Below are 110,760 nucleotides of genomic sequence, written 5' to 3' on the forward strand. Positions count from 1 at the left end.
CCTGCCCGAGCGTGACCTGATACTCGGGGTGCTGACCGCGCTCGTGGGCGCGCCGCTCTTCCTGCATCTCATCTACCGGACGCGAAGGGAGATGGGATGAGCCTGCTGTCGCTGTCGGATCTCTCGGTGCGGCTGCGCGGGCGCGACGTGCTGGCGGGCGTCACCCTCGACATCGGCCCCGGAGAGGTCGTGGGGCTGATCGGCCCCAACGGCGCGGGCAAGACGACGCTGATGCGCGCGGCGCTCGGCCTGCTGCCCGCCCGCGGCCACAGCAGCCTTGCCGCCTTGCCGCCGCGCGCCCGCGCCCGGGCCGCGGCCTGGATGCCCCAGGCGCGCGAGATCGCCTGGCCCGTCAGCGTGGAGACGCTGGTGATGCTCGGCCGGATCCCCCACATGGCCGGTGGCCAGCGCCCGTCGGAGGGCGACATCGCGGCGGTGGAGCGGGCGCTTGCCGCCATGGGCCTCGGGTCGTTCCGCCACCGCACCGCCACGCGGCTGTCGGGCGGCGAGCAGGCGCGCGCGCTGATCGCCCGGGCGCTTGCCCAGGATACGCCCCTCATCGTGGCCGACGAGCCCATCGCGGGGCTCGATCCCGCGCACCAGATCTCCACCATGAAAAGCTTCGCGCGGATCGCGGAAGACGGGCGCGCGGCGCTCGTGTCGATCCACGATCTGGGTCTGGCCGCGCGCCACTGCACCCGGCTCGTGCTGCTCGACGGCGGGCAGGTAGCCGCGGACGGGCCGCCCGGCGAAGTGCTGACACCTGCCCGCCTTGCCGAGGTGTTCCATGTGCGCGGCTTCTTCGAGACCACGGCGGCGGGCCCGGTCTTCCAGGCGCTCGACGTGATCGGCTAGGGACCGCAGCTTTCAGCCGCCCGCGACGCCCGCCTCCGCGAAGGTCGCCATCCCGTCATGGCAGGCCAGCGCCGCGCGGACCACCCCGAGCGCCAGCGCCGCGCCCGAGCCCTCGCCCAGCGCCATGTCGAAGTCGAGCACCGGGCGCCGGCCCATCGCGTCGAGAAGGCGGCGGTGCCCCGGTTCCCGGCTGACATGACCCGCGAGGCAGTGATCGAGCGCGCCGGGCGCCGCCGCGGGAAGCGGGGCCGTGGCGGCGGGGCAGATGAACCCGTCCAGCAGCACGGGAATCCGCCGCGCGCGCGCCTCCAGCACCGCCCCGCAGATCGCCGCCTGTTCGCGCCCGCCGATCCGGGCGAGCCAGTGCAGGCCCCTTGTTCCCGCGTGGCGGGCGAGCCCTGCCTCGACCGCCGCGAGGTTCCGCGCCCGCACGGCATCGTCCGCACCGGTGCCGGCACCCACCCAGCCTTCCGCCGGGCCGCCGAAGACGGCCGCGGCAAGCGCCGCCGCGACGGTGGAATTGCCGATGCCCATCTCGCCCAGCACGAGGATGTCCGCATCCGGATCGACCGCCGCCGCGCCTTGGCGCATGGCGTCGAGCGTCTCGTCCTCGCCCATCGCCGGGCCTTGGGTGAAATCGCCGGTCGGGCGGTCGAGGTCGAGCGCCACCACGGCGAGCGCCGCCCCCGTGACCCGGCAGATCTGGTTGATCGCCGCGCCCCCCGCCTGGAAATTGGCGACCATCTGGGCCGTTACCGCCTGGGGGAAGGGATTGACGCCCTGCGCGCAGATCCCGTGATTGCCCGCGAAGACGAGCGCCTGCGCCGTCTCGAGCCGGGGGCGCGGATCGCCACGCCAGCCCGCGACGAAGACCGCGATCTCTTCCAGCCGGCCGAGCGAGCCGGGCGGCTTCGTCAGGCTGGCCTGACGGGCGGCGGCGGCGCGGGCCGCCGCGTCGTCGAAGCCGGGCAGCGCGCCGGCATGGGCGGCCAGATCGTCCAGCCGCGCGGGATCAGGGATCGCGGTCATTGGGTTTCAGCCTCAGGGGGCAGCCCGCGACGGAGAGCCAGACTTCGTCCGCCTCGGCCGCGACCCGCTGGTTGAGCCAGCCCGCCGCGTCGCGGAATTGCCGCGCGAGCGCGTTCTCCGGCACGATCCCGGCGCCCACCTCGTTGGTCACCAGCACGACCGGCGCGCGCTGCCGCGCGAGGGTATCGGCCAGCGCCTCGGCCTCGGCGCGCCAGTCGCGCCCGCCGAGGACGAGATTGCTGAGCCAGAGCGTCAGGCAATCCACGAGGCGCGGCCCGGCGCCGTCGCTGTTGTCGAGCGCGGCCGCCAGCGCCAACGGCGCCTCGAGCGTGCGCCAGCCGTCCCCGCGCCCGGCGCGATGGGCGGCGATTCGGTCCGCCATCTCGGCGTCGCGCGCCTCGGCGGTGGCGATGTAGACGGGACCCCGCCCGAGGCGAAGCGCCAGCCTTTCGGCCAGGCCGGTCTTGCCGGACCGCGCGCCACCTGTCACGAGAATCTTCGTCGCCATGCCAGGGCAGAAAGCAGAGCCGCGCGGCGAAGGGAAGAGCCGCTTTGCCGGACGGTCGGCGCGGGGCGTTCAGCCGGGCGCGTCCTGCGCCCGCGCCCAATCATGACGGGCGCGCCGCGGCTCCTGTCCCCAGACCATCCAGAGGAGCGCGCCCTGGAGGTAGAGCGCGACCCCCCCGAGACCGAGCCACGCGGCCCGCGAGGCGAGGCTTTCGCGCGGCATGTCGAGCAGCAGGTTGATCGCCGTGTCACCGAGGATCACGACCAGTATCCCCGTCAGCAAAACCTTGTGCAGCATAAGCAAAACAGTTTTCACCGTTACTCTCCTTGTTCACTCGTGATGCCACGGGTCTGGACGACAGGGCGCGAACTGGTTTGGCGGAAAGCTGATATTAGTGAGTCATTGACCGCGAAGAGTCCTGCCAGCACGCGAAAACGGAAAATTAAGCAAGCCCGCGAAACAATCCACGAGCCGCGCCTTTTGCCGCGCCGCGCCTGGTGCCGCGCACGCGAGGAGGCGGCCGAAAGCCGCGGCCGGCCCGTGCATGATCGGGTCCCGCCCAGTTCGGTGGCATTCGTTCAGCCGAAGTGCCGGATAGGCGCCGACATGACGCCGGAGAGGCTCGTGGCCGAAGACGCGACCCCGTTCGCGCCGGATTCGGCCGAGCGGTTGCACGCGACCAGAATTCCTGTATGACGCGCGCAACCCGCCCGGGTCGGCCGTGCGCCACGACCCCTTGCCGGAGCATCGCCGACGATCCCGGGCGCGCCGACACAGCGCGTCACCACGACCCGCCAACGGGGTGACCATGAACGCGCTCTACGCTTACCGTGACCAGTGGATCGGGAACATCCGCGGCGACATCCTCGCCGGCCTCGTCGTCGCACTGGCGCTCATCCCCGAGGCGATCGCATTCTCGATCATCGCGGGCTTGGATCCCAAGGTGGGGCTTTACGCCTCCTTCTCGATCGCGGTGATCGTCGCGATCACGGGCGGCCGGCCGGGCATGATCTCCGCGGCGACGGCGGCGACCGCCGTGCTGATGGTCACGCTGGTGAAGGAGCACGGGCTGCAATACCTACTGGCCGCGACCGTGCTCGCGGGGCTCATCCAGATCGCCGCCGGGCTCGCGCGGCTGGGGCAGCTCATGCGCTTCGTCTCGCGCTCGGTCATCACGGGCTTTGTCAACGCGCTCGCCATCCTGATCTTCCTCGCGCAGATCCCGGAACTCACCGGCGTGACGTGGGTGACCTACGCCATGGTGGCCGCCGGCCTCGCCATCATCTACCTCTTCCCGATGCTGACCACGGCGCTGCCCTCGCCGCTGGTGACCATCGTCGTGCTGACGGCGGCGGCGATGGCCCTGGGGCTCGACGTGCGCACGGTGGGCGACATGGGCGATCTGCCCGACACGCTGCCCGTCTTCCTGATCCCCGACATCCCGCTGAGCCTCGAGACGTTGCAGATCATCCTGCCCTATTCGCTGGCGGTCGCCGCGGTCGGGCTGCTGGAAAGCCTGATGACGCAGACCATCGTCGACGACCTGACCGACACCGCAAGCGACCGGAACCAGGAATGCATCGGTCAGGGCGTCGCCAACACCGCCACCGGCTTCATCGGCGGCATGGCCGGCTGCGCGATGATCGGCCAGTCGATCATCAACGTGAAATCGGGCGGTCGCGGGCGGCTTTCGACCTTCACGGCCGGCGCGGTGCTGCTGTTCATGATCGTCGCGCTCGGCGATGTGGTGGCCCGGATCCCGATGCCGGCGCTGGTGGCGATCATGATCATGGTCTCGATCGGCACGTTCTCATGGTCGTCGATCAGGAACCTGCGCGATCATCCGCGCTCGTCCTCGGTCGTGATGCTCGCCACCGTGGTGGTGACGGTCTACACCCACAACCTCGCCATCGGGGTTCTGGTGGGCGTGCTGCTGTCGGGCATTTTCTTCGCCGGCAAGATCGCCCAGATCTTCCGCGTCACCTCCGAGATCTCGCCGGACGGGCGCGCGCGCACCTATGTCGTCGAGGGGCAGCTCTTCTACGCCTCGGTCGAGGATTTCATGGCCTCGTTCGATTTCCGGGAGGCGCTGGAACGGGTCACCATCGATGTCAGCCGCGCCCATATCTGGGACATCTCGTCGGTGGCCGCGCTGGACATGGCCGTGCTCAAGTTCCGGCGCGAGGGCGCCGAGGTCGAGATCGTCGGCATGAACCAGGCGTCCGAAACCATCGTCGACCGGCTCGCCATGCACGACAAGCCGGGCGCGATGGACAAGCTGATGGGGCATTGAGGGGAAGCGCATGACCGCAGTTCTGATGGCGCTGGTCGACGGGTCGGCCTATTCCGAGAGCGTCTGCCGCCACGCCGCGTGGATCGCGTCGCGCACCGGCGCGCAGGTCAAGCTCTACCACGTGCTCGACCCGCGCCGCGCGCGCAGCAAGCGCGACCTCTCCGGCTCGATCAGGCTGGGGGCGCGTTCGAACCTGCTCGAAAAGCTCACCGCGCTCGACGAGCAGCACGCGAAACTCGCCCAGGCGCAGGGCCGCGCGATCCTCGAGGACGCGAAGGCGCTGGTCGAGGCCGAGGGCGTCGGCGACGCGGTCACGCGCCTGCGCCACGACGACATCGTCGATACGGTCGTGGCCAAGGAGGGCGCGGTCGACATGATCCTGATCGGCAAGCGCGGCGAGGCGGCGGGCCTCGAGAAGACGCATCTCGGCTCGAATTTCGAGCGGATCGTCCGCGCCAGCCAGAAGCCCGTCTTCGTCGCCAACCGCGCCTTCCGCCCTATCAAGCGGGTGCTGATCGCCTATGACGGCGGCGTGTCTGCGATGAAGGCGGTGGATCACGTCGCGCGCGATCCCCTGTTCACCGGGCTCGACGTGGTGGTGGCCACCGTGGGCGCGGACAACGAGGAAATGCGCCGCGCGCTGGCCAGCGCGCGGGCCACGCTCGACGCGGGCGGCCATGTGGCCGAGACGCGCGTGCTGGACGGCCAGCCCGGCAAGGCGCTGGGCGAATTCGTGGACGGCGAGGGCATCGACCTGCTGGTGATGGGCGCCTACGGCCACTCCCGGATCCGGACCCTCGTCATCGGTTCGACCACGACCGAAATGATCCGCTCGTGCAAGGTGCCGGTGGTGCTGATGCGCTGAGCGCCGCCGAGGCGCGGTAGCGCCACGCGGCGCCGCGGCGGTTCCGGGACGCGAGGATCGAGCGGCAAGGCCCCGACAGCCGCCGCGGGCGCGCGAAAGGTGGCACCCCGCGGTTTTGAAGGCGCCATGGCGGCGCGGCGGCACAGGGCCGAAGGATCCTCTCGCCCTCAAAGCCCGCCATGCGCGGGCCGCGGCCCCGGCGTCCGATGGCACGCAGCGGCAATTCCCCATCCCGGATTTTCCGGTTATTTCAAGCCATGGACATCGTTCTCGTCACCACGATCATCGCGTCGCTGTTCCTCGTCATCGGCATGGCGGAGCCGCTGGCCGCGCGGCTGCGCCTGCCTTACAGCGTGATCCTCGCCGTGCTCGGCGTGCTGATCGGGGCCGGCGCGACCTTTTTCCTGCGCACCGAACTCACCGATGCGTTGAACCCGGTGGCCGAGGCGATCCTCGGCCTGCCGATCCGGTCGAATGTCTTTCTCTACGTCTTCCTGCCCACGCTGCTCTTCCAGGCCACGCTGGGGATGAACCTGCGCCGGATGCTGGACGACTGGGTGCCCATCCTCGTGCTTGCCGTGGTCGCGGTGGTCGTGGCGACGCTGAGCGTGGGGTACGCGCTGTCGTGGACGAGCACGCTGCCGCTCGCGGCGTGCCTGCTGATCGGGGCGATCGTGTCCACGACGGATCCTTCCGCGGTGGTGTCGATCTTCCGCTCGATCTCGGCGCCGCGGCGGCTCGCGCGGATCATCGAGGGGGAAAGCCTGCTCAACGACGCCGCCGCGATCGCTCTCTTCGGCCTGTTCATGGGCTTCGTGATGCTGGGCGTGCCCGATCCCAGCCTGCGCGACGCGCTCGCCCGATTTCCGATGCTGATCCTGGGCGGCGTGCTGACGGGCTGGCTGGCGGCGCGCGTCGCGGGGTGGGTGATGGCGCTCTTCAGCCGCCATGAACTCGCGCAGATCTCGATCTCCGTCTCGCTGCCCTATCTCGCCTATATCGGCGCGGAACAGAGCATCGGCGCCTCGGGCGTCATCGCGGTCGTCGCGGCGGGGCTGACGCTGAACCTGGCCGGGCCGGGCCGCCTGCCGCCGCAGGCGTGGGCGAACCTGCGCGAGGTCTGGGACCTGCTCGCGCACTGGGCGGGGGCGCTGATCTTCATTCTCGCCGCGCTGCTGATCCCGCGCCTGCTGGAAGAGGTCCGCGTCGAGGACTTCGTCCTGATCGGGGTGGTGATCCTTGCCGCCATCGCGGCGCGGGCGGTCATCCTTTTCGTGCTGCTGCCGGCGCTCACCCTGCTGCGCCTTTCGCCGCAGGTCGAGCGTCCTTACCGGGCCGCGATCCTCTGGGGCGGCTTGCGAGGCGCGGTGACACTGGCCCTCGCCCTCGCCGTGACCGAAAGCTTCCGCGTCCCGGTGGAGGTGAAGCGTGTGGTGGGCATCCTCGCCACGGGCTTCACGCTCTTCACGCTGATCGTGCAGGGCACCACGCTGCGCGCCGTGATCGCCCGGCTCGGCCTCGATCGCCTGTCGCCCATCGACGAGGCGCTGTCGCGGCAGGTCGTGGCCGTCGCGCTTCAGACCGTCCGCGAGGACGTGGCGCGCACCACCGACAATTACGACCTCACCCGCAAGATCGTGCGCTCGGAGGCCAAGCGATTCGGCGACAGGCTGGACCAGGCGGTGAAGATGGCGGAGGCCAGCGCCGACATCCTCGACCGCGACCGCATCACGCTGGGACTGATCGCGCTGGCCGGGTTCGAACGCGACACGATCCTCGCGCGGGTGCGCGAGCGCACGATCTCCGCCCGCATGGCCGACCAGCTTCTGTCGGATGCGGAAAGGCTGATCGAGAACGCCCGCTCGGGCGGGCGCAGCGGCTATCAGCGCGCGGCGCGCCGCAGCATCGCCTACGGGCGCGCGTTCCGCGCGGCGGTGGTGCTCAACAGCCGGCTGGACGTGTCCTGGCCCTTGGCCCGCATGACGGCCGACCGGTTCGAGGCGCTGCTGGCGCAGCGCCTCATCCTGCGCGACCTCGGGGCCTTCATCGACGGCCGCATCCGGCGCATCCACGGACGGCGGGTCGCGGAACTGCTGCACGAGTTGCTGTCGCGGCGGATCGAGGCCGTGGAGACGGCGCTGGAAGGGCTGCGCCTGCAATACCCCGGCTATGCCGAAAAGCTGGAACGGCGTTTCATCCGGCGCACCGCGCTTCGCCTCGAGGAACGGGAATACACCGCCATGCGCGAGGACGGGCTGATCGGCGCCGAGGTCTTCACCGCGCTGATGCAGGGGCTCACGCTGCGGCGCACGGCGGCGGAGGAACGACCGCGCCTCGACATCGCGTTGCAGCGCTCGGAGCTTTTCAGGCAGTTTCCGCTTTTCGCCGATCTCGACGACGCGGGCCTGCGCCGGCTCGGGCGCGCGCTGAAGACGCGCTACGTGAATGCGGGCGAGACGATCATCCACAAGGACAGCGCCGCCAAGAGCGTGTTCTTCATCGCGTCGGGCGCCGTGGAACTCGAAAGCGCGGGCCAGACCTGGCGGCTGGGCCGGGGCGAGATGTTCGGGCAGATGGCGATCCTGATGAACAAGGCGCGCCGTGCCGAGGTGCGGGCCATCGCACCGTCGACGCTTCTGGTCCTCGACGAGGAACGCTTCCGGCGCCTGCTGTCCCGCAGCACCGCCTTGCAGGACGCGGTGCGGGCAAGCGCGGAAAAGCGCGGGATCGCGCCCGACGCACTTTTCTCGGAACATTCGCGGTCGCGGGCGACCTGACGGACTTTCGCCGCGGCCTCTGGTGGTGGCGTTCCTGACGCTTGCCTTCCCGATCACCCGGAGCCCGCCGGATCGCGTCCCGTTCTCACCCGATCCGGCGACGTGTCGACAGCCCGTCACGGATCGCCTATCCGGAGGGCATGGGCAGTTTCGAACGCTACCTCTCTCTCTGGATCGCGCTGGCGATGGTCGCCGGGATCGCCATCGGCAGCACGGTCCCGGCGCTGGTCGAGGCCATCGCGGCGGCCGAGCTGGCCCGCGTGAACCTGGTCGTCGCCGTGCTGATCTGGGCGATGGTCTATCCGATGATGGTCGGCGTCGATCCGGGCAGCCTGAAGGACGTGCTGAAGCAGCCGCGGGGCCTTGCCATCACGCTTGCCGTCAACTGGCTGGTCAAGCCCTTCACGATGGCCGCGCTGGCGGTGCTGTTCTTCGAGGTCGTGTTCGCGGACCTGATCGCGCCCGCGGACGCGGAGCAATACATCGCCGGGCTGATCCTCCTCGGCGCCGCGCCCTGCACGGCGATGGTCTTCGTCTGGTCGCAGCTCACGCGGGGCGACGAAGGCTACACGCTTCTTCAGGTGAGCGTGAACGACATCGTGATGGTCTTCGCCTTCGCGCCGATCGTCGCCGTGCTGCTGGGTGTCACCGACATCGAGGTGCCGTGGGAGACGCTGGTGCTGTCGGTGATCCTGTTCGTCGCATTGCCGCTCGCGGCGGGCATCTGGACGCGCGCGCGCCTGGGCAGCGCCGCGCGGATCGAGGCGTTCCGCGACCGCATCAAGCCCTGGTCCATCCTGGGCCTGATCATGACGGTGGTGATCCTTTTCGGGCTGCAGGGCCAGGTGATCCTCGACCGCCCGCAGGTCATCGCGCTGATCGCGACACCGATCCTGATCCAGTCCTACGGCATCTTCGCGCTGGCCTATGCCGCCGCCTGGGCGCTGCGCGTGCCACACCGGATCGCGGCGCCCTGCGCGTTGATCGGCACATCGAACTTCTTCGAGCTGGCCGTCGCCGTGGCGATCAGCCTTTTCGGCCTGAACTCCGGCGCGGCGCTGGCCACGGTGGTCGGCGTGCTGGTCGAGGTGCCGGTGATGCTGTCGCTCGTCGCCTTCGCCAACCGCACGCGCGCCCGCTTCGCCTGAGCCACGTCGAAAAAGAACTCGACAAAACCGGAATCGTGGTTATATTTGCCGCCATGACCACGACAAGCCCCACCGCCCGCGCGCTCGCCGCCCTTGGCCACGATGCCCGGCTCTCCATCTTCCGCCTGCTCGTGAAAGCGGGGGACGAAGGGCTGCGCGTCGGCGATATCGGCGCGCATCTCGGGCTCGCGCCCTCGACGCTCGCACATCATCTTTCGACGCTGGTCGATGCCGGGCTCGTGGTGCAGGAAAAACGCGGCCGCGAAGTCTTCAACCGGGTCGACTACCCGGCGATGCACGAGGTGCTGGCGTTTCTCACCTCGGAATGCTGTGCCGGCGTGACCATGCAGCCCGCGGAGGGCGCGGCATGACACGCCCACACGGTTTTTTGTCGTCGAAAACAACCAATATCCCGGAGAAATGGACATGACCGACACGACCCTTCCCGCACCGGGGCTGCGCTCCGCGATCGGAACGATCTGGCGCGCGCAGCGTGTCTGGCTGGCCTCGGCCCTGATCCTCACGGTGCTGGCCATCCTCGACCCCGGGCAGGCAGCCGACAGCGCGGCCTTCGCGGGCGGGGCGCTTCTGCGCACGGCGCCCTATCTCGTCCTGTCCATCGCCATCGCCGCGTGGGCGGGCGCCACGGGCGCGGACAACCTGATCGCGCGCGCCTTCACGGGCGCGCCGCTTCTGATGATCGGGCTCGGCGCGCTGGCGGGGGGGATCTCTCCCTTCTGCTCCTGCGGGGTGATCCCGCTGATCGCTGCGCTCCTGGCGATGGGCGTGCCGCTTTCGGCGGTGATGGCCTTCTGGCTGGCCTCTCCGATCATGGACCCGTCGATGTTCGTGCTGACCGTGGGCGTGCTCGACCTCGACTTCGCGGTCGCCAAGACCGTGGCCGCGATCGGGCTCGGCGTCTTCGGCGGGATCGTCGTGCATCTTCTGGCGCGCGGCGGGGCGCTTTCGAACCCGCTGCGCGAGGGCGTGGGCGACGGCGGCTGCGGCGGCTCGAGCGTGCGCGCGCCGAAACCCGTGGCGTGGCGCTTCTGGGAGGAGCGCGAGCGCCGGGCGAAATTCGGCAAGACCGCGCTCAACACGACGCTGTTCCTCGCCAAGTGGCTGACGCTCGCCTTCCTTCTCGAAAGCCTGATGCTCGCCTGGATCCCCGCGGAGACGGTGACGGCGGCGCTTGGCGGAGACGGCTTCATGCCGATCGTGACGGCGACCTTCGTGGGCGTTCCGGCCTACCTGAACGGCTACGCCGCGCTTCCGCTGGTGGGCGGGCTGATCGAGCAGGGCATGGCGCCCGGCGCGGGCATGGCCTTTCTCGTGGCGGGGGGCGTGACCTCGATACCGGCGGCGATGGCGGTCTGGGCGCTGGCCCGGCCGCCCGTCTTCGCCCTCTACATCGCGCTTTCGCTCACCGGCGCCTTCGCCTCGGGCGTCCTGTTCCAGCTCTGGACGCTCGCATGAAACGGCTGACCGTCACGGTGGAAGAGCCCGCCTGCGCGCTTGTGCTCGCGCCGGTCGGGATCGCGACCCCCCACGACGCAGTGACGGCCCTCGACGTCACGGGGGGCCGTATCGAACGGGTGCTGGGCGAACCCGAACTGGGGCTTGGCGCGGCGCTTCTCCGGCCTGCCGGCGGTCCGCTCGTTCTGGACTACGCGGTGGCGCCCGCGCCGGCCGGGCAACCTTACCCCGAGGCCGCGTTCCGCCCGCGCGCCAACCGTTTCACCGCCGCGGCGGCGGAGCTTGCCGACGCCAGCCGCGGGATCGCCGCGCGGGCGGGCGGCGGCCACGTCGGCATCGCGGCGCTGGTCGCGGAGGCCGAGGCGCGCTTCGACTACGCGCATCCCGAGACCCGCTTCAACGACGGCACGGACGCCGTGCCCTACCTGTCCTGCGGGACGACGCCCGGCTCCTGCGTGGACATCAACACCTATCTCGTCGCGAGCCTGCGCGCGGCCGGCTACGAGGCCGCCTATGTCTACGGCCACTTCTTCCCGGCCGATCGCGGCGGCGTCACCCATGACATGCATTGCTGGGTCGTCACGCGCCATGACGGGGAGGTCCTGGAATGGGACATCGCGCATCACATGAAGGCCGGGCTTGGACCCACGCGGGCCGCGCTCGATCCCCGGCCCGGCCGCCGCGTGGCGCTTGGACATTCCATGGGCCAGAGCTACGACGACCCCCGGATCCCGCCCATGCTGAAACTGCTGTCCGAGCCGCTGGCCCTGCACGACGGCGCCGTGCGGCGCTTGTCGCTCTCCGTGCGGCTGGCCGATGCCCGGGCGCCGGGCGGGGCGCCGGCGGAAGGGCCTCTTGCCGGCGTCAGATGATGGCGTGCCGCATCCGGGCGGAGACCCATTCGCTGACCACCACGGTGCCGAGGATCAGGATCAGGATGACCGAGACCTGGCTCCAGGCGAGCGTGTTGAGCGAGGCCTGAAGCTTCAGCCCGATGCCGCCCGCGCCCACCAGCCCCAGGATCGTGCTTTCGCGGATGTTGATGTCCCAGCGAAAGACCGAGATCCCCCAGAAGGCGGGCATGATCTGCGGCACGATGCCGTAGTTGAGGACCTGCGCGCCGCTCGCGCCGGTGGCCTCGATCGCCTCGATCTGGCGGGCGTCGGTCTCCTCGATGGCCTCGTAGAGCAGCTTGCCGATGAAGCCGATGGAGCGCAGCGCGATGGCGACGATGCCGGCCAGCAGCCCGGGCCCGATGATCGCCACGAGCAGCAGCGCCCAGATCAGCGAGTTGATCGAGCGCGACGCCACGATGACGAATAGCGCGAGGGGCCGCAGGATCGTCGCGGAGGGCGTCGTGTTGCGGGCCGCGAGGAAGGCGATCGGCACCGCCATGACGACCCCGCCGATGGTGCCCAGCGTGGCGATGTTGATCGTGTCCCAGAGCGGCAGCCAGAGCTCCGACATGTAGGACCACCTGGGCGGCACCATGCGGCCCCCGATATCGGCGGCCTGGCGCGGCGCATCCGCGACGAAGAACCAGATCGTGTCCTTCGTCATCAGTTGCCAGCACCACACGAAGAGCGCCACCAGCGCCAGCCAGCCCGCCCAGAGCAGCAGCCGCGCGCGCGGCGTGCGGAATCTCCAGACCTGGCTGTAATGGGTGATCTCGCTCATTGCAGGAACTTCCGCAGATAGCTCGAGCCGTATTCGGCGACCATGACGATACCGATGATGATGAGCAGGATCGCCCCGGCGCTGTCGTATTCGTAGCGGTCGATGGCGGTGTTGAGCGTGGCGCCGATACCCCCGGCACCGACGATCCCGATCACCGCGCTTTCGCGGAAATTGATGTCGAGGCGGTAGAGCGACAGGCCGATCAGCCGCGGCATCACCTGCGGCTGGATCGCGTAGTTGACCAGCTGAAACCAAGAGGCGCCGGTGGAGCGGATGGCTTCGGCCTGCGCCTCGTCGATTTCCTCGATATCGTCTGCCAGCAGCTTGGCGATGAAGCCGATGGTGGCGAAGCTCAGCGTCAGGAACCCGGCGAAGGGGCCGAAACCGAACATCGCGACGAGGAAGATCGCGATGATCACCTCCTGCAGCGCGCGGCTCACCGCGATGATCGCGCGACAAACGTAGTAGACCGCCGCCGGGGCGAGGTTGCGCGCGGCGCCGATGCCGATCGGCACGGAGATCGCCACGCCGACGACGGTGGACGTCAGCGTCATCGTCAGGCTTTCCACCAGCCCGCGCGAGATGTCGCCCCAGCGGCTGGCGAAATCGGGCTGCAGGAAGCCCATGACGAAGCGCTGCCCGCGTTCCAGACCGACGGCCACGCGTTCCCAGTTGACCTCGACGGTGCCGATGGCGAGGACCAGGTAGGCGACGATGCCGACCTGCAGCGCGATCCGCCAGCGCCGGTCCTTCACGATCTGCGGCGGACGGCGCCAGGTGGCGGGATAGGGCGCGCTCATTGCGCGAGCGCCTCCAGCCGCGCCTTCGCCTCCGCCTCCGCCTCGGCCTGTTCCTCGTCGCCCTGCCGCATCGCGTTCCAGTCTTCCTCGCCGTAGATCCTGGTCAGCGCGCTCTCGGTCAGCTCCGCGGGCGGTCCGTCGAACACCACGCGGCCCGCGCGCAGCCCCACGATCCGCTGCATGAACTGCTGCGCAAGGGGCACGTCGTGGATGTTGACGATGGCCGGCAGGTCGCGTTCGGCGCAGATCTCTGTGAGCAGGCGCATGATCTGGCGGCTGGTCTTGGGGTCGAGGCTGGCGGTTGGCTCGTCCACCAGCAGAAGCTCGGGCTCCTGCGCGAGCGCACGGGCGATGCCGACGCGCTGGCGCTGCCCGCCCGACAGGGCGTCCGCGCGCTTGTCGGCCTGTTCCATCAGCCCGACGCGGTCGAGCAGGCGATAGGCGCGCCGGATGTCGTCGGGCGGATACTTCCGCAGGAAGCTGCGCCAGAACGGCACATAGCCAAGGCGCCCCGACAGGACGTTCTCCATCACGGTCAGCCGCTCCACGAGGGCGTATTCCTGGAAGATCATGCCGATCCTGCGGCGCTGGCGGCGCAGATCGGCCTTGCCCAGCCGGGCCAGATCGACGTCGCCCAGCATGACCTTGCCGGCACTGGGCTCCACCAGGCGGTTGATGCAGCGGATCAGCGTGGACTTGCCGGCCCCGGACGGCCCGATCAGCCCCATGATCTGCCCTTGCGGCACGCGCAGCGTCACGTCGGCGAGCGCGGCGTCGCCTGTCCTGTAGGTCTTGGAAAGCCCCTCGAGGTGCAGCATGTCGGTCCCGCGAAATGCAAGGCGCGGGCGACGCCGGGCCGCCCGCGCCGGAACAGGTCGATCAGATCAGTTGCACTCGTAGACGACGCCGTTGGCCTCGTCGATGGTGCGGATCACGGCCCAGTCGTCCTGGAAGGTGATCTCGATGAACTGGTCCTCGCCGTTGCGGCCGAACTCCTCGGCCAGCGCGGTGCCCTCCCAGTCGAAGCTGAAGAACGCCTCGCGGATCTTTTCCTGAAGCTCGGGGGCGAGGTTGTAGACCGTGCCGTAGCCCGTCGTCGGGAAGGTCTGCGACTGGTAGATGGTCACCAGCTGATCCTCGGAGACCACCTCGCGGTCGATCATCCGGCCCTTGACCGAGTTGGCGATCGAGGCGGCCATGTAGTCCTTGTTGGCGACGCCGAGGATCGAGTTGTCGTGCGCGCCGGAGAAGGCGGGCTCGAAATCCGCGCCGGCCTCCATGCCGAACTCCGCCTTGAGGATCGCGGAGGGCGCCTTGAAGCCCGAGTTCGAGGTTTCCGAGGTAAAGGCGAGCTGATTGCCGCGGATGTCTTCCACGCTCTCGATGCCCGAGCCCGGATAGGTGATGATCTCCATCTCGTAGCCGAAGGAACCGTCCTCGGCCGCCATCATCGCGAAGGGGCGGAAGCCGGCGCAGGCCACGGCGAGCGGATTCGACCCGGTGTTGAAGCCCGCCACATGCAGACGGCCGGCGCGCATCGCCTCGATCTGCGCGGCGTTGGACTGCACGGGGAAGAACTGGACCTGCTTGCCCGTCACCTCGGCCATGTGCTCGAGGAAGCCGGCCCACACCTCGGCATAGACGGCCGGATCCTCGACCGGCGTGTAGGCGAAGATCAGCGTGTCGGGGTCGATCCACTCCGACGGATCCTCGGGGATGTCGGCAATGAGATCACCGTCGTTGTCGACGTAGCGGTCGCCGAGCTTGAACTCGGCATGCGCGGGAAAGGCCAGCGCGAGCGCTGCGACGGCGGACAGTGTAGCGAAGGTTTTCATGAGTCTCCCCCATATCCTGCGGTTCGGGTGGGGCCTAACGCCCGTAGATGACAGGCGCATGACATCGCGCGCCATCGGGCGCCCGCGCCCGGCCTGACCTTGCGGCAGGGCCGGCCGTGCGCGCCTCCCCCCGGCGCAAGGGGCCGCCTGCCCGCCCCGACCTCCGGCGCTGCGGAGCCCGCGTGTCGCCGGGCGGGCGCCGATTGGCAGCCGCCGGGAGTTCGACTAGGTTCCGTTGCGGGCACACCCCGGCGAGGCCGTCCCGAACCCGGGGTCCGGGAGGCGAACGCTGGCGCGAAAGGCGGGGCACGTCATGGACGAGACAACGGACAGGGCCGCGGCCGGCCCCGGGACGGGCCGCGCGCGCGAGGTCTTCGTGGTGTTCCTGAAGCTGGGCCTGACCTCTTTCGGCGGGCCGATCGCGCATCTGGGCTATTTCCGGGACGAGCTGGTCACGCGGCGGCGCTGGCTTTCCGATCGGGATTATGCCGATCTCGTCGCGCTCTGCCAGTTCCTGCCGGGCCCGGCGTCGAGCCAGGTAGGCTTCGCGCTGGGACTGACGCGGGCCGGCTGGCCGGGGGCGCTCGCGGCCTTCACCGCCTTCACGCTGCCGTCGGCTCTGGCGCTTCTCGCCTTCGCGATGACGGCCGCGTCGATCTCCGGGCCCGTGGGCACCGGCGCGCTCGACGGGCTGAAGATCGTCGCCGTGGCCATCGTCGCGCAGGCCGTCTGGGGCATGGGCCGGACGCTCTGCCCGGATCGCGCGCGCGCGAGCATCGCGGTCGGCGCCGTCGCCGTGCTGGCCGTCGTGCCGGGCGCCCCGGGCATGGTGGGGGCGATCGCGCTCGGCGCGCTCGCCGGGCTGGCGCTGGGCGCGGGCGACGCGCAGCCGGCCGGTGGCCGTGTCGCCATGCCGGTGGGCCGGAGACAGGCCGGGCTTGCACTGGCGGCATTTGCCGGTCTTCTGCTCCTCCTGCCGCTGATCGCGGGCCAGTCCAAGGCGCTGGCCCTCATCGACGGCTTCTACCGCTCGGGCGCGCTGGTGTTCGGCGGCGGCCACGTCGTGCTGCCCCTCCTGCAGGCAGAGACCGTCGCGCCCGGCTGGGTCACCGCGGCCGCCTTTCTCGCCGGCTACGGCGCGGCGCAGGCGGTGCCCGGGCCGCTTTTCACCTTCGCCGCGTATCTCGGCGCGGTGCTTGGGCCGGAGCCGAACGGGATGGCCGGCGCGGCGATCGCGCTGGCGGCGATCTTCCTGCCGGGCTTCCTGATCCTCGTGGGCGTGCTGCCGTTCTGGGACCGGTTCCGGAAGATGGCGCGGGCGCAGGCGGCGATGCGCGGCGCGAACGCGGCCGTGGTGGGCATCCTCGGCGCGGCGCTCTACACGCCGGTCTTCACGGGCGCCGTGGGCGACATGCGCGACTTCGCGCTCGCGCTCGCCTGCCTCGTCGCCCTGATCGCGTGGAAGGCACCCCCCTGGGCGGTGGTGCTCTTCGCGGCGGGGGGCGGTGCCGGGCTGGCGCTCGCGGGCTGAGCGAACGCGGCGCCCCGGCGCCTCTGCGCGCCACGTGCACCGGGCAGCCTAGGTGGCGCACGATGCGCGCCGCGTGGGAACCCGGAAAGGTCATCCCTGAAAGCCGGCGAGGCGCGCGGCCACCTCCAGCACGTGCCGGTCGCGGTTTTCGTTGCGGATGTCGGCGGCGCGGAGGCCGCAGCGTGCGGGGCCCGCCATTCGGGAGCCGGCGTATCGGCTTTCGGTGGCCGGCTCACCGCGCCGTGTCCGCCCGGCTCGTCGCGTCCGCCGATGCGGGGACGGTGGATGCGGCTCCGTCGGTCAGCAGAACCCGTGCGGCGCGGAAGAGCACGGCCGGATCCCGGTCGGTGCGCACGACGGGCAGCGGCGGGCTCCGGCCCGTCAGCGCATGGACGGCGGCGCGGGCGCTGCGCACCGAATACTCGACCGTGAAGACGGTATCGAGCGGCTGCTCCACGAACTGTCCCATCAGCGCGAAGTTCTTCGCGCCGGGCGGGCATGTCGCGGGCCGGTCGCCCGAACGCCGCGGCATGAACTGGCTTGTGATGAACGGCATCCGGCAGGGCACGACCCGGGCGCCGTCGAACCAGCCCATCCGATCCGCGCCGAGGCGCAGCTGGCCGGCCAGTTCGGCGAGGATTTCGTCGCCCGTGGCCTCCCACATCGGCTTCGGGACGTAATCCCCGTTCCGGTCCCCGCGCAGTCCGTAGCCCCAGAACACCGTCGTGTCGGGTGGTTGCGCGCGAAAATGCGGCTGGCGGAAGAAGACGAAGGACATGAGCCATCCGCTGTCGCGGATCGTCACGAGCCCGCCCGTGCCGGTTGCGTTTCCTGTCAGTTCCTCGACGAAATCCCGGAACCCCGTCTCGCGCAGGGTGACGGTGAAGGAAGTCCAGGCGGTGCGGCGGTTGTCGGCGCAGAACGCCTCCGGGCGGCCGAACCCGTCATGGCGGGCCGCGAGCGACTTCCAGAGATCCCAGGACAGCGTCGGCGCGGGCTCCAGGGACGGCGCCCGGTCGTTCGAGCCGTATGTCGCGCCGTCCACCATGGAGCCGAGCGTGAGGTAGACGCGGTCCTGCGCTCCGAGCGTCAGCCGCCGGCCATCGGCGAGGTCGATGCGGTCCGCCCGGCGGCCGTCGGCGTCGCCCCGGATCGAGAGATCAGTGACCCGGGCCTCGCGCTCGAAGGCGACGCCGCGCTCTTCCAGCCACGCGACCAGCGGCGAGACCAGGCTGTCATATTGATTGTAGCGCGTCCTCAGAACCCCGGCGATGCGCGTGAGGCCCGGCAGGAGATGGATGAAGCGGCGCATGTAGCGGCGCATTTCGGCCAGCGCGTGCCAGGGCTGGAACGAGAACATGGTGGACCACATGATCCAGAAGTTGCTCTCGAAGAAGTCGCGGTCGAACCAAGACCCGATCGGGCGGCCCGCAAGGCGGCGTTCCGGAACGATCAGCAGGCGGTTGAGCGCGACGATGTCGCCCGCGCCGAGGCCGAGATGCGCCATGTCCGCCTTCTCTCCCACCGCGATCAGCCGGCATCTGGACGCGGCGCGCACCTCCTCGTTGAACGAGAGGATGTCCCGGCTCACGGAGATGTCGGGATCGTCGGCCGACGGGATATCGTCGAAAAGATCGAAGGTGTTCACGAAATTGCGCTCGAACATGCGCCCGCCCCGGGTCAGGTAGTCCTCCGCCACGCCGCCCGAGGCGTCGAGCGCGCCGCCCGGTTGCGGCTGGTCGTCGAAGATGCGGATGGAGGCGCCCGGAACCCCCGCGTCGCGGATCAGAAACGCCGCCGCGGCGAGCGAGGCGATCCCGCCGCCGATCATGTAGTGGGCCACCCGCCCGTCCCTGCCAGCCATGCTCCCGCCCGCGCCCGGTCCCGCCGCCCTCGCCGCGGCGGAAAGCCTCTTCCCCGGGCCCACATTCGCCGCCGTGGCGACCGGCTGTCATTGATCTTCGTCATCGGGGCGTCGTCCTTGACGAGCCCCCCTCTCGCGACCTTCGAGGCCCCGAGGAAGAGAACGCTCCGCCTCCGGCTGCTGGCATGCACAAACGCATGCTCCAGCACGCGCGGCCAGGCATCTACGGCGCGCTTTCCACCGTGCCGGCTCCTCCCCGTCTGCGGGCGCCGTGCCCCGGATGCGGCGAGGCGTCCGCGCAGTGTCTACTTCGTCAGGATGAGCTTGCCCGCCCTGGTGATCCGCAGCGTGTAGATCTGGCCGTCGAGGTCGATCTCCGCGGTCGATCCCCCCGCCATGAGGTCATGGGCGTCGTGGCGCGGCAGATCCGGCCGGGCGGACAGGCTTCCGGCGCAGGAGGCTTCTCCGGATCGACGGTCGCTTTCGACACTCCTTTCCATGGCACGTCGCTCCTGCTTTCTCATGGCGTCACCGGCCCGCGAACTCGAAGGAGAAACTCCGCGGCGCGCCGCGCGGCGGGGCCGGGAAGGGCGCGGCGCGGCGGATGTGGTCGAGCGCCGCGCGGTCGAGGTCGCGCGCGCCGGAGCTTCTCAGGACGCTGACCGCGACGAGCTCGCCGCTCACCCCGATCCGGAAGCCGACCACCGCGACGCCGCGGGCGCGCACGCGCTCCTTCCGGGTGCGCGCGATCTGGCGCAGCACGCGGCCGCCGTAATTCGCGGCCTCGGCGCGGCCGCTTTCCGCCCTCGGGCTGGTCGTGACCGTCGCGGCGCGCGTCGCCTCGGCGTCGCGGGCGCCCTGGGCGTCGCCCCGCCGCGCGCTCCGTTCGGCGTTGCCCGCAGGAGCCGTCGCGGCGGGCGCGCGCGCCTGGGACGGCGCGGGCTCCTGCTGGCGCGGAGGCCGCGGGCGGGGGCGCGGGGTCTCCGCCGAGGCTTGCCGGACACGCACCGGGGCCACGCCGGTGACGCGCTCGGCCACCGGGGCGGACGGCGTGAGAGACGGCTGCCGCGTCGGCTGGGCGCTCTCCTGCGGGCGCGCAGCCGGCGCGGTCGCGGCGATCTCCTGCGGCCGGGCGGCCGGGGCGATCGCGGCGGTCTCCGCCGGGACGGCCGCGGCCCGTCGCGCAGGCGCGGGCGCCTGCTCGGGCTCGGCCGGGGCGGCGGCGAGCTGGCGGGCGACAGGCGCCCTGCCTGCGGGTGCGACGGCTTCGGAGCGATCCGCCTCCGTGGCCTGCGGCGCCGGTGCCGCCTCGGCCGGCGTCTGTTCGGCGGGCGGGGGCGGAGAGGCCGCGCCGCCTGCGGCGAGATCGGCGAAGCTGTCGCCCAGGCGCGCGACCGCGACCGGCGCGCCGCCCCCTGCCATCGCCGCGTCGGGCTCGGGGCGCAGGACGAGGCCCAGCGCGGCGAGATGAAGCGCGGCCGAGACGGCCCCGGCGAGGACGAGCGCCCGTGGCGTCACGGCAGCGCCCTCTCGGTCACGAGGATCACCTCCCCCGCCCCGGCCGCGCGCAGCGCGCCCGCGATGTCCGCCAGGCGGCGGGCGGGGAGCGCGCGGTCGGGCACGAGGCGGGCGGCCGGGGCGGGTGCGCCCGTGTCATCGACGCGCCGGGCGAGGTAGTCTGCGGGCGACACCGGCTGGCCGCGATGCAGCGTCGTGCCGTCGGCGCGGATCACCAGCGCGTCCGGCGGGGCGCTCCGGTCGAGCTCCGCCGCCCGGACGAGCTGCACGTCGCCGTCGAGCGGAGGCGCGAGCGATCCGGCGACCAGGAAGAAGACGAGCATCAGGAAGACCACGTTGATGAGCGCGATCGTGGGCTCCCCCCGCGCGCGGCGATATGTCCGCCTCGCCGCCACGGTCAGCCGAGCACCCGGACGTCGGCGGACGGGACGGATCGGAGCGCGACCAGCAGATCGGTCAGCCGCTGCGCCGTGACCTCCCCTTGCAGGCTGACCAGAACGGCGCGGCCGTCCTCCCCCAGACGATCCCTGACCGCCGCCGCCGCGTGTTCGAGCGCCGTGGCCTCGCCGTTCACGCTGATCGCGTCGGGCGCGAGCCGCACGAAGACCGGAGGCGCGTCTCCCGGCATCGCGCCGCCCGCCGCGGCCGCGAGCGGCAGCTCCCCGAAGCGCGTGAAGGTGGAGGAGAGCATGAAGAAGAGCAGCAGCAGGAAGATCACGTCGATGAGTGGCGTGAGCGACAGCCGACGGCGGCGGAAGCCGGGCGCGCTACGCATGGGCCAGCCCCGCGACGTGAGCCGCGGCCTCCGGCGCGGGGCCCGGGCCGAACCCTGGACGCAGCAGCACCTCCAGCGCCTCGTCCGCGAGAGCGCGCTCCGCGGCCACGCGGGACTCGAGATAGGTGAGGCAGAGCGCCGTGGGCATCGCCACGCCGAGGCCCACCGCGGTGGTCAGCAGCGCCACCCAGATCCCCCCGGCAAGCGCCGAGGGATCGACGGCCGCCCCGGCCGCCTGCAGGGCCTGGAACGCTTCGATCATCCCGAGCACCGTGCCGAAAAGGCCAAGAAGCGGGGCGAGCTGAACGACGGAATCGAGCAGGCGGAACCCGGACTCCAGGCGCGCGAGCCCGGCGTCGATCTCGGCCTGAAGGCGGGAGCGGGCTTGCCCGGCCCCCGCGCCGAGGGCGCGGGCGAGCACGGGAGAAAGGTGGCTCGGGCTTCGCGCCAGGGCGGCCCGCGCGGCGGCTTCCGCGCCTGCGTCCGCCTCGCGGAGCGCGCGGCGGACGGCCTCGTGCCGGCCCACGCCGAGGCCGCGGAACTGCCAGAGCTTGGCCAGCACGACGGCGAGCGCCACGATCGAAACTCCGCCGAGGAGCGCCACCACCGGGCCGCCAAGCGCCACGGCCTCGCGCAGGCCGGCGAGGAGTTCTGCCAGCGCGCTCATCCCGACACCTCGAGATCCGCGCGGCTTTCCAGCCGCAGGCGCTCCATGCAGACGCCCGCCTCGAGGCCCGCGCCCGAACAGTCCTCCGCCGCGTTCACGAGAACCCGCCCGAGCGCCGCGCACTCGGCGCCCGGCAGGTCGAACTGGCGCACCCGGGTCCGTCCCTCCGGCACCGACTGGAAGTCGAAGAGGGACAGCCGCTCCACCACGCCGCCTGCGTCGAAGACCACGGTCTCGAGGACGAGGGCGTCGAGATCGGCGCCCAGCGCGTTGTCCACCACGAAGGTCAGACGGCAGGCGCTCTCCGTCTGCGTCAGCGTGTTGAGCTCCAGCCGGAGCGATCGGTCGGTCTCCCCGTCGCCCGCCGCCGCGGCGCCGGCGACCGCCAGCGAAACAAGCAGGGTCGGGACAAACTGTCGTATCACCAGTCAAACTCCTTCGTGAGCGCGATCTTGAAGGTCCGGCCCGGCGCGTTGTCGAGCTGCAGGTTGGGCCGGTAAGTGGCGTCCGTGACGTTCTCGACGGCGAGGTTCACCGTCATGCCCTCGAGCGGCCCGGAGTCGGGCGTCCAGTCGAGGAAGAGGTCATGGGTGAGATAGCTGTCGCCGTTCGTCTCGGCCGAGGCGGTCGTGATGCTGTTCGCCCAGTTGCCCCGCCACCCGAGGCGCAGGTCGCGTTCCGGCAGCCTGGTGCCCAGCGTGAGCGAGAGGGTGTCCGCGGGCGTGTCGGTCAGCGTCTCGCCGGTGCTCTCGTCCTCCGAACGGACCAGCGAATAGGCGGCGTTCGCGAACCAGCCCTCGGCATCGTAGGCGCCCTCGAGTTCGAGGCCCCAGATCCGCGCGCTGTCGATGTTCGAGAAATAGGGCACCGCCGCCTGTCCGGGCGTCGGCCCCGTCGCGCGCGGCGTCGTGGCGATCAGGTCGCGGATCGAATTGTTGAAGGCCGTCGCCTTGATCTGCAGGCTGTCGCCCTCGTTCAGCACGTCGAACCCTTCGTAGGCGAGGCCGATCTCGACCGTGGTGGCGATCTCGGGGTCGAGGTTGAGGCTCGGCGTGCGCGGGCCGAAGAAGAGGGGCCCGCGCTGCACCTCTCCTTCGCTCGAATAGTGCTCGTCGAGCGTCGGCAAGCGCTCGGTCCGGGCGAGCGATCCGAAGACGGACCACGCGTCGTTCAGCTCGTACATGACGGCGAGCTTCGGCGAAACGGCAAGCTCCTCCGTCGCGCGCGCGCCCGCCGCCTCGGCGGCGGCGCCGGGATCCTGGAACGCCTTTTCCAGCCGAACCCCCGGGATGAGGGTCAGCCGGTCGTTCCAGATGAATTCGCCCTGCGCGTAGATCGCGGCGCGGCTGTCCGTGCCCTGGGGATGGAAGGGCAATGCGCCCAGGGAAGAAGACGCCGTGCGCTCCTGCTGCGAGAGCTGCGTGCCGAAGGTCAGGTAGTTCTCCCACGCGCCGCTGCCGAACTCGATGGTGTTCTCGGCCTTGAGCGAAAGGGTCTCGTAGGCGGCGTCGTTATCGCAAAGGACAAGGAAGATGCCCGGCGCGCAGAGGAAACCGGCGGAGAAGTCGCGCTTCTCCACCTCGGTGTTCGACCACGACAACGTCACGTCGAGGTCGAGCCATGGGTTGCCTGCACCTTGGTGATCCCACGACAGCGTCACCGTGTCGTCGAGGCTGCGGATGTCGGCCGTGCCGAAGCCCGCCACGGCGGGGCCGCCCGTCTGCGCCACAACCGTGTCGGCCAGATCGCCGTCGGTGCGCGACCACGACAGGCGCAGCGACTGGTCGTCGTTCTGCCCGAAGTGGAAGGTGCCCTTCACCAGCCCGGACCAGCGTTCATAGGCGGTGCCGTCCAGCGTGGTGCCGTCGCCGTCTTCCACGTCGTCCGACGTGCCGCGGTTTAGCGCGAAGAGCAACTCGGCGTTCTCGTCGGGCCGCGCGGCGTAGATCAGCCCGCCCCGCCAGGCGTTCCCGTTCGAGCCGTAGCCCGCCCGGAACCTGAGCGCCCCCGTCTCCCCCGGCGCGAGGAAGTCCGAGGCATCCTTAGTGGTGAAGTTGATCACGCCCCCGATGGCCCCGGAGCCGTAGAGCGTGGAGGAGGCGGGCCCGCGCAGGATCTCCACCCGCTTGTAGAGCGCCGGGTCGCCGAAGAAGGACCCGGTGCGATACTGCTCGAAGAACTTCGGCGCACCGTCCACGGTGACAATGATTCGTGACTGGCTCGCCGTCTGTTCGGTGTTGCCGATGCCCCGGATGTTGAACGCCTCGCCCAGAAGGCGGCCGGAGCCGCCGGTCTCGACCCCCGGCACCGTGTCGAAGAGCTCGCCCACGGTCGTCGCCTGTTCGCGGTCGATGTCCTCCTGTTCCAGCACCGTCACCGCCTGCGGCGTATCGATCGCCACCTTCTCCGTGCCGGCGCCGAGAACCAGTCGCCCGAGCGGCGTGAAACCGCCCTCCGTCTCCTGCGCCGAGACCTGCCCCCCGAACCCCGCGGCCAGCGCTGTCGCGGCGGCGCCCCAGAGCAGGCGCACTTTGCCCGTCCTCATCCTTTCCCTTCCTCTTTTCCAGGTGCGGGTCGGGCTGGCGTCGGGCTGGCGTGACCGCGTCGTGCAATTCTGACTTGATGTGTCGGGAATGCAGCTTTACGAATCCCGACAGAAACAGTCAAGAGAAGTCCGCGCCCTCGAGCCGCCGCCAGAGCCCGCCCGGACGACCAGAAAGAGCGGAACCATGAGCGAGACGTCCCTTATGTCCCCCGATGCCATCCTCGCGGCGCGCGCCGAGCGGCCGAAACTGCGCGCCCGCGATCTCGCGGCGGCGCTCGGCGTGCCCGAGGCCGCCCTGGTCGCGGCCGAGACCGGCCGCGCGGCGACCCGGATCGCGGCGCACCCGAACGCGCTGATGCCCGCCGTGACGGAGCTCGGCGAGGTCATGGCGCTCACCCGCAACGAAAGCGCGGTGCACGAGCGGGTGGGCAGCTATCTGGAGTATCATCCCGGCGAGCACGCGACGATGGTGCTCGGCCCCGAGATCGACCTGCGCATGTTCCCCAAGCACTGGGCCCACGCCTTCGCGGTGACCGAGGAGACGGAGGCCGGCGTCCGGCGCAGCCTGCAGGTCTTCGACGCCGCGGGCGACGCTGTGCACAAGGTGCACCTGAAACCCGCCTCGGACGTCGCGGCCTTCGATCGTCTCGTCGCCACGCTCGCCACTGGCGACGAAAACCGCGGCTTCGACGCCGCGCCGCGCACGCCGCCGGAGGGCGCGTGGATCCGCGAGGACAAGATCGACATCCTGCGCAAGGAGTGGGAGCGGATGACCGACACCCACCAGTTCCTGCGCCTCGTCTCGAAGCTCAAGATGAACCGCCTCGGCGCCTACCGCGCGGCCGGCGCGCCCTATGCCGAGCCGCTCGCCCCCGAGGCCGTGTCCGCGATGCTGGAGCGCTCTGCCGCCGAGGGCATCGAGATCATGCTCTTCGTGGGCAATCCGGGCTGCATCCAGATCCACGCCGGGACGATCCACACGCTGACCCCGATGGGACCATGGCAGAACGTCATGGACCCGCGCTTCAACCTGCATCTGCGGGCGGATCACGTCGCCGAGGTCTGGCGCGTGTGGAAACCGACGCGGCGCGGGCCGGCGATCTCGGTCGAAGCCTTCGACGAGGAGGGGCGGCTCATCCTGCAATGCTTCGGCAAGCGCAAGGAAGCCGAGCCCGTGGCCTGGAACGCCATGGTCGCCGAGCTCGCCCCGGCCGAGACCGCGGAGGCGACGGCATGACCATGCGCCCGCTCGGACTCGCCGCCGCGTTCGCCCTTCTCTGTCTCCCGGTCGGCGCCGCTGCGGCGGAGCGCGTCGTTGCGGTGGGCGGCTCGGTCACCGAGCCCGGCTTCGCCCTCGGCGCGGGCGGCCGCCTGGTCGCGCGCGACACGACCTCGACCTGGCCGCCCGACGCGGAAGCCCTGCCCGACGTGGGCTATGTCCGGCGGCTCTCGCCGGAGGGCGTGCTGTCGGTCGCGCCGGATCTCATCCTCGCGGAGGAAGGTGCCGGCCCGCCCGAGACGGTCGAGCTTCTGGCGGCGGCCGAAATCCCGTTCGTCACGATCCCCGACGCCACCGACGCGGAGGGCGTCGCCCGGAAGGTCGAGGCGGTGGGCGCGGCCCTCGGCCTTGACGACAGGGCGGCGGCGCTCGCCGCGTCGATCCGTGCGGACATGCGCGAGATCCGCGAACGCTCCGAAGACATCGGCACGCCGGCGCGCGTGCTCTTCCTGCTCTCGGCCGAGGGCGGACGGCTCATGGCGTCGGGCAGCGGCACGGCGGCCGAGTCCATGATCCGCCTCGCGGGGGGCGAGAACGCGGTCACGGGCTTCGAGGGCTACAAGCCGCTCACCGACGAGGCGGTCCTCGCCGCGGCGCCCGACGTGGTGCTGATGATGGCGGGCCGCGCGGGCCATGGCGGTGCCGGGGTGCTGTCGCACCCGGCCCTCGCCGCCACGCCCGCCGGCCGCGACGGCAGGCTGGTCGAGATGGACGGGCTCTATCTTCTGGGATTCGGCCCGCGCACGGCCGAGGCCGTCGCCGATCTCCACGCCGCGCTCTACCCGAACGGGAACTGAGCCATGGTCGCCATCGCCGAGGGCGCGCCTCCTGCCGCGGGCGACCGCAGCCTGCTGGCGCGGCGCGCCACATGGGGGCTCGTCGCGCTGGCCCTTCTGACGAGCTGGGCGTCGCTCGCCACGGGGGCGGCGGGCGTGTCGCTGACCGACGCCCTGGCCCGCGCCCTCTCGGGCGAGGGCCTGACGTTGCAGGAAAGGATCGTGATCTTCGAGATCCGCCTGCCGCGCCTCATCACGGGGCTGCTGGTGGGCGCGGCGCTCGCGGTCTCCGGCGCGGTGAGGCAGGGGCTCTTCCGCAACCCGCTCGCCGATCCGGGGCTCGTCGGCGTCGGTGCCGGGGCCGGGCTTGGGGCGGTGTCGGCCATCGTGTTGGGGGGCCTGCTGCCGCCGGCGATCGCCGCGGCCACCGGCATCTATACCGTGCCGGTCGCCGCGTTCCTCGGCGGATGGGCCGCGACGATGGTCCTTTACGGCGTCTCGACCCGCGCGGGGCAGACCTCGGTGGCCACGATGCTCCTGGCGGGGATCGCGCTCGGCGCGCTCGCCGGCGCGGCGACGGGCCTTCTGGTCTACGTCGCCGACGACCAGCAGTTGCGCGATCTCACCTTCTGGGGCCTCGGCTCCCTCGCCGGCGCGGCCTGGCCGAAGCTGGCCGTGGCCGCGCCGATCATGCTGGCCGCGATGGCCGGGACGCTCTGGCTCGCACGCGGGCTCAACGGTCTCGCGCTCGGCGAGGCGGCCGCGGCGCACATGGGCGTGCCGGTGCAGCGGATGAAGAACCTCGCCATCCTCTCGGTCGCCGCAGCGACGGGCGCGGCGGTGGCCGTCTCGGGCGGGATCGGGTTCGTGGGCATCGTCGTGCCGCATCTCCTGCGCCTCGCCACGGGGCCGGACCACCGCCGCCTTCTGCCCAACGCGGCGCTTCTGGGCGCGAGCCTGCTGGTGGGCGCCGACATGCTGTCGCGCACGGTCATCGCGCCGGCCGAACTGCCGATCGGGATCATCACCGCGCTTCTGGGCGCGCCGGTCTTCCTCTGGATCCTCCTGCGCCGGCGCGGCGTGCTGGACCTGTGAGGCGCGCATGATCGACGCCTCCCGCCTCACGGTCACGCTGGGCCGCCGCCGGGTTCTCGACGGCCTCGACTTCCGCGCCATGCCCGGCGCGCTGACCGCGATCGTCGGGCCGAACGGCTCGGGCAAGACCACCCTGATGCGCGCGCTCACCGGCGAGATCGCCGCGGAGGGGCGGCTCTTGCTCGAAGGCGAGGACCCGCGAAGGCTTCGCCCTTGGCAGCTGGCGCGGCGGCGCGGGGTCCTCGCGCAGTTCACGCGGCTGGCCTTTCCCTTCACCGTGCTCGAGGTGGTGCGCCTCGGCGCCGAGGCGGGCGGCCAGGCGGGCGCGGGCGCCATCGCGCGCGCCCGCACCGCGCTCGCGCGGGTGGACCTCGCGGGCTACGAGGGCCGGCACTACCAGGAACTCTCGGGCGGCGAGCAGGCCCGCGCCCAGCTCGCCCGCGTGCTCGCCCAGGTCTGGGAGGCGGTGGGCCCCGAGGGCCCCCGTTGGCTGTTCCTCGACGAGCCGGTGGCGAGCCTCGACATCGCGCACCAGCTCCAGGTGATGGAACTCGCCCGCGCTTACGCCCGCGCGGGCGGCGGCGTGATCGCGGTGATGCACGACCTGACGCTGACGGCCATGTTCGCCGATCGCGTCACGCTGCTTCAGGAGGGCCGCGTCGCGGGCGAAGGGGCAGCCGGCGAGGTTCTCCGGCCCGAACTTCTGGAGCAGGTCTACGGCTGCCGTCTCGATGTCGTGGAACTCTCGGACCCTGCCCGCCTGATCGTGACGCCGCGCACCGGCCCGCGCGCGCCTCGTCATGCTCCGGCGGATGGCGGCGAGATCGTCCCGGAGGCCGCGCGCCCGGCGCGTTCGGGGTAACGTCGCGCGCGACGGCATGGCCGCATCGGACCTCCCGCCGCGCGCGCAGGCGGGCGGAACGCGGACGGCATCACCGCACCACGTGCACCGAGCAGCCTGCGTGGCGGACGATGCGCGCCGCGTGGGGGCCCAGAAGGTAATCCCGGAAATCCGGCTTGTGTGCGCCCACCACGATCAGGCTGGCGCCGTCGGTCTCCGCCACGTGAAGGATTTCCTGGTAGGCGTTCCCGGTGGCCACGATGTGGCGGACCTTCTTGTTGGCCTCCGCGCCGAGCGCGGCCTCGGCAAGCGCGTCGAGCCTGCGGCGCACTTCCTGCACCGCCTTGTCGTGATGCGACTTGTCGAAATAGCTGCCGACCACGCTCATGCCGTAATCGGGCACCACCGTGATGACGTCGAGCTGCGCGCCCTCCATCTCCGCGAGGCGCGCCGCCACCTCCAGCACGTGGCGGTCGCGGTTTTCGTTGCTGATGTCGACGGCGCAGAGAACGGGGCCGGTCATGCGGGGACCTCCTGGCGGGTCATGCGCGCGCGCTGCAGAAGCGCCAGGAAGGCGAGCAGCACGAGCGCGGGGATGAACATGAGTTCCTTGGGCATCTGGTCGGCCGGCGCCTTGACGCTGTCGATCGTCATCGGCCGATCGGCGTAGAAATCGAAGTCCAGGAAGGTCTGCGCGTAGGGCGTGCCGAACATCGGCTCCTCGAAGCTCACGCGGCCGTCCTCCAGCGGCACGAGCGCGAGGCCCGCCTCGGCGAGGAGGTCCTCGCCCGGCGCGTCGCGCGCCACCGGCAGGACAAGCGTCGTCTCGGTGATCTCGCCGGTGTCGAAGTCCGGGCCCGAGACGACGATGCGGAGTTCTTCGCCCGGATCGGCCTCCTCGAGCGCCTGCGCGAGATTGGCGGGATCCAGCATGCGGAAGGGCGGCTGGATGCGGTCCATGAAGAAATCCGGACGGAAGAGCGCGAAGGCGATGAGGATCAGCGCCACGCTTTCATGGATGCGGTTCTTCGTGAGGAACCAGCCCATGGTGCCCGCCGTGAAGACGAGGATGGCGACCGTGGCGACGATCGCCGTCACGATTCCCTGCACGAGGGTCACGTCGATCAGAAGAAGATCGGTGTTGAAGATGAAGAAGAAGGGCAACGCCACGGTGCGGAGCGAGTAGAAGAAGGCGGTGAAGCCGGTGCGGATCGCGTCCCCGCCCGACACGGCGGCCGCCGCGAAGCTCGCCAGCCCCACGGGCGGCGTCACGTCCGCCATGATCCCGAAGTAGAAGACGAAGAGATGCACCGCGATCAGCGGCACGATGAGCCCCGACTGCGCGCCGAGCTCCACCACCACGCCCGCCATGAGCGAGCTTACCACGATGTAGTTGGCGGTGGTGGGCAGCCCCATGCCGAGCACGAGCGACAGAAGCGCCACCATCACCAGCATCAGCACGAGATTGCCGCCCGAAAGGAACTCCACCAGCTCGGACATCACCTGCCCCACGCCGGTGAGCGTCACGGTCCCCACGATGACGCCCGCCGTCGCGGTGGCGAGGCCGATGCCGATCATGTTGCGCGCGCCGTCGATGAGCCCCTGGAGAAGGTCCAGCACGCCCCACTTCAGGCGGTCGGCCAGATCGCTTTCACCGCGGAACACCGCCTTGAGAGGGCGCTGCGTCAGCAGGATGACGAAGAGGAGCATGGTCGCCCAGAAGGCCGAAAGCCCCGGCGATTTCTGCTCGATCATCAGGAAATAGACGAGCACGACGATGGGCAGCAGGTAATAGAGGCCCGACTTGTAGATCTCGCCCACGACCGGCAGCCGCACGTCCTCCGAATTCGGATCGTCGGGCTCGAGGTCGGGGCTCTGGGCGGCGAGCCACAGAAGCGCCAGGTAGGCGAGGAACAGAAGGGCCGACAGGACCCAGCCCGCGCCCTCGGGCACGAGAGCGGTGATCCAGCGCACCGGGAATTGCACGCCGTAGCAGAGCGCCGCGAACCCGGCGAAGAACGCGGCCATGCCGCCGATCGTGCGCCCGAGCGAGACCACCCGGTCGCCGAGCGTGGGCATGTTCTGCTTCACCGCCTCCAGATGCACGATGTAGACGAGCGCGATGTAGCTGATCGCCGCGGGCAGGAAGGCGTGGGTTATCACCTCCACGTAGGAGATGCCCACGTATTCCACCATCAGGAAGGCCGCGGCGCCCATGACGGGCGGCATGATCTGGCCGTTCACGGAACTCGCGACCTCGACCGCGCCGGCCTTCTCGCTGGTGAAGCCCACGCGCTTCATCAGCGGGATGGTGAAGGTGCCGGTGGTGACCACGTTGGCGATGGACGAGCCGGAGATGAGCCCGGTGGCCGCAGATCCCACGACCGCGGCCTTGGCCGGCCCGCCGCGCAGGTGGCCCAGCGCGCCGAAGGCCATCTTGATGAAGTAGTTGCCCGCGCCCGCCTTCTCCAGCAGCGCGCCGAAGAGCACGAAGAGGAACACGAACTTCGTGGAGACGCCGAGCGCGATGCCGAACACGCCTTCCGACGTGATCCACATGTGGCTCATCGCCTTCTGCAGCGACGCGCCCTTCCAGCGGATCACCTCGGGCACCCAGGCGGAGGCCCCGAAGAAGACATAGGCCAGGAAGATCGTGGCGATGATCGCCATCGCGGGGCCCAGGGCGCGCCGCGCGCCCTCGAAGAGCAGCAGAAGCCCGACGAGCGCGAACCACTTGTCCGTGTCGTCGGCAAGCCCGCCGGACTGCACCACCTTCTCGTAGAAGAAATACCCGTAAAGCGCCGTGAAGGCGCCGACGGAGGCCATGATCCAGTCGTGGATCGGCACGTAGCGGCGCGGACTGGAGCGGAAGGCGGGATAGGCCAGGAAGGCGAGGAAGATCGCGAAGGCCAGGTGGATCTGGCGCGAATTGTTGATGATGTCGCCCGGAAGGACGTAGTTGGCGAGCGGCGAGGCCAGCAGCACCTGGAAGACGGACCAGCTGAGCGCGACCGCGGCGATCAGCAGCGCCACGGCGCCACCCGGGTTCCGGGCGCCCGCGTCGCTGGAGGCCACGAGGTCCTGAAGTTCCTCCTCGGTGAGCGGGCCGCGGGCCTCTTCCCTCTGGCTCATCCGTGCATCCCCCTGCTGGCGGGCGCGCGTGCCCCGCTCTTGTCGTTCGGATCGGCAGGGCGCGGGACCGGCCCGCGCCCTGCCGCAGCGGCCGTCACTCGATCAGGCCGGCCTCGCGGTAGTACTTCTCGGCCCCGGCATGAAGGGGCGCCGACAGACCGTCCTTCACCATCTCCTCCTTCTTGAGCACGGAGAAGGCGGGATGCAGGCCGGTGAAGTCGCCGAAGTTCTCGAACACGGCCTTGACCACGGTATAGACGGCCTCTTCCGACACGTCGGCGGAGGTCACGAAGGTGGCGCCGACGCCGAAGGTCGTGACGTCCGCGTCATTGCCGCGATACATGCCGCCCGGGATGGTCGCCATGCGGTAGTAGGGACGCTCGGCGACGAGCTCGCGGATCGTCTCGTTGTCGACCTGCACCAGCACCGAGTCGCAGGCCGTGGTGGCTTCCTGGATCGAGCCCGAGGGGTGACCCACGGTGTAGACCATCGCGTCGATCTGGTTGTCGCAGAGCGCGGCGGACTGTTCGGCCGCCTTCAATTCGGTGGCGAGCTCGAAATCATCGGTGGTCCAGCCCATCGCCTCCATCACGACTTCCATGGTGCCGCGCTGGCCGGAGCCCGGGTTGCCGATGTTGACGCGCTTGCCCTTGAGGTCCTCGAAGGTCGTGACGCCCGCGTCGGCGCGCGCCACCACGGTGAAGGGTTCGGGGTGCACGGAGAAGACCGCGCGCAGGTCCTCGAACGGGCCCTGCTCCTCGAAGCGGGAGGAGCCGTTGTAGGCGTGATACTGCCAGTCCGACTGCGCGACGCCGAATTCCAGCTCGCCCGCGCGGATCGTGTTGATGTTGTAGATCGAGCCGCCGGTGGACTCCACCGAGCAGCGGATGCCGTGCTCGCGCCGGTCCTTGTTCACGAGCCGGCAGATGGCGCCCCCGGTCGGGTAGTAGACGCCGGTCACGCCGCCGGTGCCGATGGTGATGAAATCCTGCGCGAAGGCCGCGGGGGCCATCAGTGCCGCGGCGACCGCCCCGGCGATGGTGAGTCTGGCTTTGTGGAACATCACAGTCTCCCTCTTGGTTGATGTCGTCTTTCGGGGTGCGCTCAGCCGTCTTGGACTTCGTCCAGACGGCGGTTGCGCGCTTCGACCTCCTCGATCCGGCGGCGCGCCTCCGCGCCGCCCCGTCGGGCCACGAGCCCCATGATCGCCTCCAGCAAGAAAAGCGTCGACGTGTAGGAGGTGAAGAAATTCGGCCCCTGCCCCGGCACGATGAACGAATGCGTGGCGTGCGGCAAGGCCGGACAGGCGTGGGTGTCGGTCACGACGATGACCGCCGCGCCCTGCTCGCGGGCGAGCGCGGCGGCGCGCAGCGAGGCCGTGGCGCAAGGCGGCTTGGTCACGACGAGCACCGCGTCCTGCGGCCCCAGCCCGGCAAGCGCCGCGCCCATCGACCCGCCCGCCCGCGCCGCGAGCGTCCAGCCGGGCGACAGGAACTGCGCCATGTAGGCGACATGCTCGACGACGCCCGAGGAGCCCAGCGCGCCCACCAGGACGACGCGGCGCGCGCCGTGCAGCACCTCCGCCGCGGCTTCGAGCCGGGCGGGCGCGAGCGTCTCGCCGAGCCTGCGGATATTGGCGGAACAGGCCTCCATGTGGCTTTCGAAGAACGCCGCGGCGCCACCGGCGCGGGCGTCGCACATGAGGCCCGCGCGTTCCGAGAAACGGCTCATCCGGCGGTCGAGCGTGCCGCGCATCTCCTCGCGCAGCGCCTCGAAGCTGTCGTAGCCCACCGCGCGCGCCATGCGCGAGAAGGCGGCGGGCGAAACGCCGCTGTCCTGCGCGACCGCGCGCAGGCTCCGCGAGGTCGCCGCCACGGGATTGTCGATGACGTAGTCCGCCGCCTGTTTCAGCGTCGCGCTGAGCGCGGTGTAGGACTCGGCAAGCCGCGCATCGAGAGGCTCCTGCACGCGTCCGCTCCCCCATGCAAACCGTCACGCCCGGATTTGTTCCATTTCGTTTCACGTCTTGTCAACATGTGACGCATGTGTTTCGCTTCTCCCTTGCATGCCATAGTCAAAAGCGGCCCGCTCCAGTGTCCCACATCTTTCCGCGCGCGCCCCGCTCCCTGCCGCCCACCGCCGTCCGCGGCGAGGGCGTCTACATCTACGACAGCACGGGCAAGGCCTATCTCGACGGCTCGGGCGGCGCCGCGGTCTCCTGCCTTGGCCCCGGCGACCGTGACGTGGCCGAGGCGATCCGCCGCCCGTCCGAGACGCTGGCCTTCGCTCATACCGGCTTCTTCACCTCCGAGCCCGCCGAGGCACTCGCGGACCGGCTCGCGGCCCATGCGCCGCCGGGTCTCGATCGGGTGTATCTCGTCTCCGGCGGCTCCGAGGCCGTGGAGGCGGCGCTGAAACTCGCGCGACAGTATTTCCTCGAGATCGGCCAGCCCGAACGCCACCGCGTCATCGCGCGCCGGCAAAGCTATCACGGCAACACGCTCGGCGCACTCGCCACGGGCGGCAACGCATGGCGGCGCGCGCCCTTCGCGCCGATGCTGGTGGAAACGAGCCATATCGCGCCCTGCTACGCCTACCGCGACCGGCGCGACGACGAGAGCCTACAGGCCTACGGCCTGCGCGTGGCCGACGAGCTCGAGGCGGAAATCCTGCGCCTCGGCCCCGAAACGGTGGCGGCCTTCGTCGCCGAGCCCGTGGTGGGCGCCACGGCCGGCGCGGTGCCCCCTGTGCCGGGCTATTTCGCCCGCATCCGGGAGATCTGCGACCGCCACGGCGTTCTGCTGCTCCTCGACGAGGTGATGTGCGGCATGGGCCGCACGGGCAGCCTCTTCGCCTGCGCGCAGGAAGGGATCGCGCCCGATATCGTGACCATCGCCAAGGGGCTCGGCGCGGGCTACCAGCCGATCGGGGCGGCGCTCTGCACCGGCGCGAGCTACGACGCGATCGTCGCGGGCTCCGGTTTCTTCCAGCACGGTCACACCTACAACGGCCACCCCACCGCCTGCGCCGCGGCCGACGTGGTGGTGACGAAACTCACCGAGGGCGGGCTGGCCGAGCGCGCGGGCACGATGGGCGGCAGGCTGCGCGATGCTCTCGAGGCCGCCTTCGGCCAGCATCCGAACGTGGGCGATATCCGGGGCCGCGGGCTTTTCCTGGGGATGGAGTTCGTGCGGGACCGCGAGACGAAGGAACCGTTCGACCCCGACTTCGGCCTTCACCGCAAGCTCAAGGCGGCGGCCTTCGATGCCGGTCTGATCTGCTACCCGATGGGCGGCACCATCGACGGCCGCCGCGGGGACCACGTCCTGCTCGCCCCGCCCTTCATCATCGAGGACGACCACGTGGGCGAGATCGTGAAAAAGCTCGGCCGCGCCCTCGACACGGTGCTCTGAGCCGGGGCCCGCGCGGTCCGCCAGGCGCCTGCCGTCCTTCCCGTGTCGTCCGCGCCCACCGCGGGCCCGTTGACATTCCAGTCACTGGAAGCCCCATCTATGGCTCCAAGACGAAGCCGGAAGAGGGCACCATGACGAGCACCGAAGCGCTGACACTGTCGATCGATGGCATGAACTGCGCCTCCTGCGCGGGCCGGGCGCAGCGCGCGCTCGAGGCCGTGCCGGGCCTGTCGGACGTCAACGTGAATTTCGCCACCGGTCAGGCACGGCTGTCGGTCGCCGATCCGGCCACCGCTGCGGCCGCGGCCGACGCGCTCGAAGCCGCGGGCTATCCCGCCCGCACCGAGACGCGGACTCTCACCGTGGACGACATGTCCTGCGCGTCCTGCGTGGGGCGGGTGGAACGCGCGCTCGCGGCCGTGCCCGCCGTGCTGGAGGCGCGCGTGAACCTTGCCGCCGGGACCGCGACCGTCACGATGCTCGAGGGCGCGGCATCCGCCGACGATCTCGTGCGCGCGGTGGCCGAGGCGGGATACGACGCCACGCCCGAGGACGCCGAGGCGCGCGAAAGCCGGGGCGCCCGCCGCGACGCGGAGGCACGCGAAACCGGGCGCCGCGCGATCCTGGCCGCGGCGCTCACGCTGCCGGTCTTCCTGATCGAGATGGGCGGCCACGCGATCCCCGCGATCCACCATTTCATCGGCCAGACGATCGGCCACCAGGCCAGCTGGCTTTTGCAGTTCGCGCTCGTGACGCTCGTGCTCGCAGGGCCGGGGCGCGGCTTCTACCGGCGCGGCTTTCCCGCCCTCATGCGCGGGGCGCCCGACATGGACAGCCTCGTCGCGCTGGGCACGTCGGCGGCCTACCTCTATTCCGTCGTCGCCACCTTCGCACCCGGGCTTCTGCCCGAAGGCGTGCGCGCGGTCTATTACGAGGCGGCGGCGGTCATCGTCACCCTCATCCTGGCGGGCCGCTACCTCGAGGCGCGCGCCAAGGGCCGTGCCGGCGCGGCGATCGAGCGGCTTCTGGGGCTTCAGCCGCGCACCGCCCGCGTCTTGCGCGACGGCGAGGTGGAGGAAGTGCCCGTCGAACGGATCCGCGCGGGCGAGATCCTGGTGGTGCGCCCCGGCGAGCGCATCGCCACCGATGGCGAGGTGACGGAGGGCGGGGCGCGCGTCGACGAAAGCATGATCACCGGCGAGCCGGAGCCCGTCGGCAAGGGCCCGGGCGACACCGTCACCGGCGGCACGGTGAACGGCACCGGCAGCTTCCGTTTCCGCGCGACGCGGGTGGGCGACGACACGACGCTGTCGCAGATCGTCCGCATGGTCGAAGAGGCGCAATCCGCCCGCCTTCCGGTACAGCGCCTCGTGGACCGCGTCACGCTCTGGTTCGTCCCGGCCGTGATGGCGGCGGCGGCGGTCACGGTCGCCGCGTGGCTGATCTTCGGCCCCGCGCCGGCGGTCACGATGGCGTTGGTGGCGGGGGTCTCGGTCCTGATCATCGCCTGCCCCTGCGCCATGGGGCTGGCCACGCCGACCTCGATCATGGTCGCCACCGGCCGCTCGGCCGAGCTCGGCGTCTTCTTCCGCAAGGGCGACGCGCTCGAGACGCTGGGCGGCGCGAAGGTGGTCGCCCTCGACAAGACCGGAACCATCACCGAGGGGCGGCCCGAGCTGACCGACCTGATCCCGGCCGAGGGCGCGACGCGCGCGGAGGTGCTGGCCCTCGTGGCGGCGGCGGAGGCCGGGTCGGAGCATCCGGTGGCCGACGCGATCCTCAGGGCCGCGCGGGCCGAGGGGCTGCGCCTCGCCGACGCCGAGGATTTCGAGGCCATTGCGGGCCACGGCATCCGCGCCCGGGTCGACGGCCGCGACGTTCTCGTGGGCGCCGACCGGCTGATGGCGCGGGACGGCATCGACACCGGCCCCCTCGAAGCGGAGGAGAAAAGGCTGGCCGAACGCGGGCGGACCGCTCTCTTCGCGGCCGTCGACGGGCGGCTCGCCGGCGTTCTGGCCGTGGCCGACCCGGTGAAGCCGACGAGCGCCGCGGCCATCGCCGCGCTGCGCGCGCAGGGCCTCGAGGTCGCCATGATCACCGGGGACAAGCAGGAGACCGCCGAGGCCATCGCCCGCGAAACCGGCATCGACCGGATCGTGGCCGGCGTGCTGCCCGGCGGCAAGATCGACGCGATCGACGGGCTGCGCGCCGGCGGGCGCCGCGTGGCGTTCGTGGGCGACGGGATCAACGACGCGCCCGCGCTGGCCCATGCCGACGTGGGCATCGCCATCGGCACCGGCACCGACGTCGCCATCGAAAGCGCCGACGTCGTGCTGATGTCGGGCGACCTGGGCGGTGTCGCCACCGCCTTCGACATGTCCCGGCGGACGATGCGCAACATCGCCCAGAACCTCTTCTGGGCGTTCGGCTACAACACCGCGCTCATTCCGGTCGCGGCAGGGGTGCTCTATCCCGCCACCGGCCTTCTGCTGTCGCCCGCGCTCGCGGCGGGGGCCATGGCGCTGTCGTCTGTCTTCGTTCTGATGAACGCCCTGCGGCTCAAAAGGGTCCGCCCCGCGACGCCCGGCGCCGGGAACACGGCAAGGCCGCGGCCCGCCCCGCAACCCGCGCCGGCCGAATAGCGTTGCGGCGGGTCAGGCGCCCGCCGCCGTCTCGTCCTGCCCGCGCTCTTCGAGGAGATGGGTGAGCCAGTCCGGATCCATCTCGGGCACCGACGAGAGCAGGAGTTCGGTGTACTCGGCATGCGGGGGCGACAGGATGCGGTCCTTCAGGCCCTGCTCGACCACGCGGCCCTGATACATCACGACGATCTCGTCCGATATCGCCTCCACGGTCGCGATATCGTGCGTGATGAACAGATACGAGATGCCCCGCTCCTTCTGAAGCCGCATCAAGAGCTTCAGGATCCCCTCCTGAACGATCTGGTCGAGCGCCGAGGTGACCTCGTCGCAGATGATGATCTCCGGCTCGGCGGCCAGCGCGCGGGCGATGCAGATGCGTTGCTTCTGCCCGCCGGAGAGTTCGCCGGGAAGCCGGTCGTAGAACCCCGCGTCGAGTTCGATCTGCTCGAGCAGCTCCACCACGCGACGCTCGAGAGCCTGACCCTTCAGCCCGTGGTAGAAGGTCAGCGGCCGGCCGATGATCTCGCCCACCGTCTGGCGCGGGTTCATCGCCGTGTCGGCCATCTGGTAGATCATCTGGATGCGGCGCAGCTGCTCCTTGCTGCGCTGCTTGAGTTCCGGCGGCAGCGCCTCGCCCTCGAACAGGATCTCGCCCTTCGAGGGCGGCAGCAGCCCGGTGACGACCTTCGCCGTGGTGGACTTGCCCGAACCCGATTCGCCCACCAGCGCCACGGTGCGGCCGCGCGGCAGGTCGACGCTGATGTCGTGCAGAACCTTCACCTTGTTGCCGTAGGCCGCGTCCACGCCCTGGATCGACAGGACCACGTCCTCGGACGGTTCGGCGGGCTTCCGGAGGCTCCGCACCGACCAGAGGCTTCGGGTGTAAGCTTCCTTCGGGTGCTCCAGCATCTCGCGGGTGGGCGCCTCCTCCACCTCCTCGCCGTAGCGCAGCACCTTGATGCGGTCGGCCATCTGCGCGACGACGGCGAGGTCGTGGGTGATGTAGATCGCGGCGGTGTCGAACTCGTCCACGATCCTGCGCATGGACATCAGCACCTCGACCTGCGTCGTCACGTCGAGCGCGGTGGTCGGCTCGTCGAACACGATGAGGTCGGGACGGCCCGACATCGCCATGGCCGTCATCACCCGCTGAAGCTGCCCCCCCGACACCTGGTGCGGGTAGCGGTCTCCGATCCTGTCGGGCTCGGGAAGCTGAAGCTGGGCATAAAGCGCCTTGGCGTCGGCGATGGCCTCGGCTTCGGTCTTGAGGCCCTCGCGCACCGCTGCCGCCACGGTCTGCTCGATCAGCCGGTGCGCGGGGTTGAAGGAGGCGGCGGCGGACTGCGCGACATAGGTGATCCGCGTGCCCCAGAGCTTGCGGCGCCTGCGTTCCGGCATCGCCAGCAGGTCCATGCCGTCGAAGCGCACCGAGCCACCCGCGAAGCGCACGCCGGAGCGCGCGAATCCCATGGCGGCGAGGCCGAGGGTGGACTTGCCAGCACCCGATTCGCCGATGAGGCCAAGCACCTCGCCGCGATGCAGCGTCAGGTCCACGCCCTTGATGATCGGGTTCCATTTCTCGTCCGCGAAGCCCTCGATCTTCAGGCCGCGGATCTCCAGCAGCGGCGCGCCATCCCGGTCGGGCGCGGGCGTGGCCTTGGCGTCCGTCGTGTCGGAAAGCTCAGTGTTCATCGCGCAACCCGCTTGTCTTGTGAAGGAACCAGTCCACCACGAAGTTGACCGCCACCGTCAGCAGCGCGATCGCCGCCGCCGGCATCAGCGGGGTGAGCCCGGCCTTCAGATCGAAGCGCGCGAACTGGATGAGGTTCGCCGTCTCGCGCACCATCGTGCCCCAGTCGGCGGTGGGCGGCTGGATGCCGACGCCCAGGAAGGAGAGCGCCGCGATGGTCAGGAACACGAAGCAGAACCGCAACCCGAACTCGGCCACCAGCGGCGGCATGATGTTGGGCAGGATCTCGCGGCGCATCACCCAGGCGAGGCCCTCGCCCCGGAGCCGCGCCGCCTCCACGTAGTCCATGACCGCCACGCCCACGGCGACCGAGCGCGCCAGCCGGAAGACGCGGGTGGAATCGAGCACCGCGATGATGAGGATGAGCGACAGCGCCGAGGAGCCGAAGATCGACAGCAGCATCAGCGCGAAGATGAGCGACGGGATCGCCATGAGCACGTCCACGCCGCGGCTGATGACCTGGTCGAGCCAGGAGCGGTTGATCGCGGCGATCAGACCCAGCGACACACCGATCGCGAACGCCAGAAGCGTCGTGATGAAGGCGATGCCGATGGTGTTGCGCGCCCCGTAGATCAGCCGGGTGAGGATGTCGCGCCCGATCTGGTCCGTGCCCAGCGGATGCTCCGCGCTCCAGGGCGCGTAGGACTGTGCCAGAACTTCCGCCTCGCCATAAGGGGCGAGCCACGGCGCGAAGATCGCCACGAACGCGTAGATCAGGATGATGCCGAGGCCCAGAAGGGCCGTCGGGGGGGCCTTGCGGAGCTCGATCCACATCCGTTCCCGGCGCGAGCGGCGGGTGCGGAGCTGAGCGACCTCGCCTGCCGCCGAGTAGCTTTCGGTCTGGTCGGTCATTTGGCGTGCAGGAGCCTCGGGTTGGTGACGATGCCGATGATGTCGGCGATGAGATTGAGAAGGATGTAGGTCGCCGCGAAGATCAGCGCGCAGGCCTGCACCACCGGGATGTCGCGCGAGCTCACCGCATCCACCATGAGCTGGCCGATGCCCGGGTAGACGAAGACCACCTCCACCACGACCACGCCGACCACGAGATAGGCGAGGTTGAACGCGATCACCGCGGCGATGGGCGCCCACGCGTTGGGCAGCGCGTGGCGCAGGATGACGCGGCGCGGCGGCTCCCCCTTGAGGCGCGCCATCTCGATGTAGGGGCTGGCGAGCAGGTTGATGATCGCCGCCCGCGTCATACGCATCATGTGCGCCACGATCACCAGCGTCAGCGTCAGCGCGGGCAGCGCGGTGGTGTAGACGCGGTCCCAGAGCGGCATGTCGCGGCCCACGTCGGCGAGGCTAGGGAAGACGGGCCAGAGCGTGCTGAGCAGCAGGATGAGGATGTAGGCCACGAAGAACTCCGGAAAGGAGATCGTGGTCAGCGTCGCGGTGCTTACCGTCTTGTCGTAGAGGCTGTTGCGCCTGAGCGCCGCGGTGATGCCGAGAAAGAGCGCGAGCGGCACCGCGATCAGCGCCGTCATGCCCGCCAGGAAGAGCGTGTTCGCCAGCCGCGGACCCACCAGATCGGCCACGTCGCGGGAGCGGTCGACGCCAGAGGCCGCCCGCCCCGAGAACGACGTGCCGAGATCACCCTGCGCGAGCGCGCCGACCCAGTCGAAATACCGGATCACCGGCGGCTGGTCGAGGCCGAGTTCCCGGCGGAAGGCCGCCACGGTCTCCGACGTCGCCGCCTGGCCGAGCACCGCCTCGGCGAAGTCCCCGGGCAGCATCTGCACCGACGCGAAGATGACGATCGACACGATGAAGAGCGTGAGCAGGCCCAGCGCAAGGCGCTGAAGGACCGTCCGCAAGACCGGATGCATGGGCCGATATTCCCCCTGTCTGCCAACCCGCGCCCCGCGCCGCGCCGTTTCGAAACGGGTTCTCTCGGCTGCGGGGCCTTGTTATGCTATCCGAGCAACGCGTGCCTGCCAACCTCGGCATCCGCGAAGAATATTTCTAAAGACAATATCCAGGGAGACGCCACATGAAGAACCGTTTCATCGAGCTGCAACGCGCGCGCCTGCGCCGGGGACGCCTTTCGCGGCGGGAATTCATCTCGTCTCTGATGGCCGCCGGCGTGGTGCTGCCCGCCGCCGTCGGCATGGCCGACACGGCGATGGCGATGACGCCCAAGCGCGGCGGCGACCTCAAGATCGGGATGGGCCACGGCTCGACCACCGACAGCCTCGACCCGGCGACCTACGAGAACGGGTTCATGCTGAACCTGGGCTATCTCTGGGGCAACTCGCTGACCGAGGTGGCGCCCGACGGCACGTTGCGCGGCGATCTCGTCGAAGGGTGGGAAGCCACGCCCGACGCCGCGACCTGGCGCTTCCCGATCAAGCAGGGCGTGACCTTCCACAACGGCAAGACGCTGACGGTCGAGGACGTGATCGCCTCGCTCAACCACCACCGCGGCGAAGACACGAAGTCGGCCGCCAAGGGCCTGCTGGCGGACGTGATCGAAATGACGTCCGAGGGCGACACGCTCGTCGTCACCCTGGCGTCGGGCAACGCGGACTTCCCGTTCATCCTGTCGGACTACCACCTGCTGATCATGCCGTCGCAGGACGGCGCGATCGATCCCACCGCGGCCATCGGCACCGGGCCCTACAAGATCGAGACTTTCGAGCCCGGCGTGCGCGTGATCGGCCGGCGCAACGACGACTATCACGTCGAGGACGCGGCCTGGTTCGACACGGTCGAGATCCTGTCGATCGTCGATCCCACCGCGCGCCAGAACGCGCTCATGAACGGCTCGGTCCACCTGATCGACCGGGTCGACCCGAAGACGGCGAACCTCCTGGGCCGCGCGCCCAACATCTCGATCCTCGAGAAGACGGGCTACCTGCACTACACCTTCCCGATGCGGGTCACCATGGCGCCCTTCGACAACTACGACCTGCGGATGGCTCTGAAGCTGTCGGTGAAGCGGCAGGAACTGGTCGACAAGATCCTGATGGGCTACGGCAGGGTGGGCAACGACCACCCGCTGTCGCCGGCGGTGCCCTTCCACGCCGAGGGGCTGAACCAGCGCGAGTTCGATCCCGATCAGGCGGCCTTCCACTACAAGAAGTCGGGCCACAGCGGGCCGATCCAGCTCTCGGCCTCGGACGCGGCCTTCGCCGGCGCGGTGGACGCGGCGCAGCTCGTTGCCGCCTCGGCCGCGGAGGCGGGGATCACCGTCGAGGTCGTGCGCGAACCCTCGGACGGCTACTGGTCGAACGTCTGGAACAAGAAGGCATGGTGCGCCTGCTACTGGGGCGGCCGGCCGACGGCGGACTGGATGTTCTCCTCGGCCTACGTCGAAGACACCGAGTGGAACGACACCGACTGGCGCACCACCGAGGCCGCGCAGACCTTCAACGGCATCGTGGACGAGGCCCGCGCCGAGCTCGACCAGCAGAAGCGCGCCGAGCTCTATTTCGAGGCGCAGCGCCTGATCCACGACGACGGCGGCGCGCTGGTGCCGATGTTCGCCAACTACATCATGGGCGTCTCGAACGATCTGGCCTATGGCGAGGCGGTCGCGGCGAACTGGGAGCTCGACGGCGGCAAGGCGAGCCAGCGCTGGTGGATGGCCTGATCGCCTGAGACCGGTTCCGACCGATCCGAAACCACGCCCGGCGGCCAGCACCGCCGGGCGTTTTCCGTTCCGGCCTCAGGCGGCGATGGACTGCATCGCCGACAGGAAGCGCGCCACCTCGGCCACGCTGTTGTAGTGACACATCGAGACGCGGATGCAGTCGGCCTGGCCGAGCGGACCGAGGATGTTGCCGGAATAATGGTCGTCCTTGCGGATGTGCACGCGGATGCCTTCCGCGCCCAGCGCCGAGACGACCTCGGCCGAGGGCTTGCCCTCCACCCAGAAGCAGACGAGCCCCTCCCGCGCCGGGTTCTGCGCGCCGCCCACGATCCGCACCTGCTCCATCGCGTCGAGGCCCGGCAGGTTGTCCGCGCCGAAGAGCATCGCGTCGGTGAGCGCGCGCTCATGGGCGTGGATCGCCCCCGCGGCCGCTTCCAGCCGGGCGCGCGGCCCGGTTTCGCCCGACACCTGCCCGCCCAGCCAGTCGAGATAGCCGACCACGTCCGACAACGTGGCGTAGGCGCCGGTGTCGCGGGTGCCGAGCTCCCACTGCTCCGCCGGGCCGCCGACGAGGCATTCATGCGGCAGCGCCGCCAGCCGGTCGGAGAGCCACGCCACGCCGTAGCCGTGCCGCGAGAACATCTTGTAGGGCGAGATCGCATACCCGTCGACGCCCGCCTCGGAGAGGTCGATGGCGCCATGGGCGGCGTGCTGGATGCCGTCGACCACGATCACGCAGTCCGGCGCGACCTCCCGGATCGCGGCGGCGACGCCCGCGATGTCCACGCCCATGCCGGTGACGGGCGAGGTATGCACGATCGTCGCCACATGCGTTTCCGGCGTGAGCGCGGCGCGGTAGGCCTCGGGCCCCACGGTCCCCGTGGCGTCGTCGTGCGGCACGAGAACATGTGCCAGCCCGGCGTGCCCGGCCCAGTGCGCCGCCGCGCTCCGCGAGGCCGGGTGCTCGAGCGTGCTGCCCAGCACCTGCCCGCCGCCGGGCGCGGCCATGCAGGCGGTGCGGATCATGCGGAACAGCATCTCCGTCCCGCTTTCGCCGACGACGATCTGCCCCCCGGGCGCGTTCAGAAGCCGCATCATGTCCGCCCGCGCCGTCGCGATCACGCGCATGAGTTCCGCCGAGGCCGGGTTGTCGCGCCCCTGGTTGTCCGGGATCGCGGCGAACCGCGCGGAGGTCTCGGCCACCGATTTCAACGTGAGCGCGCCGCCCGCGTTCTCGAAAAAGACGCGCGGTCCGGTGAAGGGGCATTCCTCCACATGGGCGAAGCGCGCGCGGACCTCTGAAAGCAGTTCGGGCGGAAAGGCGGACATGCGGCAAGGCTCCTTCGGGTTGTCGTTGGCGGCCCTCGTGCCGGGCCGCCCGGCGGCGCGACCTCTTTGGGACGTCGGCGCGAGAGATTCAATTGCAGGATACATGCCGTAAGGTAAACTAAGCGCGGTAGCCGCGGGGGCTGGTGCCACAAACGGAACGAGGCCACCATGATCCACCGCGCGCCGCTCCTTTTCTCCGCCCCGCTCATGATTGCTACCCCGCCTTCGCCCAAGAGGCGGCGGATCGAATCTTCCACGGCGGCCCCGTTCTCACCATGCAGGACGACCGGCCCCGCGCCGAGGCCGTCGCGGTGCGCGACGGCGATATCCTCGCCGTGGGGACGGAGGCGGAGGTGATGCGCCACCGTGGCCCGGAAACCGATATGGTCGATCTTGCCGGGCGCGCTCATCCCCGGGCTTCGTGGACGCCCACGGCCATGTCTTCATGGTCAGGGTCCAGCCGCTGTCCGCCAACATGCTGCCCGCGCCCGACGGGGAGGTGAACGACATCGCCGTGATGCAGGCGGTGCTGGCGGAATGGGCGGGGAGAAACCCGGGTCGGGTGGATCGCGCCGGCCTGTCATCGGTTTCGGCTACGACGACGCGCAGTTCGCCCAACAGCGCCACCCCACCCGCGACGAGCTCGACGCCGTCTCGACCGAGCTGCCGGGGATCGTGATCCACCAGTCCGGGCACATCGCCACCGTGAACTCCGCCGCGCAGGGAATCGCCGGCATCATCGCCGACACGCCCGGACCCGGCGGGCGGCGTGATCCGGCGCTACGAGGGCAGCGAGGAACCGAACGGCGTGCTGGAGGAGGTCGCGTTCTTCGGGGCGCTGCTCTCGCTCGTCCGCGATCTCGACGAGGACAGCGGCCGCGTGATCTTCCGGGCGGGCGCGGAGCTCTCGGCGAGCTACGGCTACACCACCGCGCAGGAGGGCCGGGCGAGCCCGTCCACCACGCGCATGATCCGGCAGGTGGCGACCGAAGAGGGGATCGACATCGACGTGGTGGTCTATCCCGACGTGCTGATGGACCGCGATTTCATCGCCCGGACCGCCTCGGCGGACTACACCGACCGCGTGCGGGTGGGCGGCGCGAAGCTGACCATCGACGGCTCGCCCCAGGGCTTCACCGCCTGCCGCGACAGGCCCTGCTACCGCCCGCCCTCGCATCTGCGGGCGGGATACCGCGGCGACACGGCGCCCAGCGACGACCAGGTGTTCGACGCGATCGACTGGGCCTTCGCGAACGGGATCCAGATCCTCACCCACTCCAACGGCGAGGGCGCGAGCGACATCCTCATCGCCGCGATCGAGACCGCGACCGAGGCGTACGGGACGGGCGACCGCCGGCCGGTGCTGATCCACGGCCAGTTCCTGCGCGAGGACCAGGTGGATTCCTTCAACCGCCTCGGCGTGTTCCCCTCGCTCTTCCCGATGCACCCCTTCTACTGGGGGGACTGGCACCGCGAGCACACGGTCGGCCCGGCCGCGGCCGACAACATCTCGCCCACGGGCTGGGTGCGCCAGCGCGGGATGATGTTCTCCTCGCACCACGACGCGCCGGTGGCCTTCCCGGATTCCATGCGCATCCTCGACGCCACGGTGACGCGCCGCTCGCGTTCGGGCGACATCATCGGCCCGGACCATCGGGTGGACGTGACGACGGCGCTCAAGGCGATCACGATCTGGCCAGCCTACAAGCATTTCGAGGAGGACCGGAAAGGCTCCATCGCGCCGGGCAAGCTGGCCGATCTCGTCATCCTGTCGGAGGATCCCACCGCCGTGGATCCCGAAACGCTGGACCGGCTCACCGTCGCCGCGACGATCAAGGAGGGCAAGACGATCTACGAGGCGACCACCGACGAGACGCGGCTGCGCTACCGCCCCGCCCGCGACGGCCACAACCCCTTCGCCGAGATGCTGCGACGCGCCGCCGTGACGATGGAGGCGCAGGGCGCCGCGCCCGCGCAGCGCCGCTTCGCGCGGCTCGCGGCGCAGGCCCCGCACAGCGGCGCCTGCGTGGCCGGCACCTTCGGCGCGGCGCTCATGGCCGGGGTCGAGGGCTGAACGCACCTGTTGCCGCATCCCGTCCTCTGGGCTAAGCCCGCAACGGTCAACGGGCAGGGAATTTCGGCGATGCGCGTCTTCGTCACCGGCACCGCCGGCTTCATCGGCTTCCATCTCGCCCGGCTGCTGCTGGACGAAGGGGTGACCGTCCACGGGCTGGACGGGATGACCGATTACTACGACGTCGCGCTGAAGCGCCGGCGCCACGAGATCCTCTCGGCCATGGAGGGCTTCACCGCCACCGAGACGATGCTTGAGGACCGCGCCGCGCTCGATGCCGCGGTGGACGCCTTCGCGCCGGATATCATCGTGCATCTCGCCGCGCAGGCAGGCGTGCGCTACAGCCTCGAGAACCCCCGCGCCTACGTGGACGCGAACCTTACCGGCACCTTCAACGTGATGGAGGCCGCGCGGCGGCATGGGGTGCGCCACCTGATGATGGCCTCCACCTCGTCGGTCTACGGCGCGAGCACCGAGGTGCCCTATGCCGAGACGCAGAAGGCCGACACCCAGCTCACGCTCTACGCGGCGACGAAGAAGGCCACGGAAAGCATGGGCCACGCCTATGCCCATCTGTGGAACATCCCAACCACCATGTTCCGCTTCTTCACCGTCTACGGGCCGTGGGGCCGGCCGGACATGGCCTATTTCAAGTTCACCCGCGCCATGCTCGAGGGCCGCCCGATCGACGTCTACAATCATGGCGAGATGTGGCGCGACTTCACCTATGTGGACGATCTCGTGCGCGGCATCCGGCTGCTGATGGACGTGCCACCCGAAAGGCCCCCGAGCCCGGCGGCCATCGCGCCGGGCGACAGCCTCTCTCCGGTGGCGCCCCATCGCATCGTGAACATCGGCAACTCCACCAGCGTGAAGCTCACCGACATGATCGACGCGCTGGAATCCGCGCTCGGCGTGACGGCCGAGCGCAACTTCATGGACATGCAGCCCGGCGACGTGCCGGCCACCTGGGCGGACGCGTCGCTGCTGCGAAGCCTGACCGGCTATGCCCCCCGGACCGATCTCGCCGACGGTCTCGCGCGTTTCGTCGCGTGGTATCGCGCGTATTACGACGTCTGAGCGGGCGATCCGGTGGGTACCCTCTTCTTCGTCGTCTCGAAGATCGGCTGGGCGCTCATCCGGCCCGACACGATCCTGATCCTCGGCATCGCGCTGACCTTCGGGGCCGCGGCTCTGGGGCGAACCGGGGCCGCGCGGATCTGGGGTGCGTTCACGCTGGCCTTCGCGCTTGCCATCGCGGTGCTGCCGGTGGGGCACTGGACACTGCGCCCGCTCGAGGCCCGCTACCCGCCCGCGCCCACGCTGGCCGGGGTGGACGGGATCGTCGTGCTGGGCGGGGCCGAGCTGGCTCACATGACCCGGCTCACCGGATTGCCCCAGACGAACGAGGGCGGCGAGCGTTTCGCCGAGGCGGTCGTGCTGGCCCGGCGTTTCCCCGAGGCGCGGCTGATGTTCACGGGCGGCAGCGGCGCGCTGCGCGACCTCGGCGAGCTGAGCGACGCGCAGGCCGGCGTGGCGCGCGCCTTCTTCCTGCGCCACGGAATCGAGCCCGGCCGGATCCTGCTCGAGACCGCCTCTCGCAACACCGCCGAGAACGCCGGGATGAGCCTCGCGCTCGCCGCGCCCGCGCCGGACGCGCGCTGGGTGCTGGTGACATCGGCCTGGCACATGCCCCGCGCGATGCGCAGTTTCGAGCGCGCGGGCTGGCCCGAGATGACCGCTTGGCCCGTCGATCAGCGCGCATCGCCGCGCCCGCGACTGCTGTCATGGGATTTCACGCGCCAGCTCGATCTTCTCGGGCGCGCGGTGCACGAGCGCGTGGGCCTTTTCGTCTACGGCATCACGGGGCGCTGAGGGCGGGGCGCGACGGCGCGGCCGCCGGGGCCGCGCACGCCGTTCCGGATCAGGCCGCGCCGTATCCGCCGGCGGTGGGCGTGACGATCACCACCGCGTCGCCTTCGGCCACCTCGGTCTGGTCGGCGGCGCGCAACGCGTCCGTCCCTCCGTCGGCGCGATGGATCTCGGTGCGTCCGACCCGGCCGGCCGCGCCGCCTTCGAGGCCTTGCGGCGGGCGGTCCCGGTGCGAGGACAGGATCGCGAGTTCCATCGCCTCGAGGAAGCGGATGCGCCGGGTGGTGCCGTCGCCCGCGCGCCAGCGCCCGTCCCCGCCGGAGGCTTCGTCGATTTCGAACCGCTCCAGTAGCACGGGATAGCGCAGTTCGAGGATCTCGGGGTCGGTCAGGCGCGAGTTCGTCATGTGGACATGCACCCCCGAGGTGCCCGCGAAACCCGTGCCGTCGTTGCGCACGCCCGCCGGGCTGCCCGAGCAGATGGTCTCGTAATACTGGTGCCGGTCGTTGCCGAAGGTGAGGTTGTTCATCGTCCCCTGGCTGTTGGCCATCGCGCCGAGCGCGCCGAAGAGCGCGTTGGTGACATGCTGACTGGTCTCGACATTGCCGGCGACCACCGCGGCCGGATAGCGGGGCGAGAGCATGGAGCCCCCGGGGATGACGATCTTCACGGGGCGCAGGCAGCCCGCGTTCATCGGGATCGGCGCCTCGACCATCACGCGGAAGACATAGAGCACCGCGGCCCGCGTCACCGGCTCGGGCGCGTTGAAGTTGTTGGCCTGCGCCTCCGAGGTTCCGGTGAAGTCCACCGTCGCCTCCCCCCGGTCGCGATCGACGGTGATCTTCACGCGGATCACCTGGCCGGTGTCGGTGGGATACTCGTATTCGCCGTCCGAAAGCCGCCCGATCACGCGGGCCACCTCGGCCGCCGCGTTGTCCTGCACATGGTCCATGTAGGCCTGCACGACCTCCAGCCCGAACTGGTCGATCATGTGCCGCAGCTCCGCCGCGCCGCGGGCGTTCGCGGCGACCTGCGCCTTCAGGTCGGCGACGTTCTGATCGGGGTTGCGCGCGGGCCGGGCGTGATCGGTCAGCACCTTGCGAACCTCCGCGTCGCGGAAGCGGCCGGCCTCCACGAGCCGGAAATTGTCGATGAGCACGCCCTCCTCGTCCACCGTGGTGGCCAGCGGCGTCATCGATCCCGGCGCCACGCCGCCCACATCCGCGTGATGCCCGCGCGAGGCCACCCAGAAGAGGATCTCCTGCTCCTCGTCGTCGAAGACGGGCGTGACCACCGTGATATCCGGCAGATGAGTCCCGCCGTTGTAGGGCGCGTTCAGCGCGAAGACATCGCCCGGCCGAACCTCGCCCGCGTTGAGGCGGATCACCGTCTCCACCGAGCGGTCCATGGAGCCGAGATGCACCGGCATGTGCGGGGCGTTGGCCACCAGCGCGCCGTCGGCGTCGAACACCGCGCAGGAGAAATCCAGCCGCTCCTTGATGTTGACGGAGCGCGCCGTCTTCTGAAGCGCGACGCCCATCTGCTCTGCGATGTTCATGAAGAGGTTGTTGAAGACCTCCAGCAACACCGGATCGGCCTCCGTGCCGATCGCGCGCGTCCGTGCCGCGGCCTCCACGCGGCGCATCAGGATGTGGTCGCGCGCCGTCACCTCGGCGCGCCAGCCGGGCTCGACCACCACGGTCTGGTTCGGTTCGATGATGAGCGCGGGGCCGGTCACGGTGCGGCCGGGGGCCAGCGCCTCGCGGCGGACGACACGCGCGCCGTGCGCCTCCCCCCCGGTGAAGAGCTCCACCTCGTCCTCGGCATCGGCCTCTCCCTCGACCGGCTCGCCGCGTGGCTCGGGGTCGGCGGCGGGCTCGGCGGCAAGGCCCTCTATCTCGGCCGCCTCTATCACGAGCGCCGCGTCGGGGTCGGTGAAGCCGAACTCGGCCTCGTGCGCGGCCTCGAAGGCCTGTCGCGCCACGGCGACGTCGCCCGTCCACGCGACGGGCAGCGCCGTGTCGGTGCCCGCGTAGCGCAGATGCAGCCGCGGCACGATCTCGATCCCGTCGCCCGGCACGCCCTGCGCGGCGAGCGCCTCCCGCACCTCTTCGGAAAGCCCGGCGAGGGCCGTTTCCACCTCGCTCTTCCGCGCGCCCCCGAGCTCCGTTTCGAGGCCCCGCTGGCGCGCCTCGGTCACGCGGGCGAGCCCGATGCCGTAGGCCGACAGAAGCCCCGACAGCGGATGGACGAGCACCTTCGTCATCCCCAGCGCGTCGGCCACGAGGCAGGCGTGCTGCCCGCCCGCGCCGCCGAAGGCGTTCAGGAGATAGCGCGTGACGTCGTAGCCCCGCTGCACGCTGATCTTCTTGATGGCGCCCGCCATGTTCTCCACCGCGATGCGCAGGAAGCCTTCCGCGACCTCTTCCGCCGTCTTGCCCTCGGCCTCGGCGATCTCGGCGAATTTTTCCGCCACGGTCCCGCGGTCCAACGGCTGGTCCTGGTCGGGCCCGAAGATCGCCGGGAAGTAGTCCGGGTTCAGCTTGCCGAGCATCACGTTGGCGTCCGTGACGGTGAGCGGCCCGCCGCGGCGGTAGCAGGCGGGGCCCGGGTCGGCGCCTGCCGAATCCGGCCCGACGCGGAAACGCCCAGGGTCGGCGTGCAGGATCGAGCCGCCCCCGGCGGCCACCGTGTGCACGCGAAGCATGGGCGCCCGCATCCGGACGCCGGCCACCTGCGTCTCGAAGGCGCGCTCGAAGGCGCCGTCGAAATGGGCGACGTCGGTCGAGGTGCCGCCCATGTCGAAGCCGATCACACGGTCCTCGCCGGCGATCTGGCCGGTGCGCGCCATGCCCACCACGCCGCCCGCGGGGCCCGAAAGGATCGCGTCGCGCCCCTTGAAGCGGTCCGCGGCCGTGAGCCCGCCCGAGGACATCATGAACTGAAGCGTCGGGCCTTCGGCGTCGGGGGGCGTGGCGCCCAGCGCACCGGCCACCTTCTCGACGTAGCGCGAGAGGATCGGCGTCAGGTAGGCGTCCACGACCGTCGTGTCGCCCCGGCCCACGAACTTGATGAGCGGCGAGACCTCGTGGCTGACGGAGACCTGCCCGAACCCCACCTCCCGCGCCGCCTCGGCCAGCGCGAGCTCGTGGTCGGGCGCGGTCCAGGCATGCATCAGCACGATGGCCACGGCGTCGATGCCGTCGGCCCTGGCGGCCTCCAGCGCGGCGCGGGCGGCCGGAAGATCGAGGGCGCGCTCCACCGTGCCGTCGGCGCGTACGCGCTCCTCGACCTCCACCACGCGCTCGTAGAGCATCTCGGGCAGGACGATCTCCTTGGCGAAGATGTCGGGCCGGTCCTGGTAGGCGATTCGAAGCGCGTCGCGGAATCCCTCGGTCACCAGAAGGAGCGTCCGGTCGCCCTTGCGCTCGAGCAGCGCGTTGGTGGCGACCGTGGTGCCCATCCGCACGGTGCCCACCCGCTCGGGCGGGATCGCGCCGGGCTCCGCGCCGAGCAGCCGACGGATGCCCTCGATCGCCGCGTCGTCGTAGGCGCCGGGGTTCTCCGACAGAAGCTTCAGGGCTGTAAGCTCGCCACCCGGCGCGCGGCCGATCACGTCGGTGAACGTGCCGCCGCGGTCGATCCAGAAATCCCACCGCCCGTTCGCCGCGTCCGCCATCACCGTCACTCCTGTCATCGATCATTCGATGACAAATCGTTGACAAATTGATAACGTCTGGTCAACCTTCATGGCAGTCGGGGCCGGCCGCGCGCCGGGCCCGCGCAGAAAAGAAACCGATCCAGACAGGGATGACCGCAATGACCTTTCTCGCCTTCCGCAGCCTGACCGGCGCCGTCGCGGGCGCGGCCTTCGCGTTGCCCGCCGCCGCCGCCAACTGGGACATGCCCACGCCCTACGGCGACAGCGTGTTCCACACCCAGAACATCACGCAGTTCGCCGAGGACGTGGCCGCGGCCACCGAAGGCGCGGTGGAGATCACCGTGCACTCGGCGGGCTCGCTCTATGCCCACCCGGAGATCAAGGACTCGGTGCGCCGGGGCCTTGCGCCCATCGGCGAGGTGCTGATGTCGCGGCTGGCCAACGAGGACCCGGTCTTCGCGGTCGATTCGATCCCGTTCCTGGCCTCGAGCTACGAGGAGGCCGAGGCGCTCTGGGAGGCGTCCCGCCCGCTCGTCGAGGAGAAGCTCGCGGCGCAGGGCCTCACGCTGCTCTTCGCGGTGCCGTGGCCGGGCCAGAGCCTCTACAGCCAGGACCCGCTGACATCCGCCGCGGATCTCGAGGGCGCGTCGTTCCGCGCCTACAACGCCGCGACCGAGCGGCTGGCGCAACTCATGGGCGCGGTGCCCACCCAGGTGGAGGCCGGCGACATCCCCACCGCCTTCGCCACGGGCCGTGTCGACGCGATGATCACCTCGCCCTCCACCGGCGTCTCGAGCCAGGCGTGGGATTTCACCTCGCATTACACCGACACGCAGGCCTGGCTGCCCAAGAACATGGTGATCGTGAACACCCGCGCGTTCGAGGCCCTGCCCGAGAACCAGCGCGCGGCGCTTCTCGACGCCGCCGCCGCCGCCGAGAGCCGCGGCTGGGAGATGTCGGCCGCCGAAACCGAGGAGAAGATCGCCACGCTGAAGGAGAACGGCATGACGGTCTCCCAGCCCTCCGACGAGCTGGCCGCAGAGCTCGCCGAGGTCGGCGAGACGATGACGGCCGAATGGCTGGACGAGGCCGGCGACGAGGGCCGGAAGGTCATCGAGGCCTACCAGTCGGGCATGTGATCCGCCTATCGGCGGGGCCGGGATCCCGGCCCCGCCGCCCTTTCCCCCTTTCAGCCGGAGACGCCGGATGCGCCGGATGCTCGACCGCCTTTACGACGGGGCGCTGTGGCTCGCCGCCCTCTCTTTCGCGCTGATCGCGGCGCTCGTCCTGCTGCAGATCCTCGGGCGGCTCGTCGACCGCGCGGCGCGCGCGCTGGAAATGCCGCCGCCCGGCTTCACCATTCCCTCGCTCGCGGAGTTCGGCGCCTACCTCTTCGTGGCGGCCGTCTTCCTCGGGCTCGCCGGAACGCTGCAGGCGGGCGGCCATGTGCGGGTGAAGCTGGTGATCCGGTCCCTGCCGCCCGCTGCGGCGCGCTGGCTGGGCGCGGCGGTGGCCGGGCTCGCCGTGGCACTCGGGGCTTTCGCCAGCTGGTCGAGCCTTCTTCAGACGCTGGACAGCCTCCGCTTCGACTCCGTCAGCTATGGCGTCATCGCCATTCCCCTGGCCATTCCGCAGGCAGTGATGACGCTTGGCCTCGCGCTTTTCACGGTCGCGCTTCTCGATGCGATGGCCACCCTGCTGCGCGGCGGCACGCCCGCCCATGACGCGGCCGAACTGCGCACCGAGGAGGCGCGCTGATGGAGATCGCGCTTCTCTCGCCGCTTCTCGTGGCGGTGCTCTTCGGCGCGCTGGCCGCCGGGCTCTGGGTGGGGTTCGCGCTCATCCTCGTGGGGCTGGTCGCCATGGTCGCGGCCGCGCCGGCGCCCCCGGAGCTTGTCTTCGCCACCAAGGTCTGGGGCGGGCTGTCCGTCTGGGATCTCACGGCGCTGCCGATGTTCATCTGGATGGGCGAGATCCTGGTGCGATCGCGGCTCTCCTCGGACATGTTCTCCGGCCTCGCGCCCTTCACCGCGCGGCTGCCCGGGCGTCTGCTGCACGTCAACGTGCTGTGCTGCGCGCTCTTCGCGGCGGTCTCGGGCTCCTCGGCCGCGACCACCGCCACCATCGGGCGCATGTCGCTGCCCGAACTCAGGGCGCGCGGCTACGACGACCGGATGGCGATCGGCACGCTCGCGGGCTCGGGCACCTTCGGCTTCCTGATCCCGCCCTCTATCATCCTGATCGTCTATGGCGCGGCGACCGAGCAGTCCATCGCGCGGCTCTTTCTCGCGGGCGTGGTGCCGGGGCTGATGCTGGCCGGGCTCTTCGGCGGCTACATCATGCTCTGGTCGCTCCTGAACCGCGCGCGGATGCCCGCCGAGGAGCCGCCCACCGACCGGCGCGAGGCGATGCGCGCCGCCGCCCGCCTCCTGCCCGTGGTGGGGCTGATCGTGGCGGTGATCGGGTCCATCTACGCCGGCATCGCAAGCCCCACGGAGGCCGCCGTGATCGGCGTAGCCGGCGCGCTGATCCTCTCCTGGGCGACGGGCGCTTTGTCGCTGACCGGGCTCGGCGACTCGCTTCGCGCCGCCACGGTCACGACCTGCATGATCTCGTTCATCCTCGCGGGCGCGGCCTTCCTCACGGTGGCGATGGGCTACACGGGCATCCCGCGCCAGCTCGCCGCCTGGATCGGCGAGATGGGTCTTTCGCCGTTCGCGCTCCTCGCCATCCTCACCCTGTTCTTCATCGTCATGGGCATGTTCCTCGACGGCATCTCCATCGTGGTCCTGACCGTCTCGATCATCCTGCCCATGGTGACGGCCGCGGGGATCGACCCGATCTGGTTCGGCATCTTCCTCGTCCTCGTCGTCGAGATGAGCCAGATCACCCCGCCCGTGGGCTTCAACCTCTTCGTCATCCAGACGATCACGGGGCGGGACATCTTCACCGTGGCGCGCTACGCGCTGCCCTTCTTCCTGCTTCTGGTGCTCGCCGTGGCCATCCTCGCGGGCTTCCCCGAGATCGCGCTCTGGCTGCCGGGCACGATGCTGTCGCGATGACCGGCCCGGGCGACAGACCGATGGTCGGGCCGGTGGTGAGCTCGGCCCACCTGGCCAACTCGAAGGTGCCGGAGCTTTCGGAGGTGGAGTTCGCCCTGACCATGGCGAACCACGCCTTCCAGCGCTGGATCACGCGCTGCATGACGGCGGCCGGCGCGCCCGGCATGGCGCCGCTCGAGGTGCTGATCCTGCATCTCGTCAACCACCGCGACCGCGCCAAGACGCTCGCCGACATCCGCCTCGTCCTGCATGTGGAGGACACGCATCTCGTCTCCTACGCCGTGCGCAAGCTGAACGAGCGCGGGCTCGTCGAAACCGGGCGCGAGGGCAAGGAGAAGACCGTCCGGATCACCGAGGCGGGCACGGCGCTCTGCACGCGCTACGCCGAGGTGCGCGAGGCACTTCTCGTCGAGGGCATCGCCGCCTCGGGCCTCGATCCGGCGGAGATGTCGCGGCTCGCCGCGCTCCTGCGCGCGATCTCGGGCAGCTACGACCAGGCCGCCCGGGCCGCCACCACGCTTTGACGGGCCTGCTGGCGCGGGCCGGGCGGCAGGGGCGCTGGCTTCTGCTCGCGGGGCTGGCGGCGGGCATCGCCCTGCCGGACCTCGCCGGGGCGATGATCCCCGCCATCGTGCCCCTGATCGCGGCCACGCTCTTCGTCGCCGCGCTGCGCACCGGGCCGGCGGCGGCGCTGCCCCCGCGGGCGGGGCTGCGGCGGGCGGTCCTGCGTACGCTGGTGCTGCAGACGGCCCTGCCGCTCGCCGCCGGGGCCGTCCTGGCCGCGCTGGGATGGCTGGACAGGCCGGCCGCGATCGGCGCGGTGCTGGTGCTGGCCGCCGCGCCCATCACCGGCGTGCCGGGCCTTGCGGTGATGAGTGGCGCGGACCCCGCCGCGGCGCTGCGCCAGCTCGCCCTCGGCACGGCGCTCCTGCCGTTCACGGCGGCACCGGTCTTCGCGCTTCTCCCGGTGTTTCCCGATCCGCTCGCTGTCGCGGCCGGGGCGCTGCGGCTTCTTGCGGTGATCGGCGCCGCGGTCGGGGCGGCGGCCCTGGCGCGGCGGCTCATCCCGGCCCTCGCGCGCCCCGAGGCGATACCCGCGCTCGACGGGGCCATGGCGATCGCCATGGCGGTGGTGGTGATCGCCCTCATGTCGGCGGTGGGGCCCGCCATCCTGGGCGCCACGGCCGCGCTGGCCGGGAACCTCGCGCTCGCCTTCGCGCTCAACCTCGGGCTTGCGCGCGGCGTTTTCGTCCTCGGCGGCGCGGCGCTTCCGCGCGGGGAGGCCGCGGCGCTCGCCATCGCGGCCGCCTGCCGCAATCTCGCGCTCTTCCTTGCCGCGCTGCCGCCCGAGACCACGGGGCAGATCATGCTCTTCGTGGGCTGCTACCAGGTGCCGATGTATCTCACACCGCTGGTTCTGCCGCGCCTCCTCGGACGGCGCTGAGCCATTGCACGCGCGCCCGTTCCGGGGGATCAAGGCGCCAGGAGGACGCTCAGATGACAGACCCCGCCGAAGACCCCTTCGCCGTCCCGCCCGACACGCTCGGCCTCGACGCCGACGAGATGCGCCGGCTCGGCTACAAGGTCGTGGACATGGTCGTCGATCGGGCCATGCGCCGCAACGCGGAGCCCGCGATCCGCACGGGCGCGCCGGACGAGCTGCGCGCAGCACTTGGCGGGCCGCTGCCGGAAGCGCCGATGGACCCCGACGCCTCGCTCGACCTCATGGCAGAGGTGGCTCTCGCGCATCAGCAGCATGGCGATCACCCGCGCTATTTCGCGCGCGTGCCCGGGCCCGCCTCCTTCGCGGCCATCCTGGGCGAATGGATGGGCACCGGGTTCAACACCATCGCGGCAAGCTGGGGCGGGGGATCGGGCCCGGCCACCGTGGAACTCGTGGTGGTGGACTGGCTGGCGGAGCTCCTGGGCATGCCGCGTCGGACGGAAGGCGTGCTGCTTTCGGGCGGCTCGCTTGCCAATCTCACGGCCTTCGGGGCGGCGCGCGCGGAAACGGGGCCGGGCGTGGCCTACCTCACCGACCAGACCCACGCCTCGCTGCCGCGGGACCTGCGCGCCCTGGGCTGGGCGGAGGACGACATCCGCACGCTTCCGGCCGACGCGCGCTGGCGCATGGACCCTGAGCGGCTGGCCGCCGCCCTCGCCTCGGACCGCGCCGAGGGCCGGCGTCCCGCCATGGTGATCGCCACGGCGGGATCCACGAACACCGGCGCGGCGGACCCGCTGGACAAGATCGCCGACATCGCGGCGCAAGAGGGGCTCTGGCTGCATGTGGACGGCGCCTACGGCGCGCCTGCCGCGCTCACGCCCGAGGGCCGCGCCGCGCTCGCGGGGATGGAGCGCGCGGATTCCCTCGTGCTCGACCCGCATAAATGGCTCTTCCAGCCCTACGACGTGGGCGCCTGCCTCGTCACCCGCCCCGGCGCGCTCGAACGCGCCTTCGCGATGAGCCCGGAATACCTGCGCGACGTGCAGCAGGGCACGGGCGCCGTGAACTTCGGCAATCGCAGCCTCGAACTCAGCCGCCGCTCCCGCGCGCTCAAGCTCTGGATGTCGCTGCGCACCTACGGCGCGGCGCGCTTCCGCGCGGCGGTGGCGGACGGGCTGCGCCTTGCAGAGATCGCCGAGGCCGAGTTGCGCGCCCGCGCGGACCGCTGGGAGGTGGTGACGCCGGCCGAACTCGGCATCACCTGCTTCGCGCTCCGGGGCGCCGACGGCGCCGAGCACGAGCGCCGGGCGCGGGCGGTCTCGGAGGAGGGGTTCGCCTGCGTCACGACGACGACGCTCGGCGGGCGCAGCGTGCTCCGGCTCTGCACGATCAACCCGCTCACGACGCCCGAGGACATCCGCGGCACCCTCGACCGGCTGGAGCGCGCATGAGCCCCGCACCCGCTCACCAGGGCGGCGGGCGCGCCTCGAAGATCGCCTTCAGCTCCTCGGCCCGCGCCTCGCTCCACCCCGGCGGATCGGTGAGCGCGGCCCAGGCGTCGATGTAGTCCTCGGCCACGTAGAAATGCCCGTAGCCCTCGATCGCAAGCGCGATCGTCATGTCGAGCCCGACCTGGAACGCCGTGACGAGCGGGAACCACCGCATCTCGGGGGAGACGTCGGACGCGCGCGGCTCCTCGAGCCAGGCGGGCCGGCGCCAGAGCGTGGCGAAATCGAAGTTGACGATGGGATCGCTGCCGTAGCTCAGGAACACGAAGCGGATCGGCCCCCAGGGCGCGGGCGCGCTGTCCAGCGTGTTCGCCTGGTTGGTGACGCGGATCATGGAGCCGTTGCCGAAGCTCGGCCGCCACGCGGGGCTGTCGGGGTTGCGGTTGCTGCGGACGTAGCTCCAGAGCGGGCTCACGAAGGGCGAGCCCGCCCACATCGCGCCCTTGGGCGGCGCGTCGAGCACGTCGAAGAGCGGGAACTCCGCTTGGCTGTTGAGCGCGCCCTGGCTCAGCCCGTGGATGTAGAGATGCGGCCGCTCGCCTTCGGGCAGCGTGAGCCAGTGGCCGTAGATCACGTCGAAGAGGGCCCGCGCCTGGTCGAGCCCGTATTCGACGTTCGTCAGGATCGAGAGCACCGAGGTGAGGTAGGAATACTGCGCGCCGACCTGCGCGGTGTCGCCGCCCCACATGAAGTCGATCGTGTCGTGGGCGCCCGGATCCATCCAGCCCGTGCCGACGGGCGTCGTGATGATCAGAAGCTCGCGCTCGAAGCCGCCGGTGCGGATGAGCTCCTCAAGCGCCAGTTCCGCGCGCTCCCGCGCGGTGTCCGCCGAGACGCGGCCCACATAGACGCGCACGGGGCGCTTGGCATCCTCTCCCCAATAGTCCGCGATCTCCTCGGCCGAAGGCGTGCGCGAGATGAAGTCGCGGCCCCGGTTGCCGAGCTCGTCCCAGCCGATCAGCGACGCCGCGCTGCCCGTCATCATCGGGTCCATGGGCTGCTCCGTGGCCGGGTCGAAAACCTGCTCGCCCGCGGCGAACGCATCGTCGGCCAGCGCGAGCCCCTTGCGCACCAGCACCCCGTTCACGACCGTCCAGGAGACGAAGACGGCCACCAGCACGCCGAGCACGGGCCCGACGCGCCCCGGCAGGACGCGGCCGAGCGCTCCGCCCGTCCGCCGCGCGAGCAACATGAACCCGCTGCCCGCGGCCCAGAGGACGAGGAAGATCGCGAGGGCGATCCCCCCGACGAGGATCGGATGCGCCGTCGAGACCGGCTCGAGCTGCATCACGGCGCGCGTGGCGTTCTGCCACTCCGCCGCGTTCCAGAGGCCCCAGCCGCAGAGGCCGAGCGCCACGAGCACGAGGAGGCTCCGCACCGCCCGCTCGCCGGACGGGCCCGGAAGCGGCAGGAGCATGATCCGCCAGACCCAGACGAGAAGGCTGCCGACGCCATAGCCGACCGCCGCTGAAATACCGCTGAGCGCACCCTGCATCACCGGGTCGCGCGGGATGAGCGAGGGCGTCAGCGAGGCGACGAAGAAGATCGCGGCGAAGAGGATGCCGAGGCCCGTCGGCACCCAGTGACGCCGTCGCCAGTCGGGCGCTTCGCCCGCGTCCACCGTCTCGCTCATGGATCCGCTCCCGCCAGGTCTCAGCCTCCGACTGAAGGCGTAGCGGCCCGACGTGTCAATCCTGCGACGCCTCCCCGGGCGGATCGGCGGCCTCGCCCGTCTCTGCGCGGGATTTCCGAATCAGGTGATCGCCAAGCGCGCCGGCCGCCGCCACGAAGAGCCCGATCCCGAGGAAGATGTAGATCATGGTGAAGACCTTCCCCGCCGCGGTCGCGGGCACGAGTTCGCCGTAGCCCACGGTGGAGATCGTTACCACCGAGAAGAAGAGCGCGTCGAGCCATCCCCAGCCTTCGACCCAGCGGTAGAACAGCGTCGCCAGGGCGATCAGCGTCCCGGTAAGCGCCAGAAGCGCCCGCACGCGCGCGTCGGCGAACGCGCCGGCGACGCCGCCTGCAAGCCATATCAGCGGCCTTTGCCGTGCCATGTCTCCTCCCGTTTTTTCGTGTCGCCTTTCATCAAGACGCGGGCGCCGTGCTGTGGCAAGGTCCGGCCATGAGGTTCGGCTGGCCGGGGCGGCGTGCGATGTGGTGGATGGTGATCGGTGGCACGGTGGCCCTGGTCCTTGTGGTGGTCGCGGGGAACACGGTGGGACGCTACACGGGGCTGACCGTTCCGCGCGACACGCCGGAGACGCTGTCGGCGCTTCTCAAGCCGCATTACACGGTGACACGCCCCGAGGGCGAAGGGCCGTTCCCCACCGCGCTTCTTCTGTCAGGCTGCGACGGGCCGCGCGACAATCTTCCGCGCTGGGCGGAGGCGCTCAAGGCGCGCGGCTGGGCCTCGGTCGTGGTGGACAGCCACACGCCGCGGGGCTTCACCGAGTTCCAGCTCTGGCGACTGATCTGCGCGGGCCAGCTCCTCAACGGCGCGGAGCGCGCGGGGGACATCGCGGTGGCCATCGACGACGTGCGCGCCATGCCCTTCGTGGACGGGGACCGGATCGCGCTCGTCGGCGCTTCCCATGGCGGCTGGGCGATCCTGGAGTTCCTCTCCATGGCGGACCACGGCGAGGTGCCGCACATCCTGACGGAGTGGCCGGAAAGCCTTGCCGCCGACCCGCTCGACGGCATCGGGGCGGCGCTCCTGCTCTATCCCTATTGCGGACAGCTGAGCCGCGCGAGCCGGCGCGGCTGGCGGAGCGAGGTCCCGGCGCTGTTCCTGCTCGCGAAGAACGATGCCATCGCCAACGAGGAGGACTGCCTGACCGTGGCCCGCCGCGAGGCGCGGCGCGGATTGCCGGTGGAAACGCACGTCTATTCCGGCGTCACCCACGGCTTCGACCAGCAGGAGAAGGCGCCGCTCAGCACGCTCGGCTACGACGCGGAGGCGACCGCGGACGCGCTCGCCCGCGGCGGCGCCTTCCTCGACGCCGCCATGGGCCGCTAGGTCTTCGTCGCGCCGTCGTCGTCCCCGGCGGCGGAATGGACGAGGTCCGGCCCGGCCCCGGCCCGCCCCTTGACCCGTTCCCTGAGCGACTGGAACACGACGTATAGCGCCGGGATCGCGAAGATGCCGACAACCGCCGCCGCGAGCATCCCGCCCGCGACCCCCGTGCCCACCGCGCGGCGGCTCAGCATCGAGGCGCCTTCCGCCGTGACGAGAGGGATCAGGCCCGCGATGAAGGCGAAGCTCGTCATCATCACCGCGCGGAAGCGGGCATGGGCGCCGCCGATCGCGGCGTCGACGATGCTGTCGCCCTGCTCGCGCCGCGCCTTGGCGAACTCCACGATCAGGATCGCGTTCTTCGCGGCGAGCGCGATCAGCACGACGAGGCCGATCTGCGCGTAGATGTTGAAGGGCAAGCCGGTGAGCAGGAGCGCCAGAATCGCGCCGGCCACCCCGAAGGTGACGGACAGAAGGACCGGCACCGGGATCGTCCAGCTTTCGTAAAGCGCGACAAGGAAGAGATAGGCGAAAAGCAACGCCATCGCGAGGATCGCCGTGGTCTGGCCGGCGGCCTGCTTCTCCTGCAGCGCGGTGCCGGTCCATTCATAGTCGTACCCGGCAGGCATCGACGCCAGGGCCACCTCCTCCATCGCGGCGAGCGCCTCGCCCGAGGAGACGTCGGACGCCGGGTTGCCGCTGATCGTCGCCGAGCGCTGGTTGTTGTAGCGCTGCAGCGACATGGGGCCGACGATGTAATCGACCTCGGCGAAGGCGCCCACGGGCACCATCTCGCCGGTCGCGGAGCGCACGTGGATTCGCGCGATGTCGGAAACCGCGTCGCGGTCCTCGGGCCGCGCGCTCATCCGCACCTGCCAGGACCGGCCGAAGAGGTTGAAGTCGTTGATGTAGGCCGAGCCGAGCGTCGGCTGCAGCGCCGCGAACACCTCCGAGAGCGGCACGCCGAGCGCGTAGAGCCGCTCGCGGTCGATGTCGAGGAAGAGCTGCGGGCTGTCCGCCGAGAAGGTGGTGTAGACGCCGGCGAGCCGCGGGTCCTGGTTGGCGGCGAAGGCGAGCCCGCGGGCCGTGGCGGCGAGGTCTTCCGCGCTCTGCCCCTGTGTGTCGAGAAGCTGGAACTCGAAGCCCGCCCCGCTGCCGAGCCCGGCGATGGGCGGCAGGTTGAACGCGATCACCTGCGCCTCGCGGATCGCCGCGCCGCGCCTCGTGGCCTCGCGGATGGCGTTGAAGACCGATGTCTCCGCGGTGGTGCGTTCCTCGAAGGGCAGCATCGTCACCAGGGCGAAGGCCGCGTTGGATTTCGAGATGCCGTCGAGGATCGAGAAACCGGTGACCGAGGTCACGCTCTCGACGCCGGGCAGCCCCATCAGCATCTCCTCGACCCCGCTTTGCGCGGCGACCGTGCGATTGAGGGACGCCGCCTCGGGCAGGCGCGTCTCGACGATGAAGGAGCCCTGGTCCTCGGAGGGCAGGAAGCCGGTGGGCACCGCGCGGAAGAGCCCGCCGGTCGCCACCGCCGCGAGGACGAGGAGCGCGACCCCGAGGATCGCGCGCCGCGCGAGCGCGCCCGCGACGCGCGTGTAGCCGTCCCGCGCGCCGTCGATACGGCTGGAGATCCAGCCCATCACACCCTTGCGCGGCCCGTGATGCGGCTTCAGAACGATGGCGCAGAGCGCGGGCGAGAGCGTGAGCGCGTTGATCGCCGAAATCACCATCGAGACGGAAACCGCCACCGCGAACTGCTGGAAGAGCTGGCCCGAGATGCCGGGGATGAAGGCCACCGGCACGAAGACCGACAGCAGCACGAGCGTGATGGCCACGATGGCGCCGGTGATCTCGCCCATGGCGGCGGAGGCCGCCTCGGCCGGGGTCATGCCCGGGTTCTCGGCCATCTTGGCCTCCACCGCCTCCACCACCACGATCGCGTCGTCCACCACGATCCCGATGGCGAGGACGAGCGCCAGAAGCGAGACGGTGTTGATGGTGAAGCCCATGGCGAGCATCACCGCGAAGGTGCCCACGAGCGCCACGGGCACGGCGACGACCGGCACGATGGTGGCGCGCAGCGAACCCAGGAAGACGAAGACGACGAGCACCACGAGCACGAAGGCCTCGACCAGGGTGTGCTCGACCTCCGTGATGCTTTCCTTGACGAAGGTGGACGTGTCCGAGACCACCTCGATCCCCATGCCCTGGGGCAGGGTCGGCGCGGCATCCTCGAGCGCCGCCTTGACGCCGTCCGCCGCGGCGATGGCGTTCGCCCCCGGGGCGAGGTAGATGCCGACGAGCGTGGCCGGCACACCGTTGAAGCTCGTGCCCACGTCGGAGCTGCGCTCGCCCAGCGTGACCTCGGCCACGTCGCGCACGCGCACGACGCTTCCGTCCGCGCCGCTGCGCAGGATGATCTCGCCGAACGCCTCGGGGCTTTCCAGCCGGCCGCGCGCCGAAACGTTGAGCTGCAGGCCGGGATCCTCCGTCACGGGCTGGCCGCCGACGCGGCCGATGGCGGCCTGCACGTTCTGGCTTCTGAGCGCGGCGGTCACGTCCGACGGCGTGAGGTCCAGCGCGGCGAGGCGATCGACGTCGAGGTCGATCCGCATGGCGAACTGGTTGGCCGCGAAGACCGAGGCATCGCCCACGCCGGGCACACGCTTCAGCCGGTCGAGCAGGTTGATCCGGGCGTAGTTCGTCAGGTCCCCGCCGGTGACGGCCTCGGCCTCCGCGTAGAGCGCCACGCCCATCAGGAGCGAGGAGGACTTCTTGGCCACGCGAACGCCGGTCTGGCGCACCTCGGGTGGCAGGAGGGGCTCGGCCAGCGCGACGCGGTTCTGCACGTTGATGGTTGCGAGATCGGCATCGGTGCCCACCTCGAAGCTTATGCTGAGGATATAGCTGCCGTCCGCGCCGGACGTGGACTTCATGTAGATCATGTCGTCCACGCCGATGACCTGGTCCTCGATCACCTGCGCGACGGTCTGCTCCACCACCTCGGCCCCCGCGCCCGGATAGGCCGCGACCACCGCCACCTGCGGCGGCACGATGTCGGGAAACTGCTCCACCGGCATCCGCTGAAGGGCGAGGAGCCCGGCGAGGAACAGGACGATCGAGATCACCCCGGCAAGGCGCGGGCGGCGGATGAAGGTGTCGGCGATCATCTCAGCCGTCCCCGGCGGGCGCGGCGTCCACCACCATGCCCGGGCGCACCTTGTTGACGCCCTCGGTGACGACGCGCTCGCCCGGCTCGAGCCCGGCCTCGATCACCGTGAGGCCCTGGGCCGTGCGGCCGGCCTCCACCCGGCGCTGCTCCACCGTCTCGCCCTGGCCCACGACGAGGACGAAGGCGCCCTGAACGTCGCGCTGCACCGCCTGCTGCGGCACGGCCAGAACGCCCTCGGGCGCCGTGGCCGAAAGCGTCACCCGCACGAGTTCATCGTCGAGAAGCCGGCCCCTGGGATTGGCGAAGCGCGCGCGGAGCGTCACGCTGTCGGTGCCCGCGTTCACCGCGCTGTCGACGAAGGTGATGTCGCCCGGTTCGGGGTAGGTGCTGCCATTGGCGAGTTCCAGCGTCACGGCGGCCTCGCGTGCGGCCTGTCCCGCCTCGACGCGCTCCAGATAGTCGCGGAGCGTCGCGGTCGGCACCGCGAACTCGGCATGGATCGGATCGAGCCGCGTCAGCGTGGCGAGCGGCCCGGTCTCGGGGCCGACGAGCGCCCCTTCATCCATCGCCGAGGATCCGATCCGTCCGGAGAAGGGCGCGCGCATCTCGGTGTAGGAGAGGTTGAGGCGCGCGCGCTCCAGCGCCGCCTCGAGGCGCAGCACGTCGCCCTCTGCGCGGCCGAGCGCCGCCTCGGCGTTGTCGAGCGCCGACTGCGCCGCCGACTGCCGCCCCACGAGCTCGGTCTGGCGGTCACGCTCTATGCGGGCGAGCTCGCGCTGTGCCTCGGCGGCAAGCAGCGCGCCCTCGGCCTCCCTCACGGCCGTTTGGTAGAGGTCCGGCTCGATGCGGAAGAGGAGTTGCCCGTCCTGCACGCGGTCGCCGGGCCCGAAGGCCACGTCGAGCAGCACGCCCGAGACGCGCGGCACGAGCCCCACCCGCTGCGCCGCGTCGAGGCGGCCGTTGAATCGCACGGTTTCGGCGAGTTCCGTCATCGCGGCCGGCGCCACCACGACGGCCGGCGGTGGCGCGGACTGCTGTGCCGCGACCGGCGCCGCGATCATCATGGAAAGGGCGAGCGCGGCGATACGTCGGCACATCGGGGTCTCCGTCAGGGCGTGGCGGTCACGGCCGCGTATGACAGCGGTGCCCTTGCGTCAAGAAAAAGCTCCTCGCCGTGCCGGATCGCGGCCTCGCAGGGTTCACGGCCCTGCGCAACTGCGCTAGCGTCATCCAATCGGGCCACCCAAAAGCCGAGAGGACCCAATGATCCGTTTGCTGATTTCCACCGCGGCCTACCTCGTCGCCAACGCCGTCGGCCTTTTCGTCGCGACGCTGCTGCTGGACGGGTTTCGCATCGACCCGCTGTCCTTCGTTGTGGCGGTGGCGCTCTTCTCGGCCGTGCAGGCGGTGCTGAGCCCGCTCATCACCAAGATCACGTTCAAGAACTTCCCCCAACTCATGGGGGGCATCGCGCTGGTCACGATCTTCATCGTTCTCTTCATCACCGCCTCGATCATGCCGGGGATGGAGATCGGCGGGATCGCGAACTGGCTGGCGGCCACGCTTCTGGTCTGGCTCGGAAGCCTGATCGCCACGATCCTGCTGCCGATCTACGTCTTCAAGCAACTGCGCGAGCGCAAGCAGCAGGACGGCTGAGCGTCGCGTCGCGCGGCCCGTCGCGGACGGGCGCGCGGTTGCGGACCGGGCTCAGGTCGCGTCGCCGCCCTCGCCCCAGTCGCCGGACAGCAGCGCGTCCTTGTTGTTCCGCAGGAAGAAGGCGAAGGCCACGAGCGTCGCGCCGGTGGTGATGAGTTCCACCGCGAGCAGCACGCCCAGCACCACGGCCGCGGATTGCGGGAAGTTCGAGAAGATCATCAGCGCCAGCACGACGGAGATCGCGCCGGAGAGCAGGATCGCCCAGAAATAGCCCGACCCCCGCGCCGAGAAGGCGAGGAAGAGCTTCGCCACACCGCTGACGAGGAACATGATCGCCGCCACGATGGTGAGCGACAGGATGCCTGCGAGCGGGTTCGTCAGAAGCGAAATCCCGAGCCAGAGGAACGCGGCGCCGAGCAGGATCGCCCAGATCCGCCGGCCCCAGCCCTCGACCTGGAAGATCGCGACGAGTTGCAGGACGCCGCCGAAGATGAAGACCCAGGCCGCGATCTGCTCTGCCGTGAAGGTCGCCGCGAAGGGGTTCATGAGCGCGGCGATGCCCCCGACGAGAACGATCAGCCCGATGATGAGCCAGAGAATCCAGTTGGTCATGGGTCACTCCTCCCAAGGATATGCGCGATATGGGCGCACGCACGCACCCTGACCGCGCTTGGGCCTTGCGACAACCCCTAACGGCAGTAGGCTCCGCCCCGGTGCCGTGCGGTGTCGAAGTGGAAATGGTTGCGGTGGTAGCGGTCAGAGTTCGGGCCGAGCACCGTGCCGAACGGCCCGCAGGCGGCGCGATGCATGGCGGCGAGCGCCCGGCCGTCGCGTCCGCGCCCCCAGCCCTCGAGCACGGTGACCATGCCGCCGTCGCGCAGGCGGAAGCCCGCGATGTCGATGGCCCGGCCCTTGGCGTGTTCCGAAAGCCGAGCGCCGGGGCGGTTGTTGCGGGTCCGGCAGGCGTAATGGGCGAGGACCACGATCTCGGTGACGCCGCCGCCGCGGCTGCCGAGCGCGGGTTTCATGCCGCGCTCCACCCACTGCTTCAGCATCCGCGCCGTCGTGCAATCCATGATCGAGGGCTGGCTGAGCCGGACGCCGGATACCGCGCGGACCTGCACCGCGCCGTCGAGCCCGCATCCCGCGATGCGCCCCGCGATCCGTCCCGCCGGCTCTCCCTGCAGCGCCGGGTCGCCGCAGACGGCGCCGCGAGCGAGCGCCGCGCGCCGGGCGACGGCGCGGCGCGTCACCAGGTCGGGCCGCGCCGCGGGACGCAACGACAGGCGGGGCGCGCCGGGTGCTGCGACGCCGCGCGGGAGCGCCCGCGCCGTGCCGGCCTCGGCCAGCGGCGCGGTCCGCGCCTCGGGGCGCGGCGAGGTTTCGGGAGCGGCGAGGGACGAAGCCCCCGCGAGGGCCAAAGCGACGGCGAGCGATGCCGCCCAGCCCCTCACGTCTCGGTCTGCACCCGGCCGAAATCCGGCGCGTCGGTGTCCTGCCCGGCCTCGATGATGCCGCGCCGGATCGCGCGGGTGCGGCTGAAGTAGTCGTGCAGATGCGCCCCGTCGCCCGTGCGGATCGCGCGCTGGAGCGCGAAGAGCTCCTCCGTGAAGCGGCCGAGGATCTCGAGCGTGGCGTCCTTGTTGGTGAGGAACACGTCACGCCACATTGTCGGGTCCGACGCCGCGATCCGGGTGAAGTCGCGGAACCCGGCGGCGGAATACTTGATCACCTCGCTGTCGGTGACCCGGCGCAGGTCGGCGGCCACGCCCACCATGGTATAGGCGATGAGGTGCGGCGCGTGGCGCGTGACGGCGAGGACCAGATCGTGGTGGTCGGCGTCCATCTCCTCCACGCTCGCCCCCATCCCTTCCCAGAGCGCCCTGAGCCGCGCCACCGCCCCGGGCTCGGCATCGGGCGGCGGCACGAGAAGGCACCAGCGGTTGCGGAAGAGCGTGGCGAAGCCCGAGCGCGGGCCGGAATGCTCGGTGCCGGCGAGCGGATGGGCGGGCACGAAATGCACGCCGCCGGGCAGGTGCGGCGCCACGGCCTCGATCACCGCGCGCTTGACAGAGCCCACGTCGGTGACGGTCGCACCGGGCTTCAGGTATGGCGCCATCTCCTCGGCGACCGCGCCCATCGCGCCCACGGGCACGGCGAGGACGACGAGATCCGCGCCCTCCACCGCTTCGGGGATCGTGTCGACGACCCGGTCGCAGAGCCCGATCTCGCGCGCGGTGTCCCGCGTGGCGGCGGAGCGCGCGGTTCCCCCGACCTCCCGCGCCAGACCCCCGCGCCGCGTCGCCCAGAACATGGACGAGGCGATGAGCCCCAGGCCGATCAGCGCGACCCGGTCATAGACCGGCGGTCGGCTCATGCCGCCTCCGCCTTGAAACGGCCGATGGCGTGGGCCACGCGCCGGCAGGCCCTCTCGTCGCCCACGGTGATGCGCAGGCACTCGGGAAGCCCGTAACCCGCCACCCTGCGCACGATCAGACCCTCCTGGCGGAGGAAGGCATCGCAGGCGTCCGCCTCGGCCGCGTCGGCGAACCGCGCGAGCACGAAATTGGCGTGGCTCGGGTCGCAGGCCACGCCGTGCGCCTCGAGCGCGTCGCGAAGCCAGTCGCGCAGCCGCGCGTTGTCGGCCGCGCAGCGCTCCACGAAGGGGCGGTCGCGCACCGCGGCCTGCGCCGCGGCGAGGGCGATCGTGGACAGGTTGAACGGGCCGCGCACGCGGTTCAGCACCTCTGTGATGGCCTCGGGCGCATAGCCCCAGCCGACGCGCAGCCCGCCGAGGCCATAGAGTTTCGAGAAGGTGCGCGTCATCACCACGTTCTCGCGCGCGTCCACCAGCGCCGCGCCGCCGTCGAAACCGTCCACGTATTCGGCGTAGGCCCCGTCGAGCACCAGAAGCACGTGGCCGGGCAGGCCTTCGGCGAGGCGGGTCATCTCGGCCTCGGGGATCATCGTGCCGGTGGGATTGTTGGGGTTGGCGACGAAGACGAGGCGCGTGGCGGGCGTCACCGCCGCGAGAAGCGCGTCGACGTCGGTGTGCCGCGCGCGCTCGGGCACCTCGACCGGCGTGGCCCCCGCGGCGAGCGCCGAGATCCGGTACATGGAAAAGCCGTGCTCGGTGTGGATCACCTCCGTCCCGGGCCCGGCATAGCACTGGCAGAGGAGCGAGATGATCTCGTCGCTGCCCACGCCGCAGGTGATCCGGGCCGCCTCGAGGCCGTGTGTCTCGGCGATGGCCTCGCGCAGGGCGGCGTGGTCGGTCGGCGGGTAGCGGTGCATCCGCGCCGCCGCCGCGCGCGCCGCCTCGACCGCCGCGGGCGGCGGACCGAAGGGGTTCTCGTTCGAGCTGAGCTTGATCGCGTCGGCCACGCCCTCGATGCGCGACTCGCCGCCCTTGTAGGGCGCGATCTCCAGAATTCCGGGCTGAGGCGTGATCTGGCTCATGGCATGGCTCCTCGGAAGTCCCCTATATACGCCACGCCGGGCTTGCGAAAGCCGCGAAACCGCGCCGTGGCGAAGGGGCGCCAGACACGCAAGGGCCCGCCCCGAAGGACGGTCCCGCATATCTTCCGTACCGTGGCCGCCGATCAGTTCTGGGCGTAGTACTCGATGACGAGGTTCGGCTCCATCTGCACCGGGTAGGGCACGTCCGACAGGCCCGGGGTGCGCACGAAGGTCGCGGTCATCTTGCTGGTGTCGACGTCGAGATAGTCGGGCACGTCGCGCTCGGGCAGCTGGATCGCCTCGAGCACGGAGGCGAGCTGCTTGGACTTCTCGCGCACCTCGATCACGTCGCCCTCGTTCACGCGGAAGGAGGGGATGTTCACCCGCTTGCCGTTCACCATCACATGGCCGTGGTTCACGAACTGGCGCGCGGCGAAAACGGTGGCCACGAACTTGGCGCGGTAGACCACGGCGTCGAGGCGACGCTCCAGCAGGCCGATCAGGATCTCGCCGGTATCGCCGCGAACGCGCTCCGCCTCGCCGTAGATGCGGCGGAACTGCTTTTCGGTCATGTCGCCGTAATAGCCCTTGAGCTTCTGCTTCGCGCGCAGCTGGAGGCCGAAGTCGGACATCTTGCCCTTGCGGCGCTGGCCGTGCTGGCCGGGTCCGTATTCGCGGCGGTTCACGGGGCTTTTCGGGCGGCCCCAGATGTTTTCGCCCATGCGGCGGTCGATCTTGTACTTGGCAGAGGTGCGTTTGGTCACCGTCTGATCTCCTTGCCTGGCGCCCCTCGGGGCGCGGTTGCGAAGGGCGTTGTCCTCTGGATCTGCGCCGGAGTGTCCGGCTGCCCGACAGGCATCCCCTTGCGGGGGCCACCAACACCAATGAGCGCGCGGGTATACACGCTGAAAAGGCCGTGTCAACGGGGCTGCGCGCCCCGCCCCGCACCGCCGGAAAGGCATGCCTGCGCCGCCGCCATAGACGAACCGTTAAGCCATCCGCGTGCAGGATGCCTGGACGACCCCAGCACTGCAACGAACGGAGGTGCCGATGGCGCGTCGAGGCGGGACCCGGATCGCAGAGAACGAGCGCGGCGCCGAGGGCGCGGCCTCCAACCCGCTCGCCGAGGCGGTGGCCGCGCGCGACGCCCGCGCGCTCGACATGGTGGCCGAGGCCGTGCGTCACCGCAACGTCCTCCTGGCGTTCCAGCCGGTCGTGACCGCCGCGGACCAGTCGCGCACGGCCTTCTGGGAGGGTCTCGTGCGCGTGCTCGACGAGACCGGGCGCGTGATCCCCGCCAAGGACTTCATCGCCGCGGTCGAAGAGACCGAAACGGGCCGCGAACTCGACTGCCTCGCGCTGGAGCGCGGGTTGCGCACCCTTGCACAGCAGCCGGAGCTTCGCCTGTCGATCAACATGTCCGCACGCTCCATCGGCTACCGGCGCTGGACGCGCACGCTCGAGCGCGGGCTGGCGCGCGACCGCGGCATCGCGGAACGCCTCATCCTCGAAATCGCAGAGGCCGGCGCGATGCTCATGCCGGAGGTCGTCATCGCCTTCATGGGCGCGCTGCAGCGCCGCGGCGTGTCCTTCGCGCTGGACGGGTTCGGCTCCGGCAGCATCGTGCTGCGGCATTTCCGGGCCTTCACCTTCGATATCCTGAAGATCGACGGGCAGTATGTCCGCGACATCCACCGCGATGCCGACAACCAGGTGCTGACGCGGGGCATCGTGGAACTGGCCCGCCAGCTCGACATGTTCACCGTGGCAGAGCGCGTGGAACAGGCTGCCGATGCCCGCGTGCTCGCCGAGATCGGCGTCGATTGCCTGCAGGGGCACTTCTTCGCGGCACCGACGGCACAGCCGCCCTGGGCGGCGCGCAAGGGAACGCGCCGCGCCGGCTGAGCGCCGCACCCGCCCGTTGAGGCGTGGGGACGGATGCTTTATTGACCTCCGGTAAGACCGGGAGTGACGGTCGCGCGACTCGCTCGCGCGCACGGCGCCCCTCTCAACGCCCGATCCAGGAGGACACGCATGACCAACGTCGTAATCGCATCTGCCGCACGAACCCCAGTGGGCAGTTTCAACGGCTCCCTCTCCACCCTGCCCGCGCACGAACTCGGCCGGATCGTTCTGGAGGCGGTGGCCGAGCGCGCCGGCGTCGCGAAGGACGAGGTCTCGGAAACCATCCTCGGGCAGGTGCTGACCGCCGCACAGGGTCAGAACCCCGCGCGCCAGGCGCATGTGAACGCGGGCTTCCCGATCGAGGCCCCGGCCTGGGGCATCAACCAGGTCTGCGGCTCGGGCCTGCGCGCGGTCGCGCTCGGCGCGCAGCATATCCAGCTCGGCGACGCCGGGATCGTGCTTGCCGGCGGACAGGAGAGCATGTCGCTGTCGACCCCCGCCGCACATCTGCGCAACGGCCACAAGATGGGCGACATGAGCTACATCGACACGATGATCCGCGACGGCCTCTGGGACGCCTTCAACGGCTACCACATGGGCCAGACCGCCGAGAACGTCGCCCAGAAATGGCAGATCAGCCGCGAGATGCAGGACGAGTTCGCCCTCGCCTCCCAGAACAAGGCCGAGGCCGCGCAGAAGGCGGGCAAGTTCGACGACGAGGTGGTGCCGGTCACCGTCACCCACCGCAAGGGCGAGACGGTGGTGGACAAGGACGAATACATCCGCCACGGCGCCACGATCGAGGGCATGCAGAAGCTGCGCCCCGCCTTCACCAAGGACGGCAGCGTGACGGCGGCCAACGCCAGCGGGATCAACGACGGCGCGGCTGCGGTGCTCCTGATGAGCGCGGAGGAGGCCGAGCGTCGCGGCATCGAGCCGCGGGCGCGCATCGTCTCCTACGCGACCGCGGGCGTGGACCCGAGCATCATGGGATCGGGCCCGATCCCCGCCTCGCGCCGGGCGCTCGAGAAGGCCGGCTGGAAGGTCGACGACCTCGACCTCGTGGAGGCGAACGAGGCCTTCGCCGCGCAGGCCTGCGCGGTGAACAAGGACATGGGCTGGGATCCCGAGATCGTGAACGTGAACGGCGGCGCCATCGCCATCGGCCACCCGATCGGCGCCTCGGGCGCGCGCATCCTGAACACGCTGCTCCACGAGATGCAGCGGCGGGACGCGAAGAAAGGTCTCGCCACGCTCTGCATCGGTGGCGGCATGGGCGTCGCGATGTGCGTGGAGCGCGGATAACCGGCCGGAAATCCAACGGAAAGGGGCGCTCCGGCGCCCCTTTTTCGTGGCGCGAGGCCAATCAGGGGCGCAACAATGTTGCGTCAGCGCCGGCGAATGGATAACCAAGTTACCGAAACGACTGCCAGAACTGGAGGGACATCATGGCAAGAGTTGCACTCGTCACCGGCGGAACGCGCGGCATCGGCGCGGCGATCAGCAAGGACCTGAAGGCCGCGGGCTACGACGTCGCGGCAAGCTACGCCGGCAACGACGACGCGGCCGCCAGGTTCACCGAGGAAACGGGCATCAAGACCTACAAGTGGAACGTCGCCGATTACGAGGCCTCGAAAGAGGGCATCGCCCGGGTGGAGTCCGCGCATGGGCCGGTGGACATCGTCGTGGCCAACGCGGGCATCACCCGCGACGCCCCCTTCCACAAGATGACGCCCGAACAGTGGAAAGAGGTGATCGACACCAACCTCAGCGGCGTCTTCAACACCATCCACCCGGTCTGGCCCGGCATGCGCGAGCGCGGCTTCGGGCGCATCGTGGTCATCAGTTCGATCAACGGCCAGAAGGGCCAGTTCGGGCAGGTGAACTACGCGGCGACCAAGGCGGGCGATCTCGGCATCATCAAGAGCCTCGCCCAGGAAGGGGCGGCCAAGGGCATCACCGCCAACGCGATCTGCCCGGGCTATATCGCGACCGAGATGGTGATGGCGGTGCCCGACAAGGTGCGCGAGGCGATCATCGGCATGATCCCGGCCGGGCGCCTTGGCGAGCCCGAGGAGATCGCCCGCTGCGTGGGCTTCCTCGTCTCGGAAGACGCCTCCTTCATCAACGGGTCCACGATTACGGCGAACGGCGCGCAGTACCTCGTCTGACGCGCGCCGCCGCGCAAATCAGCCATGGGCCTATCCTCCATGCGCCCTTACAGAAGGTTTATGATCGCGCCGGCAGTTCGGCGCGATCATCCCTTTCTCGCATCTTCGGGAGCTTTCAGTCCCGCTTGGCGGAGAACGGCCGAAACCGGGTCCGGACCTCGGTAACGGTCGAGGCCGGAAGGAGACGGCGACGCCCAACGAGATGGCGCACGGGATGACCTTCGGGCCTCTGTCATGCGCCGGATGGCGATCCGCGCGTCGCCGGCCGATCCGTCGTCAGAACCCCCGTTTTCGTCCGCAGGCTGGCCGGCTTGCGGAGAACCTTCAGATCGGTCGCATGGATCGTCCCCGCATTCTCCGCGGGCTTCGTGGCGCTCTACGGGGCGGGCTTCACGGGGCGGCGCATCGTGCCCGCCCCGGACCCGCCTTCACTCGGCGGGCTGGCCCGACAGGCGGGTGATCTCTTCTTTCAGGCGCAGCTTCTTCTTTTTCAGCTCCGCGATCTGTTCGCCGGACGTGCTGGGGGCGCGTTGAGCCTGCTCTACCGCGTCGGAAAGGGCCTGGTGCTTTCTCTTCAGTTCCTGAACATGCGCCGACAAGCTCATGAGATCCTCCTTCACGCTTGGTTGGAGATTGAGTGCACCACGAATCGCGCGACCTGTCACGCCGCAGCTGCGAAATAGGTTGCCGTTACGTCAACCTTTTCCATCGTCCGCCGGAAAAGGCAGCGCCGCGCCGTCGCGCAGCACGGCACGGATCGGGGGCGTGTAATGCTCCCCGTCGCCCGGGTGACGGTCGCCCTCGTGCAGGGCCACCGGCGCGTGCAGGCGGAAGGGCGCGCGCCCGCCCTTGCGCGCCCGTAGCAGGACCAGCTGCGCGGGCCGTCCCGCGCGCGGCGCGAGCGGCAGGACCTCGACGCTTCCCAGGCGGCCGGCCAGGGCGGACAGGATATCGGGCAGCCGCTCCGCGCGGTGGATCAGCGTGAGGCGGCCGCGCGGACGCAGCCGCCGCGCCGCGGCCGCGATCCATGCCTCGAGCGGCACGCCCTCGCCCAGCGCGGTCTCGCGGCCGGTGTCGGCCGCCGGAACCGACGCGCCCCGCGGGAACCATGGCGGGTTGGCGATGACGTGATCGAAGAGCCGGGCCCGAAGCGTCGCGGGCACCGCCGCGACGTCGCCCCCGATCACCTCGAACGGAATGCCGTTCTGCGCGCCATTCTCGAGGGCGAGCGCGGCATAGGCCGGCTGAAGCTCCAGCCCCGTCAGCGACAGCCCCGCGACCCGCGTCCCGAGGCAGAGGGAGGCCACGCCCACCCCGCACCCGAGCTCGAGCACATGTTCGCCCGCACGGGCCGGGACGGCGGCGGCCAGAAGCACCGGATCCAGCCCGGCGCGATAGCCCCGCGCGGGTTGCCGGATCGTGAGCCGGCCACCGAGGAACGCGTCCTGCGTCGTCTGCGCGTCGGCCTCAGCCATCCAGCGGCACGTCCGCATCCCGCAGGAGCGCGCGCGCGACGAAAAGATCCTCCTGTCGCACCATGATCCGGCGCGGCAGGATGCCGATGGAGCCTTCGAGCACGCTCATGTTTACGTCCAACTCGAAGAACTCTATATCCTCGCCCCTGAGAAGCGCCTGCACGTAAGCGATGAGCGCCAGGTCGTTGGTGCGGATAAGCTCTCTCATGGGACGCAGATAAGGACGGGGCCGCGCCGATGTCGAGCCTTGTTACGGGGGTGTGATGAGCCTGGACAGCACCGCGCGAAAGCCTCAGGACCGGCTCGCCGCCCTGCTTGCGGAAGATCTCGACCGGGTCAACACGCTGATCCGCGAGCGGATGGCCTCGCGCCACGCGCCGCGCATCCCGGAGGTGACAGCCCACCTGGTGGAAGCCGGCGGCAAGCGGCTGCGCCCGATGCTGGTGCTCGCCGCCGCGCGGCTGTGCGGCTACACGGGCGCGCACCACCGGCGGCTTGCTGCCACGGTGGAGTTCATCCACACCGCGACGCTGCTGCACGACGACGTAGTCGACGAAAGCCGCCAGCGCCGCGGCCGGCCCACCGCCAACCTGCTCTGGGACAACAAGTCCTCTGTGCTGGTGGGCGATTACCTGTTCGCGCGGGCGTTCCAGCTGATGGTGGAAACCGGCTCGCTCGAGGTGCTCGACATCCTGTCCAACGCCGCGGCCACCATCGCCGAGGGCGAGGTGCTGCAGCTTCAGGCGGCGCGGAGCCTGGCCACCACCGAGGAGACCTATCTCCAGGTCGTCCGCGGCAAGACCGCCGCGCTCTTCTCGGCGGCGACCGAGGCGGGCGGGGTGATCGCGGACGCACCCGAGGACGTGCGGCGCGCGCTTTTCGCCTACGGAGACGCGCTGGGCATCGCCTTCCAGATCGCCGACGATCTTCTCGATTTTCGCGGCGACGCCACGGCGACCGGCAAGAACGTGGGCGACGACTTCCGCGAGCGGAAGCTGACGCTGCCGATCATCAAGGCCGTCGCCCGGGCCGACGCCGAGGAGCGCGCCTTCTGGACCCGCGTGATCGAGACGGGCGACCAGCGCGACGGCGATCTCGACCACGCGCTCGAGCTCATGGACCGCCACGGCACGCTCGCCGCCACCCGCGACGAGGCGATGGCATGGGCCGCGCGTGCCCGGGAGGCGCTGGGTGCAGTGCCGCCGCACGAATTCCGCGACATTCTGGGCGAAATTTCGGACTACGTCGTCGCCCGCCTTTCCTGACCGGGCGCCGGAGACCACGCGCGGCAGGCTTCGTCCCTTCTGCGACCTTGCGAAACCCCGGCGCGGCGGCAACACTGCCGCGAGCCGCCCAAACGCCGGAGAGTCGATGGCTCTGCCCCTGATCCGCCTGACGATCTTGCGCGTCCTCGTCCTCGGGGCCGCGCTCGCCTTCGCGTCCGCGGCGCAGGCGCTGGATTTCCGGCTGGCCCTGCCCCCCGACGCCGAAGATCTGAGGGGCTCGATCCGCGGCGCGATGCTGTCCGCGACCGCCGCCGAGGACCCGGACGCCGCGCCGCAAGACATCATCGCCGCAGCGCAGGCGGATTACCGCCGCATCATGTCGGCGCTCTACGAGGAGGGGTATTTCGGGCCGGAGGTCTCCATCCGCATCGACGGGCGCGAGGCGGCGACGCTGTCGCCCTTCGAGGCGCCCGCCCGGATCGCCACCCTCGAGGTCAAGGTGACGCCGGGGCCGCGCTTCCGCTTCGGACGGGCCGAGATCGCCCCGCTGCCGCCCGGCGTCTCGCCGCGGGAAAGCTTTCGCACCGGCGAGCGCGCGCGCCTTTCGGTCATGCGAAGAGCCGCGCGCGACGGGATCACCGCGTGGCGCGATATCGGCCACGCCAAGGCGGAACTGTCCGGGCAGCGGATCGTCGCCATGCAGCCCGAAAGGCGGCTGAACGCGGATCGTCGCCTTGCCCCGGGCCCGCGGCTGCGGTTCGGGCGGCTGCGCGTGTCCGGGGCGGAGACCGTTTCGGCAAAGCGCCTCCGCAAGATCGCGGGCCTGCCCGAGGGCTCGGTCTTCGACCCCGAGGATCTGGACCGCGCGGTCGCGCGGCTGCGCCGCACCGGGCCCTTCAGCTCCGTCGCCGTCACGGAGGCGGACACGCCCTCGCCCGACGGCACGCTGGACGTCACCGTGCAGCTTCAGGAAAACCCGCCGCGCCGGTTCGGGTTCGGCGCCGAGCTGTCCAGCGAGGAAGGCGGCACCGTCTCGGCCTACTGGCTGCACCGCAACCTTCTGGGCGGCGCCGAGCGGTTCCGCGTCGGCGCGGAAATCTCGGGCATCGGCACCGGGACCAAGGATGACGGGGAGGACTACCTCGTCGAATTCCGCTTTCGCCGCCCCGCGGTGATCGACAGCGACACCGACTTCTTCGCGGGCGCGGGGTTCGAGGTCATCGACGACCCGCTCTTCGAAAGCGACAAGGGCCAGATCCTCGCCGGACTGATCCACACCTTCGGCGACGAGTTCGAGGCGTCGGCGTCGCTTGGCTATCGCTACGCCTCCACGCGGGACGATCTCGGATCGCGGGACTTCTCGCAGATCATCCTGCCCGTGACGGCGAAGCTCGACCGGCGCGACGACTTCCTGGACCCAGCGCGGGGCTATTACCTGAACGTCGAGACGATGCCCTTCGCCGGGCTGAACGGCACCGAATCGGGCCTGCGCCTGACCGCCGACGCCCGCGCCTATCGCGCGCTCGGTGAGGACGATCGGGTGGTGCTGGCCGGGCGTCTTCAGTTCGGCTCCGTCATGGGGCCCGACATCACCGAGGTGATGCCGGAGGACCTGTTCTACCTCGGCGGCGGCGGAACGGTGCGCGGCCAGGATTACCAGTCGCTCGGCGTCACGCTGCCCGGCGGCGAGGAGGTGGGCGGCCGCTCGTTCCTCGCGCTGTCGGCAGAGGTGCGCGCCAAGCTGCGCGGCGCCTTCGGCGTGGTGGGGTTCTACGATCTCGGCTATGTCAGCGACGAAAGCTTTCCGGACGGCGGCAGCGCCAACCAGGCCGGCGCCGGGATCGGGTTGCGCTACGACACCGGCATCGGCCCCATCCGGGTGGATCTCGCGGTGCCGACCACGGGACCCAAGGCCGGCGAGGACATCTTCTTCTACATCGGGATCGGACAGGCGTTTTGAGACTGCTGCGCGTTCTTCTGGTCGCCTGCACGGCGGCGCTCTCTCCCCTGGCCGGAGCCGCCCAGGACGGCGATGACGACAAGGGCGTGCTCACGCGGTTCCTGCAGGACTCGCTTTCCGGGGCCGGGCGGACGGTCGATGTGCAGGGCTTCCGGGGCGCCTTGTCGAGCAAGGCCACCATCGAGCGGCTGACGATCGCCGACGACGAGGGCGTCTGGCTCTCGATGGAAGGCATCGTGCTCGACTGGAACCGCGCGCAGGTCCTGCGCGGGCGGATCTCGGTCAACGAGTTCGCGGCCGAGCGGATCGAGGTGTCGCGCCCGCCCGTGCCGCCCGAGGGCGTGGCCGCGCTTCCGAAACCGGAGGCCGAACCCTTCAGCCTGCCGCAGCTTCCCGTCTCCGTGGATATCCGCCGGATCGCGGCCCCCGAGGTTGATCTCGGGCGTTCGGTGCTGGGGCAGGCCGCGGTGCTGTCGCTCACCGGTTCCGCCCGGTTGGCCGAGGGGGGCGGCTCGGCCGATATCGACCTCGCCGCGCAGCGCACGGACGACGCGGCGGGGCTGTTCCGCTTCGCCGCGAATTACGACGCCGCCGAGGAGACGGCGCGCATCGACCTGATCCTGCAAGAAGGGCCCGGCGGCATTGCCGCGAAGGCGCTCGATCTGCCCGGCGCGCCCTCTCTCGAGATGCGCGTGCAGGGCGAGGGCGCGACGCGGGATCTCGTCACCCGGATCGCGCTGGCCACCGACGGCACGCCGCGCCTGACCGGCACGGTCACGCTGCTGGGCGCCACCGAGGACACCGACGACACCGACTGGCGTGTGCTTGCCGATCTGGGCGGCGACGTGACGCCGCTTTTCGCGCCGGAACTGGGCAGCTTCTTCGGCCGGGAGGTCCGTTTCTCGGCAGAGGGCGCGCGCTCCACGGGCGGGGAAACCCGCGTGAACGACCTCGCCCTTTCGTCGCGCGCGCTTCGGCTGCACGGGGATGTCACGCTGAACGCGTCGGGCTGGCCGCGCCTCATGGCGATCACGCTCCGCATCGCCGACCCCGAGGGCGATGGCCCGGTGACGCTGCCGGTGGCGGGCGGCGACACGCGCCTGCGCCGCGCCATCGTCGCGATCAACTACGACGAAGCCGCGGGCGAGATGTGGACGGGCTCGGCAAGCCTTCTGGGCCTCGACACGCCGGAGCTTCAGGCGGAGGCGATGCGCCTGCGCGGCGGCGGCATCATCTCCCCGGGGGGCGCCGGCCGGGCGACCGCCGAGATGCAACTCGACGCCGAGGGGCTCGACCCCGCGGATGCGGCACTGGCCGAGGCGCTCGGCCGCGCGCTGTCCGGCACCGTCGCGCTCGACTACGTCCCCGGCCAGCCGCTGCGGCTCGACGCCTTCGACCTCGCCGGAGAGGATTACGGGGTCGTGGGCAGCGCAAGCTTCGCGGGGCTCGAGACGGGGCTCGAATCCGATTTCGACGTGCGGCTTCGCGCCCGGGATCTGGGCCGCTTCGGCAGCCTCGCCGGGACCGAGCTCGGCGGCGCCGCCGAGGTCGTGCTGGACGGGCGCGTGGCCCCGCTGTCGGGCGCCTTCGACCTCGAGGTCACAGGTACCGGAGACGACCTCGATCCGGGCGATCCGCTCGGCAAGCGTCTGCTGGCCGGGCGCAGCGACCTGGAGATCGCCGTGCTGCGCGACGAGACCGGCGTGCAACTCCGGACCCTGAATGTCAGGTCGCGGGGCCTCGTCCTCGCGGCCGACGGAACCTTGTCGAGCGGCACGAGCCGGCTGGGATACAGCGGCCGGATCACCGATCTGGGCCTGCTGTCGCCGACCGGCGACGGGCGCGGCGACGCGCGGATCACGGGCAGCGTGACCCTCGCGGGCACGCGGCTTCTGGGGCTCACCGCGTCGGGACGGCTCGCTGCGGAGAACGGGCCGGCGATCCTGCCCCTCGGGGAGGAGCGGCTCGTGACCCGCGGCGCCGAACTTCAGGCCACCTTCAACGCCGAGACCGGCCAGGACTGGAGCCTGCGCACCGAACTTGTGGAGCCAAGCGCGGCCGGGGCGTCGGCGGAAACGCTGAGCCTCGACGCGCGCGGCACCTTCGCCCAACCCGAAAGCGGCGGCGCGCCCGACCGGGTGACCGCCGACATCTCGGCCTCCGCGACGGGCCTTTCGACCGACGACGCCGCGCTTTCGCAGGCGCTCGGACGCGAGGTCGCGCTTGAGGGGCGCATCGACTACACCCGCGACGGCCCGGCGATCCTTTCGGGCCTGCGCCTCGACGCGGGCGGGGTGCGGCTTTCGGGGTCCGGCGAGGTCGCGGCACCGGTCCGGGACCTCGCCGCGCGGTTCGAGGCCGAGCTGTCCGCCGCGAGCCTCGCGCGCTTCTCGGGGCTTCTCGGCCGGCCGATCCGCGGCGCCGCCGATCTGCGGCTCGCCGGCAGCGCGGACCCGGCAGAGGGCACCTTCGACGTCACCGCCGACGGCCGCGTCGCGAACCTCTCGCTTGGCGACGCGGCGCTCGACGGGCTGATCGGAGGCTCCAGCACGCTGGCGCTCGAGGCGCGGCGCAACGCGGCCGGGCGGCTTCTGGTTCCGCGCCTGTCCTTCGACGGGGCGAACGTCACGGCGCGGGCCGATGGCGACCTGCAGGCGGTGAGCTATTCGCTGCGCGTCTCGGATCTGGGCCGCGTCGTGGCCGACCTGCCCGGCCCGGCGACGGTGCAGGGCACGGCGCGCGCGGAAGCGGCAGGCTGGCGTGTCGCGGCCGACGCGACCGGCCCCGGCGGGATCGCCGCCACGGTCGCCGGGCTGGTGGCCGACAGCGGGCGGCTCGACCTGACCGCCCGCGGCAGCGCGCCCCTGGCGCTGGCCAACACGGCGCTGGCGCCGCGGCGCATCTCGGGCACCGCCCGCTTCGACCTGGCCATCGCCGGCCCGCCGGGCCTGGACGCGGTTTCGGGCACGGTCTCGACCAGCGGCGCGCGTTTCACCGATCCCTCCGCCCTCGGCGTGATCGAGGATATCGACACGACGATCACCTTGCGGAACGCACGCGCCGAGATCGCGGCGCGCGCCCGGCCCGCCGCCGGGGGGCGCGTCACGGTCTCGGGACCGGTCGCACTTTCGCCGCCCTTCGCCGCGGATCTCGCCATCGCGCTGGAACGGGCCCTGCTGCGCGATCCGGGGCTCTATAGCACAAGGGCCAACGGCCGCATCACCGTCGCGGGCCCTCTTGCCGGCGGGGCGCGCATCGCCGGGCGGATCGCGCTCGCAGACACGGAGCTGCGCGTGCCCTCCTCGGGCGTGACCCTGCTGGGCGAGATCCCCCCGATCGAGCATGTCGCGCCCTCGCCCGCGGTCCGCCGCACGCTGAGCTACGCGGGACTGCTCGAGACGGGCGGGAACGGGCAGGACGCGCCGGCCGGGCGTCGCGCGGCGCCATTCGAGCTCGACCTGACCATTTCTTCGCCGGCGCGCATCTTCATCCGGGGCCGCGGCCTCGACGCCGAGTTCGGCGGCGAGCTGCGCCTTCTCGGCACCTCGGACACCCTCATCCCCGAGGGCGGTTTCGACCTCATCCGCGGGCGGCTCGACCTGCTCGGCCAGCGATTCGCGCTGACGGACGGCGAGGTGCGGCTTCAGGGCGGGCTGGACCCGTGGGTGCGGCTGGTGGCGGAGACCGAGGCCGACGGCCTCGCGATCGCGATCGAGGTCGTGGGCGAGGTGTCGGAGCCCGAATTCCGCTTCACCTCCACCCCGGACCTGCCGGAGGACGAGGTGCTGGCGAAGCTGCTTTTCGGGCGCAGCCTTTCCGAGCTTTCACCGTTCCAGGCGATCCAGCTGGCCAGCGCCGTCTCGGAGCTGACGGGCGGCGGTCCGGGGCTCGTCTCGGGGCTGCGCGAGGGCGCGGGCCTCGACGATCTCGACGTCAGCCAGACCGACGAGGGCACCACCGCCGTGCGCGCCGGCAAGTATATCAGCGAGAACATCTACACCGACGTGGTGGTGGAGAGCGACGGCACCACGGAACTCAACCTCAACCTCGACATCACCCGCAGCCTCACCGTCCGCGGCGGCGCGGACAACGAGGGCAGTTCCAGCCTCGGCATCTTCTTCGAGCGCGACTACTGACCCGTTCCGGTCAGGCGCCGCGCACCGCGGCGATCATCCGGTGCACGTTCTCGGGATCGGCGTCCGGCGTGATGCCGTGGCCGAGGTTGAAGATGTGCGGCCCGCCCCGGAACGCTTCGACGATGCGGCGCGTCTCGCGCTCCAGCGCCTCCCCGCCGGTGACGAGGTGGGACGGATCGAGGTTGCCCTGCACGCACCCCTCCGGCTGCACCTCGCGCGCGGCCCAGTCGGGATCCACGCCCTGGTCGAGCGCCACACAATCCACCCCGGTCGCTTTCGCAAACCCGACGTAGCGGTCGCCCGCCCCGCGCGGGAACCCGATCACGGGCAGGCCCGGATACCGCGCCTTGAGCGCCGCGGTGATCTTGCGGCACGGCTCCAGCGCGTAGGTGTCGAAATCCTCGCCGGAAAGCGATCCCGCCCAGCTGTCGAAGATCTTCACCACCTCGGCCCCGGCCTCGACCTGCGCGGCGAGATACTCGATGGTCCCGTCCGTCAGCCGGTCGATGAGCCGCCGGAAAAGCGCCGGGTTCTCGTTCTTGAGCGCGTGGGCGGGGCCCTGGTCCGGCGTGCCGCGCCCGGCGACCATGTAGGTCGCCACGGTCCACGGCGCGCCGGCGACACCGATGAGCGTGGTGTCGGCGGGCAGCTCGCGCGACAGGATGCGCACCGTCTCGTAGACCGGGTTCAGCGTCTCGTGCACCGCCTCGGCCGGCTTGAGCGCGTCGAACTCCGCCTCGGTGGTCAGCGTGGAAAGCCGCGGCCCCTCGCCGGTCACGAACCACAGATCGGCGCCCAGCGCCTGCGGCAAGAGCAGGATGTCGGCGAAAAGGATCGACGCGTCGAACCCGTAGCGCCGGATCGGCTGCAGCGTCACCTCGGCCGCGAGCTCGGGGTTGTAGCACAACGACAGGAAATCGCCCGCCTTGGCCCGCGTTTCGCGGTATTCGGGCAGGTAGCGCCCCGCCTGCCGCATCATCCAGATCGGCGGCACCGGCTGCGCCTCTCCGGCGAGCGACTTCAGGATCGTCTTGGTCTCCGACATTTCCACCCTTTCGACAATGGTTCCCGCAATGCCTCCCCGCCGGGAAGGGGGTTGTCAAGCCGACAGGCGCTTGTCAGCCGCGCCTGACAGACTTAGACGGAGGACATGAGCATCGACCTTCCCTCCCCCGCCCGACCGCTGAAGATCGGCACCCGTGGCTCGCCGCTTGCCGTCGCGCAGGCGCACGAGACCCGCGGCCGCCTCGCCGCCGCCTTCGACCTGCCCGAGGACGCCTTCGAGATCGTCGTGATCAAGACGACGGGCGACCGCGTCCTCGACCGCCCGCTGAAGGAGATCGGCGGCAAGGGCCTGTTCACACGCGAGATCGAGGAGGCGCTCCTTTCGGGCGAGATCGACCTCGCGGTGCATTCGATGAAGGACATGCCGGTGGCGCAGCCCGCGGGCCTCGCCCTCGACACCTACCTGCCGCGCGAGGACATGCGCGACGCCTTCGTGAGCCATGCCCACGCGGCGCTCGCCGATCTTCCCGCGGGCACGGTCGTGGGCACCTCGTCGCTGCGCCGCCGCGCGCAGCTTCTGTGGCGCCGGCCCGAGCTTCGGGTGGTGGAGTTCCGCGGCAACGTGCAGACGCGGCTGAAGAAGCTCGAGGCCGGCGTGGCCGCCGCCACCTTCCTCGCGATGGCGGGGCTCAACCGTCTCGGCATGGCGCATGTGTCGCGCGGGCCGATCGCCCCCGAGGACATGCTTCCCGCCGTGGCGCAGGGCGCGCTCGGGATCGAGCGGCGCGCCGACGACGGCCGCGCCGCCGCCATGCTCGAAGCGATCCACGATGTCGAGACCGCCAAGCGCCTCGCCGCGGAACGCGCGTTCCTGGCGCGGCTCGACGGCTCCTGCGAGACGCCGATCGCGGGCCTTGCCGAACTCGACGGCGGCACGCTCCGGCTGCGCGGCGAGATCCTGCGCCCCGATGGCTCGGAATGCCTTTCGGACGAGGCCAGCGCCCCTGTCGAGGACGGCGCCGCGCTTGGCGAGGAGATGGGCGCGAAACTGCTTGGCCAGGCGGGTCCGGGCTTCTTCGACTGGCGCACCGCCTGACGGCGCGCCCCGGGGCGCTCAGGGCAGCAATTTTCCGGGATTCATGACCCCCGCCGGGTCGAGCGCGGCCTTGATCGCGCGCATCGCTTGGAGCGCGCCCCGGTCCTTCCGCCGCGCCATGGAAGGCCGCTTGGTCATGCCGATCCCGTGCTCGGCGGAAAAGCTGCCGCCGAGGGCCAGAACCACGTCCTCCACCGCGTCCATCACCGCGTCGGCAAGCTCCGCATCGTCGTTGCCCAGCCGCACCGCGTAATGCAGGTTCCCGTCGCCGAGATGGCCCACGACAAGGGGTACGGCGGCGGGATCGAGCGCGGCCACCCGCGCGCCGGCCCGGTCGAGGAACGCCGCGACCCGGTCGAGCGGCACGGCGATATCGTTGTTGACGACACGGCCCTCGGCCAGACAGACCCCGGCCGCGGCCTCCCGGCGTGCCCACATCTCGGCCCGCTCGGCCTCCGAGCGCGCCACCACCGCGTCGGCCACGTCTCCGGCCTCGAGGCCGCGCGCCAGCACCGTTTCCAGCTGCGCGGCGACCGGAACCGCGCCGTCCGGACCCGGAACGGCGTCTCGCGGCGCGGTGGCGGCCAGCTCCACCAGCACGTTCACCGGGTGCGCGTCGTCGAAGGGCGGACGCGCGCCGGGCGTCCGGGCGAGGTATTCCTCAAGGTAGCGGCGCGGCATGTATTCGAAGGCCTCGACCGCGCCGCCCGTCTCGTCCTGAAGCCGGTTGAGCAGCGCAAGCGCGCCGTCGAGGGCGGGCAGCGCCACCATCGCCGTCGCCCGCGCGCGCGGCGCGGGGAAAAGCCGCACCACCGCCGCCGTGATGACGCCCAGCGTGCCCTCCGCCCCGATCATCAGGTGGCGCAGGTCGTAGCCCGAATTGTCCTTCCGCAGCGCGCGCATCAGGTCCACCACCTCTCCGGTCGGCAGCACCGCCTCGAGACCGAGGCAGAGATCGCGCGCGTTGCCGTAGCGCACCACGTTGGCCCCGCCGGCGTTCGTGGAGAGCGCGCCGCCCAGCATGGCAGAACCGCGCGCCCCGAAGCTCAGCGGAAAGACGAGATCCTCGTCCTCGGCCGCGCGCTGAAGCGTCTCGATCACCACGCCCGCCTCGACCACGGCGATCCGCGCCCGCGGATTGATCTCCCGGATGCGGTTCATCCGGGCGAGCGAGAGCAGGATCGCGCCGTCGGCGCCCCCCGTGCCGCCCGCGAGCCCGGTGTTGCCCGAGACCGGCACGACCGGCGTGCGGTTGCGGGTGGCGAGCCGCAGGATCGCCGCGACCTGGGCCGTCGATCCCGGCCGCGCCACCGCCAGCGGGGCAGACCGGTAACGCCCGGTCCAATCCTGCGCGAAAGGCCGCGCGTCGTCGCCCGTCAGCACATGGCCGTCGCCCACAATCGCCTTGAGTTCCGACAGGATGGTCATGGCGTCCCCCTTGCGCCCCTTCTCGCGCGCGGCCGCCTGCGGTGCAAGCGCCGGGCCCTCGGGGCACGGAGAGGGATGCGCACCCCGTCCCCTGTGGCACGCGCCGGGCGGTCCGTCCGCGCGCGCGCGCCGTGGACGATGGCGCCGCTCAGGCCACGAGCTTCTCGGCGCGGCGCAGGTCCACGCTGACGAGTTGGCTCACGCCCTGTTCCACCATCGTCACCCCGAAAAGCCGGTCCATCCGCGCCATGGTCACCGCGTGGTGAGTGATGATGAGAAACCGCGTCTCGGTCCGGCGCACCATCTCGTCCAGCAGATCGCAGAACCGCGTCACGTTGGCGTCGTCGAGCGGCGCGTCGACCTCGTCGAGCACGCAGATCGGAGCGGGATTGGCGAGGAAGACCGCGAAGATGAGCGCGAGCGCGGTCAGGGTCTGCTCGCCGCCCGAGAGCAGCGAGAGGGTGGACAGCTTCTTGCCCGGCGGCTGGCACATGATCTCGAGCCCGGCATCGAGCGGGTCGTCGGATTCGACCATGACGAGCCGTGCCTCGCCGCCGCCGAAGAGATGGGTGAAAAGCAGCGTGAAGTTGGCGTTCACCTGTTCGAAGGCCGTGAGCAGCCGCTCGCGCCCCTCGCGGTTCAGGCTCGCGATCCCGTTGCGCAGCGCGCGCACCGCCTCTTCCAGATCGGCCTTCTCGCGCACGAGCTCGTCATGCTCGGCCTGCACCTCGCGCGCGTCCTCCTCGGCGCGCAGGTTCACCGCACCCAGCGCGTCGCGCTGGCGTTTGAGCCGCCCGATCTCCGTCTCCAGCGCATCGGCGGCGGGCATGGCGTCCGGGTCCGCGCCAAGGCTTTCGAGAAGCGCGCCCGGCGTCGTCTCCTGCTCCTCGGCGATCCGTTCGGCGGCGGCGGTCACGGTTTCGGCGGCCGCCTCCGCGCGGGCCTCGGCGGAGGCGCGCGCCTCCCGCGCGGCGCCGGCGAGACGCTCGGCCTCGCGTTCGGCCTGCACCGCCTCGCGCAGGCGGCCTTCGGCGGCCGAAAGCGCATCGGCGGCCGCCGTGCGCCGCGCCTCGGCCTCGGTGATGGACCGGGCCAGTTCCTCTCGCCGTGCCGCCACGGCGGCGGGGCGGTCGCGCGCGCCGGCGAGCTCGGCTTCCGCCTCGGCCCGGCGCTCGGTCAGTTCGGCGCTGCGCGCTTCCGCGGTCTCCAGCCGGTGGCGCCAGCCGGAAAGGTCCTTGCGCACGGTCTGCGCGCGGGCGGTGCGCGCCTCACCCTCGCGCTTGAGCTGGTCGTGCGCGCCCCGTGCGGCGAGGCTCGCGCGGCGCGCGTCCTCCACGTCCTGCTTGGCGGCCTCGGCCCGGGCGCGGGCCGCGTCGAGATTTTCGAGCTCGGCGAGCGCGGTCTCGGCCTCGGCAAGGCGGGCGCGCGCGCTCTCGGCCTCCTCCGCGTGGCGCTCGGCGGCCATCGTCAGGCTTTCGAGCTTGCCCTCGGAAAGGTTCCGCTCGGCCTCCGCGCGGCTCATGGCGCGGGCCGCCTCGGCCGCGGCCGCGTCGGCGGCGCGGCGCGCGTCCCGCGCAGCCCGGTCGGCGGCGGTCAGTTCCTTCAGTTGCGCCGTCAGGCGCTCATGGGCGAGCTGGGTGCCATCCGCGCGGGCGTCGGCGCGCGCCTTGTCCTGCTTGAGTTCCTCCAGCCGGTTGAGCTGCTGAAGACGCAGCGCGGCGGCGGTGGGGGCATCCTCGGCGCGGGCGCGGAAGCCGTCCCAGCGCCACAGATCGCCCTCGGGGCTGACGAGACGCTGGCCCGGCCGCAGAAGCGGCTGAAGGCGCTCGGCGTCCTCCGGCGTGGCGAGGCCGATCTGCGCCATGCGGCGCGAAAGCACGTCAGGCACCGAGACATGGTGGCTGAGGGGCGTCACGCCGTCGGGCAGCGGCTGCGCCGCGTCGTACGGCGGCATCGCGACCCAGCCGGAGCCGCCATCCTGCACTTCAGCGGCGCGAAGATCGTCGGCGAGCGCGGCCCCGAGCGCGCGCTCGAAGCCCTGCTCCACCTGGAGCCGGTCGAGGATCTGGCCGCCTTCCGCGGTGTCGCGCGCCACCAGCCGGGCTAGCGCCGTGATCTCCGCCTCGAGTGCGGCCACCTCGCCCTCCGCGGCGCTGCGCTCGGCGCGGGCATCGGCCTCCTTCGACGCGGCCTCGGCGCGCGCCTCGTCCGCGCGGGCCAGCGCCGTCTCGGCACGCTCCGCCGCGGCGATCGCCGCCCGCGCCTCGGCCTCGGCCGTCTCGAGGCCACGCGCCGCGCGCGCCAGCCTGTCCTCGTGCAGCGCGGCTTCCTCGGCGGCGGAAGCCGCGGCCGCCTCGCTGCGTTCGGCGGTCTTGCGCGCGTCCTCCACCGCCCGGGTCGCCGAGTGATGCCGGGCCGAAAGCCGCGCCACGGCCTCGGACAGATCCTCGAGCGCCGCCTCGCGGTCGCGCAGCGCCTCCGCTGCCGCCGATGTCGCGGCGGCGGCCTCCTCCATCCGGCTTTCGTGCCCTTCCCCGGCGCGGGCGAGCTCGGAGGCTTCCCATTCAAGCTGGGCGATGGTCTCGCCCGCATCGCGGTTGAGCCCCGCCTCGCGGTCGATGTCGCGGGCAAGCTGCGCGATCCGCGCGGTGAGCGTTTCGACAGCGGCGCGCGCGCGGCGTTCCTCCTCGGCGATCTGGTCACGCTCGACGACAAGGCGTTGCAGCACGGCGGCCGCGATCGCCTCTTCCTCGCGCAGCGGCGGCAGCGCCGCGTCGGCCGCCTCCCGCGCGGCGGCGGCCTGGCGCGCCCCGGCCTCGGCGCGGGCGGCCTCGGCCACGCGCGTGCGCAGCGCCTCGGCCGTGGCCTTGCGTGCCTCATCCGCGTCACGCCAGCGCCGGTAGAGCAGCAGCCCCTCGGCCTGCCGGAGCTCGGCGCCGAGCGCGCGGTACCGCGCCGCCTGTTTCGCCTGCCGGGCGAGCTGCGAAAGCTGCCCCGCCAGCTGCTCCACCACGTCGTCGACGCGCGCGAGGTTCGCCTCGGTCGCGCGCAGCTTCAGTTCCGCCTCGTGGCGACGCTGGTAGAGGCCGGAAATGCCGGCCGCCTCCTCGAGAACGCGCCGCCGGTTCTGCGGCTTGGCGTTGATCAGTTCCGAGATCTGGCCCTGCCGGACCAGTGCGGGCGAGTGCGCGCCGGTGGAGGCATCGGCGAAGAGCATCTGCACGTCGCGCGCGCGCACCTCGCGCGCGTTGGCCTTGTAGGCGGAGCCCACGTCGCGCGTGATGCGGCGGGTGATCTCGAGCAGGTCGCTGTCGTTGAAGCCCGCCGGCGCCAGACGTTCCGAATTGTCGAGTTGCAGGCTGACCTCGGCGAAGTTGCGCGGCGTGCGCGAGGCGGTGCCGGCGAAGATCACGTCTTCCATGCCGCCCCCGCGCATGGCGGTCGGCCGGTTCTCGCCCATCACCCAGCGCAGCGCTTCCAGCAGATTGGACTTGCCGCAGCCGTTGGGGCCGACGACGCCCGTGAGCCCCTCGGCGATGACGAGTTCCGTGGGATCCACGAAACTCTTGAAGCCGGACAGTCTGAGGCGGTTGAAGCGCAAGGGCGGGGAGCCTCCGGTGATTCAGCGCGTAGCGTCATTCTGCGGGGCGTCGGGCGGCCCTGTCAATGCAGGACCCCCGCATCTGGGGATGGAGCTCCGAGATTTCCACAAGATGTTGAAGCGGTCCGCCCAACGCACGCAGCCGCTTGACCGTCCGCGCCATCTGAGCAAACTGGCGCCTCCGGCCAAGCGAGGGAGAAGCCATGACCGTCATCGTGGAACCCGGCGACCCGCGGACGCCAGAGGTGCGATCCCTTATCGAGGAGGCTCGCGCGCTCATGGCGCGTCTCTTCCCGGCGGAGCACAATCATCACCTGGGCGTCGAGGAACTGCGCGGGCCGGACATTCGATTTTTCGTCGCGCGCGAGTGGGATACGACGCTTGGATGTGCCGCGCTTGCGCAACGTCAAGGCTACGGCGAAGTGAAAGCGATGTTCACTGCACCCTTCGTGCGCCGCCAGGGCGTCGCGCGCCGCCTGCTCGACCGGCTGGAGCTCGAGGCGCGCCACCTCGACATGCCGTGCCTGCGGCTGGAGACCGGCGATGCGCTGACCGAGGCCATGGCGCTTTACGAAAGCGCGGGCTTCGTCCGGTGCGAGCCGTTCGGCGACTACGCGGCGAACGGCAGCAGCGTGTTCATGGAAACGCCGCTGACCTAGCCGGGGCACGCCAGCGTGGCGTGGACGACGGACGGATCGCCGGTCAGCGCCTGCGGTTCGCAGCCGGTCGCACGGCGAATCGCGAGCGCCGCGGCGGGCCCGACCTCGCCATAGCTCGGGAAGACGGCGGCGTTGAGGCGAATCGCTTCCGCCCGGTCGCCGCGCACGCGCACGTCGAAGACATGCCCGCCGGCCGCCACGCGTTCCGCGGGCTGTCCCATGAAGCCCCGCCCCGGCGTGTCGCAGGCGGCGGCGAGGCAAAGGGCCGCGCAGGAAATCGATCTTACCAGCATCGGCGCGATCAGAGCGACAAATGGTTAACGCAGCGTTACCGCCAAGGGGTCGACGCGACCATTTACATTCCGAAATCCGGATGCATATTATATTCCAGTTCTGGAATACGTATGGGAGTTCACCAATGCCGGATCACGTCGCAAGACCTGCGGACAACTACTCTCCGCTCTATTTCCTCGCCTCGCTGGGCGCGGGGGGCATTACCGTCACCTTCTTCATGTTCCTGATGTTCTGGGTGCCCCATCCGGGACAGCCCGTTCCGGTCTTCGGCGACATCGCCACGGCCTTCGCGAACGGTGGCCTTGCCATGCAGACCGCCATCGTCGCCGCGCTGGCGGGCATCGGGGCCTTCGCCTTCCTGAACCTGAAGTCGCTCGTCTGGAACCTGCGCGCCTTCGCCGCTTTCCGGCGAACGGAGGACTACAGGCGTCTGCGTACGACGAATGCCGAGACGACGCTGCTGGCGATGCCGCTCGCCCTCGCCATGAGCATCAATGTGGGGTTCATCCTCGGCCTCGTCTTCGTTCCGGGGCTCTGGACCGTGGTGGAGTATCTCTTTCCCGCGGCGATGGTCGCCTTCCTGCTGGTGGGGGTGCTGGCGTTCCGCCAGATCGGCGATTTTCTCGGCCGCGTCCTCAGCGAGGGCGGCGTCTTCGACGTGACGGCCAACAACTCGTTCGCGCAGCTTCTGCCCGCCTTCGCGCTCTCCATGGTGGGGGTGGGGTTCGCCGCCCCGGCGGCGATGAGCGGCACGACGCTCACGGTCGGCACGAGCCTCGTGCTGTCCACTTTCTTCGGCGTGACCGCGGCGCTTTACGCCGCGATCGCCGCGATCATCGCCTTCAACTCGATGTTGCAGCATGGCACCGCCAAGGAGGCCGGCCCGACGCTCATGGTGGTGGTGCCGATCATGACGGTCCTCGGCATTCTCTTCCTGCGCCAGGAGCACGGGCTGCATACCGCCTTCGGAGCCGAGGAGAATCCGGGCGAGACTTTGGTGTTCCTCGCACGTCTCCTGACGGTCCAGATCGTGTTCTTCGCGCTCGGACTGGTCGTGCTGCTGCGCCAGGGCTACTTCGCGGACTTCGTGATCGGGCCTAGGACCTCGCCCGGTTCCTACGCGCTGGTCTGTCCGGCGGTGGCGCTTTCCGTGATGGGGCAGTTCTTCATCAACAAGGGCCTGGTCGGCGCCGGCGTGGTCACGCAGTTCTCTGCCGGGTACTGGGCGTTGACGGCCGTGGCACTCGTCGCGCAGGTGGTGGCGATCGCGCTCGTGCTCCGGCTCAACCGGCAGCATTTCACCCCCGCCGCACGGGCCGCCGTCCCGGCCGAATGACCGCCGTATCCACCAACTAAAAGGGCGCGCCCGGACGGCGCGCCCTTTTAGCCTTCGCTGCCCCGAAGCGGCGATCGTCCCGAAGCCGCCTTGGCCCGTGGCCCCGGTGAGAGACTGGCCCCAAGCCATGGTCAAGGGTGCGACAAGCATGCGGCCGCCCGGTGGGCGGGAGAGGCACGGACGCGGAAGCCGTCCTCGCCCGGACATCCGGCGGCTGGAACCGCGAACCCAGGCGCGGCGGTGGCAAGCAGCAGCGCCTGCGGTCCCTGCGCCGCCTCCGCATCGGAAGGCCATCCCGTCATCCTTGACCCAGCCCCCCGCCGCGGCGGGAGTGCGCGGTCGCGCGACGAGAGTCTGCCGCACATGTCATGCGGAGCGCGCGCGGCGACGCGTCGAGCGTGCATATCCACGGCTCGCCGCACCGACAGCCCGCCCCCAGAAAACGCGAACGGCCCCAGCTGGACCGGGGCCGTCACATGCAGGTCTTTCCGGGCCGTGCCGAAAGGGTCAGTGAAGCTTCTGGCCCACTTCCTCGATGGAGGCGTCGATCAGCTCGTTGCCGCGCACGGCGGTCATGCGCCCCGCGATCACGTCCCGCGCCACCGCGACAGCCATCTCCGCTGCGCGGTCGCGTACGTCGCGCACGGCGCGCGCCTCGGCCTGGGCGATCTGCTCCTCGGCCGTCTTCAAGCGGCGGGCGATAGAGGTCTCGAGATCCTTCTTCGCCTGCTCCGCGGCCAGTTCGGCCTCTTCGCGCGCATGCGCGACGATGCGATCGGATTGCTCCGCGACTTCGCGCTGCTTGCGCTCGTAGGAGGCCAGAAGCTTCTGCGCTTCCTCCCGGATCGACCGGGCCTCGTCAAGCTCGCTCTTGATGCCCTCGGCGCGCTTGTCGAGCATCCCGCTCAGCAGCGTCGGCACCTTGAAGTAGACGAGGACGCCGATGAACACGAGGAACGAAATCAGGACCACGAAGTCAGTGTTCGCGAGCGAGAAGAACGGACCCTTCGCGGCATGCGCCGGGCTGGCGGCAGCCAGCGTGACGGCGAGAACGGTGAACTTCCGCATGGTCATGCCCCCTTGGCCCGGGCCGCGAGGGCCTTCTCGATTTCGGCGTCGTCGGCGTCCGCCCCGACCGCGGAGAGCACCGCGCCCACGGTGTCGCGCGCGACGTCCTGAACGCTCTGGGCCGCGTTCTCGCGGATTTCGGCGATGGCCTTCTCCGACTCCGCGGTCTTTTCCGCGATCTCGGCGTCGGCGCGACGTGTCGCGGCATCGACATCGGCCTGGATCTCTGCCTTCGCCTCGCCGATGATCTTCTGTGCCTCGGCCCGGGCGTCCGCGAGCGCCTTCTCGTAGGCCTTCTCGGCCTCGGCGGCCTTGGCCTTGAGGTCCTCGGCGGCAGCGAGATCGTTGGTGATGCTGCCCGAGCGCTCGGCGAGAACCGACGCGATGCGCGGCAGCGCGATCCGCGTCAGGATGTAGTAGATGGCGAGCAGCGTGACGACCAGCCAGAAGATCTGGTTGGGGAAGGTCGAGAAGTCGAGTTGCGGAAGCCCGGTCGCGCCGGCCTCCGCCCCGCCGTCCATGCCTTGCGCGGCTGCGCCTTCGGTATCGGTCGCCATTCGGCCCTCCGTCGGTGTCAAATCCTTGGGGGCTCGGCCTGCATCAAGCGGGCCGACGCCCCGTCCGTAAGGATCGTTCCCCGGATCAGACGGCGAACATCAGCAGAAGCGCGACGAGGAACGAGAAGATCCCCAGCGCTTCGGCGAAGGCGATGCCGATGAAGAGCGTGGCGGTCTGGCTTGCCGCAGCCGACGGGTTGCGCAGCGCACCCGAAAGGAAGTTGCCGGCCACGTGGCCCACACCGATCGCGGCCGCACCCGACCCGATGGCGGCGAGGCCTGCGCCGATGAACTGACCCATGTTTGCGATATCGCCTTCCATGTCGTTTCTCCTTACGGTTGGAAGATGGCTGATTAAGGGGTGTGCGGTTCGGCCCGGGCTTTCGCCCGGCCCGGATGTCTCAGTGGCTCGGATGCAGCGCATCCTTCAGATAGACACAGGTGAGGATCGTGAAGACGTAGGCCTGGATGAACGACACCAGCACCTCGAGGCCGTAGATGGCCGTCACGGCCAGGATCGAGATCGGCGCGATCGCCGCGACCTGGCTGAAGCCCGCGAACACCTTCAGAACCGCGTGGCCCGCCATCATGTTGCCGGCAAGACGGATGGAGTGGCTCACCGGGCGCACGAAATAGGAGATGAGCTCGATGATCGCGAGGACCGGCCGCAGCGGCAGCGGTGCCTCCTGCACCCAGAAAAGCCCGAGGAACTTCGTGCCGTTCTTGATGAAGCCGATCGCCGTCACGGTCAGGAAGACGGCCATGGCGAGCACGGCGGTCACCGCGATGTGGCTCGTCGTCGTGAAGGACATCGGGATCAGGCCGAGGAAATTGGCGAAGACGATGAACATGAACAGCGTCATGATGTACGGGAAGTACTTGAGACCGTCCTTCCCGGCCACGTCCTCGACCATCTTGTAGACGAACCCGTAGGCGAGTTCCGCCACGGACTGGCTGCGCGAGGGGATGATTGCGCGGCGCGATGTGCCGATCACGAGAAGCGCGGTCACGCCGACCACCGCGAGCGCCATCCAGAGCGTCGCGTTGGTGATGGTGTACCAGTGCACCGGCCCGTCCCCGAAAAGGGGCTTCACCAGGAACTGGTCCATCGGGTTGAACGCCAGCCCGCCGCCTTCGCCTGCCGCATCCGTCGCCACGCCTAGTCTCTCCCGTCCTCGTGCCCGCCAGCGCGGGTTTCCGCGTCCTTCTGGACTTCCCGCGCGCTTCTCAGCATCGTCTTGATGCCCGCCGCGAAGCCCAGCAACGTAAACGTCACCAGAAGCACGGGCAGGGTGCCAAAGAGGCTGTCCAGCCCGTACCCGATGCCGAACCCGATCCCGAGGCCCGCCACCAGCTCGATCACCATCCGCCACGCGAGCTGCGCCTGCGAATAATGCTCGTCCGCGCGGGGCTTGGGCTCCTGCGCCGCTTTCAGGACGGCCAGCCGCTTTTCAAGCTGCTCGAGTTGGCGCTTGTGGTCGGCGTCAGGCACCAAGGCTCCCCGCGGATCGTCGCGTAGGGTGCTACGCTGCAGCACAGCGCGAGTCAAGCACGGCCGTGCGACGGTCAAGTGGCTGTAATTCGTGAAGGAATTCAGGGCCTCGCAACGCCGGACAAGGTCAGGCGGCGCGCGGACGGGCCAGGACTCTCGTTCAACTGAACGGTTGAGTTTCCGGGCGCGACGGGCGAAGAGGCAGGATGATCGACAGACTCGATGCCGTCTTCGCCGCGCTCGCCGATCCCACGCGGCGGGCGATCCTCGCCATGCTGCTCGAGGATGACATGGCGGTGACCGATGTGGCCGAACCCTTCGAGATGTCGCTGGCCGCCATCTCGAAGCACCTCGCGATCCTCAGCCGCGCCGGTCTCATCAGCCAGGAGCGGCGCGGACGGGTCAAATGGTGCAAGCTGGAGCCCGACGCGCTTCGCGACGCGAGCGTGTGGATGCAGGGCTTCGGCCAGTTCGAGCCCGTCAACCTCGACGCCTTCGAGCGATTTCTCCGGCAGGAGCTGGGCGGCCGGGGGGCTTGCCCCGACCATCACGACTGACCCGCCACCCGGCGCGGCGCCTCCTCGTCCTTGAGAAGCAGCAGGAGCGCCGCCACGGTAAGCCCGAGCCCCGCCAGCACGAGCGGGCGGGGCGCGCCATTGCCCAGCGCAAGCTCCCACACGAGCACCCAGGACGGTGTGAGATAGGTGTAGGCCATGACCTTTGCCGAGGGCAGCCGGAGCGTGGCGTATTGCAGCAGGACGAAGGTCGCCGCCGACGCGAAGATCGCGAGGTAGAGGATCGTCACCCAGACGATCGCGGGCAGCGCCGCCCAGCCCGTGGCCCGTATCTCGGGCCAGCCCCACAGCCCCAGAACGACCGTGCCGGCCACCAGCACGCCCAGGGTGAACACGGTGGGGGATTCCCCGCGGTTCAGCCGCCGCAGCATCGGCGTGTAGGCCGCATGGGCGAAGCAGCCCCAGAAATAGATGACCTCGCCCCGCCCCACGTCGAAACCGAGCAAGGTCTGCCAGTCCGCGCGGAAGATCACCCACAGCGCCCCCGCCGCACCGATGGCGAGCGCAAGCGCCATGCGCGGCGTCGTCACCTGGCGCAGGATCACCCAGCCCAGCCCCGCCGCCATCAGCGGGGTCAGCGTGAAGACCGCCGCGGCACTGACCGGCGGCGCGGTCTTCAGCCCCTCGAACATGAGCACGAAATAGGTCGCGAAGAGCGCGCCCAGCACGAGATAGCGCCAGGGCGCGGCGAGCGCCCGTCGCTCCGCCCGGCCGCCCAGCCAGACGACCGCGCCCATGACGAGCGCGGCGAGCGCGAAGCGCACCGCGGTGATCGCGGCGGGCGCGATCTCGTTCGCGACGAGCCCCCCGAGCGAGAAGGAACCCGCGACGAGCCCCGAGAAAAGCAGCATGGCGAAGTGTCCGCGCGCCGCCTCCGTCATGCGTCCTCGAGCCCCTTGGCATACGCCTTGAGCGCGCTGAGCAGCGCCTGGACCTTGCTGCTGCGATGCAGGTCCACATGGGTGACGAGCCAGAGCGGCGCGGTCCACGCCTCGCGCGGGGGCGCGACCTCGGTCAGCTCGGGATGCGCCGCCACCGTCCAGGGCGGCAGGAACCCGATGCCCGCCCCGGCGAGCACGGCGGCCTCCAGCGCCCGGGGGTCGGGGCTTCGGAAGGCGACCTGCCCGCGCGGGATCTCGGCCTGCAGCCAGCGATCGAACGGGGCGCGGGGCATCTCGCCATCATGGCCGACGAACCGGTGCCCGTCGAGCGCCGAGAGGCTTGCGGGCACGCCGCGAGCGGCGACGTAGGCGGGCGCGGCGTAAAGCCCCATGCGCTGGCGCAGGAAGGGCTGGACGACGTTGTCGGGCTCTTCCGGGGCGGGGCCCGCGCGCACCGCGACATGCGCCTCGCCGTATTCCAGCCGGAAGATCCTCTCGCTGGTCAGATAGCGCAGGGTGACCGCCGGATAACGGTCCTGGAAGTCGCGCAGGACGGGCGCGAGGAGCGGCGACAACCCCACGATGGAGGTCAGCACGAGTTCGCCCGACACGTCCGCGCCGCGCCCCTTCATGCGCCCGAGAAGCTGGCCGAACTGCTCGTCCGTGGCCTGGGCCACGCGCAGCAGGTCCTCGCCCGCCTCGGTGGGCGTGTAGCCGCGGGCATGGCGCTGGAACAGCTTCACGCCCAGCCGCGCCTCCAGCGCGTCGACATGCCGGATGACGGTGGCGTGATGGACGCCCAGCGCCTCGGCCGCGCCGCTCACCGTGCCGCGTTGCGCGACGTGATAGGCGGTGCGGATCTCGTCCCAGCTCTCCATGACACTCCCCCGGCGACCGTGCGGCATCGAACACGGCGCCAACACTGGGCAGGTTGCGTTCGGCGGCGCAAGGGCAATGTCCGGGGCCGGCTGCCTGACGGACAGGCCTGCATCGCCCCGCAGCGCCGCGGCGCTGCGACGACCGGCTTGACTCCGTGAGGGCCGCGGCCTAAGCCCGGCCTGTCTCCGGAAGTGCGTCATCGCTTCCGGTCCCATGGGCTTGTGCCCGGGATCGCCCCCCGTCAGCGCGTTGCGCCCACGGGGGCGCTTGGCATTTGAGCCGCGCTTCCCATCTCGGAGGTGCATGTCCGTATCGCAGAAGGAGCCAGAGGGCCATGTTCGAAAATCTGTCCGAGCGTCTCTCCGGCGTCTTCGACCGGCTGACGAAGCAGGGCGCGCTGTCCGAGGAGGACGTGCGCACGGCGCTCCGCGAGGTGCGCGTGGCGCTGCTGGAGGCCGACGTCTCGCTGCCCGTGGCGCGCGACTTCGTGAAGGCGGTGCAGGCGAAGGCCACGGGCCAGGCGGTGACGAAGTCGGTCACGCCGGGCCAGCAGGTCGTCAAGATCGTCCACGACGAGCTGGTGGACGTGCTGAAAGGCGACGCCGATCCCGGCGCGCTCAAGATCGACAGCCCGCCCGCACCGATCCTGATGGTGGGCCTTCAGGGCTCGGGCAAGACGACGACGACGGCGAAGCTCGCCAAGCGCCTGAAGGATCGCGACGGCAAGCGCGTCCTCATGGCCTCGCTCGACGTGAACCGCCCCGCGGCGATGGAGCAGCTTCAGATCCTCGGCCGGCAGGTCGGCGTGGACACCCTGCCCATCGTGAAGGGCGAGGACCCGGTCGCCATCGCGAAGCGCGCCAGGACCCAGGCCTCGCTCGGCGGCTACGACGTCTACATGCTCGACACGGCGGGCCGGCTCCACATCGACCAGGAGCTCATCCGGCAGGCCGCCGAGGTGCGCGACGTGGTCAGCCCGCGCGAGACGCTTTTGGTGGTGGACGGGCTGACCGGCCAGGTCGCCGTGGAGGTCGCGCAGGAGTTCGACGACAAGATCGGCGTCTCGGGCGTCGTTCTCACCCGGATGGACGGCGACGGGCGCGGCGGCGCGGCGCTCTCCATGCGCGCGGTCACCGGCAAGCCGATCCGCTTCGTGGGCACGGGCGAGAAGATGGACGCGCTCGAGACCTTCGAGCCCGAGCGCATCGCCGGCCGCATCCTCGGCATGGGCGACATCGTGGCCCTCGTCGAGAAGGCGCAGGAGACGCTGGAGGCCGAACAGGCCGAGCGCATGATGAAGCGCATGGCCAAGGGTCAGTTCAACATGAACGACCTCAAGACGCAGCTCGACCAGATGCTCAAGATGGGCGGCATGGAGGGGCTGATGGGCATGATGCCCGGCATGGGCAAGATGAAGGGCCAGATGGCCGAGGCGGGCATCGACGACAAGGTGCTCAGGCGCCAGATCGCGCTCATCGACTCCATGACGAAGAAGGAGCGCGCCAATCCGCAGATCCTCCAGGCTAGCCGCAAGAAGCGCATCGCCGCGGGCGCGGGGCTCGAGGTCGCGGAGCTCAACAAGCTGCTCAAGCAGCATCGCCAGATGGCCGACATGATGAAAAGGCTCGGCAAGAAGGGCGGACGCGGCATGCTGAAGAAGGCCATGGGCGGCATGCTCGGCAAGGGCGGCGCGCCCGAGGGCATGGAGGGCATGGACCAGAAGGCGCTCGAGCAGGCGGCCAAGCAGATGGGCGCGGGCCGGATGCCCGGCATGGGCGGCGGCGGCATGTCCCTGCCCCCGGGGCTCTCCGGCTTCGGCAAGAAGAAATGACGGTGACGCTGGCCGATACGCCGCGGTTCGAGACCGAGCGGCTGATCCTGCGCGCGCCCGAGGCGCGCGACTGGGAGACCGCGGCGGCATTCCTCGTCTCGGATCGCGCGCGCTTCATCGGCGGGCCGTACACGCAGACGGCCGCCTGGCGCGTCTTCGGACATGCTGTCGGGCATTGGGTACTGCGCGGCTACGGCCAATTCGTGCTGGAAGAGAAGGCGAGCGGATCGCTCCTCGGATCCGTCGGCCCATGGTACCCGAACGGCTGGGCGGAGTGCGAACTCGGCTGGAGCCTCTGGCACGCCTCAGCGGAGGGGAAGGGCTACGCTTGCGAGGCGGCCGAGCGCCTGCGTCGCTTCGCCTACGACGATCTCGGCTGGACGACGGCGGTGCGCTACATCGACGCGGACAACGCCCGCTCCATCGCGCTGGCCGAGCAGCTCGGCTGTGTGCGCGACCGGGAGGCGCGGCGTCCGGTGGGGGAAGGGTCGGAAGACGACGCGACCGAGGTCTGGGTCTTCCGCCACCCCGCCCCGGCGGAGGCCGCGGCATGAGCATCACCCCCGCCCCCGTGCTCGAGGCCAGGCGGCTGCGGCTGCGCAGCCCCGAGCTGCGCTACTTCGACCCGCTTGCCGAGTTCTTCGCCGATCCGGAGCGCGCCTGGGGCTTCGTCGGCGCCGAGACGCGGCCCGACGCCTGGCGCTGGTTCGCCTCCAACATCGGGCACTGGCACATCCACGGCTACGGCTACTTCACCATCGAGATGACGCAGGACGCGGCGCCCGCGGGGCTTTGCGGCATCTGGAACCCCGAGGGCTGGCCGGAGCCGGAACTGGGCTGGCTCGTCTTCGCCCCCTTCGAGGGCCAGGGCATCGCCTGCGAGGCGGCGCTCCGCGCGCGCGAATGGGCCTACGAGGACCTCGGTTTCACGACGCTCAGCTCGAACATCCTGCCCGGCAACGCGCGCTCTGTCGCGCTGGCCGAGCGGCTGGGCGCGCGCTACGAGCGCACCTACCAGAACGTGACGATGGGCGAGGACATGCTCTATCGCCACCCCGGACCGCGGGAACTCGACTCCGACGGCGGCGCGGAGGCCTACGCATGACACGCGCCAGCATCCGGAGGGCCGCCTGATGCCCGCCTCCTCCATCCCCGTGATCGAGACGAAGCGGCTGATCCTGCGCGGCCCGGTGCCCGAGGATTACCCGAACTTCAAGTCCACCTTCACCTCCTACCGGGCGCGTTTCATGGGCGGCCCGCTCAACGAATACGAGGCATGGATGCTCTACGCCGCCGAGATCGGCCACTGGCAGATCCGCGGCTTCGGCATGTGGATGATCCACGACCGAGAGACCGACCGCAGCCTCGGCATGGCGGGGGGCTGGTTCCCGGCCAAATGGCCCGAGCGCGAGATCGCCTGGGTCATCTGGCCCGAGGTGGCCGGGCGCGGAATCGCGCTCGAGGCCACCGACGCGGTGCGGCGGCATCTCTACGACAGGATGGGATGGACCGGCGCGGTCAGCTATCTCGACCCGCGCAACACCCAGTCGATCCTGCTCGCCCAGCGCCTCGGCGCGAAGCGCGACCCCGAGGCACGATCGGGCGACGGGCACGACATCGTCTATCGTCACCCCGCCCCGGAGCGGCTGCGCGGCAGCCAGATCGAGGACGCGATCCAGCAGGAGATCGCGTCCTTCGAGGGGCCGATCTTTTCCTCCGCGAAAGAGGCCAGCGCATGACCGAGACCAGCGATCCCACCGCCCTCGCGGCCGACGTCCTGCGCGAGCACCGCGAGAGCATCGACCGGCTCGACGCCATTCTGGTCTACACGCTGGGCGAGCGGTTCAAGCACACCCAGGCGGTGGGCCGGCTCAAGGCGCGCCACGACCTGCCGCCCTCCGATCCGCAGCGCGAGGCGCAGCAGATCGCGCGGCTCGAGGATCTCGCCCGTCAGGCGGATCTCGACCCCGAATTTGCCAAGAAGTTCCTGGCCTTCATCATCCAGGAGGTCATCCAGCACCACGAAAGCCACCAGGCGCAGGGCGTCTGACGCCCCTGCCCGCAACCAGCCAGACGAAGGAGAATACACATGGCTATCAAGATCAGGCTCGCCCGCGGCGGCTCCAAGAAGCGGCCCTTCTACCGGATCGTCGCGGCGGATTCCCGCATGCCGCGCGACGGCCGCTTCATCGAGAAGCTGGGCACCTACAACCCGCTCATGCCCAAGGACAGCGAGGAGCGCGTGCGCATGAACGTCGAGCGCGTGCAGTACTGGCTCGGCGAGGGCGCGCAGGCCACCGACCGGGTGAGCCGCATGCTGGAGGCCGCGGGCCTCAGCGAAGCCCGCTCGCGCGCGAACCCCAAGAAGGGCACGCCGGGCAAGAAGGCGCAGGAACGCGCCGAGGAGCGCGCGGCGAAGGCCGCCGAGGCCGCGGAAGCGCCCGCCGAGGCGCAGGAGTAAGGCGGCCGGCCGATGAGCGGGCAGGTCTGTGTGGGCGCCATCGCGGGCGCCTATGGCGTGCAGGGCGAGGTGCGGCTGAAAAGCTTCACCGCGGAGCCGGAGGCCGTCGCGTCCTACGGCCCGCTCGTCACGGAGGACGGCGCGCGGCGCTTCGAGGTCACGCCGCTGGGGCGGGTCAAGAACGCGCTGCGCGTCCGGCTGTCCGGCGTGCGCACGAAGGAAGAGGCCGACGCGCTGCGCGGCACGCGCCTTTACGTTCCGCGCGCGCGGCTGCCGGATCTGCCCGAGGACGAGTTCTACCACGCCGACCTGATCGGCCTCGACGTGCTCGACACGGGCGGCGCGGCGCTGGGACGGGTGAAGGCCGTGCAAGATCACGGCGCCGGCGCGCTGCTGGAGGTGATCGTCCCCGGGGCGCGCCAGACGGTGCTTCTGCCCTTCACCCGCGCGGCGGTGCCCACGGTGGACCTCGCGGCGGGACGGATCGTCGCCGACCCGCCCGAGGGGCTCTTCGAATGAGCGATGCCCCCGCCCGCTCCCATGGCCGCAAGTCGATCAGCGCCGCGGTGGGCCCGCGCGAGCTCATGCCTGCGCAGGAGACGCTGGCGGGCGTGTGGTGCGCGCAGGTCATCACCCTCTTTCCCGAGGCGTTCCCGGGCGTGCTCGGGCTTTCGCTCACCGGGCGCGGCCTCAAGGAGGGGCTCTGGCAGCTTCGGACGGTCGACCTGCGCCGCCACGGCGAGGGGCGCCACCGCAACGTGGACGACACGCCGGCGGGCGGCGGCGCGGGCATGGTGCTGCGGGCCGACGTGCTGGGCCGCGCCATCGAGGAGGCGCGCGCCACCGCGCCGGCGGGCCGCCCGCTCATCGCGCCGAGCCCGCGCGGCACGCCCTTCACGCAGGCCCGCGCGCGCGCCCTCGCCGAGGGTCCGGGCGTCACGCTGATCTGCGGGCGTTTCGAGGGGATCGACCAGCGCGCGCTCGACCATTACGGGGTCGAGGAGGTCTCGATCGGGGATTTCGTCCTGACCGGCGGCGAGATCGCCGCGATGGCCTTGATCGACGCGACGGTCCGACTTATACCCCGCGTGCTCGGGAATCAGGCGTCCGTCGAGGAGGAATCCTTCTCGCACGGTCTTTTGGAGCACCCGCAGTACACACGGCCCACCGTCTGGCAGGGGCGCGAGATACCCGAAATTCTCCTTTCGGGGCACCACGCGCGGATCACCGAATGGCGGCAGGCCGAGGCCGAAAGGCTGACAAGGAAACGGCGCCCTGATCTCTGGCGGGCCTGGCGCGAGGCGCATCGCAGGAACCCGGAGGACGACCGAGAGCTCTGAGGGCCATCACCTTCGCGGGACCACCGCGAGCGAGAATAGGAGTGGATCAGATGGATCTGATCGCGGAACTGGAGGCGGAACAGATCGCCTCGCTCGGGAAGAAGATTCCCGATTTCAAGGCCGGTGACACCGTGCGCGTCGGCTACAAGGTGACGGAAGGCACGCGCTCGCGCGTGCAGAACTTCGAGGGCGTGTGCATCAGCCGCAAGAACGGCCAGGGCATCGACGGCTCGTTCACGGTGCGAAAGATCTCCTTCGGCGAGGGCGTGGAACGCGTGTTCCCGCTCTACTCGACGAACATCGACAGCATCACTGTCGTGCGCCGCGGCAAGGTGCGCCGCGCCAAGCTCTACTACCTGCGTTCGCGCCGCGGCAAGTCGGCCCGGATCACGGAGCAGACCAACTACCGCGCGCCCAAGGGCGCCGGGGCCCAAGCCTGAGGAGCCGCGCCATGAAGAAGGACATTCATCCCGACTATCACTTCATCGACGTGAAGCTGGTGAACGGCGATATCGTCAAGATGCGCTCGACCTGGGGCGGCGAGGGCGAGACCCTGCCCCTCGACGTCGATCCCTCCGTGCACCCCGCCTGGACCGGCGGCGGCGGGCGTCTGATGGATACCGGCGGCCGCGTGTCGAGGTTCAAGAAGAAGTACGAGGGCCTCGGCTTCTGAGCCGGCACCCCCTTACAGGTTTTTTCCAGGACGCGCCGCCCGACCTCCGGGCGGCGCGTTCCGTTTCGGGCGCTTTCCCTCGCATCGGGTGCGCCCTATAGACGGTGGGCGAAGCGTGGCCCGGACCGGCCGCGCGGCACGAGGGGAAGGGCATGGCGCACATCATCGTCGTCGGCAACGAGAAGGGCGGGGCCGGCAAATCCACCGTTTCGATGCATGTGGCGACGGGCCTTGCGCGGTGCGGCCAGCGCGTCGGCGCGCTCGACCTCGACCTGCGCCAGCAAAGCCTGGGGCGCTACCTGTCGAACCGTCAGCGCTACCTCGCCGCGGAGGGGCTGGCGCATCTTCCCAGCCCGCAGTTCCACGAATTGCCGACGATCGATCCCGACACGCTGCAACCCGACGAGAACCCGCAGGATCGCAGCCTGTCCACCGCCGTGGCGGCGCTCGAGGGCAGTTGCGACTTCCTCGTCATCGACTGTCCCGGCTCCCACACCCGGCTCAGCCAGCTCGCCCACTCGCTCGCCGATACGCTGATCACGCCGCTCAATGACAGCTTCGTGGACTTCGATCTGCTGGCGCGCACCGATCAAGACGGTCAGAAGGTTCTCGGGCCGTCGGTCTATTCCGAGATGGTCTGGTCGGCGCGGCAGCTGCGTGCCCAGGCCGGGCTGCCGGCGCTCGACTGGCTGGTGATCCGCAACCGGCTGGGCGCGCAGGCGATGGTCAACAAGGCCAAGATGCAGGCGGCGCTGGATGCCCTTGCGCGCCGGATCGGCTTCCGCACCGCGCCCGGCTTTCACGAGCGCGTGGTGTTCCGGGAACTTTTCCCGAGGGGCCTGACCCTTCTCGACCTGCCCGACATCGGCGTGACGCAGTTCAGCCTGTCCAACATCGCCGCCCGGCAGGAACTGCGCGATCTGCTGCGGGCGCTGAACCTTCCGGGCGTCGACGTGGATTTCTGAACACCGGCGACATGCGATCCGTGTGTAAATTTTTCTAGACATTTTGGCCTGTCAGATCATATTGAGGGGGATGGTCCGGCGCCTGCCGACGCAGTGCCCTGCGCTCCAAGCGGACCGCGCCATCGCGGAAAGCCGGACGGGCGATCCCCGTCGCAATTCGGAAGGGGCGGGCGATGCAAACCAGCGAGGAAGTGCCGGGCGATCTGCGCCGCGTCTGCTACCGCAGCCGTGCGACCCGCCCGCTCGATGCCGGCGAGATCGGCGCGCTCGTGCAAGGCGCGGCGCGGTTCAACGCGGGACACGGCATCACCGGCGCGCTGGTCTCCGCCGGTGTCGGCTACCAGCAATGGCTGGAGGGACCCGCGGGCGTCATCAACGCATTGATGGGGCGGCTTCAGGACGATCCGCGCCACGCCGACATGAACCTCATCGAGAACGCCGCCATCGAAAGGCGCGCCTTTGCCGGCTGGCACATGCAGCTCTTCCAGACCCCCGGGGATCTCGCGCTGTCGCCGCTTGCCGTCGTCCTCGGCGCTCCGCGGCCCGAAGCCGGCGCCGACTGGGCATCGGCGCTCGCGATGGTCACGAAGGGCCTCTCGCAGCGCGGGCCGGGCCCGGTCGTCTCGCCCGCCGAGGCCGAGTCCTTCGCGCAGGCGCTGATCGCCCCCGGAGAGGATGCGATCGTGGCGCAGCACCTCGCGCCCAGGCTGTCGACGGCGACGGGCCGCGCGGAGGGGTACGAGGCCGTGGCGCGCGCGCTCGGCGACGGCTGGATGGCCGACCGTTGGTCCATGGCGCAGGTCACAGTGGCGCTGGGGCGCTTCCAGTCATTGCTGTGGCAGGCGCCGCAAACCGCGGACCCCGTGCAGCCGGTCGGGCACGCCATCGTCGCGAACCAGCCCGGCAACCCGCATTTCCTGGGCGCGGTGATCAAGGCCGACATCCTGCGCGCCTCGGGCTGGTCGGTCAGCCTGCTGCTCGATGCCGAGACGTCGGATATCGAGGCCGCGGCCCGCGCCAACAGGACCGCGCCGGTGCTTCTGTCCGGCAGTCGCCTGCTTTCGGGACTGGTCGAGGCGCGGATGACCGAACTCGGCCAGCATCTGCGCGCGGCCCTGCCCGGGACGCTCGTGCTCACCGGCGGGCGGGGCGGCCACGCGCTGTCGGCCACGGCGCAACGGCTCTGGGCACAGGTGGCGCGCGCGAAATCGCAAGGCGCGGATGCCTTCGGAAAGGTCGCGGGGTCCGCCGCCGGGGCGGCCATGGCGGCGCGTCACCGGGTTCACTGACGCAAGGTCAGCCCGGATCATCGCCCCCGGCCAGCGCGCGCAGCATCCGCCGCAGGGCGGCCGCGTCCTCGGGATCGAAGCGCGCGGCGAGCGCGGCGTCGTAGTCGCGCGCGACCTCGCGCAGGTCGCGGTAGGCCGCCTGCCCCGCCGGCGTGAGTTCCAGCACCTCGCGGCGGCGGTCCGCGGGATCGGCGCAACGGGTCAGGAAGCGCCGCGCCTCGAGCCGTGCGACCGCGCGGCTGATCTTGGTCTTGTGCATCCGGGCGCGCGCGCCGATCCCGCCCGCCGTCATCCGGCCGTAGATCCCCAGGTGGAAGAGCACCCGCCACTCGGTGCGCAGCATCCCGTAGCGCGCCTTGTAATGTCGCTGGAAGGCGAGGCTCGCCTCCTCGGCCGCCTGGTTGAGAAGATAGGGCAGGAATTCCTGCAGATCGAATCCGTCTTTTCCGTCCATCGCGTCCTCCCGACTCTTGTTAGTTACAAATTCAACCGTTAACACCGCAACCGAATTCGGGAGGGAGGAGCCTGAACCATGAATCGTCGCACCGATCCCGTCGGCCTTACGCAGGCCACCACGCCCACAGGCACGCAGCAGGGCTACATGCCCGGCTTCGGCAACGACTTCGAGACCGAGGCACTGCCGGGCGCGCTGCCGCAGGGCATGAACTCGCCGCAGAAATGCAACTATGGCCTTTACGGCGAGCAGCTTTCGGGGACGGCCTTCACTGCCAACCCGCCGGAACGGACCTGGACCTACCGCATCCGGCCCTCGGTCAAGCATTCCTCGCGCTACACGAAGCTGGAGCTGCCCTACTGGAAGTCGGCGCCGAACGTGGACCCGGACGTGATCTCGCTCGGCCAGTATCGCTGGGATCCGGTGCCGCATGGCGACGAGGCGCTCACCTGGCTCACCGGCATGCGCACGATGACGACGGCGGGCGACGTGAACACCCAGGTCGGCATGGCGAGCCACATCTACCTCGTCACGGAGTCGATGAAGGACGCGTATTTCTTCTCCGCCGACAGCGAGCTTCTCGTCGTCCCGCAGGAAGGCCGGCTGCGCTTCGCCACCGAGCTCGGCATCATCGATGTGGAGCCCAAGGAAATCGCCATCCTGCCGCGCGGCCTCGTCTATCGCGTTGAAGTGCTCGACGGCCCGTGCCGCGGCTTCGTGTGCGAGAATTACGGGCAGAAGTTCGAGCTCCCGGGCCGGGGCCCGATCGGCGCCAACTGCATGGCCAACCCGCGCGACTTCAAGGCGCCGGTCGCCGCCTTCGAGGATCGGGAGACGCCCTCCACCCTCACCGTCAAGTGGTGCGGCCAGTTCCACGTCACCGAGATCGCGCAAAGCCCGCTCGACGTGGTGGCCTGGCACGGCAACTACGCGCCCTACAAGTACGACCTGCGCAGTTACTGCCCGGTCGGCGCGATCCTCTTCGACCACCCGGACCCGTCGATCTTCACCGTGCTGACCGCGCCCTCGGGGGTGCCTGGCACCGCAAACATCGACTTCGTGCTCTTCCGCGAGCGGTGGATGGTGGCCGAGGACACGTTCCGCCCACCCTGGTATCACAAGAACATCATGTCCGAGCTGATGGGCAACATCTACGGCCAGTACGACGCCAAGCCGCAGGGCTTCGTGCCGGGCGGCATGAGCCTGCACAACATGATGCTGCCCCACGGGCCGGACAAAAGCGCCTTCGAAGGTGCTTCCAACGCCGAGCTGGGGCCGGAGAAGCTCGACAACACGATGTCCTTCATGTTCGAGACGCGGTTCCCGCAGCACCTCACCGCCTTCGCGGCGAAGGAGGCGCCGTTGCAGGACGACTACATCGACTGCTGGGACAGCCTCGAGAAGAAGTTCGACGGAACGCCGGGCGTGAAGCGACGCGCAAGAGATCGCCAGGTCTCTTGCGCCAAGGCTTTTCGAAAAGCCTTGGCACCCGGCCGCCCCCGCCACGGAAAGGAGCCCCATGTCGCTGATGCCGAGCTGGGTGGAAAGCGCGAACGCGCCCGATCACCCCTTCCCGCTCAACAACCTGCCCTGCGGCGTCTTCTCCACCGAGACGCTGGATCCCCGCTGCGGGGTGGCCATCGGCGACATGATCCTCGATCTCGCCCGCGCCGAGGCGGAGGGCCTGNTCTCCACCGAGACGCTGGATCCCCGCTGCGGGGTGGCCATCGGCGACATGATCCTCGATCTCGCCCGCGCCGAGGCGGAGGGCCTGGTCGAGGTCGGGGCGGGGCCGCTCTTCGACGTGCCGTTCTGGAACGAGCTCTTCGAGGACGGCCCCGAGGTCTGGGCCGCCCTGCGCGCGCGCCTGACCGCGCTCCTCGCGCGCGGCGCGCCAGAGCGGGACAGGGTGGAGCCGCTGCTCGTGCCGCAGGCCGGGGCAGAGATGCACATGCCCTTCCTCGTGGCCGAGTACACCGATTTCTACGCCGGCCGGCATCACGCGACCAATGTCGGCACCATGTTCCGCGGCGCCGAGAACGCGCTGCCGCCCAACTGGCTGCACATCCCGATCGGCTACAATGGCCGCGCCTCCTCGGTGGTGGTCTCGGGCACGCCGGTCCGGCGGCCCTGGGGCCAGCTCAAGGGGCCGGAGGATGCCGCGCCCCGCTTCGCGCCCTCGCGCCGCTTCGACCTCGAACTCGAGATGGGCGCGGTGGTGGGCCAGGCGTCGGAGGGGCCGCTCACGGTCGCCGAGGCCGACGAGATGATCTTCGGCTACGTGCTGCTGAACGACTGGTCGGCGCGCGACATCCAGGCCTGGGAATACCAGCCGCTCGGCCCTTTCCAGGCCAAGGCCACGGCCACGACCATCGGGCCGTGGATCGTCACCAGGGCGGCGCTGGAGCCCTTCCGCGTGCCCGCGCCGAAGCGCGAGGTGGAGCTCCTGCCGCACCTGCGCGACGCCGCCCCCATGCTCTACGACATCGAGCTCTCCGTCACGCTGGCGCCCGAGGGCGAGGCCGCGACGGAAATCGCGCGGACGAACTACCGCGAGATGTACTATTCCTCGGCCCAGCAACTCGCCCATCACACGACCAGCGGCTGCCCGATGACGCCCGGCGATTTGCTGGGGTCGGGCACGGTCTCGGGGCCGGAGAAGACGCAGCGCGGCTCGCTGCTCGAGCTCTCGTGGGGCGGCAAGGAGCCCGTGACGCTGGACACCGGCGAGGCGCGCAGCTTCCTCGAGGACGGGGACACCGTCACGCTTTATGCCGCCGCGCGCGGGGACGGCTACACCATCGGCTTCGGGCCTTGCGCGGGGCAGCTCCTGCCGGCGCTCGAAGATCCCTACAAACGCTGAGAAGAGGGCAGGACATGGCAAAGGCATTCGCGTCGCAGGGCGACATGACCGAAAAGGAGGTCAGCTTCACCGAGATCGGCGAGGGGCTCTGGGCCTTCACCGCCGAGGGCGACCCGAACTCGGGCGTCATCATCGGCGACGACAGCGTGATGATCGTCGAGGCGCAGGCCACGCCACGCCTCGCCAACAAGGTCATCGAGAAGGTGCGCGAGGTGACCGACAAGCCGATCACCCATCTCGCGCTCACCCACTACCATGCGGTGCGCGTTCTCGGCGCCTCGGCCTATGGCGCCGATCAGATCGTGATGTCCGAGATGGCGCGCGGCATGGTGGCCGAACGCGGCCAAGAGGATTGGGAGAGCGAGTTCGAGCGCTTTCCGCGCCTCTTCCAGGGCCACGAGTCGATCCCCGGCCTCACCTGGCCGACGACCACCTTCAACGACCGGATGACCGTCTATCTCGGCAACCGGCGAGTGGACCTGATGCACCTCGGCCGCGCGCACACGGCAGGCGACATCGTGATCCACGTCCCCGACCAGAACGTGATGTTCACCGGCGACATCGTCGAATACCACTCCGCCTGCTACTGCGGCGACGGGCATTTCGCCGAGTGGGGCGAGACGCTCGACGCGATCCGCTGGTTCGACGTGGACGCCATCGCGCCCGGCCGCGGCGATGCGCTGGTGGGCCGCGAGATGGTCAACGCCGCCATCGAGAGCACGCGCGACTTCCTGGAAAGCACCTACCGGCCCGCCGCCCGCGTCGCGGCACGCGGCGGCACGCTCAAGGACGCGTGGGACGCCGTGCGCGCCGAATGCGACCCGAAGTTCTCGGACTTCGCGATCTACGAGCATTGCCTGCCCTTCAACGTGGCCCGCGCCCATGACGAGGCGCGCGGCATCGAGACGCCGCGAATCTGGACCGCCGCGCGCGACAAGGAGATGTGGGAAGCGTTGCAGGGATGAGCCGCTTCGGCCCCACCCGCGGCGAGCTGTGGTTCCGCCTCGCCTTCTCCCTCTTCGGGCTCGGCGCGATCGCCGCGGCCCTGCTGCTGCGCGGGCCGAGCCCCGCCTGGATCGAGATCGTCGCCGTGGGCGGGGCCTTTTTCGGCGGCACCGCGCTCTGGACGATCTGGAAGCTCACAGGGAAGACCCGGACATGAACAAGATCTTCGAGACGCCGCTTTACCCCTACACCCGCGCGCCGGACCAGGACGCGCCCGCGCCGGTGCGCCATCCGGTGATCGTGGTCGGCGCGGGCCCGGTGGGCCTTGCCACCGCCATCGACCTCGCCGGACGCGGCGTTCCGGTCGTGGTGGTCGACGAGAACGACAAGGTGAGCTTCGGCTCCCGCGCGATCTGTTTCGCCAAGCGCCCGCTCGAGATCCTCGACCGCCTCGGCTGCGGCGAGCCGATGGTGGAGAAGGGCGTGCGGTGGAACCTCGGCAAGGTCTTCTTCGGCGAGCGCAAGGTCTACGACTTCAACCTGCTGCCCGAGGAGGGCCACCGGCGCCCGGCCTTCGTGAACCTTCAGCAATACCATTTCGAGCGCATCCTCGTGGACCGCGTGCGCGAGATGCAGGCCGCGGGCGCGCCGATCGAGCTGCGGGGCGGCACACGGGTCGCCTCCGTCGCGGAGGCGGGCGATCACGTGGCCGTCGCGCTCGACACGCCCGAGGGCCCCTACGAGGTCGAGGCGGAATGGCTCGTGGCCTGCGACGGCGCGGGCTCTCCCATCCGCTCCATGATGGGGCTCGACTTCGTGGGACGGGTGTTCGAGGACAACTTCCTCATCGCCGACGTGGTGATGGACGCCGAGTTCCCCACCGAACGCTGGTTCTGGTTCGACCCGCCCTTCAACCCTGGCCAGTCGGCGCTCCTGCACAAGCAGCCCGACGGGGTCTGGCGGATCGACCTGCAACTGGGCTGGGACATCGACAAGGAGGAAGAGAAGAAGCCCGAGAACGTCATCCCCCGGCTGAAGGCGATGCTGGGAGAGGATGTCTCCTTCGAGCTCGAATGGGTCTCGATCTACACCTTCCAGTGCCGCCGGATGGAACGGTTCCGCCACGGCCGGGTGATCTTCGCCGGCGATTCGGCCCACCAGGTCAGCCCATTCGGCGCGCGGGGCGCGAACTCGGGCGTTCAGGACGCCGACAACCTCGCCTGGAAGCTCGAACTCGTGATCGAGGGCAA

At 70.7% G+C, this 110,760-nt stretch carries 102 protein-coding genes and 2 pseudogenes (2 of these 104 running past the window's edge); 56 read left to right on the forward strand and 48 right to left on the reverse strand.

Translation table 11 applies throughout. From position 1 onward, the window contains the following. Both AB6A65_RS04320 and AB6A65_RS04325 read left to right on the forward strand, forming a co-directional pair. On the forward strand, positions 1 to 100 hold the 3' end of the coding sequence (locus AB6A65_RS04320) for a FecCD family ABC transporter permease (protein ID WP_371037127.1). 884 nt of this gene lie to the left of the window's left edge; 100 of the gene's 984 nt are visible here — the last part of the coding sequence; the start codon falls outside the window, past its left edge; the stop codon is at positions 98 to 100. Beyond that, positions 97 to 855, forward strand: a complete 759-nt coding sequence (locus AB6A65_RS04325; protein WP_371037128.1) for an ABC transporter ATP-binding protein — start codon at positions 97 to 99, stop codon at positions 853 to 855. Before AB6A65_RS04320 ends, AB6A65_RS04325 begins: the two co-directional genes overlap by 4 nt. Positions 856 to 867: 12 nt before the next feature. On the opposite strand, the gene cobT is transcribed toward AB6A65_RS04325, so the two are convergent. The 3 genes from cobT to AB6A65_RS04340 form a co-directional block, all read right to left on the reverse strand. Then, entirely contained in the window at positions 868 to 1,884 is a 1,017-nt protein-coding gene (cobT, locus tag AB6A65_RS04330) for a nicotinate-nucleotide--dimethylbenzimidazole phosphoribosyltransferase (RefSeq protein WP_371037129.1), read from the reverse strand. Then, positions 1,868 to 2,392 (reverse strand): bifunctional adenosylcobinamide kinase/adenosylcobinamide-phosphate guanylyltransferase, encoded by a 525-nt coding sequence (gene cobU, locus AB6A65_RS04335; RefSeq protein WP_371037130.1) that lies wholly within the window; start codon positions 2,390 to 2,392, stop codon positions 1,868 to 1,870. The genes cobT and cobU overlap by 17 nt, the downstream gene beginning before the upstream one ends. Before the next feature lie 69 nt (positions 2,393 to 2,461). Beyond that, entirely contained in the window at positions 2,462 to 2,707 is a 246-nt protein-coding gene (locus AB6A65_RS04340) for a hypothetical protein (RefSeq protein ID WP_371037131.1), read from the reverse strand. Between the two features lie 493 nt (positions 2,708 to 3,200). Here AB6A65_RS04340 and AB6A65_RS04345 point away from each other — a divergent pair, with 493 nt between their 5' ends. The 7 genes from AB6A65_RS04345 (at position 3,201) to AB6A65_RS04375 (ending at position 11,823) form a co-directional block, all read left to right on the forward strand. Beyond that, complete coding sequence (locus AB6A65_RS04345; RefSeq protein WP_371037132.1) at positions 3,201 to 4,685, forward strand: SulP family inorganic anion transporter; 1,485 nt, start codon at positions 3,201 to 3,203, stop codon at positions 4,683 to 4,685. Between the two features lie 10 nt (positions 4,686 to 4,695). Beyond that, positions 4,696 to 5,550 (forward strand): universal stress protein, encoded by an 855-nt coding sequence (locus tag AB6A65_RS04350; RefSeq protein ID WP_371037133.1) that lies wholly within the window; start codon positions 4,696 to 4,698, stop codon positions 5,548 to 5,550. Positions 5,551 to 5,807: 257 nt separating this feature from the next. Then, on the forward strand, positions 5,808 to 8,327 hold the full coding sequence (locus AB6A65_RS04355) for a cation:proton antiporter (protein ID WP_371037134.1): 2,520 nt from the start codon (positions 5,808 to 5,810) through the stop codon (positions 8,325 to 8,327). A gap of 140 nt (positions 8,328 to 8,467) precedes the next feature. Next, positions 8,468 to 9,475: an ACR3 family arsenite efflux transporter gene (arsB, locus tag AB6A65_RS04360; RefSeq protein WP_371037135.1), complete on the forward strand. Its 1,008-nt coding sequence runs from the start codon at positions 8,468 to 8,470 to the stop codon at positions 9,473 to 9,475. A 53-nt stretch (positions 9,476 to 9,528) separates the two neighbouring features. Next, positions 9,529 to 9,846, forward strand: a complete 318-nt coding sequence (locus tag AB6A65_RS04365) for an ArsR/SmtB family transcription factor (RefSeq protein WP_371037136.1) — start codon at positions 9,529 to 9,531, stop codon at positions 9,844 to 9,846. A 55-nt stretch (positions 9,847 to 9,901) separates the two neighbouring features. Further along, positions 9,902 to 10,951, forward strand: a complete 1,050-nt coding sequence (locus tag AB6A65_RS04370; RefSeq protein WP_371037137.1) for a permease — start codon at positions 9,902 to 9,904, stop codon at positions 10,949 to 10,951. Then, entirely contained in the window at positions 10,948 to 11,823 is an 876-nt protein-coding gene (locus AB6A65_RS04375; RefSeq protein WP_371037138.1) for a transglutaminase-like domain-containing protein, read from the forward strand. Before AB6A65_RS04370 ends, AB6A65_RS04375 begins: the two co-directional genes overlap by 4 nt. On the opposite strand, the gene phnE (AB6A65_RS04380) is transcribed toward AB6A65_RS04375, so the two are convergent. The 4 genes from phnE (AB6A65_RS04380) to phnD form a co-directional block, all read right to left on the reverse strand. After that, positions 11,816 to 12,628 carry a phosphonate ABC transporter, permease protein PhnE gene (gene phnE, locus AB6A65_RS04380; RefSeq protein WP_371037139.1) on the reverse strand — a complete coding sequence of 271 codons (813 nt, stop codon included), beginning with the start codon at positions 12,626 to 12,628 and terminating at the stop codon, positions 11,816 to 11,818. The two genes, AB6A65_RS04375 and phnE (AB6A65_RS04380), sit on opposite strands and share 8 nt — an antisense overlap. Then, the gene (phnE, locus tag AB6A65_RS04385; protein ID WP_371037140.1) at positions 12,625 to 13,428 is read right to left on the reverse strand and encodes a phosphonate ABC transporter, permease protein PhnE; all 804 of its coding nucleotides are present in this window, start codon (positions 13,426 to 13,428) and stop codon (positions 12,625 to 12,627) included. The genes phnE (AB6A65_RS04380) and phnE (AB6A65_RS04385) overlap by 4 nt, the downstream gene beginning before the upstream one ends. Beyond that, positions 13,425 to 14,246, reverse strand: a complete 822-nt coding sequence (gene phnC / locus AB6A65_RS04390; protein ID WP_371037141.1) for a phosphonate ABC transporter ATP-binding protein — start codon at positions 14,244 to 14,246, stop codon at positions 13,425 to 13,427. Before phnC ends, phnE (AB6A65_RS04385) begins: the two co-directional genes overlap by 4 nt. 66 nt (positions 14,247 to 14,312) lie before the next feature. Next, positions 14,313 to 15,263, reverse strand: coding sequence for a phosphate/phosphite/phosphonate ABC transporter substrate-binding protein (phnD, locus tag AB6A65_RS04395; RefSeq protein ID WP_371037142.1), 951 nt, complete (start codon positions 15,261 to 15,263; stop codon positions 14,313 to 14,315). 313 nt (positions 15,264 to 15,576) lie between these two features. On the opposite strand from phnD, the gene chrA reads away from it, so the two are divergent. Further along, positions 15,577 to 16,794 (forward strand): chromate efflux transporter, encoded by a 1,218-nt coding sequence (gene chrA, locus AB6A65_RS04400; RefSeq protein WP_371037143.1) that lies wholly within the window; start codon positions 15,577 to 15,579, stop codon positions 16,792 to 16,794. Between the two features lie 232 nt (positions 16,795 to 17,026). Here the strand turns inward: chrA and AB6A65_RS04405 are convergent, their stop codons facing one another. From AB6A65_RS04405 to AB6A65_RS04440, 8 genes are all read right to left on the reverse strand, one after another. Then, entirely contained in the window at positions 17,027 to 18,658 is a 1,632-nt protein-coding gene (locus AB6A65_RS04405) for an oleate hydratase (protein ID WP_371037144.1), read from the reverse strand. Between the two features lie 305 nt (positions 18,659 to 18,963). After that, on the reverse strand, positions 18,964 to 19,158 hold the full coding sequence (gene hemP / locus AB6A65_RS04410; protein WP_371037145.1) for a hemin uptake protein HemP: 195 nt from the start codon (positions 19,156 to 19,158) through the stop codon (positions 18,964 to 18,966). Between the two features lie 28 nt (positions 19,159 to 19,186). Next, complete coding sequence (locus AB6A65_RS04415) at positions 19,187 to 20,176, reverse strand: energy transducer TonB (RefSeq protein WP_371037146.1); 990 nt, start codon at positions 20,174 to 20,176, stop codon at positions 19,187 to 19,189. Continuing rightward, positions 20,173 to 20,571 (reverse strand): ExbD/TolR family protein, encoded by a 399-nt coding sequence (locus AB6A65_RS04420; RefSeq protein ID WP_371037147.1) that lies wholly within the window; start codon positions 20,569 to 20,571, stop codon positions 20,173 to 20,175. The genes AB6A65_RS04415 and AB6A65_RS04420 overlap by 4 nt, the downstream gene beginning before the upstream one ends. Before the next feature lie 2 nt (positions 20,572 to 20,573). Continuing rightward, the gene (locus AB6A65_RS04425) at positions 20,574 to 20,951 is read right to left on the reverse strand and encodes a biopolymer transporter ExbD (protein WP_371037148.1); all 378 of its coding nucleotides are present in this window, start codon (positions 20,949 to 20,951) and stop codon (positions 20,574 to 20,576) included. Then, positions 20,944 to 21,618, reverse strand: a complete 675-nt coding sequence (locus AB6A65_RS04430; RefSeq protein WP_371037149.1) for a MotA/TolQ/ExbB proton channel family protein — start codon at positions 21,616 to 21,618, stop codon at positions 20,944 to 20,946. The genes AB6A65_RS04425 and AB6A65_RS04430 overlap by 8 nt, the downstream gene beginning before the upstream one ends. Continuing rightward, the gene (locus tag AB6A65_RS04435) at positions 21,615 to 22,043 is read right to left on the reverse strand and encodes a hypothetical protein (protein ID WP_371037150.1); all 429 of its coding nucleotides are present in this window, start codon (positions 22,041 to 22,043) and stop codon (positions 21,615 to 21,617) included. Before AB6A65_RS04435 ends, AB6A65_RS04430 begins: the two co-directional genes overlap by 4 nt. Beyond that, positions 22,040 to 24,163 carry a TonB-dependent receptor domain-containing protein gene (locus AB6A65_RS04440; RefSeq protein ID WP_371037151.1) on the reverse strand — a complete coding sequence of 708 codons (2,124 nt, stop codon included), beginning with the start codon at positions 24,161 to 24,163 and terminating at the stop codon, positions 22,040 to 22,042. Before AB6A65_RS04440 ends, AB6A65_RS04435 begins: the two co-directional genes overlap by 4 nt. 184 nt (positions 24,164 to 24,347) lie before the next feature. Between AB6A65_RS04440 and AB6A65_RS04445 the strand changes: the two genes are divergently transcribed. The 4 genes from AB6A65_RS04445 to AB6A65_RS04460 are packed head-to-tail and all read left to right on the forward strand — an operon-like array spanning position 24,348 to position 28,175. After that, a complete protein-coding gene (locus tag AB6A65_RS04445; protein WP_371037152.1) occupies positions 24,348 to 25,400 on the forward strand; it encodes a hemin-degrading factor in 1,053 nt (350 codons plus the stop codon). Next, positions 25,397 to 26,239, forward strand: a complete 843-nt coding sequence (locus AB6A65_RS04450; RefSeq protein ID WP_371037153.1) for a hemin ABC transporter substrate-binding protein — start codon at positions 25,397 to 25,399, stop codon at positions 26,237 to 26,239. Before AB6A65_RS04445 ends, AB6A65_RS04450 begins: the two co-directional genes overlap by 4 nt. A 3-nt stretch (positions 26,240 to 26,242) precedes the next feature. After that, the gene (locus AB6A65_RS04455) at positions 26,243 to 27,313 is read left to right on the forward strand and encodes a FecCD family ABC transporter permease (RefSeq protein WP_371037154.1); all 1,071 of its coding nucleotides are present in this window, start codon (positions 26,243 to 26,245) and stop codon (positions 27,311 to 27,313) included. Between the two features lie 7 nt (positions 27,314 to 27,320). Further along, positions 27,321 to 28,175 carry a heme ABC transporter ATP-binding protein gene (locus AB6A65_RS04460; RefSeq protein WP_371037155.1) on the forward strand — a complete coding sequence of 285 codons (855 nt, stop codon included), beginning with the start codon at positions 27,321 to 27,323 and terminating at the stop codon, positions 28,173 to 28,175. Between the two features lie 70 nt (positions 28,176 to 28,245). Here AB6A65_RS04460 and AB6A65_RS04465 read toward each other — a convergent pair whose 3' ends face one another. The 4 genes from AB6A65_RS04465 to AB6A65_RS04480 all read right to left on the reverse strand — a co-directional run bounded on the left by AB6A65_RS04465 (position 28,246) and on the right by AB6A65_RS04480 (position 33,254). Beyond that, the gene (locus AB6A65_RS04465; protein WP_371037156.1) at positions 28,246 to 28,677 is read right to left on the reverse strand and encodes a universal stress protein; all 432 of its coding nucleotides are present in this window, start codon (positions 28,675 to 28,677) and stop codon (positions 28,246 to 28,248) included. Then, positions 28,674 to 31,286: a TRAP transporter permease gene (locus AB6A65_RS04470; RefSeq protein ID WP_371037157.1), complete on the reverse strand. Its 2,613-nt coding sequence runs from the start codon at positions 31,284 to 31,286 to the stop codon at positions 28,674 to 28,676. The genes AB6A65_RS04465 and AB6A65_RS04470 overlap by 4 nt, the downstream gene beginning before the upstream one ends. A gap of 94 nt (positions 31,287 to 31,380) precedes the next feature. Further along, complete coding sequence (locus AB6A65_RS04475; RefSeq protein ID WP_371037158.1) at positions 31,381 to 32,349, reverse strand: TAXI family TRAP transporter solute-binding subunit; 969 nt, start codon at positions 32,347 to 32,349, stop codon at positions 31,381 to 31,383. A 41-nt stretch (positions 32,350 to 32,390) separates the two neighbouring features. Next, positions 32,391 to 33,254 carry a MurR/RpiR family transcriptional regulator gene (locus AB6A65_RS04480; RefSeq protein ID WP_371037159.1) on the reverse strand — a complete coding sequence of 288 codons (864 nt, stop codon included), beginning with the start codon at positions 33,252 to 33,254 and terminating at the stop codon, positions 32,391 to 32,393. Between the two features lie 125 nt (positions 33,255 to 33,379). On the opposite strand from AB6A65_RS04480, the gene AB6A65_RS04485 reads away from it, so the two are divergent. Next, on the forward strand, positions 33,380 to 34,699 hold the full coding sequence (locus AB6A65_RS04485; RefSeq protein ID WP_371037160.1) for an aspartate aminotransferase family protein: 1,320 nt from the start codon (positions 33,380 to 33,382) through the stop codon (positions 34,697 to 34,699). A gap of 131 nt (positions 34,700 to 34,830) precedes the next feature. After that, positions 34,831 to 37,341, forward strand: coding sequence for a copper-translocating P-type ATPase (locus AB6A65_RS04490; protein ID WP_371037161.1), 2,511 nt, complete (start codon positions 34,831 to 34,833; stop codon positions 37,339 to 37,341). 12 nt (positions 37,342 to 37,353) lie between these two features. Here AB6A65_RS04490 and AB6A65_RS04495 read toward each other — a convergent pair whose 3' ends face one another. The 3 genes from AB6A65_RS04495 to AB6A65_RS04505 are packed head-to-tail and all read right to left on the reverse strand — an operon-like array spanning position 37,354 to position 40,920. Next, positions 37,354 to 39,033 (reverse strand): ABC transporter ATP-binding protein, encoded by a 1,680-nt coding sequence (locus AB6A65_RS04495; protein ID WP_371037162.1) that lies wholly within the window; start codon positions 39,031 to 39,033, stop codon positions 37,354 to 37,356. Next, positions 39,023 to 39,943: an ABC transporter permease gene (locus tag AB6A65_RS04500; protein WP_371037163.1), complete on the reverse strand. Its 921-nt coding sequence runs from the start codon at positions 39,941 to 39,943 to the stop codon at positions 39,023 to 39,025. Before AB6A65_RS04500 ends, AB6A65_RS04495 begins: the two co-directional genes overlap by 11 nt. Next, a complete protein-coding gene (locus AB6A65_RS04505) occupies positions 39,940 to 40,920 on the reverse strand; it encodes an ABC transporter permease (RefSeq protein WP_371037164.1) in 981 nt (326 codons plus the stop codon). The genes AB6A65_RS04500 and AB6A65_RS04505 overlap by 4 nt, the downstream gene beginning before the upstream one ends. A gap of 164 nt (positions 40,921 to 41,084) precedes the next feature. Between AB6A65_RS04505 and AB6A65_RS04510 the strand changes: the two genes are divergently transcribed. Continuing rightward, on the forward strand, positions 41,085 to 42,686 hold the full coding sequence (locus AB6A65_RS04510; RefSeq protein WP_371037165.1) for an ABC transporter substrate-binding protein: 1,602 nt from the start codon (positions 41,085 to 41,087) through the stop codon (positions 42,684 to 42,686). Positions 42,687 to 42,761: 75 nt separating this feature from the next. On the opposite strand, the gene AB6A65_RS04515 is transcribed toward AB6A65_RS04510, so the two are convergent. Next, a complete protein-coding gene (locus AB6A65_RS04515) occupies positions 42,762 to 44,015 on the reverse strand; it encodes an aminotransferase class V-fold PLP-dependent enzyme (protein ID WP_371037166.1) in 1,254 nt (417 codons plus the stop codon). A gap of 537 nt (positions 44,016 to 44,552) precedes the next feature. Here AB6A65_RS04515 and AB6A65_RS04520 point away from each other — a divergent pair. The 4 genes and pseudogenes from AB6A65_RS04520 to AB6A65_RS04535 all read left to right on the forward strand — a co-directional run. Beyond that, a pseudogene (locus AB6A65_RS04520) lies at positions 44,553 to 44,693 on the forward strand (hypothetical protein); the annotation flags it as partial. Between the two features lie 91 nt (positions 44,694 to 44,784). Beyond that, entirely contained in the window at positions 44,785 to 46,089 is a 1,305-nt protein-coding gene (locus AB6A65_RS04525) for an amidohydrolase (protein ID WP_371037167.1), read from the forward strand. 69 nt (positions 46,090 to 46,158) lie between these two features. Further along, positions 46,159 to 47,169: an SDR family NAD(P)-dependent oxidoreductase gene (locus AB6A65_RS04530; protein ID WP_371037168.1), complete on the forward strand. Its 1,011-nt coding sequence runs from the start codon at positions 46,159 to 46,161 to the stop codon at positions 47,167 to 47,169. A gap of 12 nt (positions 47,170 to 47,181) precedes the next feature. Continuing rightward, positions 47,182 to 47,964, forward strand: a complete 783-nt coding sequence (locus tag AB6A65_RS04535; RefSeq protein ID WP_371037169.1) for a YdcF family protein — start codon at positions 47,182 to 47,184, stop codon at positions 47,962 to 47,964. A 49-nt stretch (positions 47,965 to 48,013) separates the two neighbouring features. Here the strand turns inward: AB6A65_RS04535 and AB6A65_RS04540 are convergent, their stop codons facing one another. Beyond that, a complete protein-coding gene (locus tag AB6A65_RS04540) occupies positions 48,014 to 51,640 on the reverse strand; it encodes a hydantoinase B/oxoprolinase family protein (protein ID WP_371037170.1) in 3,627 nt (1,208 codons plus the stop codon). A gap of 140 nt (positions 51,641 to 51,780) precedes the next feature. On the opposite strand from AB6A65_RS04540, the gene AB6A65_RS04545 reads away from it, so the two are divergent. The 6 genes from AB6A65_RS04545 (at position 51,781) to AB6A65_RS04570 (ending at position 57,582) form a co-directional block, all read left to right on the forward strand. Next, positions 51,781 to 52,761, forward strand: a complete 981-nt coding sequence (locus AB6A65_RS04545; protein ID WP_371037171.1) for a TRAP transporter substrate-binding protein — start codon at positions 51,781 to 51,783, stop codon at positions 52,759 to 52,761. Positions 52,762 to 52,828: 67 nt separating this feature from the next. Further along, positions 52,829 to 53,380, forward strand: coding sequence for a TRAP transporter small permease (locus tag AB6A65_RS04550; RefSeq protein ID WP_371037172.1), 552 nt, complete (start codon positions 52,829 to 52,831; stop codon positions 53,378 to 53,380). Next, positions 53,380 to 54,684, forward strand: a complete 1,305-nt coding sequence (locus AB6A65_RS04555) for a TRAP transporter large permease (RefSeq protein ID WP_371037173.1) — start codon at positions 53,380 to 53,382, stop codon at positions 54,682 to 54,684. Before AB6A65_RS04550 ends, AB6A65_RS04555 begins: the two co-directional genes overlap by 1 nt. Further along, complete coding sequence (locus tag AB6A65_RS04560) at positions 54,681 to 55,208, forward strand: winged helix DNA-binding protein (RefSeq protein ID WP_371037174.1); 528 nt, start codon at positions 54,681 to 54,683, stop codon at positions 55,206 to 55,208. The genes AB6A65_RS04555 and AB6A65_RS04560 overlap by 4 nt, the downstream gene beginning before the upstream one ends. Beyond that, positions 55,205 to 56,128, forward strand: coding sequence for a hypothetical protein (locus AB6A65_RS04565; protein ID WP_371037175.1), 924 nt, complete (start codon positions 55,205 to 55,207; stop codon positions 56,126 to 56,128). The genes AB6A65_RS04560 and AB6A65_RS04565 overlap by 4 nt, the downstream gene beginning before the upstream one ends. 53 nt (positions 56,129 to 56,181) lie before the next feature. Then, positions 56,182 to 57,582, forward strand: a complete 1,401-nt coding sequence (locus tag AB6A65_RS04570) for an aspartate aminotransferase family protein (RefSeq protein WP_371037176.1) — start codon at positions 56,182 to 56,184, stop codon at positions 57,580 to 57,582. A gap of 13 nt (positions 57,583 to 57,595) precedes the next feature. On the opposite strand, the gene AB6A65_RS04575 is transcribed toward AB6A65_RS04570, so the two are convergent. Together AB6A65_RS04575 and AB6A65_RS04580 are read right to left on the reverse strand one after the other, a co-directional pair. Then, positions 57,596 to 59,272 carry an alpha/beta hydrolase gene (locus AB6A65_RS04575; protein WP_371037177.1) on the reverse strand — a complete coding sequence of 559 codons (1,677 nt, stop codon included), beginning with the start codon at positions 59,270 to 59,272 and terminating at the stop codon, positions 57,596 to 57,598. Between the two features lie 55 nt (positions 59,273 to 59,327). Next, complete coding sequence (locus AB6A65_RS04580) at positions 59,328 to 59,696, reverse strand: potassium channel family protein (RefSeq protein WP_371037178.1); 369 nt, start codon at positions 59,694 to 59,696, stop codon at positions 59,328 to 59,330. Positions 59,697 to 59,764: 68 nt separating this feature from the next. On the opposite strand from AB6A65_RS04580, the gene AB6A65_RS04585 reads away from it, so the two are divergent. Next, the gene (locus tag AB6A65_RS04585; protein WP_371037179.1) at positions 59,765 to 60,658 is read left to right on the forward strand and encodes a dienelactone hydrolase family protein; all 894 of its coding nucleotides are present in this window, start codon (positions 59,765 to 59,767) and stop codon (positions 60,656 to 60,658) included. Here AB6A65_RS04585 and AB6A65_RS04590 read toward each other — a convergent pair. Together AB6A65_RS04590 and AB6A65_RS04595 are read right to left on the reverse strand one after the other, a co-directional pair. Further along, positions 60,655 to 63,828 (reverse strand): efflux RND transporter permease subunit, encoded by a 3,174-nt coding sequence (locus AB6A65_RS04590; RefSeq protein WP_371037180.1) that lies wholly within the window; start codon positions 63,826 to 63,828, stop codon positions 60,655 to 60,657. The two genes, AB6A65_RS04585 and AB6A65_RS04590, sit on opposite strands and share 4 nt — an antisense overlap. Before the next feature lies 1 nt (position 63,829). Continuing rightward, positions 63,830 to 64,927: an efflux RND transporter periplasmic adaptor subunit gene (locus AB6A65_RS04595; RefSeq protein ID WP_371037181.1), complete on the reverse strand. Its 1,098-nt coding sequence runs from the start codon at positions 64,925 to 64,927 to the stop codon at positions 63,830 to 63,832. A gap of 166 nt (positions 64,928 to 65,093) precedes the next feature. On the opposite strand from AB6A65_RS04595, the gene AB6A65_RS04600 reads away from it, so the two are divergent. Further along, positions 65,094 to 65,486, forward strand: a complete 393-nt coding sequence (locus AB6A65_RS04600) for a phage holin family protein (protein WP_371037182.1) — start codon at positions 65,094 to 65,096, stop codon at positions 65,484 to 65,486. A 51-nt stretch (positions 65,487 to 65,537) separates the two neighbouring features. Here the strand turns inward: AB6A65_RS04600 and AB6A65_RS04605 are convergent, their stop codons facing one another. From AB6A65_RS04605 to rpsD, 5 genes are all read right to left on the reverse strand, one after another. Beyond that, positions 65,538 to 66,098 carry an HdeD family acid-resistance protein gene (locus AB6A65_RS04605; protein ID WP_371037183.1) on the reverse strand — a complete coding sequence of 187 codons (561 nt, stop codon included), beginning with the start codon at positions 66,096 to 66,098 and terminating at the stop codon, positions 65,538 to 65,540. Between the two features lie 77 nt (positions 66,099 to 66,175). After that, positions 66,176 to 66,940 (reverse strand): extensin family protein, encoded by a 765-nt coding sequence (locus AB6A65_RS04610; protein WP_371037184.1) that lies wholly within the window; start codon positions 66,938 to 66,940, stop codon positions 66,176 to 66,178. Next, entirely contained in the window at positions 66,937 to 67,863 is a 927-nt protein-coding gene (locus AB6A65_RS04615) for a prephenate/arogenate dehydrogenase family protein (RefSeq protein ID WP_371037185.1), read from the reverse strand. The genes AB6A65_RS04610 and AB6A65_RS04615 overlap by 4 nt, the downstream gene beginning before the upstream one ends. Further along, complete coding sequence (gene hisC, locus AB6A65_RS04620) at positions 67,860 to 68,945, reverse strand: histidinol-phosphate transaminase (RefSeq protein WP_371037186.1); 1,086 nt, start codon at positions 68,943 to 68,945, stop codon at positions 67,860 to 67,862. Before hisC ends, AB6A65_RS04615 begins: the two co-directional genes overlap by 4 nt. A 143-nt stretch (positions 68,946 to 69,088) precedes the next feature. Next, complete coding sequence (gene rpsD, locus AB6A65_RS04625; RefSeq protein ID WP_371037187.1) at positions 69,089 to 69,709, reverse strand: 30S ribosomal protein S4; 621 nt, start codon at positions 69,707 to 69,709, stop codon at positions 69,089 to 69,091. Between the two features lie 286 nt (positions 69,710 to 69,995). On the opposite strand from rpsD, the gene AB6A65_RS04630 reads away from it, so the two are divergent. From AB6A65_RS04630 to phbB, 3 genes are all read left to right on the forward strand, one after another. Then, on the forward strand, positions 69,996 to 70,850 hold the full coding sequence (locus AB6A65_RS04630) for an EAL domain-containing protein (RefSeq protein WP_371037188.1): 855 nt from the start codon (positions 69,996 to 69,998) through the stop codon (positions 70,848 to 70,850). A gap of 129 nt (positions 70,851 to 70,979) precedes the next feature. After that, on the forward strand, positions 70,980 to 72,155 hold the full coding sequence (locus AB6A65_RS04635) for an acetyl-CoA C-acetyltransferase (RefSeq protein WP_371037189.1): 1,176 nt from the start codon (positions 70,980 to 70,982) through the stop codon (positions 72,153 to 72,155). Positions 72,156 to 72,298: 143 nt separating this feature from the next. Next, positions 72,299 to 73,021, forward strand: a complete 723-nt coding sequence (gene phbB / locus AB6A65_RS04640) for an acetoacetyl-CoA reductase (protein ID WP_371037190.1) — start codon at positions 72,299 to 72,301, stop codon at positions 73,019 to 73,021. A 428-nt stretch (positions 73,022 to 73,449) separates the two neighbouring features. Here phbB and AB6A65_RS04645 read toward each other — a convergent pair whose 3' ends face one another. The 3 genes from AB6A65_RS04645 to AB6A65_RS04655 all read right to left on the reverse strand — a co-directional run bounded on the left by AB6A65_RS04645 (position 73,450) and on the right by AB6A65_RS04655 (position 74,704). After that, positions 73,450 to 73,626 carry a YdcH family protein gene (locus AB6A65_RS04645; RefSeq protein ID WP_371037191.1) on the reverse strand — a complete coding sequence of 59 codons (177 nt, stop codon included), beginning with the start codon at positions 73,624 to 73,626 and terminating at the stop codon, positions 73,450 to 73,452. A gap of 90 nt (positions 73,627 to 73,716) precedes the next feature. After that, a complete protein-coding gene (locus tag AB6A65_RS04650) occupies positions 73,717 to 74,496 on the reverse strand; it encodes a tRNA1(Val) (adenine(37)-N6)-methyltransferase (protein ID WP_371037192.1) in 780 nt (259 codons plus the stop codon). Continuing rightward, positions 74,489 to 74,704, reverse strand: a complete 216-nt coding sequence (locus AB6A65_RS04655; protein ID WP_371037193.1) for a DUF2007 domain-containing protein — start codon at positions 74,702 to 74,704, stop codon at positions 74,489 to 74,491. The genes AB6A65_RS04650 and AB6A65_RS04655 overlap by 8 nt, the downstream gene beginning before the upstream one ends. Positions 74,705 to 74,759: 55 nt before the next feature. On the opposite strand from AB6A65_RS04655, the gene AB6A65_RS04660 reads away from it, so the two are divergent. The 3 genes from AB6A65_RS04660 (at position 74,760) to AB6A65_RS04670 (ending at position 81,818) form a co-directional block, all read left to right on the forward strand. After that, the gene (locus AB6A65_RS04660) at positions 74,760 to 75,761 is read left to right on the forward strand and encodes a polyprenyl synthetase family protein (RefSeq protein WP_371037194.1); all 1,002 of its coding nucleotides are present in this window, start codon (positions 74,760 to 74,762) and stop codon (positions 75,759 to 75,761) included. A gap of 106 nt (positions 75,762 to 75,867) precedes the next feature. Further along, positions 75,868 to 77,682, forward strand: a complete 1,815-nt coding sequence (locus AB6A65_RS04665) for an autotransporter assembly complex family protein (protein ID WP_371037195.1) — start codon at positions 75,868 to 75,870, stop codon at positions 77,680 to 77,682. After that, complete coding sequence (locus AB6A65_RS04670; protein ID WP_371037196.1) at positions 77,679 to 81,818, forward strand: translocation/assembly module TamB domain-containing protein; 4,140 nt, start codon at positions 77,679 to 77,681, stop codon at positions 81,816 to 81,818. Before AB6A65_RS04665 ends, AB6A65_RS04670 begins: the two co-directional genes overlap by 4 nt. A 10-nt stretch (positions 81,819 to 81,828) precedes the next feature. Here AB6A65_RS04670 and hemE read toward each other — a convergent pair whose 3' ends face one another. After that, positions 81,829 to 82,863: a uroporphyrinogen decarboxylase gene (hemE, locus tag AB6A65_RS04675; RefSeq protein ID WP_371037197.1), complete on the reverse strand. Its 1,035-nt coding sequence runs from the start codon at positions 82,861 to 82,863 to the stop codon at positions 81,829 to 81,831. Between the two features lie 105 nt (positions 82,864 to 82,968). Between hemE and hemC the strand changes: the two genes are divergently transcribed. Beyond that, complete coding sequence (gene hemC, locus AB6A65_RS04680; protein ID WP_371037198.1) at positions 82,969 to 83,919, forward strand: hydroxymethylbilane synthase; 951 nt, start codon at positions 82,969 to 82,971, stop codon at positions 83,917 to 83,919. An 18-nt stretch (positions 83,920 to 83,937) separates the two neighbouring features. Here hemC and AB6A65_RS04685 read toward each other — a convergent pair whose 3' ends face one another. Both AB6A65_RS04685 and smc read right to left on the reverse strand, forming a co-directional pair. Continuing rightward, complete coding sequence (locus tag AB6A65_RS04685; protein ID WP_371037199.1) at positions 83,938 to 85,347, reverse strand: FAD-binding oxidoreductase; 1,410 nt, start codon at positions 85,345 to 85,347, stop codon at positions 83,938 to 83,940. Positions 85,348 to 85,495: 148 nt separating this feature from the next. Next, positions 85,496 to 88,948 carry a chromosome segregation protein SMC gene (gene smc / locus AB6A65_RS04690; RefSeq protein ID WP_371037200.1) on the reverse strand — a complete coding sequence of 1,151 codons (3,453 nt, stop codon included), beginning with the start codon at positions 88,946 to 88,948 and terminating at the stop codon, positions 85,496 to 85,498. A 203-nt stretch (positions 88,949 to 89,151) separates the two neighbouring features. On the opposite strand from smc, the gene AB6A65_RS04695 reads away from it, so the two are divergent. Then, positions 89,152 to 89,607, forward strand: coding sequence for a GNAT family N-acetyltransferase (locus AB6A65_RS04695; protein WP_371037201.1), 456 nt, complete (start codon positions 89,152 to 89,154; stop codon positions 89,605 to 89,607). Here AB6A65_RS04695 and AB6A65_RS04700 read toward each other — a convergent pair. Beyond that, the gene (locus AB6A65_RS04700) at positions 89,604 to 89,900 is read right to left on the reverse strand and encodes a hypothetical protein (RefSeq protein ID WP_371037202.1); all 297 of its coding nucleotides are present in this window, start codon (positions 89,898 to 89,900) and stop codon (positions 89,604 to 89,606) included. The two genes, AB6A65_RS04695 and AB6A65_RS04700, sit on opposite strands and share 4 nt — an antisense overlap. Before the next feature lie 125 nt (positions 89,901 to 90,025). Between AB6A65_RS04700 and AB6A65_RS04705 the strand changes: the two genes are divergently transcribed. Further along, positions 90,026 to 91,237 carry a hypothetical protein gene (locus AB6A65_RS04705; protein WP_371037203.1) on the forward strand — a complete coding sequence of 404 codons (1,212 nt, stop codon included), beginning with the start codon at positions 90,026 to 90,028 and terminating at the stop codon, positions 91,235 to 91,237. A 507-nt stretch (positions 91,238 to 91,744) separates the two neighbouring features. Here the strand turns inward: AB6A65_RS04705 and AB6A65_RS04710 are convergent. From AB6A65_RS04710 to AB6A65_RS04730, 5 genes are all read right to left on the reverse strand, one after another. Then, complete coding sequence (locus tag AB6A65_RS04710; RefSeq protein WP_371037204.1) at positions 91,745 to 92,305, reverse strand: F0F1 ATP synthase subunit B; 561 nt, start codon at positions 92,303 to 92,305, stop codon at positions 91,745 to 91,747. Positions 92,306 to 92,307: 2 nt separating this feature from the next. Continuing rightward, positions 92,308 to 92,862 carry a F0F1 ATP synthase subunit B' gene (locus AB6A65_RS04715; RefSeq protein WP_371037205.1) on the reverse strand — a complete coding sequence of 185 codons (555 nt, stop codon included), beginning with the start codon at positions 92,860 to 92,862 and terminating at the stop codon, positions 92,308 to 92,310. Positions 92,863 to 92,947: 85 nt separating this feature from the next. After that, positions 92,948 to 93,184 (reverse strand): F0F1 ATP synthase subunit C, encoded by a 237-nt coding sequence (locus AB6A65_RS04720; protein ID WP_371037206.1) that lies wholly within the window; start codon positions 93,182 to 93,184, stop codon positions 92,948 to 92,950. 79 nt (positions 93,185 to 93,263) lie between these two features. After that, a complete protein-coding gene (locus tag AB6A65_RS04725; RefSeq protein WP_371037247.1) occupies positions 93,264 to 93,971 on the reverse strand; it encodes a F0F1 ATP synthase subunit A in 708 nt (235 codons plus the stop codon). Positions 93,972 to 94,021: 50 nt separating this feature from the next. Continuing rightward, entirely contained in the window at positions 94,022 to 94,354 is a 333-nt protein-coding gene (locus tag AB6A65_RS04730; RefSeq protein ID WP_371037207.1) for an AtpZ/AtpI family protein, read from the reverse strand. Between the two features lie 206 nt (positions 94,355 to 94,560). On the opposite strand from AB6A65_RS04730, the gene AB6A65_RS04735 reads away from it, so the two are divergent. Further along, a complete protein-coding gene (locus AB6A65_RS04735; protein WP_371037208.1) occupies positions 94,561 to 94,911 on the forward strand; it encodes an ArsR/SmtB family transcription factor in 351 nt (116 codons plus the stop codon). On the opposite strand, the gene AB6A65_RS04740 is transcribed toward AB6A65_RS04735, so the two are convergent. Continuing rightward, positions 94,902 to 95,810, reverse strand: coding sequence for a DMT family transporter (locus AB6A65_RS04740; protein ID WP_371037209.1), 909 nt, complete (start codon positions 95,808 to 95,810; stop codon positions 94,902 to 94,904). The genes AB6A65_RS04735 and AB6A65_RS04740 overlap by 10 nt on opposite strands. Continuing rightward, positions 95,807 to 96,688 carry a LysR family transcriptional regulator gene (locus AB6A65_RS04745; protein WP_371037210.1) on the reverse strand — a complete coding sequence of 294 codons (882 nt, stop codon included), beginning with the start codon at positions 96,686 to 96,688 and terminating at the stop codon, positions 95,807 to 95,809. Before AB6A65_RS04745 ends, AB6A65_RS04740 begins: the two co-directional genes overlap by 4 nt. A gap of 335 nt (positions 96,689 to 97,023) precedes the next feature. On the opposite strand from AB6A65_RS04745, the gene ffh reads away from it, so the two are divergent. From ffh to AB6A65_RS04805, 12 genes are all read left to right on the forward strand, one after another. Further along, entirely contained in the window at positions 97,024 to 98,520 is a 1,497-nt protein-coding gene (gene ffh, locus AB6A65_RS04750) for a signal recognition particle protein (protein WP_371037211.1), read from the forward strand. A 2-nt stretch (positions 98,521 to 98,522) separates the two neighbouring features. Then, positions 98,523 to 99,074 carry a GNAT family N-acetyltransferase gene (locus AB6A65_RS04755; RefSeq protein WP_371037212.1) on the forward strand — a complete coding sequence of 184 codons (552 nt, stop codon included), beginning with the start codon at positions 98,523 to 98,525 and terminating at the stop codon, positions 99,072 to 99,074. Beyond that, on the forward strand, positions 99,071 to 99,625 hold the full coding sequence (locus AB6A65_RS04760) for a GNAT family N-acetyltransferase (RefSeq protein ID WP_371037213.1): 555 nt from the start codon (positions 99,071 to 99,073) through the stop codon (positions 99,623 to 99,625). Before AB6A65_RS04755 ends, AB6A65_RS04760 begins: the two co-directional genes overlap by 4 nt. Positions 99,626 to 99,653: 28 nt before the next feature. Then, complete coding sequence (locus AB6A65_RS04765; RefSeq protein ID WP_371037214.1) at positions 99,654 to 100,259, forward strand: GNAT family N-acetyltransferase; 606 nt, start codon at positions 99,654 to 99,656, stop codon at positions 100,257 to 100,259. Then, positions 100,256 to 100,570 (forward strand): chorismate mutase, encoded by a 315-nt coding sequence (locus tag AB6A65_RS04770; protein ID WP_371037215.1) that lies wholly within the window; start codon positions 100,256 to 100,258, stop codon positions 100,568 to 100,570. Before AB6A65_RS04765 ends, AB6A65_RS04770 begins: the two co-directional genes overlap by 4 nt. A 39-nt stretch (positions 100,571 to 100,609) precedes the next feature. Then, positions 100,610 to 100,981 carry a 30S ribosomal protein S16 gene (gene rpsP, locus AB6A65_RS04775; protein ID WP_371037216.1) on the forward strand — a complete coding sequence of 124 codons (372 nt, stop codon included), beginning with the start codon at positions 100,610 to 100,612 and terminating at the stop codon, positions 100,979 to 100,981. 12 nt (positions 100,982 to 100,993) lie between these two features. Beyond that, positions 100,994 to 101,500, forward strand: a complete 507-nt coding sequence (gene rimM, locus AB6A65_RS04780; RefSeq protein ID WP_371037217.1) for a ribosome maturation factor RimM — start codon at positions 100,994 to 100,996, stop codon at positions 101,498 to 101,500. Then, a complete protein-coding gene (gene trmD / locus AB6A65_RS04785) occupies positions 101,497 to 102,321 on the forward strand; it encodes a tRNA (guanosine(37)-N1)-methyltransferase TrmD (protein WP_371037218.1) in 825 nt (274 codons plus the stop codon). Before rimM ends, trmD begins: the two co-directional genes overlap by 4 nt. Positions 102,322 to 102,371: 50 nt before the next feature. Then, the gene (rplS, locus tag AB6A65_RS04790; RefSeq protein WP_371037219.1) at positions 102,372 to 102,761 is read left to right on the forward strand and encodes a 50S ribosomal protein L19; all 390 of its coding nucleotides are present in this window, start codon (positions 102,372 to 102,374) and stop codon (positions 102,759 to 102,761) included. Between the two features lie 11 nt (positions 102,762 to 102,772). Beyond that, the gene (gene rpmE / locus AB6A65_RS04795) at positions 102,773 to 102,994 is read left to right on the forward strand and encodes a 50S ribosomal protein L31 (RefSeq protein ID WP_371037220.1); all 222 of its coding nucleotides are present in this window, start codon (positions 102,773 to 102,775) and stop codon (positions 102,992 to 102,994) included. 152 nt (positions 102,995 to 103,146) lie between these two features. Further along, positions 103,147 to 103,959, forward strand: a complete 813-nt coding sequence (locus AB6A65_RS04800) for a division plane positioning ATPase MipZ (RefSeq protein ID WP_371037221.1) — start codon at positions 103,147 to 103,149, stop codon at positions 103,957 to 103,959. Positions 103,960 to 104,132: 173 nt separating this feature from the next. Then, complete coding sequence (locus AB6A65_RS04805) at positions 104,133 to 105,248, forward strand: BLUF domain-containing protein (RefSeq protein WP_371037222.1); 1,116 nt, start codon at positions 104,133 to 104,135, stop codon at positions 105,246 to 105,248. 7 nt (positions 105,249 to 105,255) lie between these two features. Here AB6A65_RS04805 and AB6A65_RS04810 read toward each other — a convergent pair whose 3' ends face one another. Next, positions 105,256 to 105,702: a MarR family winged helix-turn-helix transcriptional regulator gene (locus AB6A65_RS04810; RefSeq protein WP_371037223.1), complete on the reverse strand. Its 447-nt coding sequence runs from the start codon at positions 105,700 to 105,702 to the stop codon at positions 105,256 to 105,258. 78 nt (positions 105,703 to 105,780) lie between these two features. On the opposite strand from AB6A65_RS04810, the pseudogene hmgA reads away from it, so the two are divergent. From hmgA to AB6A65_RS04835, 5 genes and pseudogenes are all read left to right on the forward strand, one after another. Continuing rightward, positions 105,781 to 107,133, forward strand: a pseudogene (hmgA, locus tag AB6A65_RS04815) (homogentisate 1,2-dioxygenase); the annotation flags it as partial. 88 nt (positions 107,134 to 107,221) lie between these two features. Next, entirely contained in the window at positions 107,222 to 108,565 is a 1,344-nt protein-coding gene (gene fahA / locus AB6A65_RS04820) for a fumarylacetoacetase (RefSeq protein WP_371037224.1), read from the forward strand. 14 nt (positions 108,566 to 108,579) lie between these two features. Next, positions 108,580 to 109,530: an MBL fold metallo-hydrolase gene (locus AB6A65_RS04825; protein WP_371037248.1), complete on the forward strand. Its 951-nt coding sequence runs from the start codon at positions 108,580 to 108,582 to the stop codon at positions 109,528 to 109,530. After that, positions 109,527 to 109,727: a hypothetical protein gene (locus AB6A65_RS04830; RefSeq protein ID WP_371037225.1), complete on the forward strand. Its 201-nt coding sequence runs from the start codon at positions 109,527 to 109,529 to the stop codon at positions 109,725 to 109,727. Before AB6A65_RS04825 ends, AB6A65_RS04830 begins: the two co-directional genes overlap by 4 nt. Beyond that, positions 109,724 to 110,760: the 5' portion of an FAD-dependent oxidoreductase gene (locus tag AB6A65_RS04835; protein WP_371037226.1), read on the forward strand. It continues 586 nt past the right edge of the window; 1,037 of the gene's 1,623 nt are visible here — the first part of the coding sequence; its start codon is at positions 109,724 to 109,726; the stop codon falls past the right edge of the window. Before AB6A65_RS04830 ends, AB6A65_RS04835 begins: the two co-directional genes overlap by 4 nt.

Origin of the sequence: Rhodosalinus sp. FB01, assembly GCF_041365715.1 — a bacterium.
GTDB lineage: Bacteria > Pseudomonadota > Alphaproteobacteria > Rhodobacterales > Rhodobacteraceae > Rhodosalinus.

Excerpts from the sequence above, each read along its gene's own strand:
- AB6A65_RS04325 (WP_371037128.1), top strand. The coding sequence starts at position 97 with ATGAGCCTGCTGTCGCTGTCGGATCTCTCGGTGCGGCTGCGCGGGCGC.
- cobT (WP_371037129.1), bottom strand. The coding sequence starts at position 1,884 with ATGACCGCGATCCCTGATCCCGCGCGGCTGGACGATCTGGCCGCCCAT.
- cobU (WP_371037130.1), bottom strand. The coding sequence starts at position 2,392 with ATGGCGACGAAGATTCTCGTGACAGGTGGCGCGCGGTCCGGCAAGACC.
- AB6A65_RS04345 (WP_371037132.1), top strand. The coding sequence starts at position 3,201 with ATGAACGCGCTCTACGCTTACCGTGACCAGTGGATCGGGAACATCCGC.
- AB6A65_RS04350 (WP_371037133.1), top strand. The coding sequence starts at position 4,696 with ATGACCGCAGTTCTGATGGCGCTGGTCGACGGGTCGGCCTATTCCGAG.
- AB6A65_RS04355 (WP_371037134.1), top strand. The coding sequence starts at position 5,808 with ATGGACATCGTTCTCGTCACCACGATCATCGCGTCGCTGTTCCTCGTC.
- arsB (WP_371037135.1), top strand. The coding sequence starts at position 8,468 with ATGGGCAGTTTCGAACGCTACCTCTCTCTCTGGATCGCGCTGGCGATG.
- AB6A65_RS04365 (WP_371037136.1), top strand. The coding sequence starts at position 9,529 with ATGACCACGACAAGCCCCACCGCCCGCGCGCTCGCCGCCCTTGGCCAC.
- AB6A65_RS04370 (WP_371037137.1), top strand. The coding sequence starts at position 9,902 with ATGACCGACACGACCCTTCCCGCACCGGGGCTGCGCTCCGCGATCGGA.
- AB6A65_RS04375 (WP_371037138.1), top strand. The coding sequence starts at position 10,948 with ATGAAACGGCTGACCGTCACGGTGGAAGAGCCCGCCTGCGCGCTTGTG.
- phnE (WP_371037139.1), bottom strand. The coding sequence starts at position 12,628 with ATGAGCGAGATCACCCATTACAGCCAGGTCTGGAGATTCCGCACGCCG.
- phnE (WP_371037140.1), bottom strand. The coding sequence starts at position 13,428 with ATGAGCGCGCCCTATCCCGCCACCTGGCGCCGTCCGCCGCAGATCGTG.
- phnC (WP_371037141.1), bottom strand. The coding sequence starts at position 14,246 with ATGCTGCACCTCGAGGGGCTTTCCAAGACCTACAGGACAGGCGACGCC.
- phnD (WP_371037142.1), bottom strand. The coding sequence starts at position 15,263 with ATGAAAACCTTCGCTACACTGTCCGCCGTCGCAGCGCTCGCGCTGGCC.
- chrA (WP_371037143.1), top strand. The coding sequence starts at position 15,577 with ATGGACGAGACAACGGACAGGGCCGCGGCCGGCCCCGGGACGGGCCGC.
- AB6A65_RS04405 (WP_371037144.1), bottom strand. The coding sequence starts at position 18,658 with ATGGCTGGCAGGGACGGGCGGGTGGCCCACTACATGATCGGCGGCGGG.
- hemP (WP_371037145.1), bottom strand. The coding sequence starts at position 19,158 with ATGGAAAGGAGTGTCGAAAGCGACCGTCGATCCGGAGAAGCCTCCTGC.
- AB6A65_RS04425 (WP_371037148.1), bottom strand. The coding sequence starts at position 20,951 with ATGCGTAGCGCGCCCGGCTTCCGCCGCCGTCGGCTGTCGCTCACGCCA.
- AB6A65_RS04430 (WP_371037149.1), bottom strand. The coding sequence starts at position 21,618 with ATGAGCGCGCTGGCAGAACTCCTCGCCGGCCTGCGCGAGGCCGTGGCG.
- AB6A65_RS04440 (WP_371037151.1), bottom strand. The coding sequence starts at position 24,163 with ATGAGGACGGGCAAAGTGCGCCTGCTCTGGGGCGCCGCCGCGACAGCG.
- AB6A65_RS04445 (WP_371037152.1), top strand. The coding sequence starts at position 24,348 with ATGAGCGAGACGTCCCTTATGTCCCCCGATGCCATCCTCGCGGCGCGC.
- AB6A65_RS04450 (WP_371037153.1), top strand. The coding sequence starts at position 25,397 with ATGACCATGCGCCCGCTCGGACTCGCCGCCGCGTTCGCCCTTCTCTGT.
- AB6A65_RS04455 (WP_371037154.1), top strand. The coding sequence starts at position 26,243 with ATGGTCGCCATCGCCGAGGGCGCGCCTCCTGCCGCGGGCGACCGCAGC.
- AB6A65_RS04460 (WP_371037155.1), top strand. The coding sequence starts at position 27,321 with ATGATCGACGCCTCCCGCCTCACGGTCACGCTGGGCCGCCGCCGGGTT.
- AB6A65_RS04465 (WP_371037156.1), bottom strand. The coding sequence starts at position 28,677 with ATGACCGGCCCCGTTCTCTGCGCCGTCGACATCAGCAACGAAAACCGC.
- AB6A65_RS04470 (WP_371037157.1), bottom strand. The coding sequence starts at position 31,286 with ATGAGCCAGAGGGAAGAGGCCCGCGGCCCGCTCACCGAGGAGGAACTT.
- AB6A65_RS04475 (WP_371037158.1), bottom strand. The coding sequence starts at position 32,349 with ATGTTCCACAAAGCCAGACTCACCATCGCCGGGGCGGTCGCCGCGGCA.
- AB6A65_RS04490 (WP_371037161.1), top strand. The coding sequence starts at position 34,831 with ATGACGAGCACCGAAGCGCTGACACTGTCGATCGATGGCATGAACTGC.
- AB6A65_RS04495 (WP_371037162.1), bottom strand. The coding sequence starts at position 39,033 with ATGAACACTGAGCTTTCCGACACGACGGACGCCAAGGCCACGCCCGCG.
- AB6A65_RS04500 (WP_371037163.1), bottom strand. The coding sequence starts at position 39,943 with ATGACCGACCAGACCGAAAGCTACTCGGCGGCAGGCGAGGTCGCTCAG.
- AB6A65_RS04505 (WP_371037164.1), bottom strand. The coding sequence starts at position 40,920 with ATGCATCCGGTCTTGCGGACGGTCCTTCAGCGCCTTGCGCTGGGCCTG.
- AB6A65_RS04510 (WP_371037165.1), top strand. The coding sequence starts at position 41,085 with ATGAAGAACCGTTTCATCGAGCTGCAACGCGCGCGCCTGCGCCGGGGA.
- AB6A65_RS04515 (WP_371037166.1), bottom strand. The coding sequence starts at position 44,015 with ATGTCCGCCTTTCCGCCCGAACTGCTTTCAGAGGTCCGCGCGCGCTTC.
- AB6A65_RS04530 (WP_371037168.1), top strand. The coding sequence starts at position 46,159 with ATGCGCGTCTTCGTCACCGGCACCGCCGGCTTCATCGGCTTCCATCTC.
- AB6A65_RS04540 (WP_371037170.1), bottom strand. The coding sequence starts at position 51,640 with ATGGCGGACGCGGCGAACGGGCGGTGGGATTTCTGGATCGACCGCGGC.
- AB6A65_RS04545 (WP_371037171.1), top strand. The coding sequence starts at position 51,781 with ATGACCTTTCTCGCCTTCCGCAGCCTGACCGGCGCCGTCGCGGGCGCG.
- AB6A65_RS04550 (WP_371037172.1), top strand. The coding sequence starts at position 52,829 with ATGCGCCGGATGCTCGACCGCCTTTACGACGGGGCGCTGTGGCTCGCC.
- AB6A65_RS04555 (WP_371037173.1), top strand. The coding sequence starts at position 53,380 with ATGGAGATCGCGCTTCTCTCGCCGCTTCTCGTGGCGGTGCTCTTCGGC.
- AB6A65_RS04560 (WP_371037174.1), top strand. The coding sequence starts at position 54,681 with ATGACCGGCCCGGGCGACAGACCGATGGTCGGGCCGGTGGTGAGCTCG.
- AB6A65_RS04570 (WP_371037176.1), top strand. The coding sequence starts at position 56,182 with ATGACAGACCCCGCCGAAGACCCCTTCGCCGTCCCGCCCGACACGCTC.
- AB6A65_RS04575 (WP_371037177.1), bottom strand. The coding sequence starts at position 59,272 with ATGAGCGAGACGGTGGACGCGGGCGAAGCGCCCGACTGGCGACGGCGT.
- AB6A65_RS04580 (WP_371037178.1), bottom strand. The coding sequence starts at position 59,696 with ATGGCACGGCAAAGGCCGCTGATATGGCTTGCAGGCGGCGTCGCCGGC.
- AB6A65_RS04585 (WP_371037179.1), top strand. The coding sequence starts at position 59,765 with ATGAGGTTCGGCTGGCCGGGGCGGCGTGCGATGTGGTGGATGGTGATC.
- AB6A65_RS04590 (WP_371037180.1), bottom strand. The coding sequence starts at position 63,828 with ATGATCGCCGACACCTTCATCCGCCGCCCGCGCCTTGCCGGGGTGATC.
- AB6A65_RS04595 (WP_371037181.1), bottom strand. The coding sequence starts at position 64,927 with ATGTGCCGACGTATCGCCGCGCTCGCCCTTTCCATGATGATCGCGGCG.
- AB6A65_RS04600 (WP_371037182.1), top strand. The coding sequence starts at position 65,094 with ATGATCCGTTTGCTGATTTCCACCGCGGCCTACCTCGTCGCCAACGCC.
- AB6A65_RS04605 (WP_371037183.1), bottom strand. The coding sequence starts at position 66,098 with ATGACCAACTGGATTCTCTGGCTCATCATCGGGCTGATCGTTCTCGTC.
- AB6A65_RS04615 (WP_371037185.1), bottom strand. The coding sequence starts at position 67,863 with ATGAGCCGACCGCCGGTCTATGACCGGGTCGCGCTGATCGGCCTGGGG.
- hisC (WP_371037186.1), bottom strand. The coding sequence starts at position 68,945 with ATGAGCCAGATCACGCCTCAGCCCGGAATTCTGGAGATCGCGCCCTAC.
- AB6A65_RS04630 (WP_371037188.1), top strand. The coding sequence starts at position 69,996 with ATGGCGCGTCGAGGCGGGACCCGGATCGCAGAGAACGAGCGCGGCGCC.
- AB6A65_RS04635 (WP_371037189.1), top strand. The coding sequence starts at position 70,980 with ATGACCAACGTCGTAATCGCATCTGCCGCACGAACCCCAGTGGGCAGT.
- phbB (WP_371037190.1), top strand. The coding sequence starts at position 72,299 with ATGGCAAGAGTTGCACTCGTCACCGGCGGAACGCGCGGCATCGGCGCG.
- AB6A65_RS04645 (WP_371037191.1), bottom strand. The coding sequence starts at position 73,626 with ATGAGCTTGTCGGCGCATGTTCAGGAACTGAAGAGAAAGCACCAGGCC.
- AB6A65_RS04650 (WP_371037192.1), bottom strand. The coding sequence starts at position 74,496 with ATGGCTGAGGCCGACGCGCAGACGACGCAGGACGCGTTCCTCGGTGGC.
- AB6A65_RS04655 (WP_371037193.1), bottom strand. The coding sequence starts at position 74,704 with ATGAGAGAGCTTATCCGCACCAACGACCTGGCGCTCATCGCTTACGTG.
- AB6A65_RS04660 (WP_371037194.1), top strand. The coding sequence starts at position 74,760 with ATGAGCCTGGACAGCACCGCGCGAAAGCCTCAGGACCGGCTCGCCGCC.
- AB6A65_RS04665 (WP_371037195.1), top strand. The coding sequence starts at position 75,868 with ATGGCTCTGCCCCTGATCCGCCTGACGATCTTGCGCGTCCTCGTCCTC.
- hemE (WP_371037197.1), bottom strand. The coding sequence starts at position 82,863 with ATGTCGGAGACCAAGACGATCCTGAAGTCGCTCGCCGGAGAGGCGCAG.
- hemC (WP_371037198.1), top strand. The coding sequence starts at position 82,969 with ATGAGCATCGACCTTCCCTCCCCCGCCCGACCGCTGAAGATCGGCACC.
- AB6A65_RS04685 (WP_371037199.1), bottom strand. The coding sequence starts at position 85,347 with ATGACCATCCTGTCGGAACTCAAGGCGATTGTGGGCGACGGCCATGTG.
- AB6A65_RS04695 (WP_371037201.1), top strand. The coding sequence starts at position 89,152 with ATGACCGTCATCGTGGAACCCGGCGACCCGCGGACGCCAGAGGTGCGA.
- AB6A65_RS04700 (WP_371037202.1), bottom strand. The coding sequence starts at position 89,900 with ATGCTGGTAAGATCGATTTCCTGCGCGGCCCTTTGCCTCGCCGCCGCC.
- AB6A65_RS04705 (WP_371037203.1), top strand. The coding sequence starts at position 90,026 with ATGCCGGATCACGTCGCAAGACCTGCGGACAACTACTCTCCGCTCTAT.
- AB6A65_RS04710 (WP_371037204.1), bottom strand. The coding sequence starts at position 92,305 with ATGCGGAAGTTCACCGTTCTCGCCGTCACGCTGGCTGCCGCCAGCCCG.
- AB6A65_RS04715 (WP_371037205.1), bottom strand. The coding sequence starts at position 92,862 with ATGGCGACCGATACCGAAGGCGCAGCCGCGCAAGGCATGGACGGCGGG.
- AB6A65_RS04720 (WP_371037206.1), bottom strand. The coding sequence starts at position 93,184 with ATGGAAGGCGATATCGCAAACATGGGTCAGTTCATCGGCGCAGGCCTC.
- AB6A65_RS04725 (WP_371037247.1), bottom strand. The coding sequence starts at position 93,971 with ATGGACCAGTTCCTGGTGAAGCCCCTTTTCGGGGACGGGCCGGTGCAC.
- AB6A65_RS04735 (WP_371037208.1), top strand. The coding sequence starts at position 94,561 with ATGATCGACAGACTCGATGCCGTCTTCGCCGCGCTCGCCGATCCCACG.
- AB6A65_RS04740 (WP_371037209.1), bottom strand. The coding sequence starts at position 95,810 with ATGACGGAGGCGGCGCGCGGACACTTCGCCATGCTGCTTTTCTCGGGG.
- AB6A65_RS04745 (WP_371037210.1), bottom strand. The coding sequence starts at position 96,688 with ATGGAGAGCTGGGACGAGATCCGCACCGCCTATCACGTCGCGCAACGC.
- ffh (WP_371037211.1), top strand. The coding sequence starts at position 97,024 with ATGTTCGAAAATCTGTCCGAGCGTCTCTCCGGCGTCTTCGACCGGCTG.
- AB6A65_RS04760 (WP_371037213.1), top strand. The coding sequence starts at position 99,071 with ATGAGCATCACCCCCGCCCCCGTGCTCGAGGCCAGGCGGCTGCGGCTG.
- AB6A65_RS04765 (WP_371037214.1), top strand. The coding sequence starts at position 99,654 with ATGCCCGCCTCCTCCATCCCCGTGATCGAGACGAAGCGGCTGATCCTG.
- AB6A65_RS04770 (WP_371037215.1), top strand. The coding sequence starts at position 100,256 with ATGACCGAGACCAGCGATCCCACCGCCCTCGCGGCCGACGTCCTGCGC.
- rpsP (WP_371037216.1), top strand. The coding sequence starts at position 100,610 with ATGGCTATCAAGATCAGGCTCGCCCGCGGCGGCTCCAAGAAGCGGCCC.
- rimM (WP_371037217.1), top strand. The coding sequence starts at position 100,994 with ATGAGCGGGCAGGTCTGTGTGGGCGCCATCGCGGGCGCCTATGGCGTG.
- trmD (WP_371037218.1), top strand. The coding sequence starts at position 101,497 with ATGAGCGATGCCCCCGCCCGCTCCCATGGCCGCAAGTCGATCAGCGCC.
- rplS (WP_371037219.1), top strand. The coding sequence starts at position 102,372 with ATGGATCTGATCGCGGAACTGGAGGCGGAACAGATCGCCTCGCTCGGG.
- rpmE (WP_371037220.1), top strand. The coding sequence starts at position 102,773 with ATGAAGAAGGACATTCATCCCGACTATCACTTCATCGACGTGAAGCTG.
- AB6A65_RS04800 (WP_371037221.1), top strand. The coding sequence starts at position 103,147 with ATGGCGCACATCATCGTCGTCGGCAACGAGAAGGGCGGGGCCGGCAAA.
- AB6A65_RS04805 (WP_371037222.1), top strand. The coding sequence starts at position 104,133 with ATGCAAACCAGCGAGGAAGTGCCGGGCGATCTGCGCCGCGTCTGCTAC.
- AB6A65_RS04810 (WP_371037223.1), bottom strand. The coding sequence starts at position 105,702 with ATGGACGGAAAAGACGGATTCGATCTGCAGGAATTCCTGCCCTATCTT.
- AB6A65_RS04825 (WP_371037248.1), top strand. The coding sequence starts at position 108,580 with ATGGCAAAGGCATTCGCGTCGCAGGGCGACATGACCGAAAAGGAGGTC.
- AB6A65_RS04830 (WP_371037225.1), top strand. The coding sequence starts at position 109,527 with ATGAGCCGCTTCGGCCCCACCCGCGGCGAGCTGTGGTTCCGCCTCGCC.